Annotated in this window: 111 protein-coding genes and 2 tRNA genes (2 of these 113 only partly in view); 50 read left to right on the forward strand and 63 right to left on the reverse strand. The window is 66.7% G+C overall.

Going from position 1 to position 111,066, the window contains the following annotated elements:
- Positions 1–121: the end of a protein translocase subunit SecD gene (gene secD, locus V6D91_RS05140; protein WP_347318370.1), read on the forward strand. It extends 1,748 nt beyond the left edge of the window; only the last 121 of its 1,869 coding nucleotides appear in the window; the start codon falls outside the window, past its left edge; its stop codon occupies positions 119–121.
- Position 122: 1 nt separating this feature from the next.
- Positions 123–1,058, forward strand: coding sequence for a protein translocase subunit SecF (gene secF, locus V6D91_RS05145; protein ID WP_347318372.1), 936 nt, complete (start codon positions 123–125; stop codon positions 1,056–1,058).
- Between the two features lie 141 nt (positions 1,059–1,199).
- Here the strand turns inward: secF and V6D91_RS05150 are convergent, their stop codons facing one another.
- Positions 1,200–2,003: an inositol monophosphatase family protein gene (locus V6D91_RS05150; protein WP_347318374.1), complete on the reverse strand. Its 804-nt coding sequence runs from the start codon at positions 2,001–2,003 to the stop codon at positions 1,200–1,202.
- 23 nt (positions 2,004–2,026) lie between these two features.
- Here V6D91_RS05150 and V6D91_RS05155 point away from each other — a divergent pair, with 23 nt between their 5' ends.
- The 18 genes from V6D91_RS05155 to der all read left to right on the forward strand — a co-directional run bounded on the left by V6D91_RS05155 (position 2,027) and on the right by der (position 18,152).
- Positions 2,027–2,812, forward strand: coding sequence for an RNA methyltransferase (locus tag V6D91_RS05155; protein WP_347318376.1), 786 nt, complete (start codon positions 2,027–2,029; stop codon positions 2,810–2,812).
- Between the two features lie 2 nt (positions 2,813–2,814).
- Positions 2,815–3,600 carry a serine O-acetyltransferase gene (cysE, locus tag V6D91_RS05160; protein ID WP_347318377.1) on the forward strand — a complete coding sequence of 262 codons (786 nt, stop codon included), beginning with the start codon at positions 2,815–2,817 and terminating at the stop codon, positions 3,598–3,600.
- A 58-nt stretch (positions 3,601–3,658) separates the two neighbouring features.
- On the forward strand, positions 3,659–4,150 hold the full coding sequence (locus V6D91_RS05165; protein WP_347318379.1) for a Fe-S cluster assembly transcription factor: 492 nt from the start codon (positions 3,659–3,661) through the stop codon (positions 4,148–4,150).
- Positions 4,151–4,155: 5 nt separating this feature from the next.
- Complete coding sequence (iscA, locus tag V6D91_RS05170) at positions 4,156–4,479, forward strand: iron-sulfur cluster assembly protein IscA (protein WP_347318380.1); 324 nt, start codon at positions 4,156–4,158, stop codon at positions 4,477–4,479.
- Positions 4,480–4,481: 2 nt separating this feature from the next.
- The gene (gene hscB, locus V6D91_RS05175) at positions 4,482–4,961 is read left to right on the forward strand and encodes a Fe-S protein assembly co-chaperone HscB (protein ID WP_347318382.1); all 480 of its coding nucleotides are present in this window, start codon (positions 4,482–4,484) and stop codon (positions 4,959–4,961) included.
- A gap of 7 nt (positions 4,962–4,968) precedes the next feature.
- Complete coding sequence (gene hscA, locus V6D91_RS05180) at positions 4,969–6,873, forward strand: Fe-S protein assembly chaperone HscA (RefSeq protein WP_347318384.1); 1,905 nt, start codon at positions 4,969–4,971, stop codon at positions 6,871–6,873.
- Between the two features lie 4 nt (positions 6,874–6,877).
- Positions 6,878–7,216 carry an ISC system 2Fe-2S type ferredoxin gene (gene fdx, locus V6D91_RS05185; protein WP_347318386.1) on the forward strand — a complete coding sequence of 113 codons (339 nt, stop codon included), beginning with the start codon at positions 6,878–6,880 and terminating at the stop codon, positions 7,214–7,216.
- Between the two features lies 1 nt (position 7,217).
- Complete coding sequence (iscX, locus tag V6D91_RS05190; protein WP_347318388.1) at positions 7,218–7,412, forward strand: Fe-S cluster assembly protein IscX; 195 nt, start codon at positions 7,218–7,220, stop codon at positions 7,410–7,412.
- Positions 7,413–7,698: 286 nt separating this feature from the next.
- Positions 7,699–8,124: a nucleoside-diphosphate kinase gene (ndk, locus tag V6D91_RS05195; protein ID WP_347318390.1), complete on the forward strand. Its 426-nt coding sequence runs from the start codon at positions 7,699–7,701 to the stop codon at positions 8,122–8,124.
- 23 nt (positions 8,125–8,147) lie between these two features.
- A complete protein-coding gene (gene rlmN, locus V6D91_RS05200; protein WP_347318392.1) occupies positions 8,148–9,260 on the forward strand; it encodes a 23S rRNA (adenine(2503)-C(2))-methyltransferase RlmN in 1,113 nt (370 codons plus the stop codon).
- Positions 9,260–10,018, forward strand: coding sequence for a type IV pilus biogenesis/stability protein PilW (pilW, locus tag V6D91_RS05205; RefSeq protein WP_347318394.1), 759 nt, complete (start codon positions 9,260–9,262; stop codon positions 10,016–10,018). Before rlmN ends, pilW begins: the two co-directional genes overlap by 1 nt.
- A complete protein-coding gene (locus V6D91_RS05210) occupies positions 10,015–10,899 on the forward strand; it encodes a helix-turn-helix domain-containing protein (protein WP_347318396.1) in 885 nt (294 codons plus the stop codon). Before pilW ends, V6D91_RS05210 begins: the two co-directional genes overlap by 4 nt.
- 3 nt (positions 10,900–10,902) lie before the next feature.
- Positions 10,903–12,006, forward strand: a complete 1,104-nt coding sequence (ispG, locus tag V6D91_RS05215; protein ID WP_347318398.1) for a flavodoxin-dependent (E)-4-hydroxy-3-methylbut-2-enyl-diphosphate synthase — start codon at positions 10,903–10,905, stop codon at positions 12,004–12,006.
- Between the two features lie 70 nt (positions 12,007–12,076).
- Positions 12,077–13,360 (forward strand): histidine--tRNA ligase, encoded by a 1,284-nt coding sequence (gene hisS, locus V6D91_RS05220; protein WP_347318399.1) that lies wholly within the window; start codon positions 12,077–12,079, stop codon positions 13,358–13,360.
- 151 nt (positions 13,361–13,511) lie between these two features.
- Positions 13,512–14,168: a tetratricopeptide repeat protein gene (locus V6D91_RS05225; protein ID WP_347318401.1), complete on the forward strand. Its 657-nt coding sequence runs from the start codon at positions 13,512–13,514 to the stop codon at positions 14,166–14,168.
- A gap of 10 nt (positions 14,169–14,178) precedes the next feature.
- Positions 14,179–15,324, forward strand: coding sequence for an outer membrane protein assembly factor BamB (gene bamB / locus V6D91_RS05230; RefSeq protein ID WP_347318402.1), 1,146 nt, complete (start codon positions 14,179–14,181; stop codon positions 15,322–15,324).
- Positions 15,325–15,348: 24 nt separating this feature from the next.
- Complete coding sequence (locus tag V6D91_RS05235) at positions 15,349–16,662, forward strand: hypothetical protein (RefSeq protein ID WP_347318404.1); 1,314 nt, start codon at positions 15,349–15,351, stop codon at positions 16,660–16,662.
- 68 nt (positions 16,663–16,730) lie between these two features.
- Positions 16,731–18,152: a ribosome biogenesis GTPase Der gene (gene der, locus V6D91_RS05240; protein WP_347318406.1), complete on the forward strand. Its 1,422-nt coding sequence runs from the start codon at positions 16,731–16,733 to the stop codon at positions 18,150–18,152.
- Positions 18,153–18,277: 125 nt separating this feature from the next.
- Here der and V6D91_RS05245 read toward each other — a convergent pair whose 3' ends face one another.
- From V6D91_RS05245 to queF, 12 genes are all read right to left on the reverse strand, one after another.
- A complete protein-coding gene (locus V6D91_RS05245; RefSeq protein ID WP_347318408.1) occupies positions 18,278–19,033 on the reverse strand; it encodes a phosphate/phosphite/phosphonate ABC transporter substrate-binding protein in 756 nt (251 codons plus the stop codon).
- Position 19,034: 1 nt separating this feature from the next.
- Complete coding sequence (locus tag V6D91_RS05250; protein WP_347318410.1) at positions 19,035–19,547, reverse strand: PAS domain-containing protein; 513 nt, start codon at positions 19,545–19,547, stop codon at positions 19,035–19,037.
- 97 nt (positions 19,548–19,644) lie between these two features.
- Complete coding sequence (locus V6D91_RS05255; RefSeq protein WP_347318411.1) at positions 19,645–20,007, reverse strand: roadblock/LC7 domain-containing protein; 363 nt, start codon at positions 20,005–20,007, stop codon at positions 19,645–19,647.
- 38 nt (positions 20,008–20,045) lie between these two features.
- The gene (locus V6D91_RS05260; RefSeq protein ID WP_347318413.1) at positions 20,046–20,486 is read right to left on the reverse strand and encodes a hypothetical protein; all 441 of its coding nucleotides are present in this window, start codon (positions 20,484–20,486) and stop codon (positions 20,046–20,048) included.
- Between the two features lie 112 nt (positions 20,487–20,598).
- The gene (locus V6D91_RS05265) at positions 20,599–21,318 is read right to left on the reverse strand and encodes a PhnD/SsuA/transferrin family substrate-binding protein (RefSeq protein WP_347318415.1); all 720 of its coding nucleotides are present in this window, start codon (positions 21,316–21,318) and stop codon (positions 20,599–20,601) included.
- A 32-nt stretch (positions 21,319–21,350) separates the two neighbouring features.
- Complete coding sequence (locus V6D91_RS05270) at positions 21,351–21,986, reverse strand: hypothetical protein (protein ID WP_347318417.1); 636 nt, start codon at positions 21,984–21,986, stop codon at positions 21,351–21,353.
- Positions 21,979–22,521 carry an ATP/GTP-binding protein gene (locus tag V6D91_RS05275; protein ID WP_347318418.1) on the reverse strand — a complete coding sequence of 181 codons (543 nt, stop codon included), beginning with the start codon at positions 22,519–22,521 and terminating at the stop codon, positions 21,979–21,981. Before V6D91_RS05275 ends, V6D91_RS05270 begins: the two co-directional genes overlap by 8 nt.
- Before the next feature lie 21 nt (positions 22,522–22,542).
- Positions 22,543–23,766: a hypothetical protein gene (locus V6D91_RS05280; protein ID WP_347318420.1), complete on the reverse strand. Its 1,224-nt coding sequence runs from the start codon at positions 23,764–23,766 to the stop codon at positions 22,543–22,545.
- A 12-nt stretch (positions 23,767–23,778) separates the two neighbouring features.
- Entirely contained in the window at positions 23,779–24,501 is a 723-nt protein-coding gene (locus tag V6D91_RS05285; RefSeq protein ID WP_347318422.1) for a hypothetical protein, read from the reverse strand.
- A 127-nt stretch (positions 24,502–24,628) separates the two neighbouring features.
- The gene (locus V6D91_RS05290) at positions 24,629–25,906 is read right to left on the reverse strand and encodes an FGGY-family carbohydrate kinase (RefSeq protein ID WP_347318424.1); all 1,278 of its coding nucleotides are present in this window, start codon (positions 25,904–25,906) and stop codon (positions 24,629–24,631) included.
- Positions 25,907–25,920: 14 nt separating this feature from the next.
- Positions 25,921–26,616: an SIMPL domain-containing protein gene (locus V6D91_RS05295; protein ID WP_347318425.1), complete on the reverse strand. Its 696-nt coding sequence runs from the start codon at positions 26,614–26,616 to the stop codon at positions 25,921–25,923.
- 79 nt (positions 26,617–26,695) lie between these two features.
- Positions 26,696–27,085, reverse strand: coding sequence for a preQ(1) synthase (queF, locus tag V6D91_RS05300; RefSeq protein ID WP_347318427.1), 390 nt, complete (start codon positions 27,083–27,085; stop codon positions 26,696–26,698).
- Between the two features lie 87 nt (positions 27,086–27,172).
- Here queF and V6D91_RS05305 point away from each other — a divergent pair, with 87 nt between their 5' ends.
- The 3 genes from V6D91_RS05305 to ligA all read left to right on the forward strand — a co-directional run bounded on the left by V6D91_RS05305 (position 27,173) and on the right by ligA (position 33,582).
- Complete coding sequence (locus V6D91_RS05305) at positions 27,173–30,661, forward strand: AAA family ATPase (protein ID WP_347318429.1); 3,489 nt, start codon at positions 27,173–27,175, stop codon at positions 30,659–30,661.
- A 19-nt stretch (positions 30,662–30,680) separates the two neighbouring features.
- Complete coding sequence (locus tag V6D91_RS05310) at positions 30,681–31,487, forward strand: cell division protein ZipA C-terminal FtsZ-binding domain-containing protein (protein ID WP_347318431.1); 807 nt, start codon at positions 30,681–30,683, stop codon at positions 31,485–31,487.
- A 79-nt stretch (positions 31,488–31,566) separates the two neighbouring features.
- Positions 31,567–33,582 carry an NAD-dependent DNA ligase LigA gene (gene ligA / locus V6D91_RS05315; protein WP_347318433.1) on the forward strand — a complete coding sequence of 672 codons (2,016 nt, stop codon included), beginning with the start codon at positions 31,567–31,569 and terminating at the stop codon, positions 33,580–33,582.
- A gap of 285 nt (positions 33,583–33,867) precedes the next feature.
- Here the strand turns inward: ligA and V6D91_RS05320 are convergent, their stop codons facing one another.
- The 23 genes from V6D91_RS05320 to dnaA form a co-directional block, all read right to left on the reverse strand.
- Positions 33,868–37,260, reverse strand: coding sequence for a DUF6701 domain-containing protein (locus V6D91_RS05320; protein WP_347318434.1), 3,393 nt, complete (start codon positions 37,258–37,260; stop codon positions 33,868–33,870).
- Positions 37,260–37,661 (reverse strand): hypothetical protein, encoded by a 402-nt coding sequence (locus tag V6D91_RS05325; protein WP_347318436.1) that lies wholly within the window; start codon positions 37,659–37,661, stop codon positions 37,260–37,262. Before V6D91_RS05325 ends, V6D91_RS05320 begins: the two co-directional genes overlap by 1 nt.
- Positions 37,658–38,503, reverse strand: a complete 846-nt coding sequence (locus V6D91_RS05330; RefSeq protein WP_347318438.1) for a prepilin-type N-terminal cleavage/methylation domain-containing protein — start codon at positions 38,501–38,503, stop codon at positions 37,658–37,660. Before V6D91_RS05330 ends, V6D91_RS05325 begins: the two co-directional genes overlap by 4 nt.
- On the reverse strand, positions 38,490–38,963 hold the full coding sequence (locus V6D91_RS05335) for a prepilin-type N-terminal cleavage/methylation domain-containing protein (RefSeq protein ID WP_347318440.1): 474 nt from the start codon (positions 38,961–38,963) through the stop codon (positions 38,490–38,492). The genes V6D91_RS05330 and V6D91_RS05335 overlap by 14 nt, the downstream gene beginning before the upstream one ends.
- On the reverse strand, positions 38,953–39,438 hold the full coding sequence (locus tag V6D91_RS05340) for a type II secretion system protein (protein WP_347318442.1): 486 nt from the start codon (positions 39,436–39,438) through the stop codon (positions 38,953–38,955). Before V6D91_RS05340 ends, V6D91_RS05335 begins: the two co-directional genes overlap by 11 nt.
- Before the next feature lie 28 nt (positions 39,439–39,466).
- Positions 39,467–39,886, reverse strand: coding sequence for a type II secretion system protein (locus V6D91_RS05345; protein ID WP_347318444.1), 420 nt, complete (start codon positions 39,884–39,886; stop codon positions 39,467–39,469).
- A 30-nt stretch (positions 39,887–39,916) separates the two neighbouring features.
- Complete coding sequence (locus V6D91_RS05350) at positions 39,917–40,384, reverse strand: type II secretion system protein (protein ID WP_347318446.1); 468 nt, start codon at positions 40,382–40,384, stop codon at positions 39,917–39,919.
- 211 nt (positions 40,385–40,595) lie between these two features.
- The gene (locus V6D91_RS05355) at positions 40,596–41,822 is read right to left on the reverse strand and encodes a type II secretion system F family protein (protein ID WP_347318448.1); all 1,227 of its coding nucleotides are present in this window, start codon (positions 41,820–41,822) and stop codon (positions 40,596–40,598) included.
- A 29-nt stretch (positions 41,823–41,851) separates the two neighbouring features.
- Positions 41,852–43,561, reverse strand: coding sequence for an ATPase, T2SS/T4P/T4SS family (locus V6D91_RS05360; protein ID WP_347318450.1), 1,710 nt, complete (start codon positions 43,559–43,561; stop codon positions 41,852–41,854).
- A gap of 3 nt (positions 43,562–43,564) precedes the next feature.
- Positions 43,565–45,007, reverse strand: coding sequence for a tetratricopeptide repeat protein (locus V6D91_RS05365; RefSeq protein WP_347318452.1), 1,443 nt, complete (start codon positions 45,005–45,007; stop codon positions 43,565–43,567).
- Positions 45,008–45,011: 4 nt separating this feature from the next.
- Entirely contained in the window at positions 45,012–45,848 is an 837-nt protein-coding gene (locus tag V6D91_RS05370; RefSeq protein WP_347318454.1) for an AAA family ATPase, read from the reverse strand.
- Between the two features lie 3 nt (positions 45,849–45,851).
- Positions 45,852–47,753, reverse strand: coding sequence for a pilus (MSHA type) biogenesis protein MshL (mshL, locus tag V6D91_RS05375; RefSeq protein WP_347318456.1), 1,902 nt, complete (start codon positions 47,751–47,753; stop codon positions 45,852–45,854).
- Positions 47,750–48,202: a hypothetical protein gene (locus tag V6D91_RS05380; RefSeq protein WP_347318458.1), complete on the reverse strand. Its 453-nt coding sequence runs from the start codon at positions 48,200–48,202 to the stop codon at positions 47,750–47,752. Before V6D91_RS05380 ends, mshL begins: the two co-directional genes overlap by 4 nt.
- The gene (locus V6D91_RS05385; protein WP_347318460.1) at positions 48,195–48,914 is read right to left on the reverse strand and encodes a hypothetical protein; all 720 of its coding nucleotides are present in this window, start codon (positions 48,912–48,914) and stop codon (positions 48,195–48,197) included. The genes V6D91_RS05380 and V6D91_RS05385 overlap by 8 nt, the downstream gene beginning before the upstream one ends.
- On the reverse strand, positions 48,911–49,561 hold the full coding sequence (locus V6D91_RS05390) for a hypothetical protein (protein ID WP_347318462.1): 651 nt from the start codon (positions 49,559–49,561) through the stop codon (positions 48,911–48,913). Before V6D91_RS05390 ends, V6D91_RS05385 begins: the two co-directional genes overlap by 4 nt.
- Positions 49,558–50,556, reverse strand: a complete 999-nt coding sequence (locus V6D91_RS05395; protein WP_347318464.1) for a hypothetical protein — start codon at positions 50,554–50,556, stop codon at positions 49,558–49,560. The genes V6D91_RS05390 and V6D91_RS05395 overlap by 4 nt, the downstream gene beginning before the upstream one ends.
- Positions 50,557–50,652: 96 nt before the next feature.
- Positions 50,653–51,417 (reverse strand): exodeoxyribonuclease III, encoded by a 765-nt coding sequence (gene xth / locus V6D91_RS05400; protein ID WP_347318929.1) that lies wholly within the window; start codon positions 51,415–51,417, stop codon positions 50,653–50,655.
- Positions 51,418–51,468: 51 nt separating this feature from the next.
- Positions 51,469–52,374 carry a GIDE domain-containing protein gene (locus tag V6D91_RS05405; protein WP_347318465.1) on the reverse strand — a complete coding sequence of 302 codons (906 nt, stop codon included), beginning with the start codon at positions 52,372–52,374 and terminating at the stop codon, positions 51,469–51,471.
- A 15-nt stretch (positions 52,375–52,389) separates the two neighbouring features.
- Positions 52,390–52,968: a LemA family protein gene (locus tag V6D91_RS05410; protein ID WP_347318467.1), complete on the reverse strand. Its 579-nt coding sequence runs from the start codon at positions 52,966–52,968 to the stop codon at positions 52,390–52,392.
- A gap of 215 nt (positions 52,969–53,183) precedes the next feature.
- Positions 53,184–55,607, reverse strand: coding sequence for a DNA topoisomerase (ATP-hydrolyzing) subunit B (gene gyrB / locus V6D91_RS05415; RefSeq protein ID WP_347318469.1), 2,424 nt, complete (start codon positions 55,605–55,607; stop codon positions 53,184–53,186).
- Positions 55,608–55,642: 35 nt separating this feature from the next.
- Positions 55,643–56,710 (reverse strand): DNA replication/repair protein RecF, encoded by a 1,068-nt coding sequence (recF, locus tag V6D91_RS05420; RefSeq protein ID WP_347318471.1) that lies wholly within the window; start codon positions 56,708–56,710, stop codon positions 55,643–55,645.
- Between the two features lie 43 nt (positions 56,711–56,753).
- Positions 56,754–57,860, reverse strand: a complete 1,107-nt coding sequence (dnaN, locus tag V6D91_RS05425; protein WP_347318473.1) for a DNA polymerase III subunit beta — start codon at positions 57,858–57,860, stop codon at positions 56,754–56,756.
- A gap of 262 nt (positions 57,861–58,122) precedes the next feature.
- Complete coding sequence (gene dnaA, locus V6D91_RS05430; RefSeq protein ID WP_347318475.1) at positions 58,123–59,487, reverse strand: chromosomal replication initiator protein DnaA; 1,365 nt, start codon at positions 59,485–59,487, stop codon at positions 58,123–58,125.
- A 171-nt stretch (positions 59,488–59,658) separates the two neighbouring features.
- Here dnaA and rpmH point away from each other — a divergent pair, with 171 nt between their 5' ends.
- From rpmH to mnmE, 5 genes are read left to right on the forward strand one after another with little or no spacing between them, the layout of a single operon-like run.
- Positions 59,659–59,793, forward strand: coding sequence for a 50S ribosomal protein L34 (gene rpmH, locus V6D91_RS05435; protein WP_347318477.1), 135 nt, complete (start codon positions 59,659–59,661; stop codon positions 59,791–59,793).
- Between the two features lie 29 nt (positions 59,794–59,822).
- Positions 59,823–60,179: a ribonuclease P protein component gene (gene rnpA, locus V6D91_RS05440; RefSeq protein WP_347318479.1), complete on the forward strand. Its 357-nt coding sequence runs from the start codon at positions 59,823–59,825 to the stop codon at positions 60,177–60,179.
- On the forward strand, positions 60,164–60,430 hold the full coding sequence (gene yidD / locus V6D91_RS05445; RefSeq protein WP_347318481.1) for a membrane protein insertion efficiency factor YidD: 267 nt from the start codon (positions 60,164–60,166) through the stop codon (positions 60,428–60,430). The genes rnpA and yidD overlap by 16 nt, the downstream gene beginning before the upstream one ends.
- The gene (gene yidC, locus V6D91_RS05450; RefSeq protein ID WP_347318483.1) at positions 60,393–62,060 is read left to right on the forward strand and encodes a membrane protein insertase YidC; all 1,668 of its coding nucleotides are present in this window, start codon (positions 60,393–60,395) and stop codon (positions 62,058–62,060) included. Before yidD ends, yidC begins: the two co-directional genes overlap by 38 nt.
- Before the next feature lie 17 nt (positions 62,061–62,077).
- On the forward strand, positions 62,078–63,457 hold the full coding sequence (gene mnmE / locus V6D91_RS05455; protein ID WP_347318485.1) for a tRNA uridine-5-carboxymethylaminomethyl(34) synthesis GTPase MnmE: 1,380 nt from the start codon (positions 62,078–62,080) through the stop codon (positions 63,455–63,457).
- A gap of 33 nt (positions 63,458–63,490) precedes the next feature.
- Here the strand turns inward: mnmE and V6D91_RS05460 are convergent, their stop codons facing one another.
- A complete protein-coding gene (locus V6D91_RS05460) occupies positions 63,491–64,147 on the reverse strand; it encodes a dienelactone hydrolase family protein (RefSeq protein ID WP_347318487.1) in 657 nt (218 codons plus the stop codon).
- 105 nt (positions 64,148–64,252) lie between these two features.
- Here V6D91_RS05460 and V6D91_RS05465 point away from each other — a divergent pair, with 105 nt between their 5' ends.
- The 7 genes from V6D91_RS05465 to V6D91_RS05495 are packed head-to-tail and all read left to right on the forward strand — an operon-like array spanning position 64,253 to position 70,811.
- Complete coding sequence (locus V6D91_RS05465; RefSeq protein ID WP_347318489.1) at positions 64,253–64,723, forward strand: acyloxyacyl hydrolase; 471 nt, start codon at positions 64,253–64,255, stop codon at positions 64,721–64,723.
- A gap of 26 nt (positions 64,724–64,749) precedes the next feature.
- On the forward strand, positions 64,750–65,790 hold the full coding sequence (selD, locus tag V6D91_RS05470; protein ID WP_347318491.1) for a selenide, water dikinase SelD: 1,041 nt from the start codon (positions 64,750–64,752) through the stop codon (positions 65,788–65,790).
- On the forward strand, positions 65,787–66,887 hold the full coding sequence (gene mnmH, locus V6D91_RS05475) for a tRNA 2-selenouridine(34) synthase MnmH (protein WP_347318493.1): 1,101 nt from the start codon (positions 65,787–65,789) through the stop codon (positions 66,885–66,887). The genes selD and mnmH overlap by 4 nt, the downstream gene beginning before the upstream one ends.
- Positions 66,857–67,609: a carboxy-S-adenosyl-L-methionine synthase CmoA gene (gene cmoA / locus V6D91_RS05480; RefSeq protein WP_347318495.1), complete on the forward strand. Its 753-nt coding sequence runs from the start codon at positions 66,857–66,859 to the stop codon at positions 67,607–67,609. Before mnmH ends, cmoA begins: the two co-directional genes overlap by 31 nt.
- A 5-nt stretch (positions 67,610–67,614) precedes the next feature.
- A complete protein-coding gene (cmoB, locus tag V6D91_RS05485; RefSeq protein WP_347318497.1) occupies positions 67,615–68,604 on the forward strand; it encodes a tRNA 5-methoxyuridine(34)/uridine 5-oxyacetic acid(34) synthase CmoB in 990 nt (329 codons plus the stop codon).
- Positions 68,605–68,643: 39 nt separating this feature from the next.
- Complete coding sequence (gene folM / locus V6D91_RS05490) at positions 68,644–69,384, forward strand: dihydromonapterin reductase (RefSeq protein ID WP_347318499.1); 741 nt, start codon at positions 68,644–68,646, stop codon at positions 69,382–69,384.
- Complete coding sequence (locus tag V6D91_RS05495) at positions 69,381–70,811, forward strand: deoxyribodipyrimidine photo-lyase (RefSeq protein ID WP_347318501.1); 1,431 nt, start codon at positions 69,381–69,383, stop codon at positions 70,809–70,811. The genes folM and V6D91_RS05495 overlap by 4 nt, the downstream gene beginning before the upstream one ends.
- 371 nt (positions 70,812–71,182) lie before the next feature.
- On the opposite strand, the gene ispH is transcribed toward V6D91_RS05495, so the two are convergent.
- The 6 genes from ispH to murJ are packed head-to-tail and all read right to left on the reverse strand — an operon-like array spanning position 71,183 to position 78,438.
- Positions 71,183–72,133 carry a 4-hydroxy-3-methylbut-2-enyl diphosphate reductase gene (gene ispH / locus V6D91_RS05500; RefSeq protein WP_347318930.1) on the reverse strand — a complete coding sequence of 317 codons (951 nt, stop codon included), beginning with the start codon at positions 72,131–72,133 and terminating at the stop codon, positions 71,183–71,185.
- Between the two features lie 16 nt (positions 72,134–72,149).
- Entirely contained in the window at positions 72,150–72,581 is a 432-nt protein-coding gene (locus tag V6D91_RS05505) for an FKBP-type peptidyl-prolyl cis-trans isomerase (protein ID WP_347318503.1), read from the reverse strand.
- Positions 72,574–73,059 carry a signal peptidase II gene (gene lspA / locus V6D91_RS05510; RefSeq protein WP_347318505.1) on the reverse strand — a complete coding sequence of 162 codons (486 nt, stop codon included), beginning with the start codon at positions 73,057–73,059 and terminating at the stop codon, positions 72,574–72,576. The genes V6D91_RS05505 and lspA overlap by 8 nt, the downstream gene beginning before the upstream one ends.
- Positions 73,056–75,881, reverse strand: coding sequence for an isoleucine--tRNA ligase (gene ileS / locus V6D91_RS05515; protein WP_347318507.1), 2,826 nt, complete (start codon positions 75,879–75,881; stop codon positions 73,056–73,058). The genes lspA and ileS overlap by 4 nt, the downstream gene beginning before the upstream one ends.
- 38 nt (positions 75,882–75,919) lie before the next feature.
- Complete coding sequence (locus tag V6D91_RS05520; protein WP_347318508.1) at positions 75,920–76,876, reverse strand: bifunctional riboflavin kinase/FAD synthetase; 957 nt, start codon at positions 76,874–76,876, stop codon at positions 75,920–75,922.
- Positions 76,867–78,438, reverse strand: a complete 1,572-nt coding sequence (gene murJ / locus V6D91_RS05525) for a murein biosynthesis integral membrane protein MurJ (RefSeq protein WP_347318510.1) — start codon at positions 78,436–78,438, stop codon at positions 76,867–76,869. Before murJ ends, V6D91_RS05520 begins: the two co-directional genes overlap by 10 nt.
- A 136-nt stretch (positions 78,439–78,574) precedes the next feature.
- Between murJ and V6D91_RS05530 the strand changes: the two genes are divergently transcribed.
- Positions 78,575–78,997 (forward strand): hypothetical protein, encoded by a 423-nt coding sequence (locus V6D91_RS05530; RefSeq protein ID WP_347318512.1) that lies wholly within the window; start codon positions 78,575–78,577, stop codon positions 78,995–78,997.
- A gap of 3 nt (positions 78,998–79,000) precedes the next feature.
- Here V6D91_RS05530 and V6D91_RS05535 read toward each other — a convergent pair whose 3' ends face one another.
- On the reverse strand, positions 79,001–79,960 hold the full coding sequence (locus tag V6D91_RS05535; protein WP_347318513.1) for a DUF523 and DUF1722 domain-containing protein: 960 nt from the start codon (positions 79,958–79,960) through the stop codon (positions 79,001–79,003).
- Between the two features lie 61 nt (positions 79,961–80,021).
- On the opposite strand from V6D91_RS05535, the gene V6D91_RS05540 reads away from it, so the two are divergent.
- From V6D91_RS05540 to rlmC, 5 genes are read left to right on the forward strand one after another with little or no spacing between them, the layout of a single operon-like run.
- Positions 80,022–82,046, forward strand: coding sequence for a TonB-dependent receptor (locus tag V6D91_RS05540; RefSeq protein ID WP_347318515.1), 2,025 nt, complete (start codon positions 80,022–80,024; stop codon positions 82,044–82,046).
- 4 nt (positions 82,047–82,050) lie between these two features.
- Positions 82,051–82,911: a hypothetical protein gene (locus V6D91_RS05545; protein ID WP_347318517.1), complete on the forward strand. Its 861-nt coding sequence runs from the start codon at positions 82,051–82,053 to the stop codon at positions 82,909–82,911.
- Complete coding sequence (locus tag V6D91_RS05550) at positions 82,911–85,463, forward strand: response regulator (protein WP_347318519.1); 2,553 nt, start codon at positions 82,911–82,913, stop codon at positions 85,461–85,463. The genes V6D91_RS05545 and V6D91_RS05550 overlap by 1 nt, the downstream gene beginning before the upstream one ends.
- Positions 85,460–86,089: a response regulator transcription factor gene (locus tag V6D91_RS05555; RefSeq protein ID WP_347318521.1), complete on the forward strand. Its 630-nt coding sequence runs from the start codon at positions 85,460–85,462 to the stop codon at positions 86,087–86,089. The genes V6D91_RS05550 and V6D91_RS05555 overlap by 4 nt, the downstream gene beginning before the upstream one ends.
- A gap of 60 nt (positions 86,090–86,149) precedes the next feature.
- Entirely contained in the window at positions 86,150–87,286 is a 1,137-nt protein-coding gene (gene rlmC, locus V6D91_RS05560) for a 23S rRNA (uracil(747)-C(5))-methyltransferase RlmC (RefSeq protein ID WP_347318523.1), read from the forward strand.
- Positions 87,287–87,408: 122 nt separating this feature from the next.
- Here the strand turns inward: rlmC and V6D91_RS05565 are convergent, their stop codons facing one another.
- On the reverse strand, positions 87,409–89,016 hold the full coding sequence (locus V6D91_RS05565) for a protein adenylyltransferase SelO (RefSeq protein ID WP_347318524.1): 1,608 nt from the start codon (positions 89,014–89,016) through the stop codon (positions 87,409–87,411).
- A gap of 416 nt (positions 89,017–89,432) precedes the next feature.
- Here V6D91_RS05565 and V6D91_RS05570 point away from each other — a divergent pair, with 416 nt between their 5' ends.
- The 6 genes from V6D91_RS05570 to V6D91_RS05595 all read left to right on the forward strand — a co-directional run bounded on the left by V6D91_RS05570 (position 89,433) and on the right by V6D91_RS05595 (position 96,137).
- A complete protein-coding gene (locus V6D91_RS05570) occupies positions 89,433–91,025 on the forward strand; it encodes an ABC-F family ATPase (RefSeq protein ID WP_347318526.1) in 1,593 nt (530 codons plus the stop codon).
- Between the two features lie 107 nt (positions 91,026–91,132).
- Positions 91,133–91,597: a hypothetical protein gene (locus V6D91_RS05575; RefSeq protein ID WP_347318528.1), complete on the forward strand. Its 465-nt coding sequence runs from the start codon at positions 91,133–91,135 to the stop codon at positions 91,595–91,597.
- A 192-nt stretch (positions 91,598–91,789) separates the two neighbouring features.
- Positions 91,790–92,692 carry an SH3 domain-containing protein gene (locus V6D91_RS05580; RefSeq protein WP_347318530.1) on the forward strand — a complete coding sequence of 301 codons (903 nt, stop codon included), beginning with the start codon at positions 91,790–91,792 and terminating at the stop codon, positions 92,690–92,692.
- On the forward strand, positions 92,692–94,530 hold the full coding sequence (locus V6D91_RS05585; RefSeq protein ID WP_347318531.1) for a DUF4852 domain-containing protein: 1,839 nt from the start codon (positions 92,692–92,694) through the stop codon (positions 94,528–94,530). Before V6D91_RS05580 ends, V6D91_RS05585 begins: the two co-directional genes overlap by 1 nt.
- Complete coding sequence (locus tag V6D91_RS05590) at positions 94,530–95,555, forward strand: hypothetical protein (RefSeq protein WP_347318533.1); 1,026 nt, start codon at positions 94,530–94,532, stop codon at positions 95,553–95,555. The genes V6D91_RS05585 and V6D91_RS05590 overlap by 1 nt, the downstream gene beginning before the upstream one ends.
- A gap of 369 nt (positions 95,556–95,924) precedes the next feature.
- Positions 95,925–96,137: a hypothetical protein gene (locus V6D91_RS05595; protein WP_347318535.1), complete on the forward strand. Its 213-nt coding sequence runs from the start codon at positions 95,925–95,927 to the stop codon at positions 96,135–96,137.
- Positions 96,138–96,225: 88 nt separating this feature from the next.
- On the opposite strand, the gene V6D91_RS05600 is transcribed toward V6D91_RS05595, so the two are convergent.
- A tRNA-Arg gene (locus tag V6D91_RS05600) sits at positions 96,226–96,302 on the reverse strand.
- A 148-nt stretch (positions 96,303–96,450) separates the two neighbouring features.
- On the opposite strand from V6D91_RS05600, the gene V6D91_RS05605 reads away from it, so the two are divergent.
- A complete protein-coding gene (locus tag V6D91_RS05605; protein WP_347318537.1) occupies positions 96,451–97,239 on the forward strand; it encodes a c-type cytochrome in 789 nt (262 codons plus the stop codon).
- 161 nt (positions 97,240–97,400) lie between these two features.
- On the opposite strand, the gene gpmI is transcribed toward V6D91_RS05605, so the two are convergent.
- From gpmI to hisB, 12 genes are all read right to left on the reverse strand, one after another.
- Positions 97,401–98,951: a 2,3-bisphosphoglycerate-independent phosphoglycerate mutase gene (gpmI, locus tag V6D91_RS05610; protein ID WP_347318539.1), complete on the reverse strand. Its 1,551-nt coding sequence runs from the start codon at positions 98,949–98,951 to the stop codon at positions 97,401–97,403.
- A 221-nt stretch (positions 98,952–99,172) separates the two neighbouring features.
- Positions 99,173–100,843: a DUF255 domain-containing protein gene (locus V6D91_RS05615; protein WP_347318541.1), complete on the reverse strand. Its 1,671-nt coding sequence runs from the start codon at positions 100,841–100,843 to the stop codon at positions 99,173–99,175.
- A gap of 82 nt (positions 100,844–100,925) precedes the next feature.
- Positions 100,926–102,011, reverse strand: a complete 1,086-nt coding sequence (gene tatC / locus V6D91_RS05620; protein ID WP_347318543.1) for a twin-arginine translocase subunit TatC — start codon at positions 102,009–102,011, stop codon at positions 100,926–100,928.
- The gene (gene tatB, locus V6D91_RS05625; protein ID WP_347318545.1) at positions 102,008–102,511 is read right to left on the reverse strand and encodes a Sec-independent protein translocase protein TatB; all 504 of its coding nucleotides are present in this window, start codon (positions 102,509–102,511) and stop codon (positions 102,008–102,010) included. Before tatB ends, tatC begins: the two co-directional genes overlap by 4 nt.
- A gap of 60 nt (positions 102,512–102,571) precedes the next feature.
- Positions 102,572–102,856 carry a Sec-independent protein translocase subunit TatA gene (gene tatA / locus V6D91_RS05630; RefSeq protein WP_347318932.1) on the reverse strand — a complete coding sequence of 95 codons (285 nt, stop codon included), beginning with the start codon at positions 102,854–102,856 and terminating at the stop codon, positions 102,572–102,574.
- A gap of 59 nt (positions 102,857–102,915) precedes the next feature.
- Positions 102,916–103,239, reverse strand: coding sequence for a phosphoribosyl-ATP diphosphatase (locus V6D91_RS05635; RefSeq protein WP_347318547.1), 324 nt, complete (start codon positions 103,237–103,239; stop codon positions 102,916–102,918).
- Complete coding sequence (gene hisI, locus V6D91_RS05640) at positions 103,236–103,619, reverse strand: phosphoribosyl-AMP cyclohydrolase (RefSeq protein ID WP_347318548.1); 384 nt, start codon at positions 103,617–103,619, stop codon at positions 103,236–103,238. Before hisI ends, V6D91_RS05635 begins: the two co-directional genes overlap by 4 nt.
- A complete protein-coding gene (gene hisF, locus V6D91_RS05645) occupies positions 103,616–104,386 on the reverse strand; it encodes an imidazole glycerol phosphate synthase subunit HisF (RefSeq protein ID WP_347318550.1) in 771 nt (256 codons plus the stop codon). The genes hisI and hisF overlap by 4 nt, the downstream gene beginning before the upstream one ends.
- On the reverse strand, positions 104,386–104,775 hold the full coding sequence (locus V6D91_RS05650; protein ID WP_347318552.1) for a hypothetical protein: 390 nt from the start codon (positions 104,773–104,775) through the stop codon (positions 104,386–104,388). The genes hisF and V6D91_RS05650 overlap by 1 nt, the downstream gene beginning before the upstream one ends.
- A 4-nt stretch (positions 104,776–104,779) precedes the next feature.
- A complete protein-coding gene (hisA, locus tag V6D91_RS05655; protein WP_347318554.1) occupies positions 104,780–105,520 on the reverse strand; it encodes a 1-(5-phosphoribosyl)-5-[(5-phosphoribosylamino)methylideneamino]imidazole-4-carboxamide isomerase in 741 nt (246 codons plus the stop codon).
- A 23-nt stretch (positions 105,521–105,543) separates the two neighbouring features.
- Positions 105,544–106,185 carry an imidazole glycerol phosphate synthase subunit HisH gene (gene hisH, locus V6D91_RS05660; RefSeq protein WP_347318556.1) on the reverse strand — a complete coding sequence of 214 codons (642 nt, stop codon included), beginning with the start codon at positions 106,183–106,185 and terminating at the stop codon, positions 105,544–105,546.
- Entirely contained in the window at positions 106,185–106,793 is a 609-nt protein-coding gene (gene hisB, locus V6D91_RS05665; RefSeq protein ID WP_347318558.1) for an imidazoleglycerol-phosphate dehydratase HisB, read from the reverse strand. The genes hisH and hisB overlap by 1 nt, the downstream gene beginning before the upstream one ends.
- Positions 106,794–106,903: 110 nt before the next feature.
- Between hisB and V6D91_RS05670 the strand changes: the two genes are divergently transcribed.
- Positions 106,904–106,979 (forward strand) — tRNA-Phe (locus V6D91_RS05670).
- 435 nt (positions 106,980–107,414) lie between these two features.
- On the forward strand, positions 107,415–107,903 hold the full coding sequence (locus V6D91_RS05675) for a DUF4124 domain-containing protein (protein WP_347318560.1): 489 nt from the start codon (positions 107,415–107,417) through the stop codon (positions 107,901–107,903).
- A 294-nt stretch (positions 107,904–108,197) separates the two neighbouring features.
- Here V6D91_RS05675 and V6D91_RS05680 read toward each other — a convergent pair whose 3' ends face one another.
- The 5 genes from V6D91_RS05680 to V6D91_RS05700 form a co-directional block, all read right to left on the reverse strand.
- Positions 108,198–108,455, reverse strand: coding sequence for a hypothetical protein (locus V6D91_RS05680; protein ID WP_347318562.1), 258 nt, complete (start codon positions 108,453–108,455; stop codon positions 108,198–108,200).
- A gap of 321 nt (positions 108,456–108,776) precedes the next feature.
- The gene (locus V6D91_RS05685) at positions 108,777–109,145 is read right to left on the reverse strand and encodes a hypothetical protein (RefSeq protein WP_347318564.1); all 369 of its coding nucleotides are present in this window, start codon (positions 109,143–109,145) and stop codon (positions 108,777–108,779) included.
- Positions 109,145–110,395: an AAA family ATPase gene (locus V6D91_RS05690; protein WP_347318565.1), complete on the reverse strand. Its 1,251-nt coding sequence runs from the start codon at positions 110,393–110,395 to the stop codon at positions 109,145–109,147. The genes V6D91_RS05685 and V6D91_RS05690 overlap by 1 nt, the downstream gene beginning before the upstream one ends.
- On the reverse strand, positions 110,385–110,753 hold the full coding sequence (locus V6D91_RS05695; RefSeq protein ID WP_347318567.1) for a hypothetical protein: 369 nt from the start codon (positions 110,751–110,753) through the stop codon (positions 110,385–110,387). The genes V6D91_RS05690 and V6D91_RS05695 overlap by 11 nt, the downstream gene beginning before the upstream one ends.
- Positions 110,754–110,755: 2 nt before the next feature.
- Positions 110,756–111,066, reverse strand: partial view of a hypothetical protein gene (locus V6D91_RS05700; RefSeq protein WP_347318569.1) — the 3' portion only. It continues 64 nt past the right edge of the window; the window shows 311 of its 375 coding nt (coding positions 65–375); its start codon lies off the right edge, out of view; it ends in the stop codon at positions 110,756–110,758.

Here is a 111,066-nt window from a genome sequence, read left to right on the forward strand (position 1 = left end):
GACCCTGTCGATCGGCATCCTGGCCTCCATGTTCACCGCCATCCTCGTCACCCGCGCGCTGGTGAACCTCACCTACGGCCGCCAGGCGCGGCTCAAGTCCATCGCCATCGGAGGGGTGTGAGATGCGCCTGATCCCCAACAACACCAACTTCGACTTCTTCGGCAAGCGCTACATCGGCTATGCCGTGACGATCTTCTTCGTCCTCGCCTCGATCCTCTCGCTGGCCACCAAGGGCCTGCACTTCGGCCTGGACTTCACTGGCGGGATGGTGGTCGAGGTGGCCTACCCGCAGGCGGTGGAGCTGGACAAGGTGCGTACCGCGTTGAGCAGCAAGGGGCTCGGCGGCGGGGTAGTGCAGCACTTCGGCGCGAGCAACAACGTGCTGGTGCGCCTGCCTCCGCAGGAGGGGGTCAAGCAGGCCGAGCTCTCCGGCCAAGTGCTGGAGGCCATGCGCACGGTGGATGCGGGGGCGGAGATGCGCCGGGTCGAGTTCGTCGGGCCCGCGGTGGGCAAGGAGCTGATCGAGAACGGCGCCATGGCGATCCTGTTCGTCCTGCTCGGCATCATGGCCTATGTCGGCCTGCGCTTCGAATTCAAGCTGGCCTTCGGCGCGATCCAGGCGCTGGCCCACGACGTCATCATTGTGCTCGGCTTTTTGAGCTTCTTCGAATTCGAGTTCGACCTTGCCGTGCTGGCTGGGGTGCTGGCGGTGATGGGCTACTCGATCAACGACACCATCGTGGTGTTCGACCGCATCCGCGAGAACTTCCTCAAGATGCGCAAGGCCACGCCCATCGAGGTGATGAACCGCGCCACCAACGACACCCTCTCGCGCACCACCATGACCTCGCTGACCACCTTCCTGACCGTGCTGGTGCTGTTCTACCTCGGCGGGGATGCGGTGCACGGTTTCGCCTATGCCCTGATCGTCGGCATCCTCTCCGGAACTTACTCGTCGATCTTCGTCGCCTCCTCGCTGGCGCTGGCGCTGGGCCTGAAGCGGGCCGACCTGCTCAAGCCGGAGAAGGCCGAGGCAGAGGCGGACGGGCGGCCGTAAATCAGCAGTGTAGGGTAGGGTAGGAGGCCCGCCCTCGGGCCGATGGGGCTTGCGCCCGATCGCGGCGGGGCGCCGCTCCTACCCACGAGGGCCAGGCCGATGACGTGCCTCCCCTTGCAAACGCGCGGGGAGGGCAAGGATTCAGCGGTGGTACTCCGGCCCCACGCTGTTCTGCACCACGGTCAACATGCTGTGCAGCAGACGGGGGTTGGCGGCGATGACGTTGCCGCTCCTCATCGAGTTGTCGCCGCCGGCGAAGTCGGTGATCATGCCGCCCGCCTCGCGCACCAGCAGCAGGCCCGCCGCCATGTCCCAGGGCTTGAGGGCGAATTCCCAGTAGCCATCCAGGCGGCCCGCGGCCACGTAGGCGAGGTCCAGGGCCGCGGAGCCCGCGCGGCGGATCCCGGCGATCGGACCGAGCATGCCGCGCAGGGTGGCGAGGAAGGGCTCGATCGGCTGGTCGTCGCGGAACGGGATGCCGGTGCCGAGCAGGGCGCCTTCCAGGCCCTTGAGACCAGTGACACGGATGCGGCGGCTGTTGAGGAAGGCGCCACCACCGCGGCTGGCGGTGAACAGCTCGTCCTTGACCGGGTCGTACACCACCGCCTGCTCCAGCCGGCCCTGGTGCTCGAGGGCGATGGAGATGGCGTACTGCGGGATGCCATGCAGATAGTTGGTGGTGCCGTCGAGCGGGTCGATAATCCACTGGAAGTCGCTGCCGCCCTGGCCGCTGCGGCCTGTCTCCTCGCCAAGGAAGGCGTGCTGGGGGTAGGCCTTGCCGAGAATGTCGAGGATCACAGCCTCGGCCTGGCGGTCGATCTCGGTGACGAAATCGTTGCGTTGTTTGCTTTCGACATTCAGGCTGTCGAGGCGCGAGCTGGCGCGCAACATGACGGTGCCCGCGGCGCGGGCGGCGCGCACGGCGGTGTTCAGCATCGGATGCATGACGACGAATCTGTGAAAGAAAGATGACTCAACAGGATACCACAGCCGGACCGAGCATTCCCGGCCAGGACCCGCGTTTTGCGCGCCTTCGGATTGTACTGGTCGGCACCACGCATCCCGGCAACATCGGCTCCACCGCGCGGGCCATGAAGACCATGGGCCTTGCCCGGCTGATGCTGGTCGCCCCGAAGGCGAGTATCGATACCGAGGCGGAGGCGATGGCCTCCGGGGCGACCGATGTGCTCCGGTCCGCGCAGATCGTTGAATCCCTGGACGCGGCGCTGGCCGGCTGCCACTGGGTGGTGGGCGCCAGCGCCCGCCTGCGCGATGCACCGCACGAGCTTTTAACGGTGCGCCAGGCCGCCGGACAGGCCGCCCGGGAGCTCACCCAGGCGGGCCGCGAGGTGGCCCTGGTGTTCGGCCGCGAACACGCCGGCCTCACCAACGCCGAACTCGGACGCTGCCACGCCCACATGGTCATCCCCGCCAACCCGGGTTACAGCTCGCTCAACCTCGCCCAGGCGGTGCAGGTGACCGCCTACGAGCTACGCCAGGCCCTGCTGGAGGATGAGGGTATCCTGCCAGCCGTTGAACTCCCAGCGCCCGCCCCGCATGATGCGGTGGAGAACCTGCTCGCGCACTGGCAAGCGGTGCTCGAGGGACTGGGCTTCCTCGACCCTGCCAATCCGCGCCACCTGATGCAGAAGCTGCGCCATCTCCTGCAGCGCGCCCGCGTCACGCCGAACGAGGTCGACATCCTGCGCGGCATGCTGACCGCGGTGCAGCGACACACCCACAGACAGGACTGACCATGTTCGACCGCATCCGCGAAGACATCCGCAGCGTCTATGCGCGCGACCCCGCCGCCCGCAACGCCTTCGAGGTGCTGACCACCTACCCTGGCCTGCATGCCGTGTGGCTGCACCGCGTAAGCCACTGGCTGTGGCAACGCCGGCTGCGCTGGCTGGCGCGTTGGCTCTCCACCCTCGGCCGCTGGCTGACCGGGATCGAGATCCACCCCGGGGCCAGGATCGGCCGCCGCTTCTTCATCGACCACGGCATGGGCGTGGTGATCGGCGAGACCGCCGAGATCGGCGACGACTGCACCGTCTATCACGGCGTGACCCTCGGCGGCACCAGCTGGAAGGAGGGCAAGCGCCACCCCACCCTGGAGGACAACGTGGTGATCGGCGCCGGGGCGAAGATCCTCGGTCCGATCACCTTGGGCGCGGGCTGCCGGGTGGGCTCGAACGCGGTGGTGCTCAAGGACGTGCCGCCCGGCGCCACCGTGGTCGGCATCCCCGGCCGGGTGGTGCAGCAGCGCGGCGAGGCAGACCGCAAACGCGAGGCGATGGCGCAAAAGCTCGGCTTCGACGCCTACGGCGTGGCGCAGGACATGCCTGACCCCGTGGCGCATGCGATCAACTGCATGCTCGACCACATCCAGGTGCTGGATGCCCGGGTCGAGCAGCTCTCCGCCCAGGTGCGGGCGATGGGAGGCGAGGTCGAGACCGGAGCACTGCCGCCCTTGGACGAGGTGGGCCTGTCGGAAGGTGGCCCGGACAATGCCCCATCAAAAACAGGGACAAATAGTTGACCTTCTGGCTTGGGATTGTATCCTATCCGTTGTTGAACATTTCGAGCTGGAGACGGCCATGCGCCTGACCACCAAGGGCCGCTACGCGGTGACCGCCATTCTTGACCTCGCCCTGCATCAGGGCCACGGACCCATCACGCTCGCGGACATCGCCGAGCGCCAGGGCATCTCTCTCTCCTACCTGGAGCAGCTGTTCGCCCAGCTGCGCCGCCGCGGCCTCGTGGCCAGCACCCGCGGCCCGGGTGGCGGCTACAATCTCGGCCGCCCCGCCTCGCAGATCAACGTGGCCGAGGTCATCTCCGCGGTGGACGAGTCGCTCGACGTCCGCCGCTGCGAAGGCAAGGGTGACTGCCAGGACCACACCAAGTGCCTCACCCATGACCTGTGGACCGACCTGACGAGCCAGATCCATGCCTTCCTCTCCGGCATCACCCTGGAGTCCCTGATGCAACGCCGCGACGTGCTGGAGATCGCCGAGCAGCAGGACCTGCGCATGCGCTTCGGCGACACCGACGAGCGCCGAATCGTGCCCATTCACAGCGAGGCCTGAGCCGCATGAGCATTACCCTGACCGAGAAGGCCGCGAACTACGTCAAGGACTACCTCGCCCGCCGCGGCAAGGGGATCGGGCTGCGGGTCGGGGTCAAACCTTCCGGCTGCTCGGGGCTGTCCTATGTGCTCGAGTATGCCGACGAGATCCGCCCGGAGGACGTCGTGTTCGAGAGCCATGGCGTGACCGTGGTCACCGACCCCAAGGGCCTGCTCCACCTCGATGGCTCGGAACTGGACCTGGTGCGCGAGGGCCTGAACGTCGGGCTCAAGTTCAACAACCCGAACGTGAAGGACTCCTGCGGCTGCGGCGAGAGCTTCACCGTCTGATCATGAACGCCTTCGAGCTCTTCGGCTTCACCCCCGCCCTGGACATCGACGAAGCCCAGCTCGCCGAGCGTTTTGCCCGCCTGCGCGCCCAGTTCCACCCCGACCGCTTCAGCCTTGCCAGCAGCCTGGAGCGCCGGCTCGCCGTGCAGCGCGCGGCCGACATCAACGATGCCCACGCCATCCTGGCCGATCCGCTCCGCCGGGCCAGCCACCTGCTGGAACTGCGCGGCGGGGCGACGGATGAGGCCGAGACGCTGCAGGACCCCGCCTTCCTCATGCAGCAGATGGAACTGCGCGAGGCCCTCGACACGGCGCAGGATGAGGCGACCCGGGCCCGCCTGCGTGCGGAGGTCCAAGGGTTGTGGGACACGACCTGGGCCGCGCTCGACCAGGCCATCGACGGTGGTGACCTGGCCGAGGCCCGCCGCCTGCTCCAGCGCCTGCAGTTTCTGGCGCGCTTCCTCGAACAACTCCCCCGCTGAGCACCCCATGGCCCTGCTGACGATCGCCGAACCCGGCCAGACCCCCGCCCCGCATGCCCGCCGCCTGGCGATCGGCATTGACCTCGGCACCACCAACTCGCTGGTCGCCTCGGTCATCAACGGCGTGCCGGAGTGCCTGGCGGACGAGGCCGGCGAGGTCATCCTGCCCTCGGCGGTGCACGTGGCGGAGGATGGCGCGATCACGGTGGGGCGCGAGGCCAAGGCGCGCGCCGCAAGCGATCCCGAACACACCTTCCTCTCGATCAAGCGCCTGATGGGACGTGGCATGGACGACGTGCGCCAGATGCAGCCGCGCCCGCCCTACCGCTTCATCGAGGGCGAGGATGCCGTGCCGCGCATGGCCACCCCGCGCGGCCCCCTGAGCGCGGTGGAGATCTCCGCGGAGATCCTCAAGGCCCTCAAGGCCCGCGCGGAGGCGCGGCTGGGCGGGGAGCTCACTGGCGCGGTCATCACCGTGCCGGCCTATTTCGACGAAGCCCAGCGCCAGGCCACCCGCGATGCCGCACGCCTGTCCGGCCTGCACGTGCTGCGCCTCTTGAACGAGCCGACCGCCGCCGCGCTGGCCTACGGGCTCGACCGCCAGGCCGAGGGGCTGATTGCGGTGTACGACCTGGGCGGCGGCACCTTCGACATCTCCATCCTGCGCCTGAGCCGTGGGGTGTTCGAGGTGCTGGCCACCGGCGGCGACACTCAGCTCGGCGGCGACGATTTCGACCAGGCCGTGGCCGTGTGGCTGATGGAGCGCGCGGGGCTCAGCGTGGCGGAAGGCACCTGGCTTGCCGCCAGCGAGGCGCGCCAGATCAGCCGCACCGCCTGCGCCATCAAGGAGGACCTGAGCGGCAAGGAGCAGGCCTGCGCCAAGCTGACCCTGCGCGGCGAGACCCTCTGGCAGGGCTGTCTGACCTGCGCCGAGTTCAACACCCTGGCCGACCCGCTGATCGAGCGCACCCTCGCCGCCTGTGAGCAGGCCCTGCGCGACGCCGGCCTGAGCACCGCCGACATCCAGGAGGTGGTGATGGTCGGCGGCGCCACCCGCACCCCCAGGGTGCGCGAGCGGGTGAGCGCCTTCTTCGGCCGCGAGGTCTTGACCGACATCGACCCGGACAAGGTCGTCGCCCTGGGCGCGGCGTTGCAGGCCGACGTGCTAGCCGGCAACAAGCCGGCCGACGAGATGCTGCTCTTGGACGTCATCCCACTCTCGCTCGGGATCGAGACCATGGGCGGGCTGGTCGAGCACATCATCCCGCGCAACACCACCCTGCCGGTGGCCCGCGCGCAGGAGTTCACCACCTTCAAGGACGGTCAGACCGCCATGACCCTGCACGTGCTGCAGGGCGAGCGCGACACGGTCGAGGGCTGCCGCTCGCTCGCCCGCTTCACCCTGCGCGGCATCCCGCCGATGGTGGCGGGCAAGGCGCGGGTGCGGGTGACCTTCCAGGTCGACGCCGACGGCCTGTTGACCGTCAGTGCCCGGGAGAAGACCTCGGGCGTGTCCGCCGAGATCCAGGTCAAGCCCTCCTACGGCCTCACCGAGGAGGCGATCGAGCGCATGCTGCGCGACTCCTTCGAGCATGCCAGCGAGGACATCGCCGCACGCCGCCTGCGCGAGGCGCGGGTCGAGGGGCGGCGCAGCCTGGAGGCGATCGACGCCGCCATCGCCGCGGACGGCGACCTGTTGACCGAGATCGACCGTCCGATCGTCGATGGCGCGCGCGAACTGCTCGCCCGCGCCATCGAGGGCGAGGACCCGGATGCCATCGTCGAGGCCATCGGCCAGCTCGAAAGTGCCGCCCTGCCGTTTGTCGAGCGGCGCATGAACCGGGCGGTCCGCACCGCGCTCGCCGGCCACAGCCTCGGCGAGGTGGCCAACGAATACAGCCAAGGTAAGTAACGCCATGCCACGCATCATCTTCCTGCCCCACGAACGCCTGTGCCCCGAGGGCGCGGTGGTCGAGGCCGAGCCCGGCACCACCATCCTCGATGCCGCGCTCGCGCACGACATCGACATCGAGCACGCCTGCGAGAAATCCTGCGCCTGCACCACCTGCCACGTCTGGGTGCGCGAGGGGGGCGAGAGCCTGGAGCCACCGTCCGAGTGCGAGGACGACATGCTCGACAAGGCCTGGGGGCTGGAGCCTGACTCGCGCTTGTCCTGCCAGGCGATGGTGGGCGAGACCGACCTTGTGGTCGAGATCCCGAAGTACACCATCAACCTGGCCTCGGAGGGTCACTGAGATGAACTGGACCGACATCGAGGACATCGCCATCGCGCTCGATGAGGCCCACCCGGAGGTCGATCCGCAGTGGGTGCGTTTTACCGACCTGCACGCCTGGGTGCTGGCCCTGCCGGGCTTCACCGGTGACCCGGAGAAATCCAACGAGAAGATCCTCGAAGCAATCCAGATGGCCTGGATCGACGAGCGGGGCTGAGCGCCCACACTTGGGCCATCGCATGATCGTCTGCAACGCTCGCGCAAGGTGAAAACGCAGCATGCAGAGGCATCCTCCTTCGCCCTGCCGGGTTGTAGGAGGCCCGCCCTCGGGCCGACGCTTGCGCATGGTAGCTTGTCGCGGCGAGGGCGCCGCTCCTACACCGGGGGGAATCCAACAGGCTCATGGGATCGGGGCGCCCATACATTCCCTTTATCAGGCGAGTCAACCCGCATACAATGGCGGGTTCAAGTTTCTTGACCATTCTTTCCGGAGTCCCTAGACCATGGCCGTTGAACGCACCCTTTCCATCATCAAGCCCGATGCCGTCGCCAAGAACGTGATCGGCGCCATTTACAGCCGTTTCGAGAACGCTGGCCTCAAGATCGTCGCCGCCAAGATGATGCATCTGACCCGCGAGCAGGCTGAAGGCTTCTACGCCGTGCACAAGGAGCGTCCCTTCTTCGGCGAGCTGGTCAGCTTCATGATCTCCGGCCCGGTCATGATCCAGGTGCTGGAGGGTGAGGATGCCGTCGCCAAGAACCGCGACCTGATGGGCGCCACCGACCCGAAGAAGGCCGCCCCGGGCACCATCCGCGCCGACTTCGCCGACAGCATCGACGCCAACGCCGTGCACGGTTCCGACAGCCTGGAGAACGCGAAGATCGAGATCGACTTCTTCTTCAAGGCGAACGAAATCTGCCCGCGCTGAACGCTGGACGATCCCTCGTGGGCATGATCGCAAGCGGCGACAAGATCAACCTGCTCGGCCTGCCGAAGGGCAAGCTCGAACAGTTTTTCGTCGAGATGGGCGAGAAGCCCTTCCGCGCCGTGCAGGTGATGAAGTGGATTCACCAGCGCGGCGTGACGGACTTCGCCGCCATGAGCGATCTGTCCAAGGCCCTGCGCGAGAAGCTCGCGCAGGTCGCCGAAATCCGCATTCCTGAGGTGCAGCACGAGCAGCGATCCCGCGACGGGACGATCAAGTGGGTGCTGCGCCTCGATTCAGGCAACAGCGTGGAGATGGTCTACATCCCCGAACGGGAGCGGGCCACGCTGTGTGTCTCCTCCCAGGTCGGCTGCGCGCTGGCCTGCACCTTCTGCTCCACCGGGCGGCAGGGCTTCAACCGCAACATGAGCGCGGCCGAGATCGTCGCCCAGCTGTGGATGGCCGAGCACCGGCTGGTGGACACCCTGCTGCCTTCCGAGCGCAAGATCAGCAACATCGTATTCATGGGCATGGGCGAACCCCTGCTCAACTTCGAGGCGGTGGTCGATGCCGCCGAGATCATGATGGAGGACAACGCCTTCGGCCTGTCCAAACGCCGGGTGACGGTCAGCACCTCCGGCGTGGTGCCGGCCATGGCGCGCCTGCAGGAGCGAGTGGACGTCTCGCTCGCCGTCTCCCTGCACGCGCCGAACGATGCCCTGCGCGACGTGCTGGTGCCGCTCAACCAGAAGTATCCACTCAAGGAGCTGATGGCCGCCTGCGATGCCTACGCGCCGAATGCCCCCACCGGCAGCATCACCTACGAATACGTGATGCTTCATGACGTGAACGACACCGACCGGCACGCCGAGGAGCTGATCGAGCTGTTGCGCGGCCGCCCGGCCAAGGTCAACCTGATCCCGTTCAACCCGTTCCCGCAGTCCGGCTACCAGCGTTCGAGCAACGAGCGCATCGACCGCTTCATGCGCCGCCTGGAGGCCGCCAACATCACCACCATCCCGCGCCGCACGCGCGGAGATGACATCGACGCCGCCTGCGGCCAGCTGGTCGGCGAGGTGGAGGACCGCGCCCGCCGTGCCGAACGGCTGGAGCGCATGGCGCTGAGGCCCGCGTCCTGATGGCCCGCCCAGCCTGGCTCGCCGCCCCCCTCCTCGTGGCCGTGCTGACGGGCTGCAGCTCCAGCCCTGCGCGGGACGAGCCCCCGTCCGACAACGCCCGCGCGGCACAGATCAACGTCCAGCTGGGGCTGGGCTACCTGCAGCGCGGGCAGAAGCAGGCCGCCGCGGAGAAACTCGCCCGCGCACTGGAGCAGGACCCGAAATCGGCCCTGGTGCAACACGCCAATGCCCTGCTGCAGGACGTCCTGGGCGAGACGGAGGCCGCCGACCGCCACTTCCGCCGCGCCATCGAGCTTGACCCGAAGGACTCCGAGGCGCGCAACAACTACGGCGCCTTCCTCTGCCGCCTCAAGCACACCGACGAGGGGGTGGCGATGCTCGAACAGGCGCTTGGCAACCCGCTCTACGCCACCCCCGAATTCGCCTGGTCAAACATCGGCCAGTGTCGCCGTCAGGCCGGCCAGCTGACCGAGGCCGAGACGGCGCTGCGCAAGGCGGTGCAGCTCAACCCCCGTCTGGCCTCGGCCTGGCTCCAGCTCGCACAGACCCAGTTCGAACGTGGCGAGGCCATGCAGGCGCGGGAGAGCCTCAAGCGCTACCACGACCTGGCCCCGCAGGACCCCGCGAGCCTGCTGCTCGGGGCGCGCATCGAACAGGCGCTGGGACAGCGCCAGGCGCAGGCGCATTACGAGCTGCTCCTGCGCGGCAAGTTTCCTGATTCCGACGAGGCCCGTCGCCTCGGGGAGATGCCAAGGTGAGTTCATCGACCATGGATGATGCTGCAACGGGGCTGGGCGAACACGCCGGGCTGGGGGAGATGCTGCGCAAGGCCCGCGAGGCACAAGGACTCACGCCGGCCGCACTGGCGCGCCAGCTGAACCTGGATGTCCGCCTGATCGAGGCGCTGGAGGCCGAGAACCTTGCCGCCCTGCCCGCCCCGGTCTACGTGCGGGGCTACCTGCGCCGGCTGGCGCTCAATCTTGCGCTCGATGAGGGCGCCCTGCTGCGGGCCCATCAGCGCCTGGTCGGCACGACCGAACCGGCGCCCCTGCGCAGCACCCCGCCGATCGAAACGATGAAGTCCCCCCCCGAGGGCGGGCGACGCTGGCCGTGGCTCGCGGGCGGGCTCATCCTGGGGGTGGTGGCCTTGGGGTTTTATGGTGCGTCGCTCTTGCCCAACACCTGGATTGAATCGATTTCCGAGCCCACACCCAGCGTGACGGGGCTGCCCCCCGCGCCAGCCACCACCACGCTGCCGGTGGCGCCCGCCATCCCGCTCGCCATCGAGCCGCCCCCGCCGCCGGCCGCAAGCGCTGAAGCAACGCCCGCCCCCGTGGTCGGAGAGGTCTCAGCCCCCACCCCGACCCCGCCAGTGGCTGAACCTACACCGACCCTCGGCCTGGAGCTGCGTGCCGACAAGACCGAGAGCTGGGTCCAGGTCAAGGACGCCGCAGGTAAGGTGCTGTTCGAGGGCGTACTCAAGCCGGGCAGCACCCGCCAGCTCGATGGCGCTCGGCCCTTCCAGGTCGTGATCGGGCGGGCGGAGGCGGTGACCCTCAGCCTCGATGGCAAGCCGGTCGATCTGGCGCCGTATGGGCGGCCGAATGGCAAGGCCTTCATCGCCCGGCTCGGAGGCTGATCCATGCAGTTCACCCACGTGATCCCGCGGCGCAAATCACGCCAGATCATGGTCGGCAAGGTACCGGTCGGCGGCGATGCCCCGATCAGCGTGCAGAGCATGACCAATACCGAGACCTGCGATGTCGCCGCCACGGTCGCGCAGATCCTGGCGCTCAAGCAGGCCGGGGCCGACATCGTGCGTGTCTCGGTACCGAGCCTTACGGCCGCCGAGGCCTTTGGCGAGATCAAGCGGCGGGTCGGCTGCTTTCCGCTGATCGCCGACATCCATTTCGACCACCGCATCGCCCTGCGGGTGGCCGAGCTCGGGGTGGACTGCCTGCGCATCAACCCGGGCAACATCGGCCGTGAGGATCGGGTGCGGGCGGTGGTCGAGGCCGCGCGTGACAAGGGCATCCCCATCCGCATCGGGGTCAACGCGGGCTCCTTGGAGAAGGACCTGCAGGAGAAGTACGGCGAGCCCACGCCCGAGGCCCTGGTCGAGTCCGCCCTGCGCCACGTCGAGATCCTCGAACGGCTGAACTTCCCGGACTTCAAGGTCAGCCTCAAGGCCTCGGACGTCTTTCTTACCGTGGAGGCCTACCGCCTGCTCGCCAAACAGATCGAGCAGCCGCTGCACCTCGGGATCACCGAGGCCGGTGGCGCGCGCGCCGGGGCGGTGAAGTCCGCCATTGGCCTAGGCCTTTTGCTCGCCGAGGGGATCGGCGACACCCTGCGCGTGTCGCTCGCCGCCGACCCGGTGGAGGAGATCAAGGTCGGCTGGGATATCCTCAAGAGCCTGCACCTACGCTCGCGCGGGATCAACCTGATCGCCTGTCCCTCCTGCTCGCGCCAGCAGTTCGACGTGATCAAGACCGTCAACCTGCTGGAGCAGCGGCTGGAGGACATCGACACCCCGCTCGATGTGGCAGTGATCGGCTGCGTGGTCAACGGCCCGGGCGAGGCGCGCGAGGTGGCCGTGGGGCTCACCGGCGGCAAGCCCAACCTGCTCTACATCGACGGCATACCGCACCACAAGGTCGAGAACGAACACCTGGTGGACGAGCTCGAGCGCACCATCCGCGCCAAGGTGGCGGAGAAACAGGCCAAGGACGCCGCTGAACATTGACATGGTAGGAGCGGCGCCTCGCCGCGACGCGTATCGCGGCGAGGCGCCGCTCCTACAAGGCACAACGACCATGAGCAAGCACATTCAATCCATCCGCGGCATGCACGACGCCCTGCCGCACGAGACCCCGGGCTGGCAACGCCTGGAGGCCATCCTGCGCGAGCTGATGGCGGCCTACGGCTACCGTGAGATCCGCACCCCCGTGGTCGAGCAGACCGCCCTGTTCAAGCGCTCCATCGGCGAGGTCACCGACATCGTCGAGAAGGAGATGTACACCTTCGAGGATCGCAACGGCGAGAGCCTGACCCTGCGCCCCGAAGGCACCGCCTCCTGCGTGCGCGCCTGCCTGGAGCACGGCCTGCTGCACAACCAGCAGCAGCGCCTGTGGTACATGGGCCCGATGTTCCGCCACGAGCGCCCGCAGAAAGGGCGTTACCGCCAGTTCCACCAGCTCGGGGTGGAGACCTTCGGCATGGCGACCCCGGAGCTCGACGCCGAACTGATCCTGATGGCCGCCCGCCTGTGGCGCGAGCTTGGGCTGGCCGACGAGGTCAAACTTGAGATCAACACCCTCGGCTCCAACGAGGCGCGCGCCAAGTACCGCGAGCACCTGGTCGCCTACCTGCGTCAGCATCACGACCGGCTGGACGAGGACAGCCGCCGCAGGCTCGAGACCAACCCGCTGCGGGTGCTGGACTCCAAGAATCCGGAGGTGCGCGCGGTGTTGCAGGACGCCCCGCGTCTGGACGAGCACCTGGACGAAGAGTCCCGCGCCGACTTCCTCCGCCTGTGCGACCTGCTGCATGCCGCGGGCATCCGCTACGAGGTCAACCCCAACCTCGTGCGCGGGCTGGATTACTACAACAAGACCGTGTTTGAATGGGTGACCACGCGCCTGGGCGCCCAGGGCACCATCTGCGCGGGCGGCCGGTTCGATGGCCTGGTGAGCCAGCTCGGCGGATCGCCCACCCCGGCGGCGGGCTTCGCCATCGGCCTCGAACGGCTCCTGGCCCTGCTGGGTGAGGGCTTCGGCGAGGCCCAGGCGCAGGCCGCCGCCCCGCATGTCTACCTGGTCTCGCTGGGGGCGGACGCCGAGCGCGAGGCCCTGGTGCTGGCCGAACGGTTGCGCGACCAGCTCCCCGGGTTGCGCTTGCAGAACAACGCCGGCGGCGGCGGCTTCAAGGCCCAGTTCAAGCGCGCCGACAAGTCCGGTGCGGCCTTCGCGGTGGTGCTGGGTGAGGATGAGGTGCGCCAAGGGGTAGCCCAGCTCAAGCCGCTGCGAGGTGAGGGCGAGCAGGAGGCCATCGCCCTCGATGCGCTGGCCGAGATATTGCGCGCCAGGTTGTTTGGCTAATGGGGCACGTCCCCTCCCCCCTGGTGGGGGAGGGTTAGGGAGAGGGGGCTAAGTCTCAACGGGCCATCACCCTCTCCCCCAGCTCCTCCCCATCGAGGGGGAGGGGAGAAGCAAAAATTCAGACCGTACTTGAGTTGCAGGAGTAAGGCCCGTGGCCGTTGACATCCACGAAGAAGAACAGGTCGAGGCGCTCAAGCGCTGGTGGCGCGAGAACGGCAAGGCGGTCATCGCCGGCCTGCTGCTGGCGGTGGCCCTCGTCCTTGGCTGGCAGTGGTGGCAGGCACGCCAGGAGGCGCGCGCCCACCTGGCCGGCCAGGTCTATGCCGAACTCCTGGCCAAGCTGGACCAGGCCCCGGCCGAGGCCCGCCCCGCTGCCGAACGCCTGCTGAACGAATTTGCCGGTAGCACCTATGCCGACCTGGCCGGCCTCGCGCTCGCGCGCATCGAGGTCGAGGGCGGCCAAGCGGATGCGGCACGCGCCCGCCTGCAGCACCTGACCGCCCATGCGCGGGACGAGTCGGTGCGCACCCTCGCCAGCCTGCGCCTCGCGCGCCTGGAGTGGGGGGAGGGCCATGCCGAGGCGGCCCTGCGGCAGCTCGAAGGCAAGCTGCCGGACGCCTTCCGCGCCGAGGCCGACACCCTGCGCGGCGACGTGCTGGTGTCCCTGGGCCGGCTTGAGGAGGCGCGCAAGGCCTATGACGCCGCGCTGGCCCAGGCCACCCTGCAGGGGCAAGAGACCGGCCTGATCCGAATCAAGCGTGATGATCTGGGAGGGTCCACCGATGGCGCGGCTGTCCAAACGAACTGAATGGCTGTCCATGGGGCTCCTCGCCCTCGCCCTCGCGGTCGCCTTGGGCGGCTGCAGCGGCAAGCGTGACCATGTCGAACCGCCCACCAAGCTGGCCGATATCCAGTCCAGCTTCACCCCACGTGAGGTCTGGTCCGCCTCGGCCGGCAGCGCGGATGGCAGCGGGCTGCTCAGCCTGGCTCCGTTCGTCGCCGAAGGCCTGGTGGTCGCGGTGGACGTGCGCGGCCAGGTGAGCGCCTTCGACGCTACCAGCGGCACCCTGCGCTGGCGGCGGGAGGTCGGCTTCGCCGTCAGCGGCGGCGTGGGCGGCGGCATGGGTCTGGTGCTTGTCAGCGGCCGCAAGGGCGAACTGGCGGCCCTGGAGCTCGCCACCGGCGAGCCGCGCTGGCGCGTGGAGACCGGCAGCCTGGCCTATGCCCCGGCGGTAGCCGGTGCGGGTCGCGTCGCCCTGCGTGGCCTGGATGGCCGCCTGCTGGTGCTCGACGCGGCGAATGGCGAACGCCTGTGGGCAGACACCCGCCCCGTGCCGCCGCTCTCCCTCCAGGGCACCAGCCGCCCGCTGCTGCTCGAGGATGCGGTGATCGCAGGCTTCGACAACGGCGAGCTGAGCGCCTATGCCCTGGCCAACGGACGCAAGCTGTTTACCCTCAACGTCGCCCTGCCCAAGGGCCGCTCCGAGGTCGAGCGCATGGTGGACGTGGACAGCACCCCGCTGCTCGACCGCGGCGTGCTCTATGCCCTGGCCTATCAGGGCCGTCTGGTGGCGATCGATGCGGCCACCGCCCAGACCCTCTGGGCGCGCGAGCTGTCCGGCTTCAGCGACCTGGCACAGGACCGCGGTGCGCTGTACCTGACCGACGCGCGTGGCGCGGTGATGGCCGTCGACAAGCGCAGCGGCAAGTCGCTGTGGACCCAGGATGCCCTGCTGCACCGCGGCGTGACCGGCCCGACCGTGGTGGACGGCATGGTCGTGGTGGGGGACCGCGAGGGCTACCTGCACTGGCTGTCAGCCGAAGACGGCCGCCTGCTGGCCCGCCTGCGCCCGGTCAGCAGCGCGCTGACCGCTGCACCGCGCACCGACGGCGAGCGCCTGTACGTGCAGGGGCGCGATGGACGGCTGGTTGCCGTGAGCGCCCGCGCCCCCACCTCGCCTTGAGGCCTTCCTGCGCGCTGAATCATCGTGTCGAGGTCGCACCTGTTGGCCCCCTGGGCGTTGCCGCTCTGGGGGCTTCTGCTTTTGGCCCTGCTCGCCTGGCTTGTGCCGCGCCAGACCGGCAAGCTCGCGGAGCAGGCCCTGCCCGGCGTGCTGGCCGAACTGTCCCGCAGTCTGCAGGCGCAGGCAACGCTCGAAGCCTATGCGCGGGGCTGGCGGGATGCCCGGGCGAAGATCCTGCTCACGCACGCGGGGCTGCGCGATCCGATCCCCCTCGAGGTGAACCTGCGCCACGGCCCCTGGCTGGGCGAGGGTGGCTTCGGCTGGCTCTCGGCCCGCATTCCCTGGCCGGAGCAGGGCGGGATCGTGCCCTTCCCCCCGGGCGAGCGGCTCGAGCTGCGCCTTAAAATCGACCTGCTCGGCCGCACCCGGCTGTGCCTCTGGCGCCTGACAGGCAAGACCCCCGACAAGCTGGGCGAGGTGCGGATCGAAATCAACGCCGTTCCGGACGGCGCTGGGTCACCGCAAGGGGGCCCCCTCAGGGCGGAATCCATGGATGGACTCCGCCGCGATCTGGTGAGCCTGATCGGCGAGACCCGCCTGCCCGGCCTGCTGCTGACCACGCGCGCAGGTGAGCTCCGCCTGGCCGAGGTGGACCTGCGGCTGAGGCTGGAAAGGCAGGAGGATGGGCTGGCCGGCGTCGTCGGGCTCGATGCCCGGCGCGCGGCCTTCGGGCGAGGCGAGGGGGCCTGGCTGATCGAGCAGCCCTGGCTGGACCTGACCCTGGACAGCCAGGACCGTCTGGAACTGCGTTGGACCAGCGTGCGGGGCGGCCAAGTCTTGGGCAGGCTCGATGGGGCCATGCGCTGGCGGGATGTGGACTGGACTGCCCTGCGCGCGAGCCTCGATCGGCGCGCCCTGCGCCTGAACGACCCGCCGCGCCTGCGTCGTCAGCTGGACCGCCTCGGCCTCGCGCTGGGGGAGGGGGAGATCGTGCTGGAACGCCTCACCCTCGAGCAACCCTCCGGCCGGCTCGATCTCGAGGGCCTGCTGCGCGGCCGCGATGCCCCGACCGGCCTGCGCCGCCTGCACCTGGACCTGCGCCTCGGTCTGGCGCGCCCCGTGGCCGTGCAACTGCTTTGCGCCAGCCGCTGGGTACAGGATACGGCGGGGGCGGAGCGCCTCTTGTCCGCCCTCGAGGAACAGCACATCCTGGTGGACGATGGCACCATGCTGCGCGGCGCCCTCACCCTGTGGGACGGTGCCCTGACCCTCTCGGGCCGCCCAATGGTGCTGGAGGAGGTGCTGGGCGCACCATTGAATTCCGACGGCATGGACTGAACATTCATGCCGCATAATCCACAACATGGCGCCGGACATCTCCCGGCGCGTACCGAGCGAATCCACGCATGAAACCCGTCATTGCCCTGGTGGGCCGACCGAACGTCGGCAAGTCCACCCTCTTCAACCAGCTGACCCGCTCGCGCGACGCCCTCGTCGCCGACCTGCCGGGCCTCACCCGCGACCGCAAGTATGGCAGCGCGCGCCTTGCTGAGCGCGAGGTCATCGTCATCGACACCGGCGGCCTGTCCGGCGAGGAGGCCGTGCTCGATGCGCGCATGGCCGAGCAGACCTGGCGTGCGGTGGACGAGGCCGATGTGGTGCTGTTCCTGGTCGACGCGCGCGCGGGGCTCACCGCCGCTGACGAGCAGGTGGCGGAGCAGCTTAGGCGCAAGAACAAGCCCATCCTGCTGGTCACCAACAAGATGGACGGCGCCAACGAGGCGACGGTGCTCGGCGAGTTCAGCCAGCTTGGCCTGGGGGAGCCGGTCTACCTGGTCGCTGCCCATGGCCGCGGCCTGCAGGGGTTGACCGAGCGCGTCCTGGCCCAGCTGCCCCCGGCCCCCGAGGCGCTGGACGACGACGCCATCGACGCCGCCGGCATGAAGGTCGCCATCATCGGCCGCCCGAACGTGGGCAAGTCCACCCTGGTCAACCGCCTGCTCGGCGAGGAGCGCATGGTGACCATGGACATGCCGGGCACCACGCGCGACTCGGTCTTCATCCCCTTCGAGCACCACGGCAAGCCGGTCACCCTGATCGACACCGCCGGCGTGCGCCGGCGCGGCCGGGTGAACGACATGATCGAGAAGTTCAGCGTGGTGAAGACCCTGCAGGCCATCGACGCCGCGCAGGTGGTGGTGCTGGTGCTGGACGCACGTGAGGGCATCGTCGACCAGGACCTGCATCTGCTCGGCTTCGTCATCGAACGCGGCCGTGCCCTGATCGTCGCGGTCAACAAGTGGGATGGCCTCACCCCGGATCACCGCGAGCGGGTCAAGGCCGAGCTCGACCGCCGCCTGGCCTTCGTCGACTACGCCGAGACCCTGTTCATCTCCGCCCTGCACGGCTCCAACGTCGGCCTGTTGATGGACAAGGTCGAAAAGGCGCACGCCTCGGCCGGCATCAAGCTCTCCACCCCCAGGCTCACCGAGGCGCTGGAGGTGGCGCAGTTCAAGCACCAACCGCCGCTGGTCAACGGCCGCCGGATCAAGCTGCGCTATGCCCACCAGGGCGGCCGCTTCCCGCCCACCATCGTCATCCACGGCAAGCAGACCGACCGCCTGCCGGGGGCCTACAAGCGCTATCTGGAAAAGTTCTTCCGCGACCAGTTCAAGCTGTACGCCACCCCGGTGCGGCTGGAGTTCAAGACGGACGAGAACCCCTACCAGCCTGAGCAGCGGCGCAACACCAAGTCGCTGATGGAGCACCTGAAGGAGAAGCGGGAGCGCCGGCTGGCGAAGAACAAGGGGCGGCGCGAGGGGAAATAGGAGCGGGCTTCTCGTGGCCCTCTGAGGGAGCCATGATCGGCCCGGGGCGGGCCTCCTACACCGCCGAGCTGTAGGAGCGGCGCCCCGCCGCGATGAGTGCGTGGAGGGTTCGCCGCCCTTGAGGGTTATTCGGCCTTGAGGGTATCCATCAGGTCGATCATGAACTCCGTCTCCTCATGGTCGACCGCCTCCCAGCCCTGGAAGCCGAGGGCCTCGAGCACACCGGAGCCTTTCTCGAGCCCGCCCATGCGCACGAGCAGGTCCTGGATCTCCTCCGCGCTGTCCATCAAACGCGGGCCGACCAGGAAGGCATGCTGGATGTCGGAGATCTGGCTGACCACCAGCGGGCGCAGCTGCTTGCGCACCACCTTGGAGAGGCCATCCCAGGCGTCCTTGAGGAAGAAGCCCACATCCGCCTCACCCTTGAGCAGGGCCTTGGCCACCAGCACGTAACCATCGGCGGTCACCGCCTGGACATTGGTCTTGTTGAGGTCGGCCGGCTCCAGCATGATCATGCCGACCAGGTGGATGTCCGGGTCGTCGGTGCTCACCACCCGCACCCCGGGCGTAAGGTCCTCGACGTGCTGTACCGGGCTGTCGGCCGGCACCGCGATCACGCATTCGTCGGCGATGCCGAGCGGGCGGGCCACGGCGCGGAACCCCTTCTCGCGCACCAGCATGGAGGCATCGAAGGGGTTGGCGTAGATCAGGTCCACCCGGTCCGCACGGATGGCCGCACGCTGGGCCTCGAAGCTGTCGTACATCTCCAGGTGGATGTGCAGACCGAGGTTGCGCTGCAGCCAGGTGTTGAAGATGTACCAGCCGGAGATGTGGTCCGGGGTGAAATCGGGGCTGACGGTCAGTTGGTAGACGGTATCCATATCACTCCTCCGGGCCTTCCCAGCGGCTGCCTTCCGCAAGCTTGAGCTGCTTGTAGAGCTCGATCGAGGCCTTGATCTTGCTGCGCGAGGGCTTGCGGCGCACCGAGGTGTAGCCCACCACCTTGCCCTCCCGCACGTTGGGGATGACGGTGGCATAGACCCAGTAGAACTTGCCGTCCTTGCGCAGGTTCTTCACGTAGCCGTGCCAGATCTTGCCGGCCTCGACGTCGTCCCACAGCCCCTTGAAGGCCACGGCGGGCATGTCCGGATGGCGGAGGATGCTGTGTTCAGCCCCCAGCAATTCCTCACGGGTGTAACCTGACATATCGACGAAGGACTGGTTACAGTGGGTGATGATGCCTCGCGTGTCGGTGCGGGAGACGATCAGCTTGCCGTCCGGATAGGGCACCTCCTCGTCGGTGACCAGCAGCTTGCGCGGCCCAACGCCGTAGAGGTTCAGGGTGTACTCGCGATACGGGCCGGCGACAAACGCCGGCTGCATGTCCTTGAGCATCTTACGGATCCTCGGGAAAGGCATGCCCGCAGCATGCCCGGAGAAAAGCAGGAATCAATCCCGCCCCGGTACAGGACGGGAAGGCTCGACCGGTCGTTTAGATGACCTTGGTGACCGCCTCGGCGGCCCGCTTCACGTCGAGGAAGATCAGGCCAAGCTTGGCCTGCGGCTTGGCCAGCACGGTCAGCACCGCATCCTCCCCGGCGTGGGTCATCAGGATGTAGCCCTTATCCCCCTTGATCAGCACCTGCTCCAGACCGCCGCGGGCCAGCTCCTTCGCCGTGCGGTCCCCCAGGGAGAGAAGCGCCGCGCTCATCGCGCCCACCCGGTCCTCGTCCATACCCGCGGGCAGCAGGGCGGCCATCATCAGGCCGTCGGTGGAGACAATGGCTGAGGCCTCGATGTCGGCCGAGGAGCCATTCAGCTCGGAGAGAATGGAGGTCAGCATGTCAGCGCGCATGGGTTTCGTCCTTTGCGTTAAGGCCCATTGGGGCGAAATTACCAGGTTTCCTTGCAGGTGATGCCTTCGGCGTGATATTCCGAGCCCACATGCAGGGTAATGATCTTCTTGCCGGTCACGGCCTCGACCGCGCCATCAATCAGACCAAAGCCAAAATTGCAGAGCGCGTGCTTTCCGGCCTGGATGCCGCGCTCGTTCAGTACCAATCCGATCTTGCAGCCGGACAGCGTGGCGGCATGCCCGTCCAGGGTGATCGCCTCCATGAACTCCTTGTCATGGAAGAACTTGGCGATCAGGGCGCGGGCGTCGTCTTCTGTACCCACATGCCCTTCGCCAAGACGCTTGCCCAGCTGCTTGCCTGCGTATCGGAACACGCTGACGGCGCCCTTCTCGCCGATCAGCGACTCCACCTGCCCGGCGATGTCGGCCAGCAGGTTGACGATCTCGCGCGTATCCATCGCGCACTGTTTGCTGCTCATGATATCCACCTTTCTTTATAAGGACATAGAAAGGCAAGGATAAAGCATGTCCATATGAATTTTTTATGATTATACATGGGACTTTCACTGAAGACGCGGCGGTCTTCGGTCATCACCCACGCAGGTCGCGGATGGCCCCAAGGTCATCCTGCTGCACCCGGACCAGACGGTCCATGTGCAAATCCCGGAGGATCGACGCCCCCCGTTCGTCGTCGGCCATGTCCAGCAGGATCGCTCGCAGCGCATCGACCTGGTCGGCATGCCGCGGCGCAAGCATGAAGCAGTGGTAGACGCTGCGCTCGGCAGTCTCGCTCACCACTCGCACCTGCTTGCGGGAGAGCTTGCTCATCCCCTCGTAGAAATCCTTGTAGAGGATACCGAAGCGCGCCTCGCCCTTGTACAGGGCCTGCACCACGCCCATCCAGTTGGCCGCCGGCTGCAGCGTCTGGGGGGCGATGCCCGCGCGGGCGAGCGATTTGAGCGCCACCTGGGTGACCAGCATGCTCGGCACGGTGGCGACGCTCGCCTGGTGGAAGTCCGCGGCCGCGGCCTCGCACTCGGCGCAGGTCACCAGCACGGCCTCGTCAAACAGGTTGCCGGCGCGCGCCAGCGGCAGGTAGCCATGCCCATCAAGGAGCTTCAGCGCATGCTGTGGATTGGCATAGACGAGGTCCGCCTCCGCCATCTTCGCCTGAAACTCGGCGAAATCCAGGCTCTGCTCGAAGTGCACTGAGCGGCCCGCCCGCTGACTGAGGTACTGGGCGAACAGGAACCAGCGCTCCGGGTTTCTGGCGGTGTCGTGCGGACAGACCATCATCTCGAGTCGCTGCATGTCGGGCCTCCTCGGCTGCTTACTCGGCGGGCTCAGCCACCGTAACGACGGAACAGCATCCAGATCAGGTCCAGGGTGGCGGCCTGATGGAGGTTCGGCGTGCCGCTGATGATCAGCACGAACCGGTAACGGCCGACAAACAGGGGCCAGAAACCGATCTCGCTCACCCCGCCGGCATTGATCAGGGCCCAGGCGCTGGTGCGCAGACCGAGGTTGCCCTCCAGCAGGCCGACATGGCGGGTGTGGAGGGAGCCGAGGTCGGCAGACAGGCCGGCCAGTTCCTCGGCCGTCTCGTGGTGGAAGCCGTGGGTGGCAAGGTAGAAGCCCTGCTCGTCGGCCAGGAGCGCCTTGCCGCGACCGGCCAGCTCGGCCAGGATGCCAGGCAGGGCGGTTTCCAGGCTGCCCTGCGGGCTGTGGCGCGGTTCGCGCAGGCCCTGTACCAGGCCAAGGTCCTGCAGGCGGTAGATGTGCTCGAGCGCGGCCTGCTCATCGTTAAGGCCGGTAAGCTCGCGCAGTACGTCCACGTTGAACGGGGGGCTCTCGATATGGCCGAGCAGACGAATGAGGGTGGCGCGCGCGGGATCATCCAGCGGACTTGAGGCCGCGTAATAGGCGCCTGCTGGCGAGGGGGCGATATGCAGTCCGGAAAGCAGTTCGTACTCAGCCATCGTCACGGATCCCTGGATCGATCGAATAAAGGAGGGCCTGAACCAAGAGGGCCATGTCGCGCTTCTCGCGCGCGTCCACCTCGAAAATGGGGGCCTTGTAGCCGAGGCTGGCGAGGTGGGCGTTGTAGCGGGACAGGTCCGGCTCGGGGCGTTCGTCCATGCGCGTCACGCCGATCACCAGCTGGGTCTGGTCGATGAACTCACGGAACGCATTGACGTAGAAGCTCATGTCCTGGAACGGGTTGATGCGCGTGTTGTCGAGCATCAGCACCAGGCCGAGTCCGCCCTCGGTCAGGATGTCCCACATGAAGTCGAAGCGTTCCTGGCCCGGGGTGCCATACAGGTGCACGCGCTCGTTGCCATCGAGCTTCATCAGGCCGTAGTCCATGGCCACCGTAGTCTGCGGCTTGCGGTTGGCGGTCATGTCACTGGCATCCTCGTCGGTGCTGACGATGGGGATGTCGCTGAGCGAGCGGATGGCGGTGGTCTTTCCCGCCCCCACCGGGCCGGCAAAGATGATCTTGTGTTGCGCCATGGAGGAAATCCTTACCAAAACTTAGCCAAGGCCGAGCTTGTTCAGCATACGCCGGAACAGGCCGCGCCGATCCTGGGGAGCTGCCTGCGCAGGTGATGGGGCCGCGCTCGCCGGGGCGCTCGCAGCCTGGTCGACCAGGTCAAGGGCCTGGCAGGCGGTGAAGAAGCTGAATACGTAGCGGTACGGCAACCCGAGGCGCTCGGCGGTCGCCATCAGCCCGGTCGGCTGCTTGATCCACAGCGCAGCGATCTGCATCGCGCCGGGGATGAGCTGGAGCCGGGTGAGGCCCGGCCAGGCGCGCAGGCTGACTGGCGCGTCGAGCGATGTGCCGCTGGGCACCCGGCCACGCGCCGTCCACAGGGCGACGCTCCACAGGGTGGCATCGAGCCGCTGCAGGCGAGGGTCGGCCGAAGTCGTGATCGGGGTCTCCTCCAGCGGGATGGCATGTACCCGCATCGGGGTCTGGTGGCGCGAGCGGGTGCACAACGGCCGCAGGTACTGCTCGCGCATCTCGCTGAACAGGCGCCGCTGGTCAGGGCAGAGGATGAGGGGGTGGCCCAGCCCCTCCACCACGGCCGGGGTGCCGGAGACCTCGGCCACGCGCATGCCCTCGCGCATGGCGCCGAACAGGGTGTCGTCCGGTTCGAAGAACAGCTCGGCACGCCGGCGGGGGTCGCGGTAGACCTCATCCGCGAGATCGCCACAGCATTCGTGCACGCGGCGCTCCTGCAGGGCCAGTTCGGCAGCGCGGGCCGCACCGCCGCCGGTCTCCTCAGCGGCACGCTGAACCGCCGGGGCCGCGGGAGGGGGCGGAACCTGCGCTCGCCCCACGGCCTCCATCCTACGGGTGTCGCTTTGCGCCCCATCACGGCCTGCGGCGGCGAGGCTCTCGGCCAGCGCCTCCCCACGATGCAGGGCAGCCAGGGTATTGAGCTCGGTGCGCACGCGCTCCACCGCGCCGATCAGCTCGTCGGCCCGCATCGGCTTGGGCACCCAGATGCTGTGGCGCAGCTGCTTCTCGCGCACCGAGAGCACCAGCGCGGGACCGGAGAAGCGGCGGCGGACATCCAGCCACAGGCGCTCGGCCCCCATGCCGTCGAGGTCGACCACCACGGCCTCCTGCTGGCCCTCGGGCACGACGACGCAGCATCCGCGGGCGGGGCCCGCGAGGAACATGGTGAACATCTGCGCGGCACGCTCATCCATGCCGTGCAGAGTCACCTTGAGGGGGGCGAAGGACTTCATGATGGGCCCGGATCAGGAAGCGACCGCGGGCCAGGACTCTGGCGCGCGACCGAAATTGATCAGCATCTGCTCGCGCATGGCCTCCATGCGGTCGAGCTCGCCCATGCGGGTGTAAAGCTCAAGCAGCTCGGCGGCCACCCCCGGCTGGTCCGGCTCGATGAGGAGCGCGTTCTCGAGGGTCTCCAGGGCCTGTTCGAGCTGCCCATACTCGACCAGCTCGCGCGCCTCCTCCAGCGGGGTACGCTCCTGCGCACCCCCTTGGGCCTTGTGGCGCAGCACGAGCTGGTCAGTGCCACAGAATCCGGTGCGCAGCAGCGAGCTGCGTACTCGCGCGATGGCCGGGTCACAGGCACGGATGCCGCTCTCCAGCTGACGCTGGAGGAACACCAGCGAGGTACGGTTGAGCAGCGGGGCGGCGAGATCGAGCATGCGCTGCTTGAGGGCCAGGCCCTTGTCACCCAAGGTGATGAGCAGGTCCACCAGCGCACCGTACAGCGATGCCCCATCCTCGTGACGGATCAGCAGCAGGATGCGCTGCACATGACTGCGCAGCTCGCGGGGATGGTGCACGATGCGATGGCCGAGGTAGTTCAGGGCGCTGTCGACGTCGTACACATGCCGAAGCTGAAGGCTGCCATGGCCGTGGATGGCCATGTGGGGATCAAGCGCAAGATCCGCGGCCGGCAGGCTGGCGGGTTCCCCCTTGAGGCGGACGAGCGGGAGGGGCATGTTCATGCAGCACCATCTTCCATATGGAACTTATGCCCTCATTCAATCATGGTCTTTCGCCGTTTGTCACCTCCCATCCCCGCTGGGCGGAGCAGGCCGCGATCACCAGGCCAGCGAAGACATCCTTCATGCTTCATGCCGACAGCCCCTTGAGGGCCAGGCGCGCCGCACCGCAGGCGGGGATGGCGTCCGGGCAAGACTCGACGGGCACGCCAAGCAGGCGGGCGCGGAGGGCGGTCCAGACTGGATTGCGCGCCCCGCCCCCCATGCTCAGCACCCGCGCGGGCCAGGGGGCACCAAGCTCGTGCAGGCGGCGGTAGCCCTCAAGCTCGATGCGCGCCATACCCTCGAGCAGGCCGTGCAGGAAGCGGGCATCATCTTCGGGCCGCGGCGCAAGCCGTGGGGCCAGGGCGGGATCCGCGACGGGAAAGCGCTCGCCCGGCGCGGGCAGGGGGTAGTAATCCAGGCCGCTGTCCTGCCGGGGGTCGATGCGCGCGGACAAGACCTCGAGCCTTGCTTCGTCAAAATACTGCCGCAGCACCGCGCCGCCGCTGTTGGAGGCCCCACCGGCCAGCCACACATCGCCCAACCGGTGGCTGTAGACGCCGTATTCCGGCGCGAAGACCGGGCGATCGGAAAAGACCTTGAGCGCCAAGGTGGTGCCAAGGGTGGTGACCGCATCGCCGACCCGGGAGCCCCCGCTCGCAAGGGTGGCGGCGATGCTGTCGGTGGTGCCGGCGACGATGACCAGCGCCGAGGAGAGTCCGAGCATCCCGGCCATCCCGGGATCCACCCGTCCAAGCGGCGTGCCCGGCGCATGCGCCAGCGGGAGGCAGCCCGGGTCGACGCCGAGCGCACCGAGCCAGTCCGGCCAGCGGCGCTCCAGCACGTCATAGCCCATCTTGAGAAGGTTGTTCTCATCCCCGAGATCGAAACGGCCGAGCAGGCGCCCGGCCACCCACTCAGCCTGATGCAGGAGGCGCGCGCTGCCGGGCAGGCCCCGCCCCTTGAGCCAGAGCAGTTTGGCGAGGCTTGCGGTCGCGCCGTGCCCGCCGCTCTCGCGCGGGGCGACCGCCGCGATGCGCGCGGCCTCGTCCCTTGCGCGGGCATCGTGGTACATCAGCGCGGGATGCAGGGGGCGGCCCTCCTGGCTGCAGGCGACCAGGGTGCCGGACGTGCCGTCGATGGCAAGCGCGCGCAGGGCGCCGAGATCGATCCGGCGGGCAAGCTCGCCAAGCAGAGCGCACAGGGCTGTCCACCACTGCTCCGGGTCTTGCTCCCAGCCACCGTCGGCCGTCTGAAGCGGGGCGGGCAGAGGGACCGCGGCTTCGGCCACAGACCGCCCCCCGGCATCGAGCACGCAGGCCCGCACCCCGGAGGTGCCAAAGTCGATGCCGACGACCTGAGCCATCCGTCGGCGGCGCCTCAGGGCAGGACGCAGGCGATGCCGCCAGCCTGGACGACGATGTGGCTCTCCCCGCCCTCCACCTCGAGCGGGGGGACGCCGGCCGTCTCGGCAAGCATGGCCCGCGCCACCATCGGCCGCAGTGGGGCGCCCTCCTGCGGGCTGAGCTGGATGCGGCGCAGCTCCACCCTGGGCCGCCCCAGGGTCTGGCGCAGCGCCTCGGCACGGGCCATCAGGCTGTGGGCCGCCTCCTGCATCAGCAGGGTCTCGGCCTCGGCGCGCGAGGCGGCGGAGAGCGCAAACCACAACCCGTCGAGCCCCATCCGCTCCTGCTGGCGGGCAACGAAGCGCATGGCGGCGGGGAAATCCCGGGATTCGAGCAGCAATTCATGGCGCACCCGCCAACGCTCGATACGGCGATCCTTGGGGGCATAGACCGGCTGGGTGCGGTAGCCGCCGGAGGTCAGCCGGAGCGCCGGCACGGCCCTGGCGCTCTGCATCGCCTCGTTGGCCAGCTGGTTGACCTCCTCGGCCAGCGCCGCCGGCTCCAGCCCCTCGCGCTCGATGACCAGCCGGGCGTGGAGAGTGTCATTGGCCACGTCGCGCTCGGCGCGGGCCTCGAGCTGCAGCTCGGTGGCGCCCGCTGGGCAGAGCCCGACCTCGTTCGCCAGGGTGGGCAACGGGGCTAGGAGCAGCAGGGGAAGCAGACGTTTCATGGGGCACCTCGCGGGAATCGTCGTGGATATCCCTTGAGACTAGTCCGGCGCGGGGTGCGCTGCACCAGCCAGGCAGGCCTTACGGCAGCTCGACCTTGACCGGCGGCAGCCAGCCTTCCTTGCGGTGCTCGGCGACCACGGTGGTGTAGATACCGCCGCGCACGTTCCACTCGCCGGTCACACGCATGTAGCGCGGCTCGGTGGCGGCGACCAGATCGGTGAGGATGCGGTTGGTCATCGCCTCGTGGAAGCCGCCCTCCTCACGGAACGACCACATGTACAGCTTCAGGGCCTTGAGCTCGACACATTTTTGGTCGGCGATGTAGTCGATGTAGATCGTGGCGAAGTCGGGCTGGCCGGTCTTGGGACAGAGACAGGTGAACTCCGGCACGCGGATGCGGATGGTAAAATCCCGCTCCGGATTGGGGTTGGCGAAGGTTTCCAGGTCTTTGGACGGGCGGGTAGACATGATTTTTTCTCGGGTTCTGGACTGAATGGCGCGGATTATAAGCGAATGCGCCCAAGGCCTGTGCCAGCATGAGGATCGGAGCCCCGCATGCGGCTAACCGCCCTGCGCCTCGCCGGCTTCAAGTCCTTCGTCGACCCCACCGAGATCCGCTTTCCCTCCGAGTTGGTGGGGATCGTGGGCCCGAACGGCTGCGGCAAGTCCAACACCCTGGACGCCATCCGCTGGGTGATGGGCGAATCCTCCGCCAAACACCTGCGCGGGCAGTCGCTCGATGATGTGATCTTTGCCGGCAGCGGTCAGCGCAAGCCCCTCGCGCAGGCCTCGGTCGAATTGGTGTTCGACAACGGTGCCGGACTGCTCAAAGGGCCGTGGGCACGGCCAGGTGAGATCAGCGTGCGCCGCGTCCTCACCCGCGACGGCCAGTCCAAGTACTTCCTCAATGGCACACGCTGCCGGCGCAAGGACATCGCCGACCTGTTCCTCGGCACCGGCCTCGGCTCGCGCAGCTACGCCATCATCGAGCAGGGCCAGATCAACCGCCTGATCGAGGCGCGCCCGGAGGAGATGCGCGCCACGCTCGAGGAGGCGGCTGGCATCTCGCGCTACAAGGAACGCCGGCGCGAGACGGAGGGCTCCATCCAGCACACGCGCGAAAACCTCGCCCGCCTCGACGATTTGCGCGAGGAGCTCGGCCGCCAGCTCGAACGGCTCGAGCGGCAGGCCAGGACTGCCGAGCGCTTCCGCCAGCTGCAGGCGGTGGAGGGCCAGCTTGAGCTGGCCCTGAATGCCCTGCAGCTGCGCCGCCTGCGGGAGGAGCAGCGGGCCGAGGAAGCTCGCCTCACCGAGGAGGAGGCCCATCTGCTCGCCGCCCAGGCCGCCCTGCACGAAGGCGCGACGCGACTCGAGCAGGCCCGCGCCCACGAGGCCGCAAGCCTAGAGGCCCTGCACCAGGCCCAGGCCGCCGCCTACGCCCAAGGGGCCGAGGTGGCGCGGCTGGAGCAGGCCCTGCGCCATGCGCGCGAGATGCGCGAGCGGGTCGGCCAGGAGCTGCGGACCCTGGAGCAGGAGACGGCCATGCATGCCCGCCTCGAGGGCGAGGCCGCCGAGCAGCTGGCCCGCCTGTCGGGCGAGCGCGAGCGGGCGCGCGAGGCCATCGCCGTACTCGAGGCGGCCTGCCTGGATGCGCGGGACCGCCTGCACGCAGCCGAGGCGGAGGCTCTGCGGGCACGCCAGACCTTCGAGGCCGCCCAGGCCCGTGCCCAGGAACCGGCCCAGCAGATTCGTGTGGAGCGCACCCGCCTGGAACATGCCGAACGGCAGCAGCGGGTCCTGCTCGATCGCCGCCAGCGCCTGCGCGTCGAACAGCTCGAAGACGAGGCGCGACGGCTGGAAGGCGAGCTTGCCGAGGCCCGTGCCGCATTCGATGCCCAAGCCGTCGGCGCGGAGGCCCTGGAACAGACCCAGGCGGAGCTTGACGCGGCCCTGCGCGAGGCGCGCGCCACCCTGGCGGCGGCCGAGGGCGCGGCCGAGGCCCTGCGGCGCGAGGAAGCGGGGGTGGCCGCCGAGCTGCGCGCCCTGCGGGCGCTCGAGCAGGCATTGATCGGCGACGAGTCGCCCGCCCTGCGCACCTGGCTCAAGCAGCAGGGTTTGGGCGACGAGCGCGCCGGGGGGCGGGTCACCCCCGCGCCGGAGTGGGCCACGGCGCTGGATGCCGTGCTTGGCGGAGCCCTGCAGGCCGTGCCGGTCGACGCCCTCGATGCGTGGCGCGAACGTGCGGCCGAGGAGGGCGCACGCGGCTTGTGGCTGGTGGAGACGAGCCCCGAGCCGCCAACCGGCGGCATCCTGCACGGCGATTGCGCCGCCGCCCTGCTGGGCGGTCTACGCCCGATCGAGTCGCTCGCCGAGGCCTTCGCCCGTCGGCACGAACTCGCCCCCGGCGAGGTTTGGCTCACGCCGCAGGGCGAACAGGTCAGCCGCCATGCCTGGCGGCGGCCGCCGGCCCATGAGGCGGGCTCGGGCACCCTGACCCGTCGCCTGCGCCTCGCCGAGGTCGAGGCCGCGCACGCCGCCCTCCAGCCGCGCCTTGCGGAGGCACAGGCCATGGCCCAGCAGGCGCGCCAGGCCCTGCAGGGGCTGGAGACACGCCAGGCCACGGCCCAGCGCGAGGCGCGCGAGATCCTGCGCCGCCAGGGCGAGGCCGCCACCCGGCTCGAGCAGCTGCGCCTGCGGCTGGAGCAAGCGCAGAGCCGCCTGCGCGGGCAGCGGCGCGAACAGGACGAGGTGGCGGCGGAGCTTGCGCGCGTGGAGGCGGAGCTCGAGGCGCACCGCCAGGCGGTGCGCACGCTGACCGAGGCTGTGCGCGAGCAGGAGGCCGCCCTGGCCAAGGCCCGGGCGGCGCGCGATGCGGCCGAGCAGGCCATCGCCCAGGCCCGCGAGGTGAGCCGCGCGGCCGAGCGTGACGAGCAGGCCGCCCGCGCTCGCCTGCAGACGCTCGAACGCGAGTGCGAACTGCGCACCCACCAGCTTGAGCAACATCGCGCCCAGGCCGCGCGGCTGGCCGAGAGACGCGCCGAGCTTACACAGCGCGCCCAGGAGGCCGAGGCCCCCCTCGCCGGCCTGATGGCCGAGCTTACGGCCGCGCGGGCCGCCGAGGCCGAGGCCGCCGAGGCCCTGAACCGTGCCCGCCAGGATCTCGCCCAGGCGCAGGAGGCCACCCGCCAGGCGCAGGAGGCACACATGGGCGCCGAGCGCACGCTCGAGGGGGCGCGGCGCACGGTCGAGGGGCGGCGCCTGACGGTACAGGCCCTGGCCCTACGCGCCGAGTCCCCCGCCGCCGCCCTCGCCCAGGCGGGCGAAGAGGCCACGGCCCTGGCGCTCGAGGGGCTGGCCGGAGTGGACGTCGAAGGCTGCCAGGCGCGCCTCGAAGAGACGCGCGCGCGCATCGCCCGCCTGGGTGCGGTCAACCTCGCCGCGCTGGAGGAGTTCGAGGAGGCCCGCCAGCGCAAGGCCCATCTGGATGCCCAGCAGGCCGACCTGACCGAAGCCCTCGCCACCCTCGAGGCGGCCATCGCCAAGATGGACCGCGAGACGCGCGGCCGTTTCCGCGCGACCTTCGACGCAGTCAACGCCGGGCTCGGCGAGATCTTCCAGCGCCTGTTCGGCGGCGGCGAGGCCTACCTCTCCCTCACCTCCGACGACTGGCTGGAGGCAGGGGTCCAGCTCATGGCCCGTCCACCGGGCAAGAAGGTCAGCCACATCCACCTGCTCTCGGGCGGGGAGAAATCGCTCACGGCCATCGCCCTGGTGTTCGCCATCTTCCAGCTCAACCCCGCGCCGTTCTGCCTCTTGGACGAAGTCGACGCCCCGCTGGACGAGGCGAACGTGGGGCGATTCTGTGCTATGGTGCGCGAAATGGCTGAACGCGTGCAGTTCATCTTCATCACCCACAACAAGACCACCATGGAGCTGGCCCGCCAGCTGGTCGGCGTGACCATGCGCGAGGCCGGCGTGTCGCGGATCGTGGCCGTCGACCTGGACGAAGCCGTGCGCCTGGTGGAGACCCGGGCACAGCCCTGAAACCTTAAGCGAGGCGAGCATGGAGGATTTGCGTTGGATCCTTCTCGGGCTGGGGGCACTGGTGCTCCTCGGCCTGTATCTCTTCAGCCGCAAGCGTCGTGGTGACGCCATCGTTCCCTTCAACGACGAGTTGAAGGACGACCCGCTGGAGGCTGCCCCGGTGGCCCGCCGCGCCGAGCCGCACATCGAGGACATCAGCCACTGGGGCGATGAGGGGGTTGGCCCGGTGCGCCGCCGCACCCTCGAGGAGGATGCCGCTACCCCACCGCGCCCCGCCCCCCGCCGCACCCCACGTTTTTCCTACGAGGCCACGCCGCGCCCTGTCTCGAGCGCCGGGCAGGCGCCCCGAGCGGCCGCACCCGCCGCCGAGCCGCCAGCCGCCCATCCTGCCCCGGAGCCCCCGGTGAGCGAGCAGCCCGCCGAAGCCGCCCCCCCCGCCGTGGTGCCGGTCTACCTCGTCGCCCGCGACCCGCAGGGCTTTGCCGGAGCCACCCTGCTCGACGTTTTCGCCCGCCACGGCTTTGAGTTCGGCGAGATGGACGTCTATCACCACGCCGATGCCCGGGGCACCATCCTGTTCAGCCTGATGAACGGCGTCGCCCCAGGCACCTTCGACCCGTCCACCCTGTCCGAGCAGCGCACGCCCGCCCTGGCCCTGTTCCTGCGCCTGCCGATCCCGGCGCAGCCTGGCCTTGTGTTCGAGCAGTTCCTCGACATCGCCCACCGCCTGGCCGAGGAGTTGGACGCCACCCTGCTCGACGAGCGCCGTGAGGAGCTTTGCACCGAGTCGATCGACCGCATGCGGGAGATCACGTTGGGGGAGTGAGGTACTAACCTCCTCATTCAGACAAAAGCAAGGCCGGGATTTTCCCGGCCTTTCGCATCCAACCACGCCGAATACAACCATGTCCGCCGATAGCCTCCGCCAGCGCCTCCTCGAACTCCGCCGCGAGATCGCCCGGCACGACTATGCCTATTATGTGCTCAACGCGCCGATCATCCCGGACGCCGAATACGACCGGCTGATGCGCGAGTTGCTTAAGATCGAGGCCGGCCACCCCGAATGGGTCACGCCCGACTCCCCCAGCCAGCGCGTGGGCGGGGCGCCGCAGGCAGGCTTCGCCGAGGTGCGCCATGCCGTGCCGATGCTTTCGCTCGACAACGCCATGGGCGAGGATGAGCTCGCCGACTTCGACCGGCGGGTGCGTGAGCGCCTGGGGACGGACCACGCGGTGGAGTACAACGCCGAGCCCAAGATCGACGGCCTAGCCATCAGCCTGCGTTACGAGGACGGCCTGCTGGTGCGTGCCGCAACCCGCGGCGACGGTGAGCGCGGCGAGGACGTGACGGCGAACGTGCGCACCGTGCATGCCATCCCGCTGCGCCTGATGGGCGAAGGCTGGCCGAAGGTCCTGGAGGTGCGCGGCGAGGTCTACATGCCGCGCAAGGGCCTGGCCGCGCTCAACGCGCGGCTGGCGCGGGCGGGCGAGAAGACCTTCGCCAACCCGCGCAACGCTGCCGCCGGCAGCCTGCGTCAGCTCGACTCGCGCATCACCGCCACCCGTCCTTTGAGCTTCTTCGCCTACGGCTGGGGCGAGGTGGACGGCCTCGCCCTCCCCGAACGGCACAGCACCATGCTCGAACGCCTGCGCGAATGGGGCCTGCCGGTGAACCCGCTCAATCAAGTCGTTCACGGCCTTGCCGGGGCCAAGGACTATGCCGCACGAATTCTGGCGAAGCGCGATGCACTCGACTACGACATCGACGGCGCCGTATTCAAGGTCGACCGGCTGGCGGATCAGCGCGAGCTTGGCTTCATCGCCCGCGCCCCTCGCTGGGCGGTGGCGTTCAAATTCCCGCCCGAGGAGGAGCTGACCGAGCTGCTGGATGTTGAGTGGCAGGTCGGGCGCACCGGCGCGCTCACCCCCGTCGCCCGGCTCAAGCCCGTCCGCGTGGGCGGGGTCACGGTCAGCAATGCCACCCTGCACAACATGGACATGATCCGGCAGAAGGACGTGCGCCTTGGCGACACCGTGATCGTGCGGCGTGCGGGCGACGTGATCCCGGAGATCGTGGGCAGCGTGCCCGAACGCCGCCCCCCCCACGCGCGCGCGATCACCGCGCCAGCCGCCTGTCCGGTGTGCGGTTCGCATGTCGAGCAGGTCGAGGGCGAGGCGGTGGCGCGCTGCACCGGCGGGCTGTACTGCCCCGCCCAGCGCCGCGAGGCCATCCGCCACTTCGCCTCGCGCCGGGCGATGGACATCGACGGCTTGGGCGAGAAGCTCATTGCCCAACTGGACGAGGCCGGGCTGGTCAAACGCCTGGACGACCTCTACCGTCTCAAGCTCGCGGACATCGCCGCGCTGGAGCGGATGGGTGAGAAGTCCGCGCAAAACCTGCTGGAGGCCATCGAAAAGTCCAAGCACACCACCCTGGCGCGCTTCCTCTACGCCCTCGGGATCCGTGAGGTCGGCGAGGCCACGGCGCAGAACCTCGCCCGTCACTTTGGCACGCTTGAGTCGATTATGGATGCCTCGATCGAACAACTCATGAACGTTCCCGACGTCGGCCCCATCGTTGCGGAGCACATCAAAGACTTCTTTGCTGAACCGCACAACCGCGAGGTCATTGCCGGCCTGTTGGCGGCAGGCATCCATTGGGACAGCCCTGCGCACAGGGCGGGCGAGCAACCCTTGGCGGGCAAGACCTACGTCATCACTGGCGTGTTGACCGGACTTACCCGCGAGGAGGCCAAGGCACGGCTCGAAGCCCTGGGGGCCAAGGTCACCGACAGCGTATCAAAAAAGACCAGTGCGCTGATTGCCGGAGAAAGCGCGGGCAGCAAGCTCGCCAAGGCCCAGGCGCTAGGCATTCCAGTGCTGGATCAAACCCAGTTTGAAGCCCTGTTGGCAGGCCGTTGAAAAACGTTTTTCAACGGCCTGCCAAACGCCGGGTAAGCGCGGCGCCCTCGCCGCGATAAGGTAGCCCAAAACGGTCCATCGGACCGAGGGCGGGCCTCCTACAACCCAACAGAAGTTTTTTTCAACGGACTGTTAACAGCCTATGGAAAGGTCTTTTCAAAGCCCTCGACTGCGGCAGGACAGCCTTGTGCGAACTGCGTGCCGTGGCGACAAGAGGCAGGGCCTTGATCGCAGCAGAACGCCGCTCCCACAGGTATGGTCATCGGACAGGCTTTTGCCGTCCCATCAATTCCAGCGCTCACGCAGGTAGATGACACTCTTGTTGCCGCGATACATACCCCACGAAGCGCGACCTACCGGGTTATCGTCATGCGCGCCATCGCCATCCCAGTCATAGCGCAACCAAGGTTGCTTCCCCGTCTCATTGACCCCGAGCATAGGCGTGATATCGACAAAACCAGCATGGCCCGCCCCTGGCGCACTCAAGTCAAGGTTCAAGGCACCGGATGAGAACGTACCCCACCCACTCAATGTGGTTGAACCACCGCCCACACTGATGCTGCCCGTGGTCTGGTTTTGCTGCTGATTATTATCCAGCCGCACCAGGGAGGGGCTATCCAGCTTGGTGCAACCATCTAGCTGATTCTGGATAAATGTGCTGCCATCGTAATACTCCGCCAGTACAGGCAAGGTCAAAGACTGGGTTTCCAAGAACTGGTGCGCCTGCCCAAGCTTCATCCGCCCCGCACGCAACAATGTCTGCCCCTCATTCGAACCGGATGCCGCACCCGTGTCAGCATCGTTGGCGCGAACCTGAAGGGTCGCCGGGGCGGTTGTTTTACTTGAAAACTCAAAGGCAATCTTTTTGTTTGCCATGAGGTCAGCCTCTCCAGCGTTGAAATCGGAGGACTCCACACACTGGGTGCACGCCAGGAAATCGCGAGTAAACTGACCGCTCGTCCCCGTGACATTGGACAGGCCGACCGGTTTTGCAAACGAGCCTTGGTAATTCTGCACGGTGCCACTCGCGCTATTTTTCGCGGTGACCTTCAAACCAAAGGGCTGGCCAGAGTAGCTAAAGCCCGTACAGGCATCGCTGACCTCGGTGTCAAAATGATGCGGTATAAACCGACCAAACCAATCGCTGGGGTTGGTATTGCCAAATTTGCAACCATACTTCGTATTCCCATCCTGTGTATTGGAAAAATCATTCGTGCAATCCCCGCCCGCGCTATCGACCTGAGTGAAATCATCGTCATACACACCTTCAGCACCCAGGCGAAAATAACCTACCTCGCTGTAAGTGAAGGCATGCCCTACCGCCTCACCTGTATTGCGGGGGGCTGGATCAAAGCCGCCAAGGAGCGCCCCCAGGGCCTGCGCACCAGCGTGAGCCTCAAGCTTGGAAGCGTCGGTCTTGGGTGTGCCGTCATAACCCGTTATGGCCAAGGCGCGTAGATCAAAAGGATCTGAACCCGCCTTAAGACGTGGCGCACCATTGGGGTCTGCACCATGGCTAGTGTCTGCTGTCGCCACCGTGGTCGTCACGGAGGAAAATGCGGTTGGACGAATGGCAAAGCCATCTGTTGAACAGGCTACTTTGCTTGGGGTCACCGTAGTGTCAGTCACCCGGCATTTCACATGACGCCAGGCTTGGTTGACCGTCATCGATGCAAGGGACTTGCGCCCCTGATCGCTGCTGGTAAAAGTCACGGTCTGCGAAATGGCTGGATTAAGCGCAGGCAAGCTGCTGCAGGCGCCACCGCCAGAGGCATCCACCAGCTCAACCCACACCGAGCGCGGGCTTCCCCCGCTTGTCACATAGTTTGTTTCCCGGGTGCCATCGGCCCTAAGTGCCGCCACATCAACGCTAAACGCAGTGCCTGCAAGCTTGGTATACAAGCGCCCAGTGCGCAGATCGTTGCCCGAGCTGGGCTCGCGCGCCTCAAGGCAGGTAAAGCTCTCAGCACAGGCGGAAAAGACCATCTGACAGCTTTCCGTTGAACCACGGAAACAGCGCGTAGGGTTGGTGGCGGTGGGGGAGGTGGCGCTCGCCCCCAAGGTGATGGTCGAGGCGCTAGACACGCTCAGATTGAGCGTGGCTGAACCGCCGCTGATGGTGATGGGATCCGCTGACCAGCCGCTCGAAGGCGAGGTCAGGTCCACCGTCACATCGCCGGTAAAGAGCGTGGAGCAGGCGGCATCCGCACAGGCCTTGATGGTCAGAGACTCAGGCTGACAAGTCAGCCCCTCACCGTCGTGCTCGATGCGGATATGATCCGGTCCAGCCGTCGTGAGCGGACAGGGACTTAATGCCGAAGAAGGGATCAGGCTAAAATTCCCAGAGGTACCATCGGGCTCATCCCAAAACAGCCTGGCATATGCCTGCCCGCCCCGTTCATAGTGCTCCAGCATGATAGGGACCGCATTCCCGGCAATAAGTGTCACGGGTGAGGATGTATCGTAGCGAGGCGCATGATCATTCCAGGCATCCAGGACCTTGCTTCCGTTCACCCAGAGGCGAATGCCATCGTCGCTGTACGTTTGGAAGACATGCGACCCGGTACGCGAGGGGATCAGATAACCCTCCCAGCGCACGCTAAAATCATCCCCGCGCGGCAAAACATCAGGAGTTGACGTTACCCATGAAAAGTCAACTGTCGCGTCATTTCTCTTAACCCAGGGGCCCTGATGATAATTTCTCTGGATGGCGTATTGCGAATAATAGGTGCCAACAAGACCCGCCCTTCCCGAAATAGGGCGCGTTGTTGGATTGGGATTGATCGTACGCCCACTTGCAGTTTGTACGTCCTTGATCTGAAGTTGATAAGTCCCGCCAGCTTGTAGGTTCTTATTAAGCGCAAGGGTCACGCTATAACCATCCGCAGAAAGCGTGGCGGAGGTGACCTCAAGCCCCGGCGTCGAGGAAGAAGAAAAACTGTAATTCTGTTTCCGATCGGCGCTACCTGAGGCTACGGGATAAGAATATTGTACTGTCAGTTGGTTGGTGCTCCCGCAGGGCTGGAGCACTCCCTGCACATAAGGCTGGGGGCGAAAGAGGAGGGCCGAATTTGGCGTAACAGCATTCTGGTTATAGGAATGCTTGATAAAATCATCATTGGTCACCTCAATGCCAATCGTCGCATCCACTCCATTACCATTTCCTGCGCCATATTGAAACTTGATCTCCCCCGTCTCATACAAAATAACCTGGACATTATACTGACCGGTATTAAGGTAGTGCGGGACGGCATTCCAACTGACCACCAAACGGCGCTGGGGCGCACTGCCAAACGTGCCATAGGTCACACTCCCGCCCGCCGCGGGATTCAGGTCATCCCAATAGGGCATGATCAGGGCAGAGGTGGTTTCCGTCAAATTCGACGTAGGAAGGTTCGCGTTGTTATAATCACTCACCCCCGCAAGCAAGGAAAGCAATCCATTAGACGATATATAGATCTTATTAAACATCTCCCCAGCAAAGGGAAAATCAAAGCCGATATTAATTTGGCTGGCACAATCATCACAATTAAGACCCGGAACGGGTGTGGATACCGTTTCCCATTGAAAACTAGCCGTTACCTTGTCGAAATTGGCCTTGGTGACAGCATAAGCCGGTGCGAACAAGAAAAACCAGACGAACAAACTTGATAAGGTCAACCCCAGTAGCCTATCCATCACGCCCCTCCTGTCTTGACCCATACACTCATTTGCATGGTACGCACCAATTCCACACCCATGACGGTGCTGCCGCGTGCTTCGCTTTGCACATGATAGGCCGTATAGGTGCCTGCACCCTCCGTCACAGGGGAGGCAGCCTGGCAGGTCACAGTCACGGCAACACCTTCAACCACGAGGTTCTGGCTCGCCAAGCACTGAGGCGAACTGCCTTGGGTGAGCTGGCTGCGCCCCCACTCCAGTCCAGCGCGCGCCGCATAATAGGCCTGCCGCCCATCATGGGCCATAGCCTGCCCTAGGTGTTGAGTGGTAGCGAGCTGGCTCATCGAAAGACCAAGGCCTGCCAGGACGACCAACACGAACACAACGGTGATGATGGAAAAGCCGCCGGTCCTTTTCATGGCGCGTTGATCACATGGGCCTGGTAGAGGAGGGTGATGCTCTCGCCCTGGTCGCTCAAGCCGAGGCGCAGGGTTACCACACCCGAGCGTTCCTGATTCCCTGCAACGTAGTCCATCTGACAGACGCTGACATGTTCTGCGAGAAGGCTACCCTCGCCGGTAAAACCGGTGGGCTGGTTTACCGCGTAGCCATAGCCCGTATGGCGACGCAATTGCCCGTTGTTGCAATAGAACGTCACTGGCCCACTGCTCGGCACGACCTCAAAACGCTGGGCGATGAGTGATGGATGGGGAAAGCGCTTGGCGGCCGCAAGCTGAATACGACTACCTACCGTAGTGATGGCCTCGCGGTTGTCGCCACGGTAAGCGTTGGTCACAGGGCCGGTGGCGGTGGTGTTGTAAATGACAACCGCATCCCCCGCTTGAGCCTGCCCGGTCTGTAGCCCCCCCACGACATCGAAGCTCGAATCGCTCTGGGTAAAGTCGAGGATATCCTCGATCGCGGCGTTATTGGGATCTTGTGCAGCGCGATAACGCCCCCCATCCACGGTGGGTATAAACTCCAGATACTGCCCCCCGCCTGCGACCCTCACGCTATTGGGCAAGGCGTGACGCAATTCACGCACCATGCGGGTGAGCGCCGTATCGGCCTCGGCCACGAGCTGGGCTCGCCTGGCCTGATCCTCGTAGGCGCGGATGGGGTTGAGGATGATGCCCGTGGTGAGTGCGGCCATGATGCCCAGCACAACAAGCACCACAACCAGCTCAAGCAGGGTAAAACCCAGCTCCCCTCCGAAGAGGGGGCTCGGTAATCCACGAGGGCAAGATTCATAAGGGCTCATCTTGCATCCTCCAACCCACCAAACTCGCCCGTGCGCCATCATCACGGGCATGTGTGACGCTAACGGCGATCTTGCAGCCACTGACGCCTTGCAAGCTGTCGCTCACCGCCGCCACCTGCACGCGGTAATCTTCAAGGCCCGCCAAGGGATGGCCTTGCACATCGTTCGGCGGTGAATCATCCAGGCCGTCATAATCCGCCACTTCATCCCAGTCCGCCCGTGGTAGTCCACTGGCGGGCGTGCTGGCGCTGCAATTGACTGGATTGCCCTTGCTAAGAATCTCCTCCAGGTAACCCTCCGCCAAGGCAAGGGCCTGTTGCCTGAGCATGGGATCGGCGCTCTTGGCCACGGTTTGGCTATACACCAACAGGATGCCTGCCAAGCCGATGGAGAGGATGACCACAGCCAGAACCAGCTCGATCAGGGTAAAACCGTGAGCGCCTGCGCGTTCAGTGCACATAGCCCGTCTCTGGCTCGATGGTGAGGGTATGTGAGCCGATGGCCAGGCTCCCTGAAGCAGACGGGCGACCTAAGCCATCAAAGGTAAGACTGGAAATGCTGGTTGCGATGCTTACCCCTTGAGGAGCCAGACCTTGACCACGGGCCGATCCATCCCAAGGCAAGCCCTTGGCGGGGTTATTCAGATAGCTACTGCCCGGGCAACTATCGCCTTGGCAGACGCGAAAGGCGCTGGGACTTAGGGCCACCGTCACGTGCGCATTGGCCGCGATCGCCGCCTGACGTGCATAACGCACGGCGGAGAGGGTCTCCTCAAAGTAGCCATATTCATTGAATGCCGCATCCTTGAGGCGTGGGACGGCCACAACGGCAAGGATGCCGAGCAGGACCATCACCATGACCAGCTCGATGAGGGTGAAGCCTCCCGCCCAAGAAAAAGGCGGCTTTCGAGCCGCCTTTTTGCTCAGCACAGCCATGTGTGCCGCCATCCTAGTGATTGATGAATCAGTTCGTCAATTGCACAGGAATGTTGTCTTTGGACTTGGTCGTATCTGCTTTGCTGGTCAGCTTGCAGTAAGCGATAAGGTTGGTCGTATCCTTGCCTGTGGAGCCCGCTGTAATGGTGTATTTATCCAGCGAGCCCTTCTGCATGATGGTTTCCATCTTGTCGACCGTACAAACATCTCCGTTGGTAGCTCCGCTCAAAGCAACGCCTTTGGTTCCATTGGATGCCTTGTAGGCCGCGTAATTGATCGCAGCGGCCGAGGACATAGCCCCCGCCACGCCATCGAGGGCGGCATTCTCAGCCTCCGCAGACAAATCGACGAACTTCGGCACCGCCACCGCGGCCAGGATACCAAGGATGACGATGACGACGACCAGTTCAATCAGGGTGAAGCCGCTTTGGGCGCGCGGGGTTTTCATAGGTGAGTCCTCATAGAGAATGCGAATGGATCAGCAGCCGGTATTGGTCACCGTGATGGTCGGCCGATCGTTGGCGGCCGCAGGGCTCGTGTAAGCCACGGTGCAGTTGGCCACATTCCTCCACTGGAAAGTGGAGGTGGTGCCGGCGTTCGTCACTGTCCAGTCGGTGGTCTTGTAGTCCACCACCTGGACGATACCGTTGTTGGTGCCGCCTTCCGGGTAGCCATAGTCGAGGGTGACGTTGGTCACGCCGTCCGAGTTGACGGCGAATACGACGTTGGCGGCGGCGGTGTTGGCGCCATTGGCAAGGGCCTTGCCGTAGACGATGGCTGCGGCCGCCTTCATCGAGCCTTCCATGGCCGCCAGCTGGGCGATGCGTGCGTCACGCTGGAGGTTGATGAACTTCGGCAGGGCGATGGCCGCCAGGATACCCAGGATGACAATGACGATGACCAGTTCGATCAAGGTGAAGCCGTTCTGACGACGCTCAAGACGCATGCCTTTATCCTCCAGGCAATCATTCCGGTGAAACCACTGCGTTGCATGAAGCAACCATGGAACGCGGATTGGGCGCAGGGGAGGCCCAACCCGCATTCGCGCAATGGCATGGATCCCCTCACCCCTACCCCTCTCCCAGAGGGCGAGGGGTTTATTCAGGGGGTGTTTGTGCTCTTTGTGCCACTTTTATCGAAACATGGCAACTGTTGTCTCAGCGCCGGCTGGCCAGCTGGGTCAGATCCCACATGGGCAGGAACACGCCCAAGGCGAGCACCAGGACCATGACCCCGACCACGACCGTCAGGACGGGCTCGATGATGGCCGAGAGGTTGGCAATGTCGTACTCCACCTCGCGGTCGTAGAAGTCGGCCACCTCGCGCATCATGGTGTCCACCTGGCCGGTCTCCTCGCCCACGGCCAGCATCTGCAGCACGACGGGGGTGAAGAGTCCCGTCTGGATGGCGGTGCGCAGCATGGTATCGCCGCGCTCGATGCCCATGCGCATGCCAAGCACCTTTTCCGCCAGGTACATGTTGTCGCTGGCGCGCGCCACGCCGACCAGCGCCTGGGTGATGGGCACGCCGGAGCCGAGCGCCATGCTCAGAGCCCGGGTGAAGCGGGCGAGGGTGGCGCGCAGCAGGATGTCGCCCACCTTGGGGATGCGCAGCTTGGCGCGGTCCCACCACAGGCGGCCCTTTTCGGTGGCGGTCCAGCGCCTGAAGGCGAACACGGCCAGTGCGATGCCACCCAGGACGATGTGCCAATACGCGGCCATGAACCCCGAAAAGGCAAGGATCATGCGGGTCGGCAGGGGCAGCTCCATCTGGAAGCCGGAGAACACCTTGGCAAAGGCCGGAATGACCAGCACCGTGAGCACGCCGATGGCGATGAGGATGGCGACGATGACGAAGCTGGGATAGCGCATGGCCGACTTGATACGGTCGAGGGCCACCTTGTCCCGATCGAGGTATTCATACATGCGCAGGAAGGCCTCGTCGATGCGGCCGGACATCTCGCCCACGCGCAGCATGCTGATGTACAGGGTGCCGAAGATGGCCGGGTGGCGGGCGAAGCTGCCGGCCACATCGCGTCCGCCCTCGAGGTCACGCACGATCTCGCGCAGCACCTCGGCAAAACGCGGATTGGCGGTGGAGTCCGCCAGCCGGGTCAGGCTCTGGATGATGGGCACGCCGGCCTTGGTCAGGCTGTACATCTGGCGCGAGAAGAGGATCAGCTCCGCCAGGCCCGGCTGGCCGATGCCGAGCCGGCGCTTGAGGTCATCCAGCGGACGGCCGCGCTCTTTCTTCTCCCGCACCTCCAGCGGGATCAGACCCTGGCCGCCCAGCAGGCTGGCCGCGGCCTCGGTCGAGGCGGCCTCAACCTGGCCCTGCTGGAGCTGGCCGCGTGGGTCGCGGGCCTTGTAGAGAAAGATCGGCATGACGGATCAGCCCTTCCAGAGCTCGTGCATCATGCCTCCTCCACCTCGCCCACCACGCGCATGACCTCCTCAACGGTGGTCAGCCCCTGCGCGGCGTAGTCGAGGCTGCTCTCCAGCAGGGTATGGAAATGCGGACTGTGGCGGGCGGCCTCGGCGAAGGCATGCACGTCCTCCTGGCGCAGCGCGGCGAGCATGGTGGCATTCGGCTCGAGGTACTCGTACACGCCGATGCGCCCACGATAGCCGGTGTTGTTGCACTGCGGGCAGCCGCGTCCCCTGCGCAGGCGCATGGCGGCCGGGTCGCGCCCCACCCCTTGCAGCCAGGCCGCCTCCTGCGGGTCGGGGATGTGCTCCTGCGCGCAGTTCTCACACACGCGCCGCACCAGGCGCTGGGCGATGATGGCGCGCAGCGCAGCGGCGGCGAGAAAGCCCTCAGCGCCCATGTCGAGCAGGCGGTCGGCGGTGCTGACGGCATCGTTGGTGTGCAGAGTGGAGAGCACTAGGTGGCCGGTGATGGCGGCGCGCAGGCCGATCTCGACCGTCTCCGTATCGCGCATCTCGCCCACCAGGATCACGTCCGGGTCCTGGCGCAGGGCGGTGCGCAGGATGTTGGCGAAGGTCAGGCCGATCTTCGGATGGACCTGGACCTGGTTGATGCGCTCCAGCCGGTATTCGACCGGGTCCTCGGCGGTGATGATCTTGCGTTCCGGGCTGTTCAGCTCGCGCAGCGCGGCATACAGGGTGGTGGTCTTGCCGGAGCCGGTCGGCCCAGTGACCAAGATCATGCCGTGCGGGTGGCGCAGCTGGCGGCGGAAGCGCTCGAGGATGGCCGGAGGCATACCGAGCTTTTTCAGATCGAAATGCTCCAGATTGTGGTCGAGCAGACGCATGACCACCGACTCGCCGTGCTGAGTCGGCATGGTGGACAGGCGCACGTCGAAGTTCTTGTTGCGCACGCTGATGTTGAAGCGCCCATCCTGCGGCAGGCGGCGCTCGGAGATGTCCAGCCCGGCGACCAGCTTGAGACGCGAGACCACCGCGGAGGCGATGCGCTTCTCCGGCATCACCTGCTCCTGCAGCACCCCGTCCACGCGCATGCGGATGCGCAGGACCGTCTCGTCCGGCTCGATGTGGATGTCGGAGGCGCGGCTGGCGGCGGCGTCCTCGAACAAGGATTGCAGCAGCTTGACCACCGGTGCATCGGCCACGTCCTCGGCGCGCAGCAGGCGGTCGACGTCGGTATCGCCGGCCGAGAGCTCCTGCCCGAGGTCACGCGCCAGCTGGACGATCTCCTCGGTGCGTCGGTAGGCGTTGTCGAACACCGCCAAAAGATCGGTTTCGCGCACCACCGCGACGTTGGCCTGTCGGCCCAGCACGCGGCAGACCTCGTCGTAGGCGAACAGGTCGGTCGGATCGGCCATGCCGATGAGCGGCTGCTCGGGATCGTTGTCGAGCAGGATGACGCGGTTGCGGCGGGCCACATGCTCCGGCAGCTTGCGCACCACTTCGGGATCGTAGCGGTAGTGACGCAGATCGACGAGTTGCAGGCCCAGCTGGTTGGCCAGGGCCTCGAGGATGCGTTGCTCGGTGGTGAAACCGAGTTCGACCAGCGTGGCTCCGAGCTTGTGCCCGCTGCGCTTCTGCTCGCCAAGCGCCATCGACAGCTGTTCGGCGGTGATTTCACCGGCCTGGACCAGCAGGTCGCCCAGCCGCACCTTCTTCAGAACTGCCTGCGCCATGACTTACTCCCCCTGACCGAGCTGCTGGAGGCGTTCCTGGACAAACGCGCGCGAGGCCGCATCCAGCCCTTCGAGGCCGAGCGCCTGGGCATAGGCCGCGCGGGCGGTGGCCGGCTGGCCACTGTTCTCCAGGGCGATGGCGCGTCCAAGCGGCCAGCGCGGATCACGCGGATCCAGTTCGGCCGCATGGCGGTAGGCCTCCGCCGCCACGGCATGGTCGCCCGCGCGGGCCGCGAGCACCGCGAACAGGGCCTGGTGGGCAAGACGATCCGCGGCCATCCTCGCCCGCAAAAACGCCAGGGCCTCCTGTCCACGCCCCTGATCGGCGAGCAGGCGCGCCATCAGCTCGACCAGTTCCGGCTGGCGGGGCTGGATCTCCAGGCCGCGCAGCAGCTCAATCTCCGCGGCGCGGGGTTGACCGGACCGCAACAGCAGACGGACCAGCAGTTCGCGCGCGCGGACGTGCTCGGGTTGGGCCTGCACGGCCTGGCGCAGCTTATCCATGGCCAGCTCGGCACGACCTTTCTGCTGCAGCTGCCAGGCCTCGGCGTAGAGTGCTTCGGCCTGCTGCGCTGCCGTAAGGCCGGGCGAGGAACCCGCGACCTTGTCCGAAGCCGGTTTGGGCGGGGCAGAAACCGCCCGAGGCGCTTCCTTCTTCGCGGGGCCTGTGGCGACCGGCACACCATGCCCGTCCTTGGCAAGGGCAGGTGCGGCCTCCCGATCCGACGGCGCTGGCGAAGCAAGGAGGAGTTCCCAGTGCCGCAGTCCATCGTCGCTTCTGCGCGGCTGGAGCCGGACATCGGCCGTCGAAGGCCAGACGAATCCAAGCCGCCAACCCTCACCCGCCGGCTGACTTTGCCATTCGCGCAGGCTGGGGTGCGGTCTTTCCACCGTCGCTGAGCGGATGCCCGGGAGGTAGAGGTCGACCCGCTCGCCATCGCGGCTCAGGCGCACGGCCTCCCGCAGGGCCTTGTCGAAGGCCAGATCGAGGCGCAGCGCCTGACCCTGGTCAACAGCCGAAAGCATGACCAGACGAACCTCATCCTCCGCGTCCCCCGGGGCCGGCTGCGGGGTCGCTGGGGGCACGGTTTCCGGGGCGGATGCCGGACTGGACGCCTGGCGAATCTCGGGCCCGGAGGGGGGCGTCTCATCCCGTGAGCCGGCGAGTTCCTCGACCGAACCCAGGCCAGCCATCGGGGCTTGGTTCCCCGAGCGCAGCAGGTACAAGGCCGCGGCCATGGCCAACAGGATCAGCAGGAAGGGCCAGAACAGCCAGGACAGACGGCGCCGCACGACCCTTTCGATGGGCGGGGTGACGTCCGTGTGCCGCAGACCGTCGACGTGAGAGGCCAGGCGTTCACCCACCTGGGCCATCTCACCGGGAGACTGGCCACTGGAGGCCTTGCGCGCCTCCAGATCCTTGAGCATGTCGTTGATGAGACTCATGGCATTACCCGAACCAACCGCCCCAGCGCGGGCGGGTGGCGTCTTCCGTATCTTCGATGGCGCGGCGCACATGGATCGGGCGGAGCATGCGCTCGCCCTTGCCGTAGGCGCTCATCAGCGCCTTGTGCGCGAGGATGTTGACCAAGCGGGGCACGCCACGGCTTCCCCGCGCCAGCAGGCGGGCGGCGCGGCCGCCGAGTAGAGCCGGGCCGTTGTAGCCAGCCATGCGCAGGCGGTGCATGACATAGTCCGCGACGCTGTCGGGGTCGAGCGGAGTGAGGCGATGGCTGAAGGTGATGCGCTGGCGCAGTTGGCGGATCGAGGGGCGGGCGAGGATGGTGTCCAGTTCCGGCTGGCCGAACAGCACCACCTGCAACAGCTTGCTCTTTTCCGTCTCCAGGTTGGTCAGAAGGCGCAGGGCCTCGAGCCCCTCCTCGCCTAGTCCTTGGGCCTCGTCCACCACCAGCACCACCCGCCGCCCCTCGCCATGCAGACCGACCAGGCGCTCGGTCAGGCGCTTGAGCAGCTGGTGGTCATCCAGGCCGCTGGCATCCACGCCGAGCTCGTCCGCCACGGCACGACGCAGGGCCGGGGCATCGAGCTGGGGATTGGGCAGCCAGGCCGTCATCACGCTGTCGTCGAGCTGACCGAGAAGCGTGCGGCAGAGCAGGGTCTTGCCGGTCCCCACCTCGCCGGTCACCTTGATGAACCCCTCGCCTTCGATGAGGGCGACCTTCAGCACGTTCAGCGCTTCCTGGTGCCGTGGGTAAGCGTAGAAATAACCCGTGTCGGGCGTCAGGCTGAACGGGTATTCGCGCAGGCCGAAATGCTGCAGATACATCCCTTACTCCGCGACCAGCGCAGGCTGGCTGGCCTTGTCCACCGCCCGCAGATTCTGGATGCGCACGCGGGTGGCATCGATCTCCTGCTGCCAGTCACCGTCGCCGTTCACCACCACCGGCCGCAGCAGGATGACCAATTCGGTCTTGCGGGTCGAATCCTTGCGGTGCTTGAACAGCTCGCCCAGCCCCGGGATGTCGCCCAGTCCCGGCAGGCTGGCGTTGTTCAGGCGGCCCGCATCCTCCATCAGTCCGCCGATGACGATCACCTGGCCGTTCTTGGCGCGCACGATGGAATCCGCCTCGCGCACCTTGGAGAAGGCCAGCGGCAGGCGCTGGGTCTGGTTGAAGATGGTGAATTCCTTGGTCTGATTGACCACCTCGGTCACCATCGGGTGGATGTGCAGCACGACCTCGCTCTCGTTGATCTGCGGCGTCACGTCCAACGCGATGCCGGAGAAGAAGGGCGTGAGCTGAATGTCCGGCACCACGCTGGTGCCCGCCGCGGTGCTGGTCGAGGTCGAGGATACGCCGGTGACGAAATACTCGTCACTGCCGACCTTGATCACGGCCTTCTGGTTGTTGAGGGTGGAGACGCGCGGGCTGGAGAGGACCTGCACGTTGCCCTGGCTCTTGAGCAATTCGATGAAGGCGGTGAAATCCCGGGTCGCCAGGGTGGCGGCGAACATGCCGCCAAAGGCGGAGGCGGCCGTGCCCTCGATGAATTGCCTCGCGTCCGGGTTGAGCACACCGGTGTTGCCGGCGATCTCCGACTTGCCGGTATTGAGCAGGGTGCCGCCGCCGGTCTGCCCCAACAGCAGTCCATTGTTACCGCCATTCCAGTAGCGCAGGGCGGACCAGTTGATGCCGCTCTGGAAACCGTCATTCAGCTCCACCTCGATCAGCTTGGCCTCGAGGATGACCTGGCGTTGCACGCTGGACTCCGACTGCTTCAGGTAGCGCTCGATCTCACGCAGCTCGTAGGGCAGGGCGCGCACCACCACCAGGCCGGACTGCGGCGAGATGACGATGCTGCGGCTCTCCGCCGGGCGCGCCGGGACCGTTCCCTGCGGCCCCGGGGTTGCCGAGGCATCCAGCAGGGAGGCGCCGTTGCAACCGAGCGGGGTGCTGATGGAGCGCGTGCTGCCCGCCACCGGCATCTGTTCCTGGCTGAGCGGCAGACCGACCAGGGTGCAGAGCGAGGCCGCCAGCTCGCGCCAGTAGTCGGACTGCGACTGGGTGTGGATCTGGCTGCCGTACGGCGAAGTGGTCCCCGCGCTGCCGGGGTAGGGCGTGCCGGTCCCGCCCATGGTGCCAGCCACCGCTGTGCCGGGGGTTGTCTGGCGCGGGGTCTGGCTGACCTGACCAGAATTGACCTGGGTGCCGGACTGTCCACCCCGGTTGACGTTCAGGTAGCTGACCTGGAACAGGCGGGTCTGCAGGCGTGGCGGCAGGACGACGTAGTTCAGGCCATCCTTCTCGTATTCGTAGCCGTAGCTGGCGCGCACAAGGCCCAAGGCCTCGTCCACCGTGACGCCCTTCAGCTCGAGGTCGATGCTGCCCTGCACGTCCGGATGGACGACCATGTTGTAGGGCGTGCCCTGCACCAGTCCCATGAAGAATTCACGCGCTGGGGCATTGTGGACCGCCACGTCGAAGCGACCGGCCATCTTACTTGGCGCCAGGCGGGCCAGGTCATCCTTCATTGGCGCAAGCAAGGCCGCCTCGACGGCAGGCGGAGGGGTTACGACCGTTGCAGGCATGGCGGTCGTCGGACGCAGGGAGGATTCGATCCGATCCAAGCGTGGCTCCGGGTCGGTGCGCGGTGTGGTGCACCCCTGGATCAAACCCAGCAGGGTCAAAATGGCCAGGGGCAGAGAGGTTCTTTGCAGAGGGAGGGTGTTCATGGACGCAGATTCTCTTCGACAGGGTTGCGGAATCCATCCATGGATTCCGCCCTTCGGGTGTCGCCTTGCGGCGACCCAACGCCGTTCCCGACGGCGTTGTTCGGGACAGGCTTCTTGATGACGGCGCCAGACAACAGGCCCAGTTCCACCGGTGGCCCTCCTTCACGTCCCAACAAGACCGAGGAGGGGCGGATGGCCAGCACGCGATAGCCGGCCCATTGCTCGCCGACACGGCGGGGATAACCATCGATCACGGCGTAATGCTGGCGCAGGTTGCGCACGATCATGCTCAGGCGCGGCAGGCCAGCCTCGGGGGATAAGGCCGTCTGCTCCGCCGCCGGCACGCCTGCTTCGGGACGGAGAGGATCAGCAAGAGGGGGTTGTTCCGCCGTTGCGGCTGAGGCCAGGGCCCAGAACACGAGGGCGCTGATCACCAAACGCTTAAACACCGATCCAGTCCTCCTGCAGACTCAGGGTGTAGACGGTCAGGCGCATGCGGGCGCTCGGATAATCACGGGTTTCGATGTCCAGCCCCTGCCACATCAGCCGCCATGGGCTTGCCTCCAGCCGTTCCAGATAGCGCACCATGTCGACATAGCGGCCTTCGAGCTCGATCTGCACGGGGTGGCGGTAAAGCGCCATGCCCTGTACCCCCGCCTTGGGCGCAGGCTTCGCGCCAGACCCCTCTTCCGCCTCTTCGGCCGGTGCGCCGAAGGCAAGCTCCGGCGGCAGCCGACGGAGGGCGATCAGGCTGAGGTTCGACCCCTGCAGCAGCTCATGCAGCACCTGCCGCATGCGCTCCGCATCCATCAGCCTGAGGCCCTGCTGCTTCAATTCGACATCCAGATCCGCCTGCCTGCGGACGAGCTCGCCACGCTTCGACTCCAGCGCGGCCAACGACCCTTCGGCCAACTGGATGCGCAGGATCTGTTCACGCGCTTCAAGCAGGGCCAGCTGCTGACGGGCCTCCCGGGTGGCCGAGAGCAGCTGTTTCTCCCGCACGGCGGCGGCATTGAAATAGAGCAGCTGGGCGAGGGCCCAAACCAGGGCCACCCCCACCATGATGATGAGCAGGCGTTCGCGGGGCTGGAGCGCCTCGAAACGCTGCCGGAGGGGTTCGACGACCCTGCCCATGGCAGGCTTGAGGTGAGATGGGATCATGGCCCTTTCTCCTGTTCCAGCTGGTCATCCACACGGGTGCTGATCAGGAAGGCGATGGTCTTGTCATCCCCGTCAAGGCGAAGGGCCTGCATGCTGTTGAAGCGCAGCCCCCGGAAGGCCTCCGCCTCGGCCAGGGCATCCATGTAGCGAGGCAGCTGCTGCCCCTGGTGCATGCGGCCGGACAGGCGCACGTCCATGGGCAGGGTCGGCTCGTCCTGCTTTACAGCCAGGGACATCAGCTGGATGCGGGTCAGCCAGACACCCTGACCATGGGCGGCGGCCAGTCCACGGAGCTGGCGCGAAAAGCCTTCGGTCGGATGCTTCACCTGCCACTGCAGTTCGGCCAGCAGCGTTTCGCGCCGGGCGTTGGCCTGCCGCAAGCGGGCCATCTCCCGCTCCATCGCCTCGAGCCGGTCCTGTTTCACGAGCTGCCCCTCGAGCGCCGCGATGGAGGCGTTCAATGCCAGTTGGCGTGCGTGCAGCCGCTGCTGCTCCTCCTCCATTCCGGCCAGCCGCTGCTGCGTCCACAGGCCATAACCCAGCATCAGGCCAGCCGTGGCCAGAAGGGCAGCCACCAGCCACGGCAAGCCGTAGGGAAGCGGGCGTTCACGCAGTTCGTCGGTGTAGAGATTGAGCAGGTTCTTCATCGGCCCGCCCTCTCATCGCGGGGACGAAGGACGGCACCCAGCGCCAGGCAGGCCAGGTCCGCCGGCTGGCCGGATAGCCGCTGGGTACCGTCGAATACCTCGGCCAGCGCGATCTCGTGCACGGGCAGGCGCAACTGGTCGCCGAGCTGGCGGGCGAGGTGCGGGATGAACGGCCAGTCCGGTGCCAGCCAGATTTGCCGCGGCGGGGGATCGGTGAAATGGCTGTCGTAGAAATCCAGCGTGCGTTGGATCTCCAGCACCAGCCCCTCGACCCGGCCGAGGGCGAGACCTTCGCCTTGCTCAAGGCGGTCCTGTTGCAGCGGATCCCTCCTCTCGGTCCCTTCGAGATGATGAGCCCCGATATTGCTGGAGCGGAACAGGTAGAGTCTGTCGCCACGCGCCACGATGACGCGCGACCCTTGTGCGCCAATGAACAGGAGGGCGCCGTTCTCCTCCCCCGGCTGAAATCGGGCCAGCAGGTGGCGCAGGACCATGTCCTTGATGTCGATGGCGGCAAGGGTCATGCCGGAAGCCTTGATCGCATCGCGCAGGGCCCGCATCTGCGAGAGGCGCGCCACCGCGCAGTAGCCGGTCCGCTCCCCGCCCCGCGCGCGTATGCCCGGCACTTCGACATAATCGAGCACCATGTCATCCACTGGGACAGGGCTGATTTCGCGGGCACGGAACTTGAGCGCGCTGGCCAGCTCCGCTTCGGGCACGTCAGGCAGCGACAGCTGGAGCAGGCTGGCCAGCTGGGAATTCACGGACACGACGACAGGCAACCCGTCAGCAGACAAATCCCGCGCGAGGTCGGCGAAGGCCTGCGGCCACGAAGCCTCGGCCACATGGGGGTGATAGGTACAGGCCTCGATGCGCGGACGAGGGTCGAAAGGGCGGCCCACCCGCACGGCGAGCATGCCCTGCGCGCCGATGGCGATGCCGACCCGGCCCTGGGCGGATGCCTTTCTCCTTTTCAGAAAGCCTGTCCCAAACATTGTCGAAGCCTATCCTGTGCCTTGTCGAAAGAGGCTGTCCCAAGGGATTGACGCTTGCCTGCCGATCCAGCGGGCCATGACGGAAAGCCCTTGATGTCAGTCGAAGTCTGCCCAGGCCGGAGCGTGGTCCGACGGGCGTTCCCAACCGCGCGGCGTCTTGTCGATCCCAGCCGCCGTGCAGCGATCGGCCAGCGGCGTGCTTGCGAGGATCAGGTCGATGCGCAGCCCAAGGTTACGCCGGAAACCGTTCATGCGGTAGTCCCACCAGCTGAAGGTCTTTTCTGGCTGCTCGAAGCGGCGGAAGACGTCCACTAGACCGAGGTCGAGCAGGCGGCGCAGGGCCTCGCGCTCGGGGGTGGAGCAGAGGATCTTCTCGCGCCAGGCCTCCGGATCGTGCACATCGCGATCCTCCGGGGCGATGTTGAAATCGCCGAGAACCACCGTCTCGGGGTGGCGTTGCAACTCGTCGCGGATCCAGTCATGCGCGGCCGCAAGCCAGGCGAGCTTGTAGGCATATTTCTCGGAACCCACCGCCTCACCGTTGACCACGTACAGGTTGATGACCCGGAGGTTGCCGACGGTAACCGCCAGCACGCGGCGCTGGTGATCCTCGAAGCCCGGGATGTCGGTCACCACGTCCGCAAGGGGCTGGCGTGCCAGCACCGCCACGCCGTTGTAGGTCGGCTGGCCCGAGAATACCGCCTCATACCCGAGCGCACGGAAGGCCTCCTGCGGAAAGAGATCGTCGGTCAGTTTGGTCTCCTGCAGGGCGAGGATGTCGGGCTGCTCGGTCTTGAGCCAGTCGAGCACCTGCGGCAGGCGCACACGCAGGGAGTTCACGTTCCAGGTGGCGATCTTCATCGTCAGTACATCGGCGGTGAGTGGGGGCGGCGTATTGTTCCACATCCGCCCTCATCCTGCCGGCACCCCTTCGGTCACAAGGTGGACGAGGACCCCGAGCGCGGCCAGCGCGGCCACCAGCCACAGCCAGGCATGAAGGCGCAGGCGCCGGGCCAGTTGCTGCTGGTCATGGGTGGAGAGGAGAAACGGCCTGCCCTGCGGATCGGCGCGCAGCAGATGGGTCTGCGGCAGGAGGGCCTGTTCCTGCTGGAGGTCGTGCGCATGCCGCTGGGCCGCCTCGCGCAAGGCGGCAAACTCCACCTCGTCCAGGCGGCCATCCCCGTTGGCATCGAAGCGTTGGCGCAGCGAAGGGTCGTTTTTCCAGGCAATCACGAGGTCGCGCGTGATCTCCTGCGGGCTCACCTGCAATCCGTCCACACTCGTGAACCAGCCCAGGGCATAGAGGCGCTCGCCGGCCTGGATCATCTCCTCGGTGTAGCGGTAGTCGCCAGCATTCATCCACGGGGCGCTCAAGCCACCCCCTGGCTGGGGCGTGGCACCCAACCAGGTACGGCGAAAGGCGGGTTCGACGATGGCCCCATCGGGATCGATCACGCACTCGCCCGTGCCGTCGTCGAGCAGGAACAGGCTGGAGCTGGTGCCCTGCCGGACCACAACCCAGCGGGTACCATCATCATCCTTCTCTTTCTTTTCCACCTTGAAGCGCCACCAGGCGCATGCGGTGTGGCTCAGTGGGGAGAGGATCGGCGGACCGTCCATCAGCCGGGCCTGCCCGATCAGCTCCACATACCCTTGGGTGGCCGAGCGGATCCGTGAGGTGGGGGTGTCTTCCATCACCCGCCGGCGGGCCTGCAGGCGCAGAAAACGGGCCATGCCGATCAGGAACAACCCGCCAAGGAAGAGCAGCAGAAAACCGAATTCAGGATCGCGCGCGATCGCATCGACCAGGGCCTGCACGGCGCGTGGCCTTCCTTAGTGCTGGCCGAACAGGGCCCTCAGGTCGACATCGGCCTTTTCTTCGTCCGCGAATTCGAGCAGTTCGAAGGGCTTGAAGGCAAACAGGCGGGCGATGATCACATCCGGGAACTGCTCGATGCGCACATTGTTGGCATTGACCGCCTCGTTGTAGAACTCGCGCCGGTCAGCAATCGAGCTTTCCAGGCCGGAGATGCGTGCCTGCAGATGCTGGAAGGTCTCGTTGGCCTTCAGTTCCGGATAGGCCTCGGCCACCGCGAACAGGCTGCCGAGCCCTAAGCGCAACTGGCCCTCGGCCTGGCCCAGGTCACGCAGGTCATGCGCCTCGCGCGCGGCCTGCACCTGGTTGCGGGCACGCATGACCCGCTCCAGGGTCTCCTGCTCGAATTTCATGTACTGGCGGCAGGTCTCGACCAGCTTGGGCAGCTCGTCGTGGCGCTGTTTGAGCAGCACGTCGATGTTGGCCCAGGCCTTGCTCACCCCGTGTTTGAGACTGACCAGGTTGTTGTAGATCAAAACCCCGTACAGCAGCAGGGCGCCGATCAGGGCCAGGGTGACGATCAGGGCGATGCTCACAGGCTTACTCCTTGAAATGCGCTGAATTGTGGCATGTTCCCTCCCCCCTGGCGGGGGAGGGTTAGGGAGAGGGGGCTGTGCGTTTCACTGAATGATCACCCTCTCCCCCACCCCCTCCCCCTTCAAGGGGGAGGGGAGATGATTCATTCATCCCTTACCCTTCTCGTTGAGCATAGCAGGATACGAAAAAGGCCCGTTGAACGGGCCTTGATGTTTCACACGTCGATGTTGTGGACCGACAGGGCGTGGCGTTCGATGAACTCCCGCCGCGGTTCGACCAGATCGCCCATCAGGGTGGTGAAGATCTCATCCGCGGCGATGGCGTCCTCAATCCGTACCTGCAACAGGCGGCGGGTCTCGGGGTTCATGGTGGTTTCCCACAGCTGCTCGGGGTTCATCTCACCCAGACCCTTGTAGCGCTGGATGGTGAGGCCCTTGCGCGCCTCATCGAGCAGCCACTGCATGACCTCCTCGAAACGGCGCACCAGCTTGGATTCATTCCCGCGCCGGACGATGGCATCCGGGCCGAGCAGACCGTGGACGCGGTCGGCGTGCTCGGCCAGCAGGCGGTAGTCGTTGGAGTTGAAGAAGTCGGTATCGAACACCCAAGAGTGGCTCAAGCCGTGCTGGTCGCGGGTCAGGCGGATGGCCGGCTCGCCCTCCACGCTTACCACCTCGGCGGAATGGCGCACGCGGGTATCCATGCCCTCGTTGAGCAGTTCGGCCCAGCGGTTGGCCCATTCGGCAGCACCCTCGAGCTTATCGGCAGACATGCGCGGCAGGTCGAGCAGGTGCTCGATGGCGGCACGGTCGAAACGGCGGGCCAGGCGATCGATGACGACGCGTGCGCCAAGGTGGGCGCGGGCCAACTGTTCCAGGGCCTCGCCGGAAATGGCCGGGCTGTCGGCCGAGACGTGCAGGCGGGCGCCGTCGATGGCCTGTTGCAGGAGGTAGGCGTTCATCTCCACATCGTCTTTGACGTACTGCTCCTGCTTGCCCTTTTTGACCTTGTACAGCGGCGGCTGGCCGATGTAGATGTGCCCGCGCTCGATCAGCTCCGGCATCTGGCGGTAGAAGAAGGTCAAAAGCAGGGTGCGGATGTGCGAGCCGTCCACGTCAGCGTCGGTCATGATGATGACGCGGTGGTAGCGCAGCTTGTCCGGGTTGTAGTCGTCGCGACCGATGCCGGTGCCGAGCGCGGTGATCAGGGTGCCGACCTCGGCGGAGGAGAGCATCTTGTCGAAGCGCGCCTTCTCCACGTTCAGGATCTTGCCCTTGAGCGGCAGGATGGCCTGGCTGCGGCGGTCGCGGCCCTGCTTGGCGGAACCGCCCGCGGAGTCACCCTCCACCAGGAACAGCTCGGACTTGGCCGGGTCCTTTTCCTGACAGTCGGCCAGCTTGCCGGGCAGGCCGGCAATGTCCAGCGCGCCCTTGCGGCGGGTCAGCTCGCGGGCCTTGCGCGCGGCATCGCGGGCGCGGGCGGCATCGATGATCTTGCCGGTGATGGCCTGCGCCTCGGCCGGGCGCTCGAGCAAAAAGTCGCGCAGGGCGTCCGCGAGCAGGGTCTCGACCGGGGCCTTGACCTCGGAGGAGACCAGCTTGTCCTTGGTCTGCGAGGAGAACTTCGGGTCCGGCACCTTGACCGAGAGCACGGCGGTCAGGCCCTCGCGCGCATCATCCCCCGAGATGTCCACCTTGGCCTTCTTGAACAGCCCTTCCTGCTCCATGTACTGGTTCAGGGTGCGGGTCAGCGCGGCACGGAAGCCGGCAAGGTGGGTGCCACCGTCCCGCTGCGGGATGTTGTTGGTGAAGCAGAACACGCTCTCGTTGTAGCCGTCGTTCCACTGCAGCGCCACCTCGACGCCAATCCCGTCCTTCTCGCCGGAAATGTGGATCACGCTCGGGTGGATCGGCGTCTTGCCACGGTTGAGGTGTTCGACAAAGGCGCGGATGCCGCCCTCGTACATGAACACATCCTCGCGCCCGCTGATCTCATCCTGCAAGTGGATGCGCACGCCGGAGTTGAGGAAGGACAACTCGCGCAGGCGCTTGGCGAGGATGTCGTAGTGGAACTCGACATTGCTGAAGATGGTCGGGCTGGGCTTGAAGCGCACCCGCGTTCCGGTGCCCTGCGCCTCACCGATCTCCTTGAGCGGGTAGAGCGGCTCACCCAGGCAGTATTCCTGGCGGTACTTCTTGCCGTTGCGGCGGATGACCAGCTCGAGGTGGTCGGAGAGGGCATTGACCACCGACACCCCCACCCCGTGCAGGCCGCCGGAGACCTTGTACGAGTTGTCGTCGAACTTACCGCCCGCGTGCAGCACGGTCATGATGACCTCGGCGGCGGAGCGGCCCTCCTCCGGATGGATGTCCACCGGGATGCCGCGACCGTCGTCCGCCACGCTGACCGAGCCGTCGGCGTGCATGACCACGTCCACGTTGGTGCAGTAGCCCGCCAAGGCCTCGTCGATGGCGTTGTCCACCACCTCGAACACCATGTGGTGCAGACCGCTGCCGTCATCGGTGTCGCCGATGTACATGCCCGGGCGCTTGCGCACGGCGTCAAGGCCCTTGAGCACCTTGATCGAGGAGGAGTCGTACTGCTGCGCGCTGGGGTTCGGGGGGCTGTCCGTGGTCATGGTTCGTGCGACCGGGAAATGATCAAACTTTTGCATCATAGCACGCTGATGTTTCCAGCCTGCACGATGAAGTTCCGGGTGGAGGAGGGCAGCCAGGGGGCAAGCTCACCGCCCTCAAGGGCGGTGAGCAGGATCTGCCCGCCCAGGCCGGTCAGCTGCTGGAGCAGGTGCTCGCGGTGCCGGTCGTCCAGTTCGGCGGCAAGGTCGTCGAGCAGGATCACGGGCAGGGTCTGCCGCTCGGCATGGTAGGACTCGGCCAGGCTCAGCAGCATCAGGGTGGCGAGGGTCTTCTGCTGGCCGCGGGAGAGCACCTCCTTCGCCTCGCGCCCTGCAAGCTGCAGGCGCAGCTCGGCCCGGTGCGGACCCTGCGCGGTGAAACCCTGCTCCCGATCCCGCATCCGCGTGCGCTGCAGCACCTCCAGCAAGGGTTCGCCACGGCTCCAGCCGGAATGCAGCGACCAGGCAAAGCCAGCAAATTCACCCAACTCGACCAGGCGGCGTTCGAGCTGCCCCATCAGCCGCTCGGCCGCCTCGCACCGAAGGCCCGCCACCACCTCCCCCGCCTGGGCAAGGGGCTCATCCCAGGCCGCAAGCTGGCGGGGGTCCGTGCGCAGGGCGGCGTTGCGCTGCTTGAGCAGGCGCTGGTAGCGCATCCACTCGGCAAAGAAGGACGGACGGGTATGGAACAGCCACCAGTCGAGATAACGCCGCCGCAGCGAGGGTCCGCCCTGCACCAGCTGGTCGCTGTCGGCATGCAGGGCAATGACGGCGAGATGGCGCGCAAGATCCGACAGCCGTTCCGCCGGTGCTGCATCCAGACGCAGGGCGAGTCCCGCCGCGCCCTTGCTCAGGCCGATCCGGTGATGGGTATCACCCTCCTTCACCCGTGCGGCGAGGATCAGCTCCGCCTGGTCATGCTGGCGGAGGGTCTCGAGCTGGATGGTACGGAAGGAGCGTCCGGTGGCCAGCACGTGCACGGCCTCGAGCACGCTGGTCTTGCCCGCGCCGTTGCTGCCGCAGAACAGGTTGATGCCAGGGGCGAGATCCAGCTCCGCCTGCCCGATGGAGCGCAGGTGCCGGATCGTGAGCTGTTCGATGATCATGCCCGGCTGGCGGGTCTCCCCGGCAGGTTCAATGCCGCTGGGCTCACAGACGCATCGGCATGATCACGTAGGTGCAACGCATGCCGTCGGGGCCATCGTGGTGGATGACCCCGCTGCTCTCGGCATTGCGCAGCTCCAGGGTGACTTCCGCATCCTGCAGGGTGTTCAGCACATCGAGCAGGTAGGCGATGTTGAAACCGATGGTGAGCGCCTCGCCCTGGTACTCGGCGAGCAATTCCTCACGGGAATTTTCCCGCTCCGGGTTCTGCGTCTCGATGGAGAGCAGGTCCCCTTCGAGGGTGAAGCGGGCGCCCTTGAACTTCTCGCTGGAGAGGATGGAAGCCCGGGTCAGGGCCTGGCGCAGGGCCTCGCGGCCGATCGTCAGGCGCTTGTCGCTGCTGGTCGGGATCACGCGCTGGTAGTCCGGGAACCGGCCATCCACCAGTTTGCTGGTCAGGCGCAGGGTCCCCATGTCCACCCGCAGGTGGTTGGCATCCACCTCGATGCGCGCCTCGGCATCCCCCTCACCGAGCAGGCGCTGGAGTTCGAGCACGCCCTTGCGCGGCACGATCACCTGACGCACCTCGCCAAGCGAGAGCTCGGCCGGCGCCTCGCACAGGGCCAGGCGGTGACCGTCGGTGGTTGCACCACGCAGGGCATTCGGTGCGAGTTCGAGCAGCATGCCGTTGAGGTAGTAGCGCACGTCCTGTTGGGCCATGGCGAAGGCGACGTGCTGGATGATGTTCTTCAGCACACCCTGGCGGATGACCAGCGACTGGGGATCACGCAGGGCCTCGATGCGCGGAAAGTCCTCCGCCGGCAGGGTGGCCAGCTGGAAGCGGCTGCGTTCGGCCTGGATCACGGCCTGGCTGCCATCGGTGCTCAGGGTGATGTCGCAGCCTTCGGGCAGGTTACGGCAGATGTCGAGCAGCTTGCGTGCGGGGATGGTGGTGGCGCCTTCCTGATCGACCAGCACGCTGATTTCAGTCACCAGCTCCATTTCCAGGTCCGTGGCGGTGAGGCGCACGGTATTGGCGGAGGCCTCGATCAGGAGGTTGCCGAGGATGGGCAGGGTCTGGCGGCGTTCCACGGCGCCCATGACCTGATGGATCGCAGGCAGAAAGGTCTCTCTGGGAAGGCTCAGGCGCATGGTGGCTCCTTGTTAACAAAAGCAAGCTATTTATGGATAAAAGAGAAAGTGATGACGCTGTTGTAGCTGTCGTCCCGCTGTGGACAAAGCGAAAAATCCCTTTTGTTTCATCATCTAACGAAATATTTCCTGGTGGATGGGGGATGCGATCTGTGCATGGGCATGCTGCTCGCAATCTGTGGATAACTGTGCATGGATTTCATCCACAGCGCTGTTCCATGCTTCATCCACAGCGTGATCCACGTTTTCATCCACTACGGACTCAACCGCTGCTCAGGGTGCGCAGGAGGGTGATGTAGTCCTCGGCGAGGCGCGAATCGCTCTCGCGCAATTCGGCGATCTTGCGGCAGGCGTGGATGACGGTGGTGTGGTCGCGACCACCGAAGGCCTGGCCGATCTCGGGCAGGCTGTGGTTGGTCAACTCCTTGGCCAGCGCCATGGCCATCTGCCTTGGGCGGGTGATCGAGCGGCTGCGGCGCTCGGAGAGCAGGTCATCCACCTTGAGCTTGTAGTACTGGGCCACGGTCTTCTGGATGTTGTCGATTGTGACCAGTCGATCCTGCAGGGCAATCAGGTCCTTGAGCGCCTCGCGGGTGAAGTCGAGGGTGATCGGACGGCCGGTGAACTGGCTGCTGGCCATCACGCGGCGCAGCGCCCCTTCGAGCTCGCGAATGTTGGAGCGGATGCGCTTGGCGATGAAGAAGGCGACCTCACTCGGCAACTCGATGCCCGATTGTTCGGCCTTGCTCTGCAGGATCGCGACCCGGGTCTCGAGCTCCGGCGGTTCGATGGCGACGGTCAGGCCCCAGCCGAAGCGGGACTTCAGGCGCTCTTCCAGACCCTCGATCTCCTTCGGATAGCGGTCGCAGGACATGACGATCTGCTGGCCGTTCTCCATCAGGGCGTTGAAGGTGTGGAAAAACTCCTCCTGCGAGCGGTCCTTGCCGGCAAAGAACTGGATGTCGTCGATCAAAAGCAGGTTCAGCGAGCGGTAGAACTGTTTGAACTCGTTGATCGCGTTGTGCTGGATGGCGCGGATCATGTCCTGCACATAGCGCTCGGAATGCAGGTAGAGCACCCGGGCGCTTGGATTGTTGGCCAGCATCTGGTTGCCAATGGCGTGCATCAGGTGGGTCTTGCCAAGGCCCACCCCGCCATAGATGAACAGCGGGTTGTAGCCACCGCCGGGATTCTCTGCCACCTGCACGGCGGCCGCGCGGGCCAGCTGGTTGGACTTGCCGCCGACGAATGAGGTGAAGGTGAAGGACGGATTCAGGTTGTGCGCCGCGCTCTCCTCGCGCGGTGCAGCGCGCCGTTCGGCCGTGACGACCGGTGTCACGTTTGCCGCGGGGGCAGGGGCCGCGGGACTGCGCGGGCGCGGTGAACTGCCGACCTCGAGACTGACTTTGAACCCGTCGTTGCCGCTTGCGCCGCGTGCGAGGCTCTCGATGCGGGCAAGGAAGTTCTGCCTCACCCAGTCCTGCACGAAGCGGTTCGGGGCGAGCAGGCGCAGGTGCCCGTCCTCCTCGATGGCTTGCAGGGGGCGGATCCAGGTGTTGAGTTGCTGTTCGGGGAGTTCACTGGCCAGTTGGGCCTGGCAGTGCGACCAGAGGGGGAGGTTGCTCAAGGAAGGGTTCTCTTGCGCGTGTCGTCTAAAGACGGCTTATCTTAACCTTTTATCCACAGCCTCATCCACAAAGGTTTTGCTCGGCTTGGTCATTGATCATTGACCCGGTGGGCATTTTTGGCTTTAATCCGCGGTTTGCTATCCGCTCGTCCCTTCGCAGGGGTCTTGATCATGAAAAGAACGTTCCAACCCAGCATCATCCATCGTAAGCGCACCCACGGTTTCCGTGCCCGCATGAAGACCCGTGGCGGTCGTGCCGTTCTCAACGCTCGTCGCGCCAAAGGCCGCAAGCGTCTGTCCGCCTGATTCCCGTCGGATCTCTGACGGGCGCCTACGTGGAAACGTCCTTTCCCAAGCGTGCGCGCCTGCTCAGGCCGGCAGAATTCAAGAACGTGTTTGCCGACCCCGTGCGCGTTTCGCGCAACGGGGTCGTTGTGCTTGCGCGCCGCAATGAGCTGGGTTTCGCCCGCCTTGGCCTCGCCGTCGCCAAGCGCCACGTTCGGCGTGCGCACGAGCGCAACCGGATCAAGCGCCTGGCGCGCGAGACCTTCCGTCAGCATGCCTTGCGCGGCTGCGGCATGGATTGCGTGCTGCTCACCCGTGCCGGGGTCGAGCAGGTGACCAATGGCGAATTGCGTGCCGCGCTGAATTTCGCCTGGCAGAGGCTGCTCGACCGATGCGCCGAGTCCTGATTGCCCTGGTCAAGGCCTATCGCCTGCTGCTGAGCCCTTTTCTCGGGCATCACTGCCGGTTCGAGCCGACCTGTTCCTGTTATGCTATCGACGCGCTCCAGCATCACGGCGCCCTGCGTGGCAGCTGGCTGACCGTGAAACGCCTGCTGCGTTGTCATCCCTTCAGCCCCGGCGGGTATGATCCCGTCCCCGAGCCCCAAGACAAGCCCAATCATGGACAGCCAACGCCTCATTCTGATCATCGCGTTTAGCTTCGTCATGCTGCTGATGTGGCAGGCCTGGAACGAGGATCAGGCCGCCTTCCTCGCCCAGCAGCAGGCGGCCGTGAGCCCCACCACCCAGGCGGATGTGCCCGCAGCCAAGGTAGAGGCTGCCTCGGGCGCGCGCGATGACGTCCCCACCACCCAGGCCCAGCCAGCGGCCCGCCCGGTGGCGGCGGGTGAGCAGCAGGTCCGCGTGGTGACCGATGTGCTGGATGTGGTGATCAGCACGCGCGGCGGGGTGATCCAGCGTGCCGACCTGCTGGCTTATCCGGTCAGTCTTGAGCATCCGGACCAGCCGGTGCGCCTGCTCAATGATGCGTCCGGAACGATCAACATTGCCCAGTCCGGTCTGCGTGCTGCGGACGGTCCCGCGCCCGACCACTATGCCGCCTATGCGGCGGCGGCGCATGAATACCGTCTGGGCCAGGGCGAGGAACGCATCGAGGTGCCGCTGACCTGGGAGCAGGATGGGGTGAAGGTCACCAAAACCTTCACCTTCACGCGTGGCAGCTACAAGGTGGATGTGGCCCATGAGGTCCACAATGGCGCGGCCAAGCCGTGGAACGGCAGTCAGTACCGTCAGCTGCAGCGCAACGCCGATGCGGGGGGCATGGCACTGGTCTACACCTACACCGGCGGTGTGTATGCGGGGACGCAGGCCGATGGCGAGCGTCGTGCCTACGAGAAGGTCAAGTTCGAGGACATGGCCAAGGTGCCGCTGGATGCCCAGTTGAGCAACGGCTGGGTGGCCATGATCCAGCACTATTTCGTCAGTGCCTGGGTGCCGGGCGACAAGGCCGAGCTCAACCGCTTCTACACCCTCACCAGCCAGAACGGCAATACGCTCTACACCCTGGGCATGATGTCGCCCACCCGCACGGTCGAGCCGGGTGTCAGCACCACCTTTGCCTCCAGCCTGTACATCGGGCCGAAGATCCAGAGCAACCTCGAGGCCCTGGCCGAAGGGCTGGATCTGACCGTCGACTACGGCATGCTGCATTTCATCGCCAAACCCATCTTCTGGCTGCTTAGCCTGTTCCACGACTGGGTGGGCAACTGGGGCTGGGCGATCGTGCTGGTCACCGTGCTGATCAAGCTCGTGTTCTACAAGCTCTCCGAGAGCAGCTACCGCTCCATGGCCAACATGCGCAAGCTGCAGCCCAAGCTGCAGGCGCTGAAGGAGCGCTATGGCGACAACAAGCAGAAGTTCTCGGAAGAGATGATGAAGCTCTACCGCACGGAGAAGATCAACCCGCTCGGCGGCTGCCTGCCGATTCTGGTGCAGATCCCCGTGTTCATCGCGCTCTACTGGGTGTTGGTCGAGTCGGTGGAGCTGCGCCAGGCGCCCTTCATCCTGTGGATCAATGACCTGACCGCCATGGATCCCTACTTCGTCCTGCCCATCCTGATGGGGATCAGCATGTGGTTGCAGCACAAGCTCAACCCCCAGCCGATGGACGAGATGCAGCGCAAGGTATTCATGATCCTGCCGCCGGTATTCACCGTGTTCTTCGCCTTCTTCCCGTCGGGCCTGGTGCTGTACTGGGTGGTGAACAACGTGCTGTCGATCGCGCAGCAGTGGGTGATCAACAAGCGCATGGGGGCCATGGACGTCTGACGTCCTAGGTCTGGGGCATGAGCGGCGGTCGCCAGGACACCATTGTCGCCGTTGCCACCGCGCCCGGGCGCGGCGGGGTGGGGGTGGTGAGGGTCTCAGGTCCACTCGCCCCGGCCATTGCAGGCGCGATGCTCGGTGGCCTGCCGAAGCCGCGCCAGGCCACCCACCGCGTGTTCCGCGATGCGGCCGGCGAGGCGCTGGACGATGGCATTGCCCTCTGGTTCCCTGCCCCGCATTCCTTCACTGGCGAGGACGTGCTCGAGCTGCAGGGGCACGGCGGTCCGGTGGTGCTCGATGGCATCGTGCGCGCCTGCCTTGGGCTTGGCGCACGGCTGGCCCGGCCGGGTGAGTTTTCCGAGCGAGCCTTCCTCAATGACAAGCTGGATCTTGCCCAGGCCGAGGCCATCGCCGATCTGATCGACGCCGGCTCCGAGGCGGCAGCCAAGGCCGCGCTGGCCTCCTTGCAGGGAGCCTTCTCGCGCGAGGTGCAGGGCCTCACCGAGCAGCTGATCCAGCTTCGCATGTACATCGAGGCGGCGCTCGATTTCCCCGAGGAAGAGATCGACTTCCTCGCCGACCAGGCCCTCGTGATGCGGCTGGACGGTCTGCTGGCCCAGGCGGCGCGTACACGCGCCGCCGCCCATCAGGGGGCCCTGCTGCGCGAGGGGCTGCACGTGGTCATCCTCGGTCAGCCAAATGCGGGCAAGTCCAGCCTGCTCAATGCCCTGTGCGGGGTGGAGGCGGCGATCGTCACCGACATCCCCGGCACCACCCGCGACGTCCTGCGCCAGCATCTGTCCATCGACGGTCTGCCCTTGCACCTGGTGGATACCGCCGGGCTGCGCGAGAGTGCGGATGTGGTCGAGCAGGAGGGCATCCGCCGCGCCTGGCTGGAGGTCGAGCGCGCCGACCGCGTGCTGCTGGTGGTGGACGATGCGCAGGGTATCGCCGTTGAGGATGCGGCCATCCTCCAGCAGTTGCCTGCCGGCAAGCCGTTCACCCTGGTACGCAACAAGATCGACCTGTCCGGCCGCCCGGCCGGGGAGCGCCTGCTCGAGGAGCTGACCGAGGCCCCGGGGCACAAGGTGACCGAGATCGCCCTCTCGGCCAAGCGCGGCGAGGGCCTCGATCTGTTGCGAGAACACCTGAAGGCCTGCCTTGGGTATCAGCCGGGCGAGGGCGGCGTGTTCCTTGCCCGCCGCCGCCACCTCGATGCACTCGAGCGGGCCGAGGCCCACCTGCACGCGGCGCGGGCCCATCTTTTGCACGCGCGTGCCGGGGAACTCGCGGCGGAGGAGCTGAGGCTGGCGCAGGAGGACTTGGGCGAGATCACCGGCCGTTTTACCTCGGATGATCTGTTAGGAAGGATCTTCTCGAGTTTCTGCATCGGCAAGTGAATCGAAGCCGCCGACCGCAGGTCTTTGGCGCGTTCACTGTTCGATGGTTTCGGGAAGATAGCGGGCAAACCAGTCGGCGGCGGCCTCGGCGACTTGTTCCAGGGTGCCGGGCTCCTCGAACAGATGGGTCGCGCCGGGAATGATGCGCAGCTCCTTCGGCCCCTTGAGGTGGCGGAAGGCGGCCTCGTTCATCTCGATCACCGGGAAATCCAGTCCGCCGACGAGCAACAGGGTGGGGGCGGTGACGTCGGCCAGGACAGGCATGGCGAGGTCGGGACGTCCTCCGCGGGAGACGACCGCCCGTATCCCGTCGCCGAGGGTCGCGGCAGCGATCAGGGCGGCGGCGGCTCCGGTGCTGGCGCCAAAATAGCCGAGCGCAAGATCCCTCGTCTCCTTCTGCTCGCGTACCCAGCGGGTGGCGTCGAGCAGGCGATGGCTGAGCAGGGCGATATCGAAGCGGGTCGCAAAGACGCGGTCCTCCGCCGCCGTCAGCAGGTCGAACATCAGGGTGGCGATGCCGTGTTCGTGCAGGACATGGGCGACTTGGGTGTTGCGTGGGCTCAGGCGGCTGCTGCCACTGCCGTGGGCGAACAGGACGAGACCGATCGCATGCTCGGGTAGGCCGAGCAGCCCTTCGTGGGGTTCATCGTCCAGCACAAGGGTAACGGCTTGTGAAGCTTGGCGAGTCATGGATGGCTCTCCGCAGTGGTGGAGGACATCCCAGTCTTATAATCCGTTTTCAAGAATTTTGTTGAAGGAACTTGTCCGATGCGCCCGTTTCTTGTTGCCTTGGGGATGGTTCTTGGTTCCCCTTCCGTATTCGCGGTGGATGTCGGTCTGTCCGCGGGGCTGAATTTCTTTGGCGAAGACAAAAACGCCTCCGTACAGGAGCTACGCCTGCGTAGCGGCAGCTTCTGGACGCCAACCCCCGGTCTTCAGTTCCGTCTGGAGGGCGGGGTTGGCCGCATGGAAAGCAAGGGTGATTCCATCTGGCGTCTGTCCGCAGGTCCGGTGGTCCAGTTGCGCCCCTCGGGCGCGGGCTGGGTGTTCGATGCCGGCTGGCGGCCCACCCTGCTGAGCGAGCGCCGCTTCGGCGAGGTCGATCTGGGGGGCAAGGTGCAGTTCGATACCCATGTCGGGTTGCGCCTCGATCTTGGGCGCAGCGTGACCCTGGGCTACCGCATCCACCACCTCTCCAACGGCGATCTGTACGAGCACAACCCGGGCATCAATCTGCAAAGCCTCGAACTGGGCGGCCGGTTCTGAGGCCCCCATTTTGTGAGCGAATCCCTATGAAAGACCTGATCTGTCTGACCGAATACAGCCACGGTGCCGGCTGCGGCTGCAAGATCGCACCGAATGTCCTGGATGGCCTGCTGCACTCGCAGCTCGAGGCCTTCCACGACCCGCGCCTTGTGGTCGGCAATGCCTCGCGCGACGATGCAGCCGTGTACGACCTCGGCGACGGACGCGGAGTGATCTCCACCACCGACTTCTTCATGCCGATCGTCGACGATCCGTTCGACTTCGGCCGCATCGCCGCCACCAACGCCATCTCGGACGTGTATGCCATGGGCGGCCGGCCGCTGATGGCCATTGCCATCTTCGGCTGGCCGATCGACAAGCTGCCGGCCGAGGTGGGTCGCCAGGTGATCGAGGGTGGGCGCGCGGCCTGCCACGCCGCAGGCATCCCGCTGGCGGGCGGGCACAGCATCGACGCCCCCGAACCGATCTTCGGCCTGGCGGTGACCGGCGAGGTCCAGCTTCACAACCTCAAGCGCAACGACACCGCCCGTGCGGGCGCGAAGCTGTACCTCTCCAAGCCTATCGGCATCGGCCTGCTCACCACCGCGCAGAAGGGCAAGAAGCTCGCGCCCGAGCACGCCCATATCGCCCGCGATTGGATGGTGACCCTCAACACCTTCGGCGCGGCGATCAGCGATATGGACAAACTGGTGGCGATGACCGACGTGACCGGCTTCGGCCTGCTCGGTCACCTGCTGGAGATGTGCGAGGGCAGTGGGCTGAACGCACGTCTTAACCTCGATGCCGTGCCGGTCATCCCCGAGGCGCGTCACTATGCGGCCCTGGGGTGCTCGCCCGGCGGCACGCACCGCAACTTCGCAAGCTACGGCCACAAGGTCGCGCCGATCAGCGAGGAGGCGAAGCTGATCCTGTGCGACCCGCAGACCTCCGGCGGCCTGTTGATGGCGGTCATGCCCGAGGGCGAGCCGGAATTCCTGCGCCGCGCCGAGGCCGCCGGTCTTGCGCTCAAACCCTTTGGCGAGCTGCTGCCGCGCCTTGGGGATGGGCCGTTCGTGGAGGTGGTGTGACCACCCTGCCCGTCACGGCGGACTACGCCCGCCTGTTCCTTACGGATGTGCCGTTGCTCGACCTGCGCGCGCCGGTCGAATTCGCCGAGGGCGCTTTTCCACGGGCGGAGAACATCCCGCTGCTGACGGACGAGGAGCGCCACCGGGTCGGCATCCGCTACAAGGAGGCGGGACAGGACGCTGCGATCGAACTGGGTTACCGGCTGGTTTCCGGCGAGGAGAAGTCCCGGCGCATCGCGCTGTGGGCCGACTGGGCACGGCGCCATCCCGACGGGGTGCTCTACTGCTTCCGAGGGGGCTTGCGCTCGCGCCTGACCCAGCAGATGCTGGCGGCGGAGGCGGGCATCGTCGTGCCACGTGTGACCGGTGGCTACAAGGCCCTGCGCCGCTTCCTGCTGAACACCCTGACCGAGCGCTCGGCCAGCCAGCCGCTGGTCGTCCTGGGCGGGAGGACCGGTTCAGGAAAGACCGATCTGTTGCAAATGGTCGGTAACAGCATCGATCTTGAAGGCATTGCGCATCATCGTGGTTCGGCTTTCGGGCGCCACGCCACCCCGCAGCCTACCCAGATCAATATCGACAATGCGATCGCCATCCGGCTGCTGCGTTTCACGGGAAACATGCCGGTGCTGCTGGAGGATGAGGGGCGGGCCATCGGCAGCCGCGAGGTCCCGCAGGCCCTGTACGCCGCCATGCAAGCCTCGCCGCTGGTCCTGCTGGAGGAGTCGCTCGAGCGGCGCGAGGCGCAGTCGTTCAAGGACTACGTGCTCGATAGCCTGGCAGAATTCCGCAGGCTCCATGGGGAGGAGGTGGGTTTCGCGCTCTACGCCGAGCAGGTACGCGCCAGCCTCGCCCGCATCCACCGGCGGCTGGGGGGCTTGCGCCACCGGCATCTGACTGATCTGCTCGAGGAAGCCCTGACGGCCTTCCGCGCCGGTGACGACGCAGGCATGCGGGAGTTCGTGCGCCGTCTGCTGGTCGAATACTACGACCCGATGTACGACTACCAGATCAGCAAGAAGCTCGACCGCGTCGTCTTTCGCGGCGATCGCGAGGCGGTGCTCGCATGGTGGAAAACGAGGTGGGCCGCGGCATGATCCGCGATACGCTCTATGCCGATCCGCAGGCGCGGATCGAACCGTTCACCTTCGACGAGCAGGTCGCCGCGGTATTCCCGGACATGATCCGGCGCTCGGTGCCGGGCTACGAACTGATCCTGCAGGCCCTGCCCTGGCTCGCGGCGCGCGTCGTGCAGCCGGGCACCCATGTCTACGACCTCGGCTGTTCGCTCGGCGCCGGGTCCCAGGCGGTGCGGCGCGGGGTGAGGGGTGAGGGCTGCCGGATCATCGCCGTCGATACCTCGGAGGCGATGATCCGGCGCGCGGGCGAGTGGCTCGGCAGCTTCCGCTCGAACGTGCCGGTCGAATTGGTGCAGTCCGACGTGCTGGACGTGCCGATCGAGCATGCCTCGCTCGTTCTGCTCAATTTCACCCTCCAGTTCATTCCCTTGGAGCGCCGACTCGAACTGCTGCGCCGCATCCGTGCCGGGATGCGGCCCGGCGGGGTGCTGCTGCTGTCGGAGAAGATCGCCTTCGAGGATAAGCGCATGGAGCACCTGATCACCGAGCTTCACCACGACTTCAAGCGCGCGCAGGGCTATTCGGAGCTGGAGATCGCGCAGAAGCGCCAGGCGCTCGAGAACGTGCTGGTGCCCGAGACCCTGGAGGCGCATCGCGCCCGTCTGCACGAGGCGGGGTTCGTTTCATGTGAAACCTGGCTGCAACACACCCGCTTCGTATCCCTCTTGGCCATGGCGTGATGCACATGATGATGGTCGACCTGCCTGCCTTGCGGCGGGAGCTTGAGGGGCATCCCCTGGAGTCCTGGCTTGAATGGCTCCCCTCGACGCTCGAGGACCAGCTCGACCCTCAGCGCAATGGCAACCTGCCCCGCTTCCTGGCGGCCCTGGACGCCTGCCCGCCGCTGCGGGCCGGTCACATCGATCTTGCGCGAGACACGATCCTGATCGGCGCGGCGGATGAAGCGGATGAGGCGGTGCGGGCGCAGCTGAAACACGCCCTGCAGGGTCTGATGCCCTGGCGCAAGGGGCCGTTCGACGTGTTCGGCATCCACGTCGATACCGAATGGCGCTCGGATTGGAAGTGGGCACGGGTGGCCCCGCACCTTGCGCCGCTGGCCGGGCGCGATGTGCTGGATGTGGGGTGTGGCAGCGGCTACCACCTGCTGCGCATGCGCGGGGCGGGGGCCAGGCTTGCCATCGGCATCGACCCTTCGCTCCTGTTCACCGCCCAGTTCGCCCTGCTGCGCGCGCTGTCAAACACGAGCCACACGCACGTCCTCCCCTTCACTCTCGAGGGCCTTCCCCAGCGCCTGCCGGTGTTCGATACGGTATTCTCGATGGGTGTGATCTACCATCGGCGCGACCCGCTGGAGCATCTTGCCCAGCTCGCCGAGTGCCTGCGCCCGGGCGGCCAGTTGGTGCTGGAAGGGTTGGTGATCGAGGGCGGGGAAGGCGACTGCCTCTATCCTGCAGAGACCGGTTCTGGGCGCTACGCCATGATGCGCAACGTGTGGGCGGTGCCTTCGGCGGCCACCCTGCGTGGCTGGGTGGAGGCGGCCGGTTTCCGCGGCGCCAGGATCGTGGACGAGGGCGTGACGACCACCGCCGAGCAGCGCCGGACCGGCTGGATGCAGTTCCAGTCGCTGGCCGACTTCCTCGATCCGCGCGATCCGACCCGCACGGTGGAAGGGTATCCCGCGCCGCGCCGCGCGATCATCGTTGCCGAACGCTGACCCGCCAGGCTTGATCGGGCGGGGGATGACAGGAAAGCCATGCCGAACCATGCACCCACCATCGAACCGCTGCACGACGCCATCCTGCTGACGGGGGCGGGCCAACGCCTGGGGCTGTACCACGCCGAGCGCCTGCTCGACGAGGGCACGCCGCTGATCGTCACCTACCGGACCGAGCGCCCGTCCCTCGACCGCCTGCGCGAGCGCGGAGCGCGCACCATCCAGGCCGATCTCTCGGCCCCCGAGGGCATCGAGGCCTGCATCCATGGCATCCGGCAGCAGGCCGCCAGCCTGCGCGCCATCATCCACAACGCCTCGCTCTGGCTCACCGACGAGGATCTCGTCCGCGACCCGGCGGGCTTCGAGGTGCTGATGAACCTGCATGTGCGTGCGCCCTACCGCATCAACCTTGCCTGCGAGGACCTGCTGCGGGCGAGCTCGGCACGTTTCGCCGACATCATCCACATCACCGATACCACCGTGCAAAAGGGCAGCGCCGCGCGTGCTGCCTACGTCGCCAGCAAGGCGGCGCTGGACAGCCTGACCCTCTCCTTCGCCGCCCGCTTCGCCCCGCGCATCAAGGTGAATAGCCTCGCGCCCGGCTTGATCCTGTTTAACGAAGGCGACAGCGAAGCCTATCGACGCGACCGCCTTGCACGCTCTGCACTCGGCTACGAACCCGGACCGGGGGTGGTGTGGCAGGCGATCCGCTGTCTGCTCGACAACCCCTTCATCACCGGCGCGACCCTGCCGGTGGATGGTGGACGGAACGTGAAATGACGGCCATCTGGTGGATCCGTCGCGACCTGAGACTGGCCGACAACCCGGCGCTCGCCGCGGCCCTTCTGCACGGCCCTGTCATTCCGCTCTACATCCATGCACCGGACGAGGAGGGGGAGGCAGCCCCCGGCGCGGCCTCGCGCTGGTGGTTGCACCACAGCCTCGCGGCACTGGATGGACAGCTGCGCGCCTTGGGGTCGCGCCTGATCGTGCGCCGTGCCGCCAGTGCCCAGGCGGCATTGAGGGCGGTGGCTGCCGCAACGGGGGCGGAGGCCGTGTTCTGGAACCGCCAGTACGCCCCCGAGCAGATCGCGCGCGACCAGTCGGTCAAGGCTGCACTGCGCGGGCTGGGGTTGCGGGCGGAGAGTTTCAATGGCAGCCTCTTGTTCGAGCCATGGGAGGTCCTGACCCGCGAGGGCAAGCCCTACCGCATCTTCACCCCCTACTGGAAGGCCTGTCAGGGGCATGGTCTCGACCGGGTGGAGCTGATCGCTCCGCCCTCCGCGCTCCCCCCCGTGCCGCGGGAGGTGAGGAGCGAGCCGTTGGAAGCCCTCCGCCTGCTGCCGGAGATCTCGTGGGATGCCGGCTTCCGTGACCACTGGACCCCGGGCGAGGAGGGGGCGTGGCGGTGTTTGCGGCGGTTCATCGGCGACGGCCTCGCCGGCTATTCGGCTACCCGGGATCGTCCTGGCCATGCGGGCACCTCGCGCCTCTCGCCGCACCTGCACTTCGGCGAGCTTGGGCCGCGCCAGGTGGTGCGGGCGGTGTTGGAGGCACAACGGGGCGAGCCGGATGCCGATGCGCGCCGATTCTTCAGCGAGCTCGGCTGGCGGGAGTTTGCCCACCACATCCTCTTCCACTTCCCGCACACCGTCGACCGGCCGATGAATCCGCGCTGGGAAGGATTCCTCCAGGGGCAGGTGGCCGATCCACGCCTGTGGCAGGCGTGGACGCGGGGCCAGACGGGCATCCCACTGGTCGACGCCGGCATGCGCGAGCTGTGGCAGACGGGGTGGATGCACAACCGCGTGCGCATGATCGTGGCCTCGTTGCTGACCAAGAACATGCAGATCGGCTGGCAGCAGGGAGAGCGTTGGTTCTGGGACACGCTGGTCGACGCGGACCTCGCCAACAACGTGTTCGGCTGGCAGTGGACGGCGGGCTGCGGCGCCGATGCCGCGCCCTATTTCCGCATCTTCAATCCGGTGCTGCAGGGCGAGCGCTTCGATGGCGAGGGCGACTACGTGCGGCGCTGGGTGCCGGAGCTCGCGCGTCTGCCCGGGCGGTGGCTGCATCGCCCCTGGGAGGCCCCGGCCCAGGTTTTGCGTGCTGCGGGCATCGCCCTTGGCACGGACTATCCCCACCCGGTCGTCGATCTTGCTGCGAGCCGCCAGCGGGCGCTGGATGCCTTTGCTCGTCTATCCTGATTGATCCAGGATAAAAACATTCTATGGAATAGGCGAAAAAATATGGAACTTCTTGGATTTTTCTGATGGTTTTGTCATTTCCCTAGGCGTAGGATGAGTTCCGTGCAAGAGCGCGTGAACGAGTGGAGGCGGGAGCGCGCAGCAGCCTGAGGCTGTAGGAGTGCACGGGCCAGGAGGCCGGAGAGACATGAAGCCAGGAGGTTTCACCGCATCAGGATGTGCGCAGGATGCCTGGATGGCGCGCTGGGATGCAGAACCATGGGATGCGCGCCCGGAGGGCGCGGGCAGGGATGGCCACTATGACCCGAAGGCCGGCAGCAGTGATGCTGCCGGCCTTTTTCATGTGGGCGCCTCCCGTCGGGACGGCCGGTTCAGGCCGGACGGCGAAGCTCGCGCGGGAGGGGAAAGACCACGTCCTCGCGCACCCCCTCGTCCTCGCGCGCAAGTCTCGCGTCGCAGCAGGACTTGAGATGATCAATGACGCGCTGCACCAGCACCTCGGGCGCTGAGGCGCCGGCGGTCAGGCCGATGTGGCGCTTGCCGACCAGCCAGGCGGGCTGGATATCCTCCGGGCCATCGATCAGGAAGCTCGGCACCCCCAGCTGCTCGCCGATCTCGCGCAGGCGGTTGGAGTTGGAGCTGGTCTTGCTCCCCACCACCAGCAGCAGGTCGCATTCCGCCGCCAGCCGCTTGACGGCATCCTGCCGGTTCTGGGTGGCGTAGCAGATGTCGTCCTTGCGCGGCCCCTGGATCAGGGGAAAGCGCGCGCGCAGGGCCTCGACAATGGCGCGGGTCTCGTCCAGCGAGAGCGTGGTCTGGGTGGAGTAGGCGAGGTTGGCGGGGTCGCGCACCTCGATGCGCGCCACGTCCTCGACCGATTCGACCAGGTGGATCTGGCCGCCGAACGCGCGGTCGTAGTGGCCCATGGTGCCCTCGACCTCGGGATGCCCGGCATGACCGATCAGGATCACGTCGCGGCCCTGGCGGGAGAGGCGGGCCACCTCGATGTGCACCTTGGTCACCAGCGGGCAGGTGGCATCGAACACCCGCAGGCCGCGTGCGGCCGCCTCCTCCTGGATGGCCTTGGAGACTCCGTGGGCGCTGAAGATCAGCGTGGCGCCGTCCGGCACCTCGGAGAGTTCCTCGATGAAAACCGCCCCCTTGGCCCTCAGCCCCTCGACGATGTAGCGGTTGTGGACGATCTCGTGGCGCACAAAGATCGGCGCGCCGAACTGCTCGAGGGCGCGCTCGACGATCTCGATGGCGCGGTCGACCCCGGCGCAGAAGCCGCGCGGGTTGGCGAGCTGGATGAGGGGCTGCATGGTCATGGGCGGGAACTTAACACTGAACCTCGAGGACATGCACCTCGAAGATCAGGGGAAAACCGGCGAGGGGATGGTTGAAGTCCACCTTCAGGCCTTCCTCGGTCAGGTCCAGGACCCGGCCCGCCGTGGTCTCGCCGCTCGGCAGTTCGAACTCGATGAACTGGCCCTGCTCCGGCACGAAGTCGGCACCGAGATCCTCCGGCGGCAGGACGAAGACCTTGTCCGGGTCGGGCAGGGGGAAGGCGGTGCCGGGGGCGATCTCGAAGCGTCCCCGCTCGCCCGCCTGCATGCCCTGGAAGGCGAACTCCAGCCCCGGGCTGATGGTGCCATCGCCCACCAGCAGTTCCAGCGGGTCGTCCTCGGGTGCCGCGTCGATCTCGGTGCCATCCGGAAGGGAGAGGCGGAAGGCCAGCTTGACCCGGCAGCCAGGGAGGATCTTAGCCATGGGGTTCGTCCTTCTTCTCGAACAGCATGAGCAGCGCCAGAAGCACCGCGCCAACGGTGATGGCGGAGTCGGCGATATTGAAGGCCGGCCAGTGGTAGCCCTGCCAGTACAGGTCGATGAAGTCGACCACGTAACCAAGCCAGACGCGGTCGATCGCGTTACCCAGCGCCCCGCCGATGATCAGGGCGAGGGCGAACCCCGTCCAGCGTTCATGCGCCTTGAGCGCGCGCATCCACACCATGAGCCAGGCGGAGACCCCTACGGCCAGGGCCAGGAAGAACCAGCGCTGCCAGCCGGAAGCCTCGCCCAGGAAGCTGAACGCGGCGCCGGGGTTGTGCATCAGGGTCAGGTTGAAACCGGGGAGGATGGGCACCGGCTGGGCGTAGCCCAGGGCCGAGCTTGCCCACAGCTTGGTGGCCTGGTCGAGGAGGATGACGGTCAGGGCCAGGCCAAGGCCGCGTTTGAGGATCGGGGTCATGCGAAGCGGCGGGTCTCGCCCGCACCCTCCACGTTCTCCACACAGCGTCCGCAAAGCTCGGGGTGGGCGGGGTGGCTGCCCACGTCCTCGCGGTGGTGCCAGCAGCGCACGCACTTGCCGTGCAGGCTGGCCTTGGCGGCGATGGCGATCTGGCCGCCCTCGATGTCCACCACGGTGCTCTCGGGCGGGCGCGCGGTGAGCGGGTGGACGCGTGCGCTTGATGTGATCAGCACAAAGCGCAGCTCATCCTCCAGCTTCCTGAGCACGGCGAGGGTGGTATCGTCGGCGTAGATGTCCACCTCGGCATCGAGGTTGGCGCCGATGGTGCCATCCTTGCGCAGCCCTTCGAGCACGGCCAGTACCGCGTCACGCACGGCGAGGATGCGTGTCCAGTCCTTGGGGCCGAGCACGGCATTCTCGTCCAAGCGCGCAAGGCCGGTGGTGTGGGTGGCGAGGAACACGGAGTCTTCCCGCGCCCCCGGCAGATAGCCCCACAGCTCCTCGGCGGTGAAGCTCGCAATCGGCGCGATCCAGCGGGTGAGGGCCTCGAGGATGTGCCACTGCGCGGTCTGGCTGGAGCGGCGGGCGCGCGAGTTCGCCTGGCAGGTGTACTGCCGGTCCTTGGTCACGTCCAGGTAGAAGCCGCCCAGGGTCACCGAGCAGAAGTTGTGCACCGCGTGCACCACCTGGTGGAAGTTGTAGGTGTCGAAAGCGGCAAGGATCTCCTCCTGCAGGCGCGCGGCCTGGTCCACCGCCCACTGGTCCAGAGGAAGCATGTCCGCAAATGGCACGGCATCCTCAGGCTGGAAGTCCTTCAGGTTGGCCAAAAGGTAGCGGGCGGTGTTGCGGATGCGGCGGTAGGCATCGCCTGCGCGCTTGAGGATCTCATCGGAGACGGTGATCTCGCCGCGGTAGTCACTGGAGGCCACCCACAGGCGCAGCACGTCCGCGCCGAGGCTATTGATGACCTTTTGCGGGGCGATGACGTTGCCGAGGGACTTGGACATCTTGCGCCCCTGCGCATCCACGGTGAAGCCGTGGGTCAGCACCTGCCGGTACGGCGGGCGGGCGTGCATGCCGATGGCGGTCATCAGCGAGGACTGGAACCAGCCGCGGTGCTGGTCGGAGCCCTCCAGGTACAGGTCGGCGGGGTCGTGCAGCTCGGGCCGCTGGGCCAGCACGGCAAAGTGGGTCACGCCGGAATCGAACCACACGTCTAGGGTGTCGGTCACCTTGCGGTACTGCGCGGCCTCTGCACCCAGGAGTTCTGCCGCATCGAGCTCGAACCAGGCGTCCACGCCGCCCGATTCCATGCGCTGGGCGACTTGTTCGATCAGTTCCGGGGTGCGCGGGTGCAGCGCGCCGGTGTCCTTGTGTACGAACAGGGCGATGGGCACGCCCCAGGTGCGCTGGCGCGAGATGCACCAGTCCGGGCGGCCCTCGACCATGGCGGTGATGCGGTTCTCACCCCATTCCGGGACCCAGCGGGTCGCCTTGATGGCCTCCAGCGCCTTGGCGCGCAGGCCGTTGACGTCCATGCCGATGAACCATTGCGGGGTGGCACGGAAGATCAGCGGGGTCTTGTGCCGCCAGCAGTGCGGGAAGCTGTGGTTGAGCTTGCTGGCGTGCTGCAGGCGGCCACGCTCGCGCAGAAGCTCGATGATGACCGGGTTGGCCTTGTTCACGTGCAGCCCCTCGACGAAGGGGGTGCCCGGCTTGAAGCGACCGGCATCGTCCACCGGGTTGTCCACCGGCAGGCTGTAGCGGCTGCCGGCGACATAGTCCTCCTGACCATGGCCCGGGGCGGTGTGGACCGCGCCGGTACCGGCGTCGGTGGTGACATGCTCACCGAGGATGATCGGCACCTGGCGGTCGAGGAAGGGGTGCTGGAGCTTCAGGTGCTCCAGGGCGGCGCCCTTGGCGCGGCCGACGATGGGGGCAGCATAGCCGTAACGTTTGAGTGTCACTTCGGCCAGCGCCTCGGCCAAGAGCAGGCGTGCGCCGTCGACTTGGACCAGCACGTAGTCCAGCTCCGGGTTGAGCGCCACGCCCTGGTTGGCTGGCAGGGTCCACGGGGTGGTGGTCCAGATGACCACCTCGATGGGGCCCTCACCCGTGGCATTCAGGGCCTTCTCGAACGCGGCCTGATCGACGGCCTGGAAGCGCACGTCGATGGCATCCGAGGTCTTGTCCTGATACTCCACCTCGGCCTCGGCCAGCGCGGAGCCGCAGTCCACGCACCAGTGCACCGGCTTTTGGCCCTGCACCAGGTGGCCGTTGGCAATGATTCTGCCCAGCGCGCGGAGGATGTCGGCCTCGAACTTGTAGTCCATGGTCAGGTAGGGGCGCTTCCAGTCGCCCAGCACGCCCAGGCGTACGAAGTCCGCCTTCTGCCGCTCCACCTGCTCGGCGGCGTAGGCACGGCAGGCGTTGCGGAATTCGCGTGCGCTCACCTTGTCCCCGGCCTTGCCCAGCTTCTTCTCCACCTGCAGCTCGATCGGCAGGCCGTGGCAGTCCCAGCCCGGCACGTAGGGCGCGTCAAAGCCCGCCAAGAGCTTGCTCTTGACGATGATGTCCTTGAGCACCTTGTTGACCGCGTGGCCGATGTGGATGTCGCCGTTGGCATACGGCGGGCCGTCGTGCAGCACGAACTTGGGCCGTCCGGCGCTGACCTCGCGGATGCGGCCGTACAGGTCCTGCGCCTGCCAGCGGGCGAGGATTTCGGGCTCACGCTGCGGCAGGTTGCCGCGCATCGGGAACTCGGTTTCAGGCAGGTTGAGGGAGGCCTTGTAGACGGATTCGCTGGCGGTGTCTTTGGACATGGGGAAGGTGCGGAGAAATAAGGAAAAATTAGGCCCGATTATTCCCGATTTGCTTTGAACTCGCCAGTAAGGACGGCCCGTGCCGCCGCGGCATCCCTGGCGATCTGCGCCATCAACGCGTCCAGACCCGCGAAGCGCTGCTCCTCGCGCAGAAAGGCATGGAAGCGCACCTCCACCCGTTGGCCATAGGCATCGCCCGACCAGTCGAAGACATGGGCCTCGACACGCGGCGTCAGCCCGCCGACGGTCGGGCGGATGCCGGCGTTGGCGACACCAAACAGGGGGCGGTCGGCCAGGCCCAGGATCTCGACGGCAAAGACTCCATGCAGGGCAAAGTGCTTGCGCCCGAGCGGCAGGTTGAGGGTGGGGAAGCCGAGCAGGCGCCCGCGCTTGTCGCCGTGGGTGACACGGGCGCACAGGCTGTAGGGCCGCCCGAGCAGGCGGGCGGCATCCTCCACCCGACCCTCGCTGAGGGCGGTGCGCACCAAGGTGCTGGAGATGCGCATGCCGTCCAGCACGACCGGCGGGGTGGCCTCGACCGAGAAGCCGTGTTCCGCGCCAAGCCGCTGCAGCAGGGCAAAGTCGCCGCGCCGCGCGCGGCCGAAGCGGAAGTCATCGCCGATCAGGACATGGCGGGCGTGCAGCTGCCCAACCAGGATCTCGCGCACGAAGTCCTCGGCGGGAAGATGGGCCAGGGCCTGGTTGAAACGCAGGATGTGGAGCTCGTCGACCAGGCCGGAGGCGGCGAGCCAGGCGGCCTTTTCGCGCAGGCTCGTCAGGCGCGGGACGGGGTGCGGGGCGAAGACCTCGCGCGGCAGGGGCTCGAAGGTGAGCACGATGCGGCGTAGCCCCTCGGGCCGCGCCGCGGCATCCAGACGTCGCACCAAGGCCTGGTGGCCGAGGTGGAGGCCGTCGAAATTGCCGATGGTTACGGCGCAGCCTGTCGGCGTGGCCGCAGGACGCCTGCGGGCTGCCCCCCCGCGGATCAGCTCCATGTCGTCTCCTCCCGCTTCAGGTCGCGCGGCCGCAGGCCGAGGGCGGCGAGCAGGATGAAATAGACCGCGACGGCGCCGAGCACGAGTCCGGCGAGCCACAGGGCGCGCTGGCTGCCGTGCATGGCGGACCAGGCGGCAAGCTCGGGGGCGAGCAGGAACAGGAATCCCGCCATGCCCAGGGTGGCCCCACCGGCCTGCAGGGCCAGCTTGCACCACTGGCGGCTGGGTTGGTAGACGGCTCTTCCGCGCAGGGCGCGGTACAGCCAGAAGGCATTGAGCCAGGCGGCGAAGGCGGTGGCGGCGGCCAGCGCGGCATGGGTGCCGGGGACGGTGAGCAGGATCATCGGTACCACCACCGCGGCCTTGAAGGCGAGGTTGGCGAGCACGGCGCGGATGCCGATCTTCACCGGGGTGGTGGTGTCCTGGCGGGCATAGAAGCCGGGGGCCAGCACCTTGATCAGCAGAAAGCCGGGCAGTCCCAGGCTGTAGGCGATCAGGGAGAGCTGGGCCATGGCGGTGTCGTGGGCGGAAAACTCGCCGTGCTGGAACAGGGTGGCGAGCAGGGGGCCGGCCAGCAGGACCAGCCCTACGGTGGCAGGCAGGGCGAGCAGCACGGTCAGGCGCAGGCCCCAGTCGAGGGTCTGGTTGAAGTCGGCGCTGGAGCTTGCGGCATGCTCGCGCGCGAGCTTGGGCAGGATCACGGTGGCGAGTGCCACGCCGAACATGCCGAGCGGGAACTCCACCAGCCGGTCGGAGTAGTACAGCCAGGACACGGAGCCGGCGATGAGGAAGGAGGCGAGGATGGTGTCGATCAAGAGATTCAGCTGGGTGACCGAGGAGCCGAAGATCGCCGGCAGCATCAGCTTCAGGGTCTTGTTCACCCCCGCATGGTGGCGAGCGATCCTGGGCCTGGGCAGCAGGCCCATGCGCCACAGCCAGGGCAGCTGGAAGCCAAGCTGCACCGCGCCGGCGACGAACACCCCCCAGGAGAGCACGATCAAGGGTTCCTCGGCATGGTGGGCGCCAAGGAAGGCCGCGCCGATCAGGACGATGTTCAGCCACACCGGGGTGAGGGCGGGGATGGCGAACCGGCCGAAGCTGTTGAGCAGGCTGCTGGCGAAGGCGGTCAGGGAGATGAAGAACAGGTAGGGGAAGACGATGCGCAGCATGGTCTCCGCCAGCGCCAGTTGCTCGGGGTTTCCCGTGAAACCCGGGGCGAACAGCAGCAGCAGGAGGGGGGCGGCGGCGACACCGATCGTCGTCACCAGCAGCAGCACCGCGCCCAGGGTACCGGCGACATGGGCAACGTAGTCGAGCATCTCCTCCTGGCTGCGCTTCTCGCGGTACTCCGCCAGCACTGGCACGAAGGCCTGCTGGAAGGCCCCCTCGGCAAACAGGCGGCGCAGGAAGTTGGGGATCTTGAACACCACGAAGAAGGCGTCGGTCGCGGCGGAGGCCCCGAACAGCCTGGCGAAGACGATGTCGCGCACGAAGCCGAGAATGCGCGAGACGAGGGTCATCGCACTGATCACGGCGGTGGACTTGAGGAGGGAACGGCTCATGCGGGCATTCTATACCCGGCGGTCTGTAGTGGTCTGTGTGGGGCATCCGGCGACGATCTGCCTCGCCGCGCTGGGGCTGCGGGATGCCCCGCGCCTGCTAGAATGAGCCATCCCCCTTCTTCAGAGGTTGCCGTTCGTGCTTGAGCGTTCCGAGAAGCTGTTGCGCCGGGTGGTCGCCGGCCTGCGTTTTGCGCTCATCGTGTTCATGATCGTCTACCTGGCCACCTGCCTGCTGGGGCTCGGCGGCAAGCTCGTGGCCTACCTGCCGCAGCTCGGCGCGCCCGACTTCCACCAGCTGCTGGCCCTGCTCAACGACGCCCTGTTCACCCTGATTGTGCTGGCGATCGTGCGCTCGCTGTTCATCAACGACAGCTTCCACTACGCGCTGACCTTCCTTGAGGTCGGTTTCGTCGTCCTGTTGCGCAAGCTGATTCTGCTCGATGCGGCGCCGCACGAGGTGTGGGTGCTGCTGGTGCTGGGCGTGATCAGCGCGCTGTTCTTCTCGCTGATCCTCTTGACCCACCGCATGCGCAAGACGATCACCCCCGCGCAGGGGTGAGCGTCACACCCCGTTGCGCAGCATCAGCTCCGGCGGGTGAGGCTCGAGGTAGACCTGGCCGGCCACGTAGGGGTGCGGGTGGCGGCGGAAGTGGTGACGCAGCAGGGTGATCGGCACGATGAGCGGCACCCGGCCCTCGCGGTAGTCGTCGATGACCCGCGCCAGCTCCTCGCGGTCGCCGCCATCCAGTTCGTCACGCAGGTAGCCGGCCAGGTGCTGGAGCACATTGGCATTCTTGCCGCGGGTGGCGATGTGTTTGAGGCCGCGCATGAGGGTGAGCAGATAGTCGGCGGCCAGCAGTTCGAGGTCCACTTGGCGCAGGTTGGCGAGTAGCCGCCCGAGGGCGGTGTAGGTCTGCGGATGATGGGCCAGGATCAGCAGCTTGTGCCGGGTATGGAAGTCGAGCAGGGCGGCGGCGCTCAGCCCCTCATGCACCATGCGGCGCCAGCGGTGCAGGGTGAAGACGCGGGTGATGAAGTTGTCGCGAAGGACAGGGTCGCCGAGACGGCCCTCCTCCTCGCAGGGCAGCTCCGGCCGCGCGCTCATGAAGACCTCCGCGAACTGGCCCACGCCCTTTTTCTCCGGTGGGCGATCGTTCGTCCAGCCCTCGTACAGGGTCACCCGCTCCATGCCGCAGCTCGGCGACTTGCTCTTGAGGATGTAGCCGCACAGCTCGGGGTGGCGCTCGGCCTGGACCCGGCCCGTGGTGCGCAGGGCGTCGGTGACGTCCAGGTCATGGTCCTTGTTGCCGCGCACCCGCACCTCACCGTCGATCTTGATCAGGCGCAGGGATTGGCGCGGGGTGCCCAAGCCGATCGCCACCTCCGGGCAGAACGGCACGAAATGGAAGAACTGGCCGAGGGTGCGGATGATGTAGTTGTCGCGCTTGTGGCCGCCGTCGAAGCGGACCTCTTCGCCAAGCAGGCAGCTGCTGATGCCGACGGGGATGCGGATTTCCTGCATGGGGGGAACCTTTACCGGGGGGCCGTCTTGACGCAGCATAACAGCAAAAAACGGCCTGCTGATGCGTCGATTCCTTCCCCTCCTGACCCTGCCTGTGCTGCTCGCGCCGGCCGGTGCCCTCCTTGCGGCCGCGGTCGAGCCCGAGCTCGCCATCGCGCCGAGCCGCCTGCCGCAGCGGCTGGACGAGTCGCCGTCCGCCGTGACGGTGATCGACCGCGAGATGTTGCGCGAGGCGGGCGTGCGCCGCATCGCCGACATCCTGCGTCTGGTGCCGGGCATGGTGGTCGGCAGCCGCAGCCCGGCGATCCAGCCTGCGACCTACCTTGGTCTGTCTGACGACTACTCGCGCCGTGTGCAGGTGTTGGTCGATGGCATCTCCATCTACGCCCCCTCGACCGGTGCGGTGCTGTGGCAGGACCTGCCGCTCGCCATCGATGATATCGAGCGCATCGAGGTGGTGCGTGGCCCCAATACGGCGGCCTACGGCAGTCATGCCCTGCTCGCCACCATCAAGATCACCACCGTCGCGCCGCGCGAGGCCTCGCGCTGGGAGGCGGGCGGGGCGATCGGATCGAACGGCGTGCGCGATGCCCATGCTCGTCTGGCGGGCAGCGGCTCCGCCGGCGCCTGGATGCTCAGCGTCGTCCACCAGCAGGACGACGGCCTGGATGGCCGGGCCGCCGATGACCGTGGCGGTCGACGGATGGACGGGGTGCGCCTGAAGGGTGAGCTCGATCTATCGCCGTCCACGGACATGCAGTGGCAGCTCGGGGCCGCCCGGGCGCACAACGGCATTGGCGCCGCGCTGGAGCAGGATGTCAGTGGCACCATCAACGATGCCTTCCTCGATGAGAACGACCACCAGTTCCTCACCCTTCACCATCGCCCCGATGGGGGGGGCGAGTGGGTGCTGCGCCTGGCGCGCAATGCGCAGAGCTACAAGGAGGCCGATGCGCTGCGCTATGACTGGGTCTACAGGCTCGTGGACGGCGTGCCTTCGGCAGGCCTTGAGCCCCTGAGCCTGACGCGTAGCTATCGCGCCACCCGCTACGAGGTGGAACTGGAGCATCACCTGGTTCCCCTGGGCGAGGTGCGCGGTGTATGGGGCATGGGCCTGCGGCGGGAGGAGGCGGAGGGGGAGCGGTTCTTCGGCACCCCGGTCAGCCAGCGGCTGGACAGCGGACGCTTGTTCGGCCATGCCGAGTGGAGGATTGCTCCGAACTGGCTGCTCAACGGCGGGGCCATGGTGGAACGCACCTCCATCAGCGAGCCGGTCTTCACCCCCCGCCTGGCCTTGATCCATCACCTGGCGCCGGGCCACACCCTGCGTGCGGGCTGGAGCACGGGAACCCGCCAGCCGCTGCTCTTCGAGAACCAGGGCCGAACCGCGGCTTGGGACAGGGATGGGAATCCGGTCTGGCTGACCCTGGCTTCCGGCGCGGAGAGCGGCGGCCTGAAGGCCGAGCGCGCGACCGAATGGAGCCTCGGCTACCTGTGGGTGCCCCGGCGGGGGATGCAACTGGACCTGCGCGCCTTCCATCTGCGCCTCAAGGATCCCATCCGTGCCATGATGAGGGTCGAGGACGGGATGAACACACTGCTCTATCCCATCGGAGGAGACTGGCTGCCGCTGGTGCTGGACATGCGCAATGGCGGGTCGGTCAGCGTGCGCGGGCTGGAGGCCCAGCTCGACACCCGCCTGGCGCGGGACCTCAGCCTGCATCTGAGCTACGCCCTGACCGAGGCGCGGGAGGACGAGGGTCTGGCGCCGGGGTGGCCGGACTATGCCGCCACGGTGCCCCGTCATACCGCCGGCCTGCTGCTCACCCAGCGCCTCGGTGAGGCCTGGGATGCCAGCCTGCGGCTACACTATACGAGCCCCATGCAGTGGGGCTTCCTCACCCGCGATGCGCTCGACGCCTCGACCGGCGTGGCCGCCAGGATCGGTTATGTGCGCCGGTTCGGCACCCAGCGCATGCGGATCGACCTGATCGGGGAAAACCTCAATGGACGAGTGCATGATTTCGACATGGACCGTGGCTGGGGCCGGGCCGTCTGGCTGCGGCTGGCGCTCAGCGCCAGCTGAGGCCATGCGTCGGATCCTCCTTCTCCTCCTGCTGTTGCTCCTGCCGGTGCTGATGGGCGGGGTTGCGAGGGCGGAGGATGTCTGGGTGCTGGGCGCGGAGGAGGGCGAGGCGATCGCCAAATCGCTGCGTCCCGCCCTGCCTCCGGGGACGAGCCTTGCGCTGCAACGACTGGGCGACGGGGTCGGGGTGCAGTGTCCCGGTGCGCGCTTGGTGCTGGCGGTGGGCGAGGCCGCGACCCGCGCGGCGCTGCGCGGGTGCCCGCAGGCGAAGGTATGGGCCCTGGGGCTGCCCGCCCTCAGCCTCGACGCCCTGCGTGCGGGTGCGCCAGGGCGCCTGTCCGGCGTGGCCTCGGACCCGCCGCCCGCGCGCCAGGTTGCCCTGTTGGAGGCCCTGCGGCCACGCCCCCGCCAGGTGGCGGTGCCCTATTCGCCGGCCGCCGAAGGACTGGCCCGCGCCGCTGCGCAGATCCTGAGCGCACACGGTTTCCAGCCCGTCCTGCTCCCATCCCGGCCCGACGACCAGCCCCTGCGCCCGCTGCGCGAGGTGCTGGGTGAGGTCCAGGCCGTGCTCGCCCTGCCCGATCCTGCGCTCTATCACGAGGGCCTGCTCAAGCACTGGCTGCTGATGACGGCGCGCGAGGGGGTGCCGATGGTCGGCGGGCTCGGTCTGCAGGATGTGCGGCGAGGCGTGGTGGCCGCCGCCGTGCAGGCGGAAGAGGCGGCGATCGCGCTGACCGTGCGTCTCTTGCCCGAGCTGCTCGGCCCCGACCCCTTGCCGCCGGTGCAGGCGCTGGACCAGGCCCGCGTCCTGCACAATCCGCTCATGCTCAGCCGGCTCGGCCTGCGGCTGGAGGAGGGGGAGTGATGCGCGGCCATTCGGTCACCACGCAATTGATGCTGCTCGCCATTCTGCCGCTGGCGGTGCTGTTCATCGGCCTCACCCTCTTCCACGCCCACAACCGCACGGTCCTGCTGGACGAGCAATTCGAGGCGCGGGTGCACGATCTCTCCCGCGGGCTGGCTGCGCGGGCCACGCAAAGCCTGCTGGCCGGTGACATGGAGGCTCTCGACGACCTCGCCCGCGAGATGGTGGGCGAGTCCAACATCTACGGCCTGCGCCTGGCCGACCCGATGGGCGACCCACTGGTCAAGCGTGGTCAGGGCCCGAAGAGTGCCCCCGCCGACGCCCTGCGCGCGGTGTTCGTGCCATTGTGCATCCCGCAGCGGGGCGAGGATGACCAGCTGCGCATCGGCGAGGCCTGGATCTGGTTCGACCAGCGACCGGTGAATGCGATCAAGCGCCAGGGTTTCTGGCAGGCGATGGCCCTGGCCGTACTGCTTGCCCTGGTGGTCGGCGGGGTGGCCTGGCGCCTGGCGACGCGCATCCTGCGTCCCTTGCGCGAATCGCTTGATGCCATGCGCCGGATCGGCCATGGGATCGGCGGGGTCAGGATCGCCGAGGACGCCGACAACGAACTGCGCCAATTGCAGCGCGGAGTCAACCTGTTGGCCGACGCGCTGGAGGCCCAGGAGCGCCTGCGCGCGGAGGCCTTGCGCCACGACCTCGCGCGCGAGCGGGCCGAGCAGGCCAAGGCCGTGCGCACCCTCTTCCTTGCCCACATGAGCCACGAGATCCGCACGCCGCTCAGCGCCCTGGTCGGCTTCATGCACCTGCTGCGGCGCGAGTATGCCGACCAGCCGATGACCTTGCGCAGCCAGCAGTACCTGGAGGCGATGGAGCAGTCGGCCCGCCACCTCGGCGAGCTGATCGGCGACATCCTCGACTTCTCCCGCATCGAATCCGGCAAGCTGGAACTGCGTTCGGTGCCGTTCTCGGCCATGCGTCTGCTGGACGAGGTGGCGATCGAACTGGCCGAGCGTGCGCGTGCCAAGGGACTGTACATCGACGTGGTGAGTTTCCTCGACGTGCCCGAGCGGGTCGAGAGCGACCCGCTGCGCCTGCGTCAGGTGCTCATCAATCTGCTCTCCAACGCGATCAAGTTCAGCCCGCAGGGCGGGATTGTCATGCGCCTGATGCTGGAGCAGCCGCCGGACGAGCGCGGGGAGGGATGTGTGCTGCGTTTCGAGGTGGAGGACAGCGGCCCCGGCATCCCCGAGGCCGACCGGCAGCGCCTGCTGGAGGCCTTCGAGCAGCTGGAGGTGGGGACCGAGCGGGCGCACGAGGGCACGGGCCTTGGGCTTGCCATCTGCCGTGGGCTGGTGGAGCGCGCGGGCGGCGAGCTGCGCATCGACGCGGGGGCGCTGGGGGGCGCCATGCTGAGCTTCACCTGGCCGGTGTGCGGCGCCGTGTCTGGGCCGGAGCGCGGCGGCCTCCCGGTGCGCGTGGCCGTGCTGGACGACCGTACGAGTTTCCGGCAAGCGGCCTACACCCGCTTCAGCCGCCTGGGTTGGAGCGTCCAGCTGGAGGAGGGCGGGCTTGCGTCGGAGGGATGGCGCAGGCTGCTCGATCGCTTGCCGGACGGCCTCGACGTCCTCGCCCTGCGCGATCCGGTGGAGCGCGGCGAGGATGGCCGGGCGGCCTTGCTCGGCATGGCGCTCGAGGGACGGCAACGGGCACGGCACGTGCTGGTCTGCACCGCGCGCGATGAGCCGGACTGGGAGCGGCGCCTCGAGCATTTGGGGGCCGCGGTGATCCGGTGCCCCGCCTCCCAGCGCGACCTCGAACGCGCGGTCGAGAGCCTGGGCGATCTCCTCTTTCATGCCGACGCCCGTCCGGCGGCTGACGAGGTGGGCGGCGCAGCCTTCGAGGGTAGGACGATCCTCGTGGTCGACGATCATCCGCTCAACCGCGAAGTGCTTGGCCAGATGCTCGAGCAGGCCGGCGCGCGCGTAGTGCTGGCCGCGAGCGGGGAGGAGGCCCTGGCCCGGCGCAAGGGCGTGGACGCCGTCCTGCTCGACCTGCACATGCCGGGCATGGATGGTGAGGTGGTGCTGCGCGAGCTGCGGGCACGCCAGCCCGAGCTCCCCGTGCTCATGCTGACCGCCGATACCTTGGGCGAGACCGCGGAACGCCTGCAGGAGGCGGGGGCGAGGGCGGTGCTGCACAAGCCGGTCGGCGAGACCCGGCTGTTCGATGCATTGGCCACGGCCCTCGGGCAGCCCCTGCCGTCGCCGTCCCCTCCGCTGGAACTGGAGGGCCTGCGGGCGCGTTTCTGGCGGGATGAGTGGCCCTCCTTCGCCACGCGCCTGCGCGCCGCGCGCCTGGCGGAAGACGGCCCGGCGCTGCACGAACTGCTGCACACCCTGGCCGGTACGGCGGGACTGGTGGGGTTGACCGGTCTGGCGGATGCCGCCCGTGCGCTGGATGAGGCCAGCCGGGGCGGCGGCCGGATACCCGACGACGGCGCCCTGTGGGACGCCCTGTGGCAACGCGCAGATGAGGAGGAGAGGCAATGATCAGGGTTGCCCTGGTGGATGATCAGACCCTGGTGCGGCAGGCCTTGCGCATGCACCTCGACGGCCAACGCGCGCTTCGCGTGGTGGCCGATGTGGACTCGGGCGAGGCCCTGCTCGCGCTGGTCGGGCGTGAGGAGCTGCATGTTGTGATGATCGACATCCACATGCCCGGCATGGGTGGACTGGAGACCATGCGCCGCCTGCGCGCCCTCGAGCAGGGGCCGAGGATCATCGGCCTGTCCTCCATCACCACCCCGGCCTTCGTCCGCGACCTATTCCGCGATGAGCTGATCGACGGCTATGTCTCCAAGGAGGCTGCCGGCCGTGACCTGCTGCGGGCGGTGGCGGAGGTCGCGGCGGGCCGGCGCTTCATCTGCCCGCGCCTCGCCGCGGCGCTGCAGGCCGAGCCGGAGGGGGCGGCGCAGCGTTTCGCCAGCCTGACCGAGCGGGAGCGTGAGGTGCTGATGCAGGTCTTTGCCGGCCACGACAACAAGACCATCGCGCAGAACCTGATGCTGTCGGAAAAGACGGTCAGCCAGCACAAGCAGAACGCGCTGCGCAAGCTCGGGGTGCAGGGCGAGATCGAGGCCTACCGGCTGGCACGGCTGGAAGGGTGGGTGGAATAGGTGGGGATGAACCAACGTTTTGCGAAGCCCCCTTTTTCCATGGGTTAACCTTATGCGGCCATGATCACCTGTCACCATCACAAGGCGGGCCGCTGCCGCTCCTGCACCCTGATCGAGCGGCCCTATGCCGAACAGCTCCAGCACAAGCAACAGGCCTGCCAGGCCGCCTTGGTCGCCTGGCCCGAACTGGCCTGGCGGCCTCCCGTGGCGAGCGCGGACATGGGCTTCCGCAACAAGGCCAAGATGGTCGTCTCGGGCACGGCCGAAGCCCCGCTGCTCGGCATCCTCGACCCCTCGGGCCGGGGCGTGGACCTCTCCGACTGCCCGCTCTACCCACCCGCCATGCAGGCGGCCTTCGGGCCGATCAAGGCCTTCATTCGCCAGACGCGGCTTCCGCCCTACGACGTGCCCGGACGGCGGGGTGAGCTGAAGTACGTCCTGCTCACCCGCTGCGAGCAGAGCGGCGAGATGATGCTGCGCCTCGTGCTCCGTTCGCGCGCCATGCTCGGGGCCATCCGCGCGCAGCTGCCTGGCCTGCTGGAGCGCCTGCCGGGCCTGAAGGTGGTGTCGGTCAACCTGCAGCCCGAACACAAGGCGATCCTCGAGGGCGAGGAGGAGATCGTGCTGACGGAGCAGCAGACCCTTACCATGTGGCTGAACGACCTGCCGCTTCACCTGCGCCCGAAGAGCTTCTTCCAGACCAATAGCGCGGTGGCCGCCGCGCTCTACGCCACCGCACGCGACTGGGTGGCAGAGATCGCCCCGCAGGGGATGTGGGACCTGTTCTGCGGGGTGGGCGGCTTTGCCCTGCACTGTGCCCCGCACGTGCGCGGCACGGTGACGGGCATCGAGGTGAGCCTGGAGGCGATCGAGAGTGCGCGCCTCAGCGCCGCCGAGCTTGGGTTGAACCATACCGAGTTCCGCGCCCTGGCGGCGGCTGACTTTGCCCTCGGTCAGGCGCAGGTGCCCGAGCTGGTGCTGGTCAATCCGCCCAGGCGGGGGATCGGCGCGGAACTGTGCGCCTTCCTGGAGTCTTCCGCGGCGCGCTGGCTGGTCTATTCCAGCTGCAACCCGGCGACTCTGGCTTCGGACATCGCGCGTTTGCCGTCGTTTACGCCGGTTCGGGCCCAGTTGTTCGATATTTTCCCGCATACCGCGCACAGCGAGGTACTGGTGCTGCTTGAGCGCCGGGGCTGAGTCCATGGTTCTCCCCTCCCCCTGAGGGGGAGGGGCCGGGGGAGAGGGGGCACCCGTTGCGTGTTACCCCTTCCCCGCCAAGGGGAGGGGGCGTACCACATTCCGGGTTGTTCAGATCTTCTTTACGAGCTGCAGGAGAGCATCGAGCAGCCAGGCTTGTGGCGCGCCCACTCCGGGCGCTTCGCGGCCAGGGCCTCGTGCTCGGGCTGCTCGTCATAGGGGCGACGCAGCACCGCCTGCAGCGTGTGCAGCAGGGACAGATCGCCCGCCTCGGCGCGCTCGATGGCCTGCTGGGCCAAGTAATTGCGCGGCACGTACTTCGGGTTGACCGCGTGCATGGCCGCCGCGCGCGCCTCAAGGGGGCGCCCATCCGCACGGCAGCGGGCCTGGTAGCGCGCAAGCCAGTCCAGCGCCGCCGCCCGCATCCCGGCATCCAGACCCTCCGGCAGGTAGGAGGCGTGCACGAAGGGCGCGAGCAGGGCGTCCTCGTCCATGGTCGTGTCGGGGGCGGGCAGGGCGACGAGGGTGCGGAAGAAGATCGTCCAGTCGCACTCGGCCTGCTGCATCAGCGCCAGCAGGTCGTCGACCAGGGGCTCGTCGTCCGCCTGCCAGGCGCTCAGGCCAAGCTTGGCGGCCATCATCGCCCGCCACGCCTGCGCATAGGTGGCGCTGTAGGACTCGAGTGCCTCCTGCAGCGGCCGGACGTCCCCGACCAGGGGTAGCAGGGCCTCGCCGAGGCGGGCGAGGTTCCAGGCGGCCACTTTCGGCTGGCGGCCGAAGGCGTAGCGGCGCCCCTGCGCGTCGGTGGTGTTGGGCGTCCAGTCCGGGTCGTAGTCCTCCAGCCAGCCATAGGGACCGTAGTCGATGGTCAGGCCGAGGATGGACATGTTGTCGGTGTTCATCACCCCGTGCACGAACCCGACCCGCATCCAATGGGCCACCATCACCGCGGTGCGCCGGCAGACCTCGCGGAACATCTCAACAAAGGTCGCAGGCCCCGGCTCGCCCAGGGTGGGGAAGTCATGCCGTAGGGTGTAGTCAGCAAGCTGCCTGAGCAGGGCGTGATCGCCCCGCGCGGCATGGATCTCGAAGTGGCCGAAGCGGGTGAAGGAGGGGGCCACCCGGCACACCACGGCGCCCGGCTCGGGGCGGATGTTGCCGCTGTAGAGCATGTCGCGCAGCACCGGCTCGCCGGTGGCCACCAGGCTTAAGGCACGGGTGGTGGGGACGCCGAGGTGGTGCATGGCCTCGCTGCACAGAAATTCGCGCAGCGAGGAGCGCAGCACCGCGCGCCCGTCTGCCGTACGGGCGTAGGGTGTGGGGCCGGCGCCCTTGAGTTGCAGGGTCAGGTGCAGCCCTTGCGGGTTCACGACCTCGCCGAGGTTGATCGCCCGCCCATCGCCCAGCTGCCCGGCCCACTGGCCGAACTGGTGGCCGCCGTAGCAAGCGGCATAAGGCTCCATGCCGGGCAGCAGGGCATTGCCGCCGAACACCTCGGCGAACTCCGGCCGTTGGCATTCCTCTGGGTCCAGCCCGATCAGGCGGGCCACCTCCGGCGCACAGGCCAGCAGGCGTGGTGCGGCCACGGCGGTGGGGGCGACACGGCTGTAGCAGGCGCCGAACACCTGGCGCGGTGCGTTGCGGGGGGCGGCGTCGCCCGGAAGCCCACGGACGAAGCGGTTGTCGAAGCGCAGGGACTCGAGGGAGCCCCGCGCCGGGAGGGCGCACATGGTCTGGGTCAACTGGGGAGTGGCGGGTCCGATCAAGATAGCCGATGTGCGGCGGCATGGACCCTCATGATTTGCAGGGCCATGGTCGGGTCTCTCGCCTGCGGCCTACCGGCACCCCGAGCGCGCATCGGCGCTTGAAACCGGCTGTGTCAAAAGTCTTTGACACAGCCAGGAAATGCGAGCCATGGATGGCTCGCGCGAGAATCAATCAGGGTAAGTGATTGATTCTCGGAGCCCGTCGCGGGCGTGTACCGCGACGAGGCGAGTTTCAAAAGGGCAGGATGGCCCTTTTGAAACAGCCTGGAAAGGGCCGCATTCGGACTCAATCTCCGGTAAAGTAGGCGCCATCCCTCGCGCCTCCTTCCCTGGGATTGTGTCCCGGGGCGGGGGCGCTTCCTCTTTTCCGGAATCCCCACGTGCTCTCTACCGCCAACATCACCATGCAGTTCGGCCCCAAGCCGCTGTTCGAGGACATCTCCGTCAAGTTCGGCGACGGCAACCGCTACGGCCTGATCGGGGCCAACGGCTGCGGCAAGTCCACCTTCATGAAGATCCTCGGCGGCGACCTTGTGCCCAGCTCCGGTACCGTCATGCTCGATCCCGACGAGCGCATCGGCAAGCTGCGCCAGGACCAGTTCGCGTTCGAGGACTACAGCGTCATCGACACCGTCATCATGGGGCATGCCGAGCTGTGGGCGGTGAAGCAGGAACGCGACCGCATCTACGCCCTGTCCGAGATGAGCGAGGAGGACGGCATGAAGGTCGCCGAGCTGGAGGTGGCCTTCGCCGAGATGGACGGCTACACCGCCGAGTCTCGCGCGGGCGAGCTGCTGCTCGGCGTGGGCATCCCCATCGAGCAGCACTACGGTTTGATGAGCGCGGTGGCCCCCGGCTGGAAGCTGCGCGTGCTGCTCGCCCAGGCGCTGTTTGCCGACCCGGACATCCTGCTCTTGGACGAGCCGACCAACAACCTCGATATCAACACCATCCGCTGGCTTGAGAAGGTGCTCAACGCGCGCAACAGCACGATGATCATCATCTCCCACGACCGCCACTTCCTGAACAGCGTCTGTACCCACATGGCGGACCTGGACTACGGCGAGCTGCGCGTCTACCCCGGTAACTACGACGAGTACATGACCGCCGCCACCGCCGCGCGCGAGCGCCTGCTGGCCGACAACGCCAAGAAGAAGGCGCAGATCGCCGAGCTGCAGAGCTTCGTCAGCCGCTTCTCAGCCAATGCCTCCAAGGCGCGCCAGGCCACCTCGCGCGCGCGTCAGATCGACAAGATCAAGCTGGAGGAGGTCAAGCCCTCCAGTCGTCAGAACCCGTTCATCCGCTTCGAACAGGACAAGGCGCTCTACCGCCTGGCGCTGGAGGTCGAAGATCTGGCCAAGGGCTACGGCGAGGGGCCGCTGTTCAAGGGGCTTGACCTGATGGTCGAGGTGGGTGAGCGCATAGCCATCATCGGTCCGAACGGCATCGGCAAGACCACCCTGCTGCGCACCCTGGTCGGCGAGCTTGCCCCCGACCGCGGCACGGTGAAGTGGTCGGAGAACGTCAACCTCGGCTACTTCGCCCAGGACCATGCCGAGGACTTCGCCGAAGATGTGACCCTGTTCGACTGGATGACCCAGTGGCGCCGCCCGCAGGATGACGAGCAGATGGTGCGCGGCACCCTCGGCCGTCTGCTGTTCTCGCAAGATGACATCAAGAAGTCGGTCAAGGTCGTCTCCGGCGGCGAGCAGGGCCGCCTGTTGTTCGGCAAGCTGATGCTGCAGCGCCCGAACGTGCTGGTGATGGACGAGCCGACCAACCACCTCGACATGGAGTCGATCGAGTCGCTCAACACTGCACTGGAGAACTATCCGGGCACGCTGATCTTCGTCAGCCACGACCGCGAATTCGTCTCCTCGCTCGCCACCCGCATCATCGAGTTGACCCCGAACGGCATCGTCAACTACAGCGGAAGCTACGACGACTACCTGCGCAGCCAGGGCGAGGAGTGATGCGCCACCGCCTCGCCCCCAGTGGGGCTTGGAACCCCTCACCCGCGTCGCTTTCTAACCCCTCGCATCATCAGATGAGTGCGGGATACCCCCGGGGAGATCGGTCCATGAACATCAAGCTGGTTTTGCTGGGGGTGCCCCTCATGGCGCTGACCGGCTGCGCAGGCTCGGGCTATGTGCACGAGACCTACTACGGCGATGGCTACTACGGCCCACCACGGTATCCCGGGACGGTCTATGTGCATCGCGAGACCTACTACGAGCCGCGGCCGCGGGTCGTCGTGGTCGAGGAGCCGAGAATCGTGGTGGTCAGACCGCCCGCCCCGGACCATGGGCATGTTGATCCACGGCGCATGGAGGAGCGTCACGAGCATCATCGTGAGGCCCGCCAGGAACTGACGCCGCGCCGCGTGGAACGTGTCGAACCCCTTCGGTTTGAGCACGACAAGCCGCCGCGAACGCAGGAGCGCAATGAGTGGCGGCACGAGAGAGATCTTCCAGCGAGGCGCCAGTTAGGCGAAGTCTGGCGCAGACAAAGCCCTTCGGTTAATCTCACCGACAGCCGTGAGTAATATGGCTATATTTTATGCTGTAACATCAGCATAGTTAGCGATGACCTGCTTACCTTCATGGATGAAGACGGACGAATGGATACGTTAAGCACGGACACTACATCCCTATCATGTCCCGTTCCAGAAAAAGGCCGCGCTGGCATGGCGCGGCCTTTTTTCGTTCTTGATTCGACATCTACTCAGGAGGACCGTATGTCGAAAACTCGTCTGAGCGCGCTGGCGCTCGCAATCACACTCTTAACGTCCGGTTGTGTCACGACAGGTACGGGCCCGGGGCAAACCGGGGGTGGCGAGACCAACAAGGCTACGAGTGGAGCGGCCATAGGCGCGGTGGCTGGGGGGCTCCTCGGTGCGGTTCTGGGAGGAAAGGGTGAAGGCCGTGTCCTTGGCGCGGCCATTGGTGCACTTGCAGGCGGGTTCTTGGGCCAGCAGATCGGCCAGATGCTCGATGAGGAGGATAAAAAGGCTATCGAGCTTCAGGCAGCACAAGCACTGGATAAGCCAGACGGGCAAGCTGGTGCGAACTGGACCAACCAGCAGAAGGGCGTTAGCGCTGAAATTCAGGCGGGCACCGCCAAGAATGAGCAGAAAGAGATCGTCATGGTGCGCGACAAGAACGTTGAGCCGCCGCCCCAGCTTGATCTGATCGGAAAAACCTATGTTGCTAAAAGTGCGGTGAATGTCCGGGCTGCGCCGAGTACGAAAAGTGATGTGGTGAATGGCTTGAAAGCTGGAGAGGAGTTCACCGCAGTGGGTAAGGTGGTTGGGGCTCCGTGGGTCGCTGTGGCCAAGAAAGGGCGTACCGTGGGCTATGTGTCCCAATCCTACGTGGCGGAGGGGCGGGCTGTGCAACAGGTGGCTTCAGCATCCTCCCTGAGGGCCTCGCGGGGTGTTAAGCCAGGCGGCGGGGTGGACCTCGATGCCCTGGGAATGGCGGGGGTGGATCTGGACAAAGAGGGGATTGTGGTCGAGAAAGTAGCGGCCACCACAACCTGTCGTCCGCTGACGATCCAGCTGAAGAGCAAGGATGGGCAGTCTGAGACTCAGACCTCCCAAGCTTGCCGTGGTACTGACGGCGCATGGGAGATCAGCTGATGCACAAGCAGCTCCCGTTGATCATCGCGATGTTACTGGCCCAAGGGGAAGCCCATGCCGCTGAGGCGCACCGCCTGGCTCACTCCTCCAAAATGGGGGTCGAGGTTTTTGCCCAACCCCAAGCCGATGGCGCCTGGTGCAAGGAGCGGCTTGAGCTCGAGGTGCGCTTGCAGCCGGACAGCTCCTTGTTGCCGGATGGGGCAGGGGGGCTGATGCCCAAGCTAGCCTCCGTTTTTGCGGCGGAATGCCCCTCGGCCACGACAGCCCGGGTGACGCCGCTGATCGTCCAGGCAAGTGGCAACAAGGCTGCAGGGGAGCCCTTCATCATCGACGCAGCCAAAGGCTGGCAGAAGGTCGCGCCCGAGACGACCAAGGCACCCCTGACGCCGGTCGGGGGATCAGTTGCCCCAACCGCGGCCACCCCAGCGGTGACCGAGGTGAGTGGGCCGGCGAGCCTGGCCGAGGCGCACATCGCCGCGGCCAATAAACAGCCCTTGCCCCAAGCGGCCCCCTCCCCCGTGCCTTCCGTCGAGCCGATGCCTGTTGAGGTCTCGGCCTCTGCAAAGGCGGATATTCCCGAGCCTGTCACCAAGGCCAATGAGCCCCAGCGTCCCGACATGGCTCAGTATCCGATGCTGGACTGGTATCACCTGGCGCATGCACTCGCTTACTACAGGCCTGAACTGCGCGGCACAGTCGACCTGAACCGTGCATTTGCCTACACGCAGGATTGCGTGGGCTACAACAAGGTCAGCCGCAATGAACTCGATCTGCAGGATTTTGTGGCGAAGTACAAGGCTGAGTCCGACCGCCTTGCCTCCCAACTGCCGCAGCGCGCTCTGCTGACCTATGAGGTCCGGCTTGCCGAGTATGACCAGATGCGCCAAGGCTTTCCGCTGGAGGAAGGGGCGGCAGCCTCTATCGTCATTGGCCTGCGGAATAAACAGACGAGCCAATGTGCCTATTACGGCAGCATGCCTTTGCCAGACCGGAGTTCTTGGCCGTATCAGTTCAAGGTCGAATTCAGTCAGGATGCAGCGCCCAGCTTCCTGCCCATGTCCATGGAGGATGCGCGGGCCTTCCTTAAGAAGAGTAACGGCTATCGGACGGTCGAGGTACGAGCCCTGGTTGATATCGTCAAGTTCGAGCAAAGGGATGGGGGCTGGCAGAAAGAGGAGGTTTTCACCCTCCGCCCGGCCTGGGTGGATTTTCATGAGAGCAGTCGGGCGGGTGTCTTACTGGGCAGCGTAAGTGGTAGGGAGCTTGAGGCCATCCGTACCGCCAACGAGGCCGCCCGTAAGGTACGCGAGGCCAAGCAGCAGGAGGAGGAGCGGGTCAAAATGGCCAAGCGGATGGAAGAGATGCGACAGGCCCGCATGGAGCAGCGCCAGCGGGAGCTTGAGATCCTTGTCCGGTCCGCAACGCCGGCCCAGCGGGCCGGATATCTGAACATGGCGGGATTCCATGGATTCAGCACCGCCGCGGCTGCCACGCTTGCGAGCATTCAAACCGGCTTGCCACATAAGGCCACCTTGCTGGTCCGGGTAGAGAAGTCGGGAGAGAAGGATATTCCCGCCGCCTGGCCTGGCCGGCTCGTTCTCGATGCAGAGGGTGGCGAGGTCGAGGGCTTCAAGGCTGGACGTTGGTATGTGATCCACGGGCTCGTCCGGGCGGAAAGCCCGAAACCCAACCAGATCATTGGTCGCATGAATGTCACCGAGGCGGTGGCCTGTGAGAAAGAGGCCTGTGCCGAATATGCCGATGAGGAGCGCATCACCAAGCAGATCGCGGAGATGGCTCGCCAGTATGCACTGCAAAGCTATCCGGAGACACAGTGATGATTATGGACAAGACCATCATGCAATCTATCTTCAAGAACAAGTTCGTCTTTATTGGCATTGGCGCTGCCGCCATGGTCGCTGTTTTGGCCATGGCCGGGAAAATGGCCATCGATCGCAAGGCTGAGGCGCGCATTGCTGAGGTGCTCGAAGACCAGAAGCTTGAATCCAAGCTGACCTACAAGAGTGTATCCGCAGGCTGGTTAGGCAATAGTGTGACCCTGAGGGATGTGGCTATCCACGCCGCCCAAGGCGAAGAATCGGTCCTGCACATCGCTCAGCTGAGGCTGTCCGATATCCGCGAGAGTGAGGACAGCGATATTCCCAGTGCGCTTCGAATCCAGCTCAAAGGCTTGGACATGCCCATTGTCACCACCGCTGCGGGGGAAACGCTCAAGTTGGCGCGCAACGACTTCGCATCACTCGCGGGGTTGGGCTATACGCGTCTCGTTGGTGATGTAGAACTGCGCTATGACTATCAATCTGAAGGGCATCGGCTCGAGATTGGAATGGCGCTTGACTTGGAGGACATGGGCAAGGCGCACGCGACTGTGGCGCTGGAGAAGGTTGATCTTGCTGCATTGACTAAGCTGCGAAAGGTCGTAGCTGCGCCGGATCTTTATCCCTCGGCGCTCCTGCTGGGGCTTGGATTGAGTGCGCTGGAAGCGGCGGGCAACGTCAGGCTGGCAGAGTTGGATTTCAGGCTGAACGATGCGGGGCTGCGTGAGCGCGTCTTGCTTGGGAAGCGGGAGCAGGCTCAATTTCCCGGCGACCTCAAAACCTTTGCGGCGTCTGTGGCAGAGGAAGTGCGCAAGGAGGGAAGAAGGGAGGCTAAGGGGAGCAAGGGTGAGCGCGTCTTGGCTTTCTATGAAGAGCTCGCGGAGTTTGTCGAGGATGGCGGGGACTTGGCGGGGAAAACGGACATGGAGCGTCCTGTCGCGATTTTCAGTGATGGCTCAATGGGACCCGCATTCAAAGGTCTCCAGTCCTTCCTGGCGGCGACTCGTTTCGAGCTCAGGCACTGAGTGTGCTGAGTCGCGTCTGGAAAAGTCTGCTCAGGGCGATTCACTAGGCCGAGCTGGTTCAGCACTTCGCGGATCGGTTTCACGAAATCACAGGTGGCGAATGGCCGGTGCGCGCAGTTCTCCTGGTTCTCGATCTGTATCGTCGGCGGGGGCAAAGCCTGCGGTGCCAGCGCCCCCTCCTGGAGCCCTGCATCTTGGCCCAAGAGTCTCCCGAACAGGCCGATCGGTTTGTGTCTGTTTGCGGCATTGTCGATCAGGCTGGATATCCGGTGTCCTTGACTCCTTGAAGGGCTTTCACCCCTGGGGCGTCTCGTCCTCCGTCAAATCTTGAGGGAGAAGCCTCTTTACTCGGAGGATAGCTTCGCGGAGATGCGTGAGCGGCTGGGCAGTCCGGTGGATGTGCCGCGCGTCCAGACGGCTCTTCGCAAGCTGGAGGGCGCTCCCCTGAGCCTGGTCGGCAGGGTCGGGCACGCCGAGCCGCGCATTGAGGACGATATGCTCAGGGCTTGGATCAAGGAGCTGGAAACGAGCGGGGCAGACGATGGTCTCTTTGTGCGTCTAAACGCACCGGAAATGGATTGAGGGGTGTGGGTCAACATTGACCAGCGGCGCGCAGCAGCGGGCCCGTCACGAGCGGAAAGAGACAAAAAGCCTGTTAGCGAAGGAGAAGTGGCGCGCCCGTAGGGATTCGAACCCCAGACCTCTGCCTCCGGAGGGCAGCGCTCTATCCAGCTGAGCTACGGGCGCTTGGGGTGCAAAAGCATACCCCCTCTCTAATCGACCCGTCCATTTTTTTATTGTCCCGCCTGGATGCGGTGGACCTATAATGTTTTTTTAGGTCGTGGCGCCCGGTGCGCCACTTCGCGGGTTTCCCAAAAACAACGAGGATTTTTTCGTGGCCCAGCATGATGTGAAAGTGGACTCGATGGCCAAGGTCGTCACCGCCCTTGGCGTGGTGCTCCTGCTGATCGTGGTCGGTTACATGGCGAAGTCGCTGATGAACACGATCGAGCGAGGCAGCACCAAGGGTGAGGTGGCGACGGCCCCGGCCGCACCGGCAGCCCCGCCGGCCGCCGAAGCTCCGGCAGCTGCCGCGCCCGCAGCGGCTGCTCCTGCCGCAGCCGCTGCAACCGGTGATGCTGCGGCCGGTGCGGCCAAGTACACCACCTGCGCGGCCTGCCACGGCGCGAACGGCGAGGGTTCCGGTGCCTTCCCGAAGCTCGCCGGCCTGTCCGCCTCGGACGTCGAAGGCAAGCTGAAGAAGTATCGCGCCGGCGAGCAGCTCGGTCCGATGACCTCCATGATGGCGCCGAATGCAGCCAGCCTGTCGGACGCCGACATCGCCAACCTGGCCGCCCACATCGCCTCCTTCGGTGGCGCTGCAGCCGCTCCGGCCGCTGCTCCTGCTCCTGCCGCAGCTGCCCCGGCCGCAGTCGCTACGGGTGATGTGGCCGCGGGCAAGACCAAATTCGCTGCCTGCGCGTCCTGTCATGGCATGAATGGCGAAGGTCAGGGCATGTTCCCGAAGGTGGCCGGCCAGTCTGCGGCCGACCTGGCGGCCAAGCTGAAGAAGTACCGCGCGGGTGAGACCGTCGGCCCGAACAGCGCGATGATGGCACCGAACGCCGCCGCTCTGTCGGATGGCGACATCGCTGACCTGAGCGCTTATCTCGCCTCGCTGTAAGGCCATGGCCGGAGGGGGCGGCCAGGATCGCCCCTGTGGAATAGGAAGAAGGGAGCCGCTGGCTCCCTTTTTGTTGACCGCGACGCGGACACAAAACCAAAACAAAGCCCGCCGAGGCATAGGCCTCGGCGGGCTTTTGCGTGGCCCTGGGCGAGCGGAGGTCAGTTCGTCCGCTGGACCGGGCCGAGCAGCAGCGAGCCCTTCATCTTCTTCGGCGCCGGCAGCCCCATCAGTTCCAGCACGGTGGCGGCGATGTTGGCGATGCCACCGCCGGTACGCAGGCGCCAGGGGTGCTCGTCGATGATGATGCAGGGCACGGGGTAGATGGTGTGCTGGGTGTGCGGCTCGCGGGTGATCGGGTCGACCATCTCGTCGCAGTTGCCGTGGTCGGCGGTGATGATGACGCTGTAGCCGGCCTCGACGGCGGCATCCACCACGCGGCCGGCGTGGGTGTCGACGGCCTCGACGGCAGCGATCACGGCCTCGCGGATGGCGGTGTGGCCGACCATGTCGCCATTGGCGAAGTTGACCAGGATGAAGGCGTACTCGTTCTTCTGGATGGCGGCGATGGTGGCATCCGCCACCTCGGCGGCGCTCATCTCCGGCTTGAGGTCGTAGGTGGCGACCTTGGGCGAGGGCACCATCACGCGGTCTTCACCGGCGAAGGGCTGCTCCTTGCCGCCGTTGAAGAAGAAGGTGACGTGCGCGTATTTCTCGGTTTCGGCGCAGTGGAACTGTTTGTAGCCGGCCTGGCTGATGACCTCGGCCAGGGTTACGCCCGGGCGCTCCGGCGGGAAGCCGATGGGGGAGAGGAAGCGCGGGTCGTACTCGGTCAGGCAGGTGACGGTGAGCGGGTCGAATTCGAAGCGGTCGAAGCCGGTGAAGCCCTTCTGGCCGAGCGCCTCGGCCAACTGGCGCGGGCGGTCGTTGCGGAAATTGAAGAAGATCAGCCCGTCGGTGTCGCCGTGCGGGATCTCCCAGCTATCGAGCACGATCGGTTCGATGAACTCGTCCGTCTTCCCTTCGGCATAGGCCTGTTCGATCGCCGCGCGCGCGTTCTGGGCGCGCTTGCCGTGGCCGTGCACGATGGCGTCCCAGGCCTTGAAGGTGCGCTCCCAGCGTTGGTCGCGGTCCATGGCGTAGTAGCGGCCGCAGATGGTGGCGATGGCGCCGCCGGCGTCGGCCAGCGCGGCCTCCACCTCGGCCAGATAGCTGATCGCGTTCTTGGGTGCGGTGTCGCGTCCGTCGGTGAACATGTGCACCAGCGGGCGGGCGCCCTGTTCCTTGGCGAGCTTGATCAGCGCCAGCAAGTGGTTGACGTGGCTGTGCACGCCGCCGTCGGAGACCAGGCCGACCAGGTGCAGGGGGCGGTTGTTCTTGGCCGATTTCTGCGCCGCCATCACCAGCGCCGGGACCTCGAAGAAGCTGCCGTCGGCAATCGCGTCGTCGATGCGTACCAGGTCCTGCCGGTGGATGTCGCCGCAGCCGAGGGTCAGGTGGCCGACCTCGGAGTTGCCCATCTGCCCGTCCGGCAGGCCGCAGGCGCGGCCGGAGGCCTCGATCACGGTGTGCGGATGGTTGGCGAAGAATCCGTCGAGCCGGGGCGTGCGCGCGAGGGCGACGGCGTTGTTCTCGCGGCTCGGGTTGACGCCGACGCCGTCGAGGATGACGAGGATGACGGGGCGGCGGGGGGCGATGGATGAGCTGGACATTGCGGTGTGGCGGCGGCGGTCGGGACGTTGAAAACAAACGTGAGAATATAACAGAAACGCCCGCGCAGATCAGCGGGTTAGCGGGTTGGCTGTAGGAGCGGCGCCCTCGCCGCGACAGGCGGATTGTGCGTGGGCGATCGGCCCGTGGGCGGGCCTCCTACAACCCGGCAGAGCGAGGAAGGCCCTCTGTGCATGCTGGTTTTTCGCCTTGCGTGAATGCATTAGGCCTTCATGCGATTCCCCTTCGGGTTAGGGGGTGGCCTGCCGCGCGCCCAAAAGGCCAGGGCGGTAGCGTGCTGCAGTGGGGCCCGGCGGACCTCAAGGCTGAGTCCTGCGCTGACAGCCGGAATGACGCCCAGCCCGTGGGCAAGCTCGTGCCACTGGGCGCTGGCGGACGGGTATTCATCATCCGGCAGTTCGGCCATGCGTCCGCTCCACGGCGGCAGCGGGCGAGCGCTGGGCTGCCAGCCCCCGGTTCCACCAAAGGTGCGTGCGGCGTCACGGAGGAGGGCGCGGGCGCGCGCCCGATCGTCCTCTAAGCCCTCGACCTGACCCCAGCGCGCCAGACCGGCCGCGAGGCTCACGGCGGCCTGCAGTTCGTCGATGGGGCCGCTGGCGGCCTTGCGTACGAAGTGAGCCAAGGCCCCACCGGCTGCGCAGGCGGGGCGGAGCCCCGCCTGACAGGCCTCGGCCAGGGTCACGAGCAGCTGACCGTTGGCCGCGAGGGGGATCTGCTCATCCCGCGGGTGCACCGGGCGCGGGCGGGCGGCCGCGAGCAGGGTGATGGCCTGCCGGTCGGCCTCACTCGCGCCTAGGCGCAAGGGGAGTCGCCCCGGCCCCCAGGACTCATGCCCGACCCAGGTCCAGCGGCGGGCGGCCTCAAGCACAGGGCCGTCCAGCACGGCGGCGAGCGCCGCGTCATCCCAAAGGTAGCCACCGCCCTCCCTCCTCCGGGCGTCCAGGGCCGAGAGGGCGGCGACAAAGCCGCCCCCGGGGTGGGCAAAGTCGCGCAGGATCACCCGGATCAGGTCATGGCCGACCGCGCTCAGGTCTGGACGTCCGAACAGGCGGCCGGCTCGCAGGTAGATGCGGGCCAGCAGGGCCTGGTCGATCAGCATCTGCTCGAAATGGGGCAGCTGCCAGTCAGGGTCGATGGTGTAGCGGAAGAAGCCGCCGCCGAGCTGGTCACGCAGCCCACCCCGGGCCATGGCCTCGAGGGTGGTGGTCAGGAACCCCTCCAGGGCGTCGTCGCCCTGCTGTTCGATCAGGCGCAGCACGGCCAGCAGGCGGGGGGCATGGGGGAACTTGGCGCCGTGGCCGAAGCCGCCGGCGAGCGGGTCGGCCTCGGCCAGCAAGGCCTCGCGCAGCAGCTGGCGGGCCTCGGCGGGAGAGATGGGGGTAGCGGGAGCGTTCTGCGGGCGCAGTTCGGCGCTCGCGCTCTGGGCGAGCGCCCGCAGGCGCTCGGGGTTGGCCTGCCACAGCGCATGCAGCCTTTGCAGGCGAACCAGAAGCTCGCCGCGCGGGGCGTAGACGAAGCCGTACAGCGGATCGCCCTCCGGGGTGAGGATCAGGTTGAGCGGCCATCCGGCACGCCCGCTGATGGCCTGCATGGCCCGGCGCAGCTCGGCGTCCAGTGCAGGCTCCGCCTCGCGGTCGACCTTGATCGGCAGGAAGGCGGTGTTGAGGAGGCCGGCAAAGACCGGGTCGCGGAAGCTTTCCTGCTGGAGGACGTGACACCAGTGGCAGGCGAAGAAGCCGCTGGACACCAGGATCAGGCGCCCCTCCGTGCGGGCGCGCGCGAGGGCATCGGCGGACCAGGTCTGCCAGGCCACGGGGTCGTCCGCATGCATGGCGAGGTAGGGGGAGGCCGTGCCGGCGAGGGCGTTGCGCAACGGCTCGGCCGCGGCAGGCAGGGCGAGCAGGCACAGAAAAAAGGCGACCCTCGGTGTGAGTCGCCTTGATCTTTGGGAAGCCTCAGTCCTTGCGGTCTGGGTCCTGCAGCGAGGTGTTGCGGTCATCGCGCAGGTGCGGCGGGGTGGCCTCGGGCGCCTCATCCTCCGGCTGTCCGGCCGGCGGCTCGCCCTGCTCTTGGGGCGTGTTTTCGCCCTGACTGAGTCGGCGCTCCTCCTCCTCGGCGCGCGCCAGCTCATCGTCCATCTCCTCGGCGGTGAGGGGGCGGAAGGCGGCCTCACCCTCCGGCGCGGGCGGCTGGTCGTCACCGCCGGCGGCCGTTGGGAGGGCCGCGGCCGCGCCCGCAGCAGGCAGCAAGCCCTGTTCCGCAGCCCCTTCGGTTTCGGCGTGCTTGGCCTTCTCGCGCACCATCATGCGCGCCACCAGGATGCCCAGCTCGTAGAGCATCCACACCGGGATGGCGAGCATGAACTGGGAGAGGATGTCCGGCGGGGTGAAGATGGCGCCGATGATGAAGGCCACCAGGATCGCGTAACGGCGCTTCTCGGCCAGCTGGTCGGGGGTGACGACGCCGATCACGGAGAGCAGCACCACCGCCACCGGCACCTCGAAGGCGAGGCCAAAGGTGAAGAACAGGGTGAGCGAGAAATCGAGGTAGCTGCCGATATCCGGCATGAACGACACCCCTTCCGGTGCGAACATGCCCATGAAATGAAAGACCGCCGGGATGACGATGAAGTAGGCGAAGCCCGCGCCGATGTAGAACAGCACGGAGCTGGACACGATCAGCGGCATGGCGAGCCGGCGCTCATGCTGGTACAGACCGGGGGCGATGAAGGCCCACAGCTGGTACAACAGGTAGGGCATGGCCAGGAACACGGCGGCCAGCGCGGCGAGCTTGATCGGGATGAAGAACGGCGAGATGGCGCCGGTGGCGATCATGCTCTGGCCTTCCGGCAGGCTGTTCAGCACCGGGGTGGCGAAGGCATGGAACAGCTCGCTGGCCCAGGGGAACAGCAGCACCATGAGCACGATGATGGCCAGCACGGCGCGCAACAGGCGGTCGCGCAGTTCGATCAGGTGCGCAATGAACCCCTTCATGCCCTCCGACAGGCCGGGATCGGGGGTGTTGGCGTTGTGGTCCGTCATGCTTGCTTGCTGCCGGGGGGCGTGTGCGGTGTCGGGGAGGGCTCAGGTTTGTCCTCGCCGCCGAAGCTCGGGCGATGCAGGGTCTCACCGAGCTCCTGGCTGAGGGCCTGCATGTCGTCCTCCAGTGTGCGGGGCGCGGGTGGAGTGTTCGGGCTGGACAGGGCGGCGGGCGGGACCGGCTTGCCTGCGCTGGCCGTCGTGTCCGCCCCGTGCTCCAGCGCTTCGGTCAGGCGCCGTCCCTCCTGCTCGACCTCCTGGCGGGTGTCCTCCACCAGGCGGCGCAGCCGCTGCATCTCCTCCTCCTGGGCGGAGAGCAGCTTGCGCAGGTCGGCGGTGTTGAACTCGCTCTCCATCTCCGCCTTGGCATTGGCGACGAAGCGGCGCACCTTGGTGACCCACTGGCCGGCCTTGTAGGCAAGACCGGGCAGGCGCTCGGGGCCGACGACGATGACGGCCACGACCGCAATCACCGCGATCTCCCAAAAACTGAGGTCGAACATGCTGGCGGCTCGTGAGAGGGGGCCCGCCTGCGCGCGGCAGACGGGACTCTACCCCCTCGATCAGGACTTGTGGGTGTCGCGGGTGGCCTCGCCCTCGATCACGCGGCCCTGCGGCTGGCCTTGCGTCGGGGCCTGACCGCCCTGCGGGGGCAGGTTCTGCGCGGTCTGGGTGGTTTCAGGCTTGGCTTCGCCCTCCTTGTTCTCGTCCTTGACGGCGGAGCGGAAGCTCTTGATGGCATTGCCAAGGTCTGAGCCGATGTTCTTCAGGCGCTTGGTGCCGAACAGGAGGATGACGATCAGAAGGACGATCAGAAGATGCCAGATGCTAAGTGCGCCCATGGGAATACTCCTCGTGAATAGGGATGATGCGGCCGGCTGAGGCCGTCACAGTCGGTAAAACATTATCAGGATTTGGCCCGCGCCGCCTTCTCCGCGTGGCCGGAGAGGCCGAACCGGCGCGCCAGCTCGTCCAGCACGGCCTGCGGCGGGATGCCGGCCTCGGCCAGCAGCACCAGGCTGTGGAACCACAGGTCGGCGGTCTCGTACACCAGTGCGTCGTGGTCGCCTTGGATGGCGGCGATGATGGTCTCCGCCGCCTCTTCGCCGACCTTCTTGGCGATGGTCGGCCGGCCCTTGGCGTAGAGGCTCGCGACGTAGGAGCTCTCCGGGGCGGCCTGCTTGCGCGCCTCGAGCACCGCGTGCAGCGCGTTCAGGATGTCGTTGCTCATGCGCCGTAGATCTCCTCGGGGTTCTTCAGCACCGGGTCGACGGGCACCCACTCGCCGCCCTCGAGGCGGGAATAGAAGCAGCTCTCGCGCCCGGTATGGCAGGCAATGCCGCCGACCTGTTCGATTTCCAGCAGCAGGACGTCGCCATCGCAGTCCAGGCGGATCTCGCGCACCTTCTGCACGTGCCCGGAACTCTCGCCCTTGTGCCAGAGTTTGTTGCGCGAGCGCGACCAGTACACCGCCTCGCCCAAGGCCACGGTCTTTTCCAGCGCCTCGCGGTTCATCCAGGCGAACATGAGGATGCGCCCGGAGGCGGCGTCCTGGGCGATCACCGGCACCAGGCCCTCCTGCGTCCACTTGATCTGGTCGAGGTAGCTCACAGGCGCACCTCGATCCCGGCGCGGGCCATGTGCTCCTTGGCCTGGTGCACGCTGTATTCGCCGAAGTGAAAGATGCTGGCGGCCAGCACGGCATCGGCCTTGCCCTCGAGGATGCCTGCGGTCAGGTGGTCGAGGTTGCCGACCCCGCCGGAGGCGATCACGGGCACCTCGACGGCCTCGCTGATGGCGCGCATGAGCTCAAGGTCGAAGCCTGCTCGGGTGCCGTCGCGGTCCATGCTGGTGACCAGCAGCTCGCCGGCGCCGTAGTCGACCATCCTCCGTGCCCAGGCGATGGCATCGAGCCCCGTGGGCTTGCGCCCGCCGTGGGTGAAGATCTCCCAGCGCAGCGGCTCGCCGGGGGCCGAGACGCGCTTGGCGTCGATGGCGACCACGATGCACTGGCTGCCGACCTTGTCGCTGGCCTCGCGCACGAAGTCGGGATTGACCACCGCGGCCGTGTTGATGGACACCTTGTCCGCGCCCGCGTTGAGCAGACGGCGCACGTCCGCGACCGTGCGGATGCCGCCGCCGACGGTGAGCGGGATGAAGACCTGCTCGGCCACCTGCTCGACCACGTGGAGCATGGTCTCGCGCCCCTCGTGGCTGGCGGAGATGTCGAGGAAGGTCAGCTCGTCGGCGCCCTCGGCGTCATACCGGCGGGCGATCTCGACCGGGTCGCCGGCATCACGCAGGCCGAGGAACTGGACGCCCTTGACGACGCGCCCTTCGGCCACGTCCAGGCAGGGGATGATGCGTTTGGCGAGCACTAGAAATGACCGTGGGTGATTTTCAGGATAGAAACAAAGACGTGGTCATCGTCGTTCGGCCGACCGCCGCGGCGGCTATGCTGGACGATGCCCTCGACGAAGCGCTCCTTGTCGAGCCGATCGCCGCGTTCGAGGATCAGGCGCTGCCCTTCTTCGAGGGGGAGGGATGATACCAAGGTAAGTTCTTGCGGCTTCGCGGCAACGGCGAGCATGGGCGCGCTCCAGCCGTCGCTCATCCTCCGCCCCATGCAGCGCACGGCATGGGCCATGCCGCGCTGGTCGAGCGTCAGGCCCGACTTTTCCACCAGCTCAAGGAAGTGCGCGTCCAGTTCGACGGCATGCAGATTCCGGCTGGCGGAGAAGTCATCGCGCGACCGCGATTCGTCCATGGCCTCAGTCAGGGCAGCGCTGATCGACGTAGGCCTGGGCCTCCTTCAGGTCCAGCCCGCCCTCGTACAGGGCGCGACCAATGACCACGCCGGCCACGCCCTCGTCGGCCACGGCGCACAGGCGTTCGATGTCGGTCATCGAGGTCACGCCGCCGGAGGCGATGACCGGGATGCGCACCGCCTGCGCCAGGCGCACGGTGGCCTCGACATTGACGCCCTGCATCATGCCATCGCGGCTGATGTCGGTGTAGATGATCGCCTCCACCCCGTCACGCTCGAAGTGCTGGGCCATGTCGATCACATCATGGTGGGAGAGCTTGGACCAGCCTTCGGTCGCCACCTTGCCGTCCTTCGCATCCAGGCCGACGATGATGTGACCGGGGAAGGACACGCACAGGTCGCTGATGAAGCCCGGGGTGGTGACCGCCTTGGTGCCGATGATCACATACTTCACGCCAGCATCGAGGTAGGCCTCCACGGTCGCCTCGTCGCGGATGCCGCCACCCACCTGGATCGGCAGGTCGGGGAAGGCCTCGGCGATGGCGCGGATCACCTCCTTGTTCTTCGGCTTGCCGGCAAAGGCGCCATCCAGGTCGACCAGGTGCAGGCGGCGCGCGCCGGCCTCGACCCAGCGGGCGGCCACGGCCACCGGATCGCTGGAAAAGACGGTGTCGTCCTCCATGCGCCCCTGGCGCAGGCGCACACACTGGCCTTCCTTCAGGTCGATGGCGGGAATCAGCAACATGACGTCTTAGGTCCTCGGGCGGTTCAGGGATTCCAGTGGAGGAAGTTGCGCAGAAGGCTCAAGCCCGCCTCCGCACTCTTCTCCGGGTGAAACTGCACGGCGGCCACGTTGCCCCGCGCGATGGCAGAAACGAAGCGGATGCCGTAATCGGTGGCGCCGAGGGCAAGCTCGGGGTCCTTGGGCACCACGTGGTAACTGTGGACGAAATAGAAGCGCTCACCGTCCGGGATACCGTCCCAGATCGGGTGGGCGCGGGCCTGCCACACCTGGTTCCAGCCCATGTGGGGGATCTTCAGCCGCTCGCCGGTCGCATCCTTCAGCTCATGGCCGAAGAAGCGCACCTCGCCGGGGTACAGGCCAAGGCAGGCGGTGCCACCGTTCTCCTCGCTGCGCTCCATCAGCACCTGCATGCCCATGCAGATGCCGAGGAACGGCTTGCTGTGGGCAGCGTCCAGCAGGGGGGCGCGCAGGCCGCGCCGGTCCAGCTCCAGCATGCAGTCGCGGGCCGCGCCCTGGCCGGGGAAGACGATGCGGTCGGCGGCGGCCAGCTCGCCAGGGTCACTGGTCACCTGCACACGCATGCCGGCCGGGGCTACATGCTCGATCGCCTTGGCGACCGAGCGCAGGTTGCCCATGCCGTAATCGACGACCGCCACGGTACCCATCAGAGCGCGCCCTTGGTGGAGGGCAGGGCGTCGCCCAGGCGCGGGTCCGGCTCACAGGCCATGCGCAGGGCGCGGCCGAAGGCCTTGAAGATGGTCTCCGCCTGGTGGTGGGCATTCACCCCGCGCAGGTTGTCGATGTGCAGCGTGGCGCGCGCGTGGTTGACGAAGCCCTGGAAGAACTCCTGCACCAGCTGGGTCTCAAAGCGGCCAATGCTGGCGCGGGTGAAGTCGCACGCGAACACCAACCCTGGGCGACCGGACAGGTCGATCACCACGCGCGAGAGGGCCTCATCCAGCGGCACGTAGGCATGGCCGTAGCGGCGGATGCCGCGCTTGTCGCCCACCGCCTGCGCCAGCGCCATGCCGAGGGTGATGCCGATGTCCTCCACCGTGTGATGGTCGTCGATGTGCAGATCCCCTTCGCACTCCACGGTCAGGTCGAACAGGCCGTGGCGCGCGATCTGGTCCAGCATGTGTTCGAGGAACGGCACGCCGGTGCGGAACTCGCCGCGGCCAGTGCCGTCGAGGTCGAGTTGGACGCGCACGCGGGTTTCCAGGGTGTCCCGGGAAACGTACGCTCGGCGCGAGGTCTGGCTCATGGTCTTCATTACAGGCTGATGATGGGGAAAGCATACAATGAGCTTGCGCGCGGCGGAAACGCGGTGATAAAAAATCTTGACGCCGCCTCGCGTCGAGGCTTTAATGTGCGCCTCCAGTCGGCCAGGTAGCTCAGTTGGTAGAGCAGGGGATTGAAAATCCCCGTGTCGGGGGTTCGATTCCCTCCCTGGCCACCAACAAATTCAATGACTTAGCCCGCCTCAGTGCGGGCTTTTTCATGTCCGAAGGAAGCCTGGGTAGCGCTGGGGTAGCGCTGCAACGAAACGTCCAAGCTTCAAGCAGGGACGCGGCGCAGTTTGATGGAGGGATGGGAAGGCCGCATCGGCGCCTTGGATCGGGGCTCTCTTGGTAGGCAGGGGCGGTGCTTGAAGTGATTTCGTGGCCCTCAAGCTTTTTGTGCTCTCTTGGCATGATGGGCCTGGCGAAGGGGGGCAAACGAAACCCCGGCGCAGAGGCCGGGGGATGTCGGTTTTGGCTTGGGCTTTTAGCCAAATGCAGTTGTGGGGAGTGAGGATGGGCAGCCCCCGTCGGTTTTCTTACCCTCCGACAGTCGTTGAAGGATGTTTGCCAGCGTGCTAAAGCTAAAGCAATGCGCAACTAAGGACAGTCCCATGCGTGCATTCATCATCCCCATGCTCCTTGCCGTTCCGGTCTTGGCCCATGCCGAAATCTACAAGTGTGTAGTCAATGGGCAGACCGTGTTCTCCCAGCAGCCGTGTGCCAAGGACGCGGTGGAGGTCAAGCCGAAGGTCGTGAAGCCTTCAGCGGATGCGATGGCTGAACAATCCGTGGTGAATGCATCTATTCAGGCCTCTGCGTCGAGCATGGAGCGTGATCGGCGTATGAGACAACTCGAACAGGCCATCGCTGATGCCGACGCGCGCATCGCGCAGCTTGAACGCGACCGTGATGCAAAAATCCTCATGTTGCGCGTCAAGCGGATTCATGCGAACAACAACCTTGCTGGGGCGACGTGGGAACAGAGCCTCGCTACAGAGATGGATGCCGTTGCCACTCAGTATGGGACCAGCATCCAGTCTGCGCAGATGGAAAAGCAGCGGCTGATCGACGAGCTGAACCGCATGCGCGAAAAGCCTTAGACCTCAATCTCCACCTCCGCCAAGGGCGGCACTTGTCATACAACATAACCGCGCCACACAGAGCAGAGCCCATATTGGCGAGCGAAACGTCCTCATAGGGGGCTTGCATCAGTAAGCAGCCCTGAGCCCCCCAACGGTAACTCCGGCACGGGTCAGGAAGGGTGGAGTGCTTTTTTGTGTCATCCGTGGTGACTTTGCGGTGACTTTCCGGGGGTGTCGGCAGTACCGACGCCCTCCCGCTCAAGGCCCCTACCCCCTCAATTCAAATGAGGGAGGCAGCCCACCCCCTCCCGCTCAAGGCTCCCACGTGACCACCACATCCTTGGGGCCTTCGATGTTGTGCGGGAGGAGTTTCTCCAGCAGGCGCAGATAGGCGGCGCGGATGCGTGGATCGGGGCTGAGTGCGCATTCGGTCAGGTACTGTTCGCCCCCGGCGGCGTGCAGGCTGGCCTCGATCATGGCCTTGAGGTCCCGGGTCAGTTTGTTAGGACTGCCCTTGGGGCGGCCTTTTCCGGCGTTGGGCGGGCGCTTGGGGGTGGTGCTCTGGGTCATAGGCTCTATCTCTCAGTTTTTTGCTGGCGGCGCGTGGGGCGGTCTGGGCTTGGGGTGGGGAGGCTCCAATCCACCGGCGGGGGCGGCGGCCTGCCCGCGCCTAGGGCAAGCATGGCCCGTAACACCTCGGGCCAGAATCCGCGTAGGCGGCATGGCGGGAGGACGGATTCGAGCAAGTGCAGGGCGTCTTGCTCGGTGAGGTCTTCATCGGTCTGGGTCAGCAGTGCGGCGGCTGCCGTGGCCCAGGTGGCGGCATTCGCGGGGCCGCAGAGGCGGATGGCGCGGAGGGTTTGTAGGGGGTCTGCGTTGTCGGTCATCACTTCAGGCGGCCTTGAGGGTTGGGTGCGTGCGCCCTGCGTTGCGCATGGCCTCCTCGGGGTGCTCCCCTTGACGCAGGCGTTCCAGGAAGTCGGAAGCGGCGGCCTCGGACTCAAAGCACACGGAATCGAACAGGTGCCCGCCCTGGATGCGCACCACGCGGCTGGGCAGGCCGGGGGAGCGGTGCCAGCCATCGGGCAGGGTGGAGTAATCGTTGGTCAACAAGGCCACCAGGGTGTCGCGGTGTTGGAGGATCAAGGCCCGGTCAGCGTCCAGCAGGCGGGAGGCCGGGGCGATGATCAGGTGGCCATCCTGCACACTCAGGCGGAACCCCCGCGCTTCGAGGTGGTCGGCAAGCTCCAAGGGGGTCATTAGAAGCGCTCCTCGTCGGTGCCTTCGGCCTGGTCTTGGTCAGCCAAAGGCTTCTCGGGGGCCAGAAGGTGATCAGCTTCTTTGAAGGTGCTCAACCTTTGAAAGGTGGGCATCTTCAGGTTTTCTTGATCATCTTCAGGTGGAAGCCTCCAAGCCCATTGTTGTTTGTGGCCCCCGAAGTACCCTCCCTCTTTCACAGCCTCCACCCCTAGCCTTTGCTTGGCCCGCCGGATGGTGGTCTCGGAGTACCCCGCACCGCGGGCATCGTCCATGATCTGCTTTTGCGGTAACGGCCCATCGGCAAGCAGGTTCCGCAGAAAGCGCATGGCATCCCCAAGGGTTCCGCCATCGTCTTCCTCCCCGGGCACGCTCTCCGCTTGGGCGAGCAGCTCCCGCGCTGGGCCCTCGACTGGCGCTCCCCAGGTCACACGGGTGGCATACAGGTCCCCCTCGATCCGCACCTGTTCCAGGTCGTAGGTGCACCCGCCTTCATCGGGGCCGATGTTGGACTTGGCCCGCACCAGCAAGCGCGGCGCTTCGCCTGGCGGTGGGTCTTCCCGCTTGGTCGCCAAGAGCACCACACGGGCTATCGCGCCAAAGGCGATGCTGCCAGTGATGCGCTCCACCGGCTCCCGGCCCGTGGTGCCCTTGCTCAAGTGGGTGATGCCCAACACCGCACAATCCACGGCGGCGGCCATATCCACCAACGGCTGCAAGGCACGGCGCACCTCGCCATTCTTGTGGGAATCCGCCGCTACGGCAGACACAATGGGGTCAACGATCAGCAGCGCCGGACGCAAGCGGCGCATCTTCTCCGCCAACAGGGGAAGATCATTGGCCGGGTCAAAGGGGGAGCCATCCGTCCGGTCACCAACAAAATGCACGCGCTCAAGATCGGCTCCAGCCGCCATCAGGCGCGGAACCAGGGTGTCCTTCGGGTCATCTTCGCCCGACCAAATCACCACCTGCCCGGTTTCCGGGCAGCGTGTACCGTCGGGCCAGCGCCCTGCCGTGGTGACCGTCGCAGCGAGCCCTAAGGCCAGCATGGTCTTTCCCTGCCCAGGGCGTCCGGCCAAGAGGTGGAACTTGCCGCGAGCCATCCATCCTCCCCACAGCCAACGGATGGGCTCGGGGCGGATGCTTGATGCCTGGATGAGCACCACATCTGCGGGGGCCGGATCGAGCATCCCAGCCTCACGGCGCATGGCCGCGAGTTCCGCGCTGGTCACCACCACATCACTAAGCAGCATGGGCCACCTCCTCGGCAACATAGAGCGGGCAGGGCCTAACACCCGTGCCCAGGAGCAATGCCCGCCCTTTGGCATCACGCAGGATGGCGCGGGCCAGACGGTCAAGAAGGGCGTGCGCCTCGCCCCCATCCATGATCAGCACGGGCGGGGTGGCGAGCCGGGCAAGGTTCCAGTCAAAGCCTTCCGGGGCCTCCCCCGGGGGGAGCAGGACACAGGCGCGGGGATCATGGCGGGCGACCTCCCAGGCGCGGGGGCCGGTGTGCACGATCAGGGTTCCAAAGCCCGGCACGCGGCCTTGGGCCGTGGGCGCAAGGCGGGCGCAGGCTTGGTGGGCATAGGGCGGCTTACGGGGGCGCATGGTCACTTCTCCAGGGTGGTTCCATGGGCCATCGCATCCGCGATCATCAAAGCCTGGGTGAGGTGGCCTTCGATGGCATCCAACGCATCGCGCACCCGCTCGGGGGAGGGCGTGAACTCGCCCCCGTTGCCGTCCAGGTTCTCGGTCACGAACAGCAGGACCCCGGCGGCCCGCTTGAGCGTCGACCAGAGGGCATCCATCAGCGCGGGGTTGCCCCGGTGGTCGGGGTGAATGACCACGGCGTGCTCAAAGGTCGCGGGCCATTGGCTCTTGGGGAGGGATTGCGCGGGCCGGGTGGCGGTGCAAGAATCAC

This window comes from Thiofaba sp. EF100, from assembly GCF_039822285.1.
Classification (GTDB): Bacteria; Pseudomonadota; Gammaproteobacteria; order Halothiobacillales; family Halothiobacillaceae; genus Thiofaba.

Bases quoted from the DNA above. Each gene is read 5' to 3' on its own strand.
- V6D91_RS05685 (WP_347318564.1), bottom strand. From the start codon at position 109,145: ATGACCCCCTTGGAGCTTGCCGACCACCTCGAAGCGCGGGGGTTCCGC.
- V6D91_RS05345 (WP_347318444.1), bottom strand. From the start codon at position 39,886: ATGAAAACCCCGCGCGCCCAAAGCGGCTTCACCCTGATTGAACTGGTC.
- hscB (WP_347318382.1), top strand. From the start codon at position 4,482: ATGAACGCCTTCGAGCTCTTCGGCTTCACCCCCGCCCTGGACATCGAC.
- hscA (WP_347318384.1), top strand. From the start codon at position 4,969: ATGGCCCTGCTGACGATCGCCGAACCCGGCCAGACCCCCGCCCCGCAT.
- V6D91_RS05360 (WP_347318450.1), bottom strand. From the start codon at position 43,561: ATGGCGCAGGCAGTTCTGAAGAAGGTGCGGCTGGGCGACCTGCTGGTC.
- V6D91_RS05245 (WP_347318408.1), bottom strand. From the start codon at position 19,033: ATGGATACCGTCTACCAACTGACCGTCAGCCCCGATTTCACCCCGGAC.
- V6D91_RS05460 (WP_347318487.1), bottom strand. From the start codon at position 64,147: ATGACTCGCCAAGCTTCACAAGCCGTTACCCTTGTGCTGGACGATGAA.
- V6D91_RS05285 (WP_347318422.1), bottom strand. From the start codon at position 24,501: ATGAACATGCCCCTCCCGCTCGTCCGCCTCAAGGGGGAACCCGCCAGC.
- V6D91_RS05365 (WP_347318452.1), bottom strand. From the start codon at position 45,007: ATGAGTCTCATCAACGACATGCTCAAGGATCTGGAGGCGCGCAAGGCC.
- V6D91_RS05675 (WP_347318560.1), top strand. From the start codon at position 107,415: ATGCGTGCATTCATCATCCCCATGCTCCTTGCCGTTCCGGTCTTGGCC.
- mnmE (WP_347318485.1), top strand. From the start codon at position 62,078: ATGAGCGGCGGTCGCCAGGACACCATTGTCGCCGTTGCCACCGCGCCC.
- secF (WP_347318372.1), top strand. From the start codon at position 123: ATGCGCCTGATCCCCAACAACACCAACTTCGACTTCTTCGGCAAGCGC.
- queF (WP_347318427.1), bottom strand. From the start codon at position 27,085: ATGTCTACCCGCCCGTCCAAAGACCTGGAAACCTTCGCCAACCCCAAT.
- V6D91_RS05555 (WP_347318521.1), top strand. From the start codon at position 85,460: ATGATCAGGGTTGCCCTGGTGGATGATCAGACCCTGGTGCGGCAGGCC.
- cmoB (WP_347318497.1), top strand. From the start codon at position 67,615: ATGATGATGGTCGACCTGCCTGCCTTGCGGCGGGAGCTTGAGGGGCAT.
- hisS (WP_347318399.1), top strand. From the start codon at position 12,077: ATGAGCAAGCACATTCAATCCATCCGCGGCATGCACGACGCCCTGCCG.
- V6D91_RS05595 (WP_347318535.1), top strand. From the start codon at position 95,925: ATGCGTGAGCGGCTGGGCAGTCCGGTGGATGTGCCGCGCGTCCAGACG.
- V6D91_RS05155 (WP_347318376.1), top strand. From the start codon at position 2,027: ATGACTCAACAGGATACCACAGCCGGACCGAGCATTCCCGGCCAGGAC.
- V6D91_RS05265 (WP_347318415.1), bottom strand. From the start codon at position 21,318: ATGCAGCGACTCGAGATGATGGTCTGTCCGCACGACACCGCCAGAAAC.
- gyrB (WP_347318469.1), bottom strand. From the start codon at position 55,607: ATGACCACGGACAGCCCCCCGAACCCCAGCGCGCAGCAGTACGACTCC.
- V6D91_RS05165 (WP_347318379.1), top strand. From the start codon at position 3,659: ATGCGCCTGACCACCAAGGGCCGCTACGCGGTGACCGCCATTCTTGAC.
- V6D91_RS05335 (WP_347318440.1), bottom strand. From the start codon at position 38,963: ATGTGCACTGAACGCGCAGGCGCTCACGGTTTTACCCTGATCGAGCTG.
- bamB (WP_347318402.1), top strand. From the start codon at position 14,179: ATGGGGCTCCTCGCCCTCGCCCTCGCGGTCGCCTTGGGCGGCTGCAGC.
- V6D91_RS05565 (WP_347318524.1), bottom strand. From the start codon at position 89,016: ATGTGCGCCCTCCCGGCGCGGGGCTCCCTCGAGTCCCTGCGCTTCGAC.
- V6D91_RS05590 (WP_347318533.1), top strand. From the start codon at position 94,530: ATGATTATGGACAAGACCATCATGCAATCTATCTTCAAGAACAAGTTC.
- V6D91_RS05550 (WP_347318519.1), top strand. From the start codon at position 82,911: ATGCGCGGCCATTCGGTCACCACGCAATTGATGCTGCTCGCCATTCTG.
- V6D91_RS05325 (WP_347318436.1), bottom strand. From the start codon at position 37,661: ATGAAAAGGACCGGCGGCTTTTCCATCATCACCGTTGTGTTCGTGTTG.
- pilW (WP_347318394.1), top strand. From the start codon at position 9,260: ATGGCCCGCCCAGCCTGGCTCGCCGCCCCCCTCCTCGTGGCCGTGCTG.
- V6D91_RS05540 (WP_347318515.1), top strand. From the start codon at position 80,022: ATGCGTCGATTCCTTCCCCTCCTGACCCTGCCTGTGCTGCTCGCGCCG.
- lspA (WP_347318505.1), bottom strand. From the start codon at position 73,059: ATGACCCCGATCCTCAAACGCGGCCTTGGCCTGGCCCTGACCGTCATC.
- yidD (WP_347318481.1), top strand. From the start codon at position 60,164: ATGCGCCGAGTCCTGATTGCCCTGGTCAAGGCCTATCGCCTGCTGCTG.
- tatB (WP_347318545.1), bottom strand. From the start codon at position 102,511: ATGTTCGACCTCAGTTTTTGGGAGATCGCGGTGATTGCGGTCGTGGCC.
- V6D91_RS05340 (WP_347318442.1), bottom strand. From the start codon at position 39,438: ATGGCTGTGCTGAGCAAAAAGGCGGCTCGAAAGCCGCCTTTTTCTTGG.
- hisA (WP_347318554.1), bottom strand. From the start codon at position 105,520: ATGTTGCTGATTCCCGCCATCGACCTGAAGGAAGGCCAGTGTGTGCGC.
- V6D91_RS05575 (WP_347318528.1), top strand. From the start codon at position 91,133: ATGAACATCAAGCTGGTTTTGCTGGGGGTGCCCCTCATGGCGCTGACC.
- cysE (WP_347318377.1), top strand. From the start codon at position 2,815: ATGTTCGACCGCATCCGCGAAGACATCCGCAGCGTCTATGCGCGCGAC.
- V6D91_RS05680 (WP_347318562.1), bottom strand. From the start codon at position 108,455: ATGACCCAGAGCACCACCCCCAAGCGCCCGCCCAACGCCGGAAAAGGC.
- ispH (WP_347318930.1), bottom strand. From the start codon at position 72,133: ATGCAGCCCCTCATCCAGCTCGCCAACCCGCGCGGCTTCTGCGCCGGG.
- ligA (WP_347318433.1), top strand. From the start codon at position 31,567: ATGTCCGCCGATAGCCTCCGCCAGCGCCTCCTCGAACTCCGCCGCGAG.
- V6D91_RS05580 (WP_347318530.1), top strand. From the start codon at position 91,790: ATGTCGAAAACTCGTCTGAGCGCGCTGGCGCTCGCAATCACACTCTTA.
- V6D91_RS05690 (WP_347318565.1), bottom strand. From the start codon at position 110,395: ATGCTGCTTAGTGATGTGGTGGTGACCAGCGCGGAACTCGCGGCCATG.
- V6D91_RS05535 (WP_347318513.1), bottom strand. From the start codon at position 79,960: ATGCAGGAAATCCGCATCCCCGTCGGCATCAGCAGCTGCCTGCTTGGC.
- V6D91_RS05395 (WP_347318464.1), bottom strand. From the start codon at position 50,556: ATGTTTGGGACAGGCTTTCTGAAAAGGAGAAAGGCATCCGCCCAGGGC.
- yidC (WP_347318483.1), top strand. From the start codon at position 60,393: ATGGACAGCCAACGCCTCATTCTGATCATCGCGTTTAGCTTCGTCATG.
- fdx (WP_347318386.1), top strand. From the start codon at position 6,878: ATGCCACGCATCATCTTCCTGCCCCACGAACGCCTGTGCCCCGAGGGC.
- V6D91_RS05520 (WP_347318508.1), bottom strand. From the start codon at position 76,876: ATGGAGCTGATCCGCGGGGGGGCAGCCCGCAGGCGTCCTGCGGCCACG.
- murJ (WP_347318510.1), bottom strand. From the start codon at position 78,438: ATGAGCCGTTCCCTCCTCAAGTCCACCGCCGTGATCAGTGCGATGACC.
- V6D91_RS05260 (WP_347318413.1), bottom strand. From the start codon at position 20,486: ATGAGCAGCAAACAGTGCGCGATGGATACGCGCGAGATCGTCAACCTG.
- hisH (WP_347318556.1), bottom strand. From the start codon at position 106,185: ATGGGTACCGTGGCGGTCGTCGATTACGGCATGGGCAACCTGCGCTCG.
- V6D91_RS05270 (WP_347318417.1), bottom strand. From the start codon at position 21,986: ATGGCTGAGTACGAACTGCTTTCCGGACTGCATATCGCCCCCTCGCCA.
- recF (WP_347318471.1), bottom strand. From the start codon at position 56,710: ATGATCATCGAACAGCTCACGATCCGGCACCTGCGCTCCATCGGGCAG.
- V6D91_RS05350 (WP_347318446.1), bottom strand. From the start codon at position 40,384: ATGCGTCTTGAGCGTCGTCAGAACGGCTTCACCTTGATCGAACTGGTC.
- V6D91_RS05390 (WP_347318462.1), bottom strand. From the start codon at position 49,561: ATGAAGAACCTGCTCAATCTCTACACCGACGAACTGCGTGAACGCCCG.
- ndk (WP_347318390.1), top strand. From the start codon at position 7,699: ATGGCCGTTGAACGCACCCTTTCCATCATCAAGCCCGATGCCGTCGCC.
- folM (WP_347318499.1), top strand. From the start codon at position 68,644: ATGCCGAACCATGCACCCACCATCGAACCGCTGCACGACGCCATCCTG.
- ispG (WP_347318398.1), top strand. From the start codon at position 10,903: ATGCAGTTCACCCACGTGATCCCGCGGCGCAAATCACGCCAGATCATG.
- V6D91_RS05495 (WP_347318501.1), top strand. From the start codon at position 69,381: ATGACGGCCATCTGGTGGATCCGTCGCGACCTGAGACTGGCCGACAAC.
- rlmC (WP_347318523.1), top strand. From the start codon at position 86,150: ATGATCACCTGTCACCATCACAAGGCGGGCCGCTGCCGCTCCTGCACC.
- xth (WP_347318929.1), bottom strand. From the start codon at position 51,417: ATGAAGATCGCCACCTGGAACGTGAACTCCCTGCGTGTGCGCCTGCCG.
- V6D91_RS05585 (WP_347318531.1), top strand. From the start codon at position 92,692: ATGCACAAGCAGCTCCCGTTGATCATCGCGATGTTACTGGCCCAAGGG.
- V6D91_RS05505 (WP_347318503.1), bottom strand. From the start codon at position 72,581: ATGGCTAAGATCCTCCCTGGCTGCCGGGTCAAGCTGGCCTTCCGCCTC.
- V6D91_RS05150 (WP_347318374.1), bottom strand. From the start codon at position 2,003: ATGCATCCGATGCTGAACACCGCCGTGCGCGCCGCCCGCGCCGCGGGC.
- V6D91_RS05310 (WP_347318431.1), top strand. From the start codon at position 30,681: ATGGAGGATTTGCGTTGGATCCTTCTCGGGCTGGGGGCACTGGTGCTC.
- V6D91_RS05295 (WP_347318425.1), bottom strand. From the start codon at position 26,616: ATGAAACGTCTGCTTCCCCTGCTGCTCCTAGCCCCGTTGCCCACCCTG.
- V6D91_RS05250 (WP_347318410.1), bottom strand. From the start codon at position 19,547: ATGCTCAAGGACATGCAGCCGGCGTTTGTCGCCGGCCCGTATCGCGAG.
- V6D91_RS05305 (WP_347318429.1), top strand. From the start codon at position 27,173: ATGCGGCTAACCGCCCTGCGCCTCGCCGGCTTCAAGTCCTTCGTCGAC.
- V6D91_RS05255 (WP_347318411.1), bottom strand. From the start codon at position 20,007: ATGCGCGCTGACATGCTGACCTCCATTCTCTCCGAGCTGAATGGCTCC.
- rpmH (WP_347318477.1), top strand. From the start codon at position 59,659: ATGAAAAGAACGTTCCAACCCAGCATCATCCATCGTAAGCGCACCCAC.
- V6D91_RS05385 (WP_347318460.1), bottom strand. From the start codon at position 48,914: ATGATCCCATCTCACCTCAAGCCTGCCATGGGCAGGGTCGTCGAACCC.
- ileS (WP_347318507.1), bottom strand. From the start codon at position 75,881: ATGTCCAAAGACACCGCCAGCGAATCCGTCTACAAGGCCTCCCTCAAC.
- mshL (WP_347318456.1), bottom strand. From the start codon at position 47,753: ATGAACACCCTCCCTCTGCAAAGAACCTCTCTGCCCCTGGCCATTTTG.
- V6D91_RS05650 (WP_347318552.1), bottom strand. From the start codon at position 104,775: ATGGACGAATCGCGGTCGCGCGATGACTTCTCCGCCAGCCGGAATCTG.
- V6D91_RS05355 (WP_347318448.1), bottom strand. From the start codon at position 41,822: ATGCCGATCTTTCTCTACAAGGCCCGCGACCCACGCGGCCAGCTCCAG.
- V6D91_RS05695 (WP_347318567.1), bottom strand. From the start codon at position 110,753: ATGCGCCCCCGTAAGCCGCCCTATGCCCACCAAGCCTGCGCCCGCCTT.
- iscA (WP_347318380.1), top strand. From the start codon at position 4,156: ATGAGCATTACCCTGACCGAGAAGGCCGCGAACTACGTCAAGGACTAC.
- hisB (WP_347318558.1), bottom strand. From the start codon at position 106,793: ATGAAGACCATGAGCCAGACCTCGCGCCGAGCGTACGTTTCCCGGGAC.
- V6D91_RS05275 (WP_347318418.1), bottom strand. From the start codon at position 22,521: ATGGCGCAACACAAGATCATCTTTGCCGGCCCGGTGGGGGCGGGAAAG.
- V6D91_RS05320 (WP_347318434.1), bottom strand. From the start codon at position 37,260: ATGGATAGGCTACTGGGGTTGACCTTATCAAGTTTGTTCGTCTGGTTT.
- iscX (WP_347318388.1), top strand. From the start codon at position 7,218: ATGAACTGGACCGACATCGAGGACATCGCCATCGCGCTCGATGAGGCC.
- tatC (WP_347318543.1), bottom strand. From the start codon at position 102,011: ATGACGGACCACAACGCCAACACCCCCGATCCCGGCCTGTCGGAGGGC.
- rlmN (WP_347318392.1), top strand. From the start codon at position 8,148: ATGATCGCAAGCGGCGACAAGATCAACCTGCTCGGCCTGCCGAAGGGC.
- V6D91_RS05635 (WP_347318547.1), bottom strand. From the start codon at position 103,239: ATGAGCAACGACATCCTGAACGCGCTGCACGCGGTGCTCGAGGCGCGC.
- V6D91_RS05330 (WP_347318438.1), bottom strand. From the start codon at position 38,503: ATGAGCCCTTATGAATCTTGCCCTCGTGGATTACCGAGCCCCCTCTTC.
- V6D91_RS05280 (WP_347318420.1), bottom strand. From the start codon at position 23,766: ATGAAGTCCTTCGCCCCCCTCAAGGTGACTCTGCACGGCATGGATGAG.
- der (WP_347318406.1), top strand. From the start codon at position 16,731: ATGAAACCCGTCATTGCCCTGGTGGGCCGACCGAACGTCGGCAAGTCC.
- cmoA (WP_347318495.1), top strand. From the start codon at position 66,857: ATGGTGGAAAACGAGGTGGGCCGCGGCATGATCCGCGATACGCTCTAT.
- gpmI (WP_347318539.1), bottom strand. From the start codon at position 98,951: ATGTCCAGCTCATCCATCGCCCCCCGCCGCCCCGTCATCCTCGTCATC.
- dnaN (WP_347318473.1), bottom strand. From the start codon at position 57,860: ATGCGCCTGAGCCTTCCCAGAGAGACCTTTCTGCCTGCGATCCATCAG.
- V6D91_RS05465 (WP_347318489.1), top strand. From the start codon at position 64,253: ATGGTTCTTGGTTCCCCTTCCGTATTCGCGGTGGATGTCGGTCTGTCC.
- V6D91_RS05370 (WP_347318454.1), bottom strand. From the start codon at position 45,848: ATGTATCTGCAGCATTTCGGCCTGCGCGAATACCCGTTCAGCCTGACG.
- selD (WP_347318491.1), top strand. From the start codon at position 64,750: ATGAAAGACCTGATCTGTCTGACCGAATACAGCCACGGTGCCGGCTGC.
- V6D91_RS05545 (WP_347318517.1), top strand. From the start codon at position 82,051: ATGCGTCGGATCCTCCTTCTCCTCCTGCTGTTGCTCCTGCCGGTGCTG.
- V6D91_RS05290 (WP_347318424.1), bottom strand. From the start codon at position 25,906: ATGGCTCAGGTCGTCGGCATCGACTTTGGCACCTCCGGGGTGCGGGCC.